Here is a 114,486-nt window from a genome sequence, read left to right as displayed (position 1 = left end):
GGGCGATTTCGTCACACTGCGTGAAGTCGTCGATGAAGTCGGCGTCGACGCGGTCCGGTTCATGATGCTGTTTCGCAAGAACGACGCGGCGCTGGAATTTGATCTGGCCAAGGTCATCGAACAGTCGAAGGACAATCCCGTCTTTTATGTACAATATGCCCATGCGCGGGCAAAATCCGTGCTGCGTCAAGCATATGCGACGATTTCCGGGATCGATCTGTCAATAGAAGGGCTGGCCGGGGCCGATTTCGGCTTGCTCAACGATCGCGGCGAGATTGAGCTGGTGAAGCTTCTCGCCCAATATCCCCGCGTCATTGAGGCCGCCGCCCTCGCGCACGAACCGCATCGGCTGGCGTTCTATCTCCACGAACTGGCGTCGACTTTGCATGCGCAATGGACGCGCGGCAAAGATCAGCCACAATTACGATTTCTTAATGAAGAAATGCCAAATCTAACCATTGCAAGGCTGGGTTTGGTAACGGTATTGGCGGCCGTATTGTCGTCTGGCCTTGGTATTCTTGGGGTCAGCGCTCCAGACGAAATGCGCTAGACCACAAAATTCTTCGTCGAAGGCATCGAAACGCGCGGGTTGAAGCCGGTTATAGAGGACGCAAGTCTCTGAAAAGCGTGACCGGCAAAAGTGACAGGTTCGCCGCGGGCCGCGCCCCCGCTCGAGCACTGAAATCGCCGGCCTTTTGGGCCAGCGCGCCGTTGCGTAAATGCGGCAGGAGGTAGGTGAGCATGCGCGAGACTGTTGCAAAGCGGCGCCCCATGATCGACTTGGAGCAGTTCGAAAGACGTCTGCGCCAACCAAACGCCGCCGGCAGCGCCGATGAAGATCCATTGGCGGAGCTGGCGCGTCTTGTCGGCGGCCAGGATGACGACCCTTATAAGGCCGACCCATATAAAGCCGTCTTCGAGCAGAAGGGTCAGCAACCTTCAGCCGGCAGGGCGGAAACGCATGACGATTATGCGGACGCCTATGAATCGGAGCGCTGGCGCGAACCGACGCCGGATGATCTCGCGGAGCAGGAGCGCCTCATCAGCGGAAATTTCGCTTCCATCGAGGCAGGTCTGCGCGGGACGGGGCGCCCGCAGCAGGCCTCGCGCCCGGACGATTTGAACAATTATCCGACGGAGGATCGGTCCGACGATTGGCGCTACCAAGACGACGATCCCTATGCCTCCGGCTTTGGCTATGAGCCGGAACGTCGTTCCCGCCGTCCACTCTATATCATGGCCGCCATCATCTTTGCGGGAATCGGCGGGATCGGCGCGACTTTCGCGCTAAAGGGCGGTTCGTCTTCGCATCAGATCGCCATGATCAAGGCCGTTGACGGACCAGTCAAGATCCAGCCGGAGGGCGCCGGCAAAGCCGACGCGCCGGGCGAGGACGCCTCGATCCTGAACCGCACGCCGCAGGCGGCGCCCGTCGCCGTCGCCGATGGAGCCGAACAGCCGGTCGATCTGTCGCAAATGCCAGACCGCGCGCCACGCGTCATTGCCATGAATGGAGCGCAATCCGGGGCCGCGAGCGTTCCCGTGCCCGCTCCTCCCGCGCATGCGGCGCAAACGCAATCTTCCGAGCCGCTCGGCATCGCCGGGCTGATCGAGCCAAAAAAAGTCAAGACCATCTCGGTGCGCCCCGATGGAACCTTGTTGCCGAACGACCAGCCCCCGCAGACAACGGGCGCGCCGCCACCGGCTGCGTCAGCGCCGCATCAGCCATCAACGCCGACGGCCAAGGCCGCGACCCCGAAGTCGACGGCGCGCGTCGCCACAACTCCGAAGCCTGTCGCCAGCGGCGCCGACGCCGCACATGCGACGGCCGCGCCCACGAAGGCAAAGCCCGTGCAGGTCGCCGCCGCTCAAGCCGACGACGCCCCTGTCACAGCGAGTCCTGTGGCGGGCGGCGGCTATGCGGCGCAGCTCGCAGCGCCTGCTTCGGAACAGGAGGCGCGTGAGATTCAGATGCGCCTCATCAAGAAATACGGAGGCGAGATCCCCGGCTTCCATCCCGCGATCCGCAAGGCTATCAGCGGAGAAAAAACAGTCTATCGCGTGCGATCCGTCGGCCTCTCGAAAGAGGAAGCCACGGCGCTCTGCCAGAAAGTCCAGAGCAGCGGAGGCGCTTGTTTCGTCGCCAAGAATTGATGCTGGCGCGAGCGGGGCGCGTTCGTCGCCCCGCTCCTGTGGATTGAAGGTCCGGGCGCAAGAGGCTTGTTGCGGCGCGGGCGCGATCGGGTCAAGCTCGATGACTTGATCGAATCGATCGAATCGATCGACGGGAGCGGCCTTTTTGGAATTTGATTTTGAGCCACGACCCGAAGCGGAGGCGGAAGATCGCTCTTTCGTCGTCGACATCGAAGGATTTGAGGGGCCCCTCGATCTGCTCCTCGATCTTGCTCGGCGGCAGAAAGTAGACCTGCAGAAAATCTCCGTGCTGGCGCTGGCGGAACAATATCTCGAATTCGTCGAAGCCGCCCGGAGCCTTCGTCTGGAGCTCGCCGCTGACTACTTGGTCATGGCGGCGTGGCTCGCTTATTTGAAATCGCGGCTTCTGCTGCCTCAGACGGAAAAAAGTGAGGAGCCGGCGGCCGAGGAACTGGCCGAGGCCCTGCAATTGCGCCTTCGCCGGCTCGAAGCGATCAGAGCCGCCGCCGAGGCTTTGGTCGCGAGGCCGCGGCTCGGACGCGACGTGTTTTCACGCGGCCGGCCCGAACAGGCGGACCCGAACGGCGCGCCACAGTGGCAGGCGAGCCTTTATGATCTTTTGTCGGCCTACGCGCAGCGGCGCCAAAAGCATGCGCTGACGCGCGTTACGTTGAAACAGCGCTTCGTCTGGTCATTGGCTCAGGCGAGGGGCGAACTGGAGAAGCTCGTCGGCCACGCTGTCGACTGGACCGTGCTCGATTCGTTTCTATTGGAGTTTTGCACAACGGCGGAAGTGCGCCGGACAATCAGGGCGTCGTCCCTGTCCGCAACTCTTGAAATGGCGCGGGAGGGCTTCATTTCGATCCGGCAGGATGCGCCATTCGCGCCCGTTTGGATTAAATCGCAAAAATTGCCGGCGGATGAAGATCCCCGGAGCATTCAATGACAGGGCAGGACGGAGGGCTCGTTATGGGAGAAATCGCCAGGCTTTTTCCCGCGAGCGCCAACGGCGGCACAGCTGAGCCGGCCGAAGCAAACCAGCAGCTCGCCGAGGCGATGCGCATAGCCGAGGCGCTGCTGTTCGCGGCGCCGGAGCCCCTCGCTGAAGAGGATATCGAGAAGAGGCTGCCGCGCGGCGTTTCCGCCAAGGCGGCGCTCGACCATCTCAAGGCGAGCTACAGCGGGCGCGGGGTCAATCTCGTGCGGGTCGGCGGAAAATGGATGTTTCGCACCGCGACGGACCTTGCCTGGCTCTTGGCCGGCGGCGAGGGCGAACAAAAACGCATGTCCCGGGCGGCGCTCGAAACGCTGGCGATCATCGCGTACCATCAGCCCGTGACACGCGCCGAAATCGAGGATATTCGCGGCGTCGCCATCTCCAAGGGAACGCTCGACGTTCTGCTCGAAACGGGCTGGGTGCGACTGCGCGGGCGAAGGCGTGCGCCCGGCCGTCCAATCACCTATGGCACGACGACAAATTTCCTCATCCACTTTGGTCTCGAAGCCATTACGGATCTGCCGGGGCTCGAGGAGTTGAAGGGCGCGGGCCTATTCGACGGCCGTCTGCCGTCGGGCTTTGCCATTCCGCAACCCTCTGACGATGACGCCCTCAGCGCCGATGAGGATCCGCTCGAGGCCGATGGCGCCGCCGAGCCGGATGAACCGCAGCCGGCTGCGTCTGACGCCGATGAGGATGAATGACGTCAAGACGTTTTCAGAGGAAATCCAGCGTGATCGACGGCTTACGCTCGGTCCAGCCGGGGAGAGAATGGCGCATTGGGTGGCTTCGGAGGCATGCCTCAATTTGATAAGCGGCGTGTGGCCTATGGCCTTGATGACGTTTTTGCAGAAACCCATTGTGGCGCCATAGCGCTTTAATTCATGAAAACCATAGAGGCTATGAAGCCCGCCCGTCGCCCCTTTCGTGTCTGCTCATGAAGTTCCGTCGCACAAAGAGATGGCCTGTCGAGAGGTCCCGGCAGGCCAAGCAGGAGTTGTGAAATCGGTTAGATCAGCGCGTTTCTTTGTAAAGCACGCGTGAGACCAGGCCGGCGATGACGCCGCCGGCGATGGGCGCCGCCCAGAAGAGCCAGAGCTGCGCGATATATTCGCCGCCGGCGAAGAGGGCGGGGCCTGTGCTGCGCGCCGGATTAACAGATGTATTGGTGACCGGAATCGACACTAGGTGGATGAGGGTCAAGGCAAGGCCGATCGCAATGCCAGCAAAGCCGGCCGGAGCAAAAGGCGCGGTCGCCCCGTGAATGATCAGCACGAAGAAGAAGGTCAGCAGCACTTCGATCATGAGGGCGGACTGAAGGCTGTAATGGCCGGGGCTCAGCGCGCCATAGCCGTTCGATGCGAAGCCGCCGAGCACGAAATCTGGTTTGCCGCTCGCTATGACATAGAGGACGGCGGCCGCTGCGATGGCGCCCGCGACCTGCGCGACGACATAAGGCACGACATAGATCGAAGGCGTGCGGCCGCCGGCCCAAAGGCCGATCGTGACCGCCGGATTGAAATGGCCGCCGGAAATGGGTCCGAGCGCATAGACGCCGGTGAGGACGGTGAGGCCGAAAGCCAATGCCACGCCGGCGAAGGCGATGCCGAGCTGAGGGAAGGCCGCGGCGAGCACGGCGCTGCCGCAGCCGCCGAAGGTGAGCCAGAAAGTGCCGAGAAATTCCGCGCTCACGCGTTGAGTCAGTGAAGAATTCATAAACTTACCTCCTCAAGATGACCAGTCGTCGGAGCTCTTCGCCCGGCGCCTTCCGAAACAGCCCGACAGCTTCGCTTCCCAGACTCTTGACCGCAACCTTCGTTTCTCACGTGGCGCAGGAGCGCTTCCGTTTGCATCGGTCACGAATTGACGTGGTTTCCGGATGGTTTTGCACGCTTCGCTCAGTCGTATTGTCATTCATGCGAGCTCGATCGCTTCATAAAACAGCGACATGCTTTGATATAAATATTTAGTGCATATTCTTATACAAATGATGAAAGGCTTTGGAGAATAGACGCCATGAACCGGGATGCAGCGCAAGACAGACAGCTTGCCGCCAATAGAAGGATTCTGTAGTGGCGCAATACTACGCTACTAGAGGACGGTTGCGGCCCGCATTTGGGCAAGATGAAAATCAATTGTCAATTGCAAAGCTGAAAAATGTTGTGATTTTGTGCCGTCCGACGCCGCGCGCGCTATGACGGAATTGTATCCTGCCTTTTAACCTTTTGATTTAACGTCTCGTCTTGCGCTCTGCCGGCGGCCGCTCGGCGCAATCGTTCGATCAGCCGGGCAGGCGGATAATCCGGCACGGGTCTCCGGCCTTGGCCGCCGGCGCATGAGGCGGACGAATCAGGAGGCAGCGCGCCTTCGCGAGCACGCTAAGCATCGACGAGTCCTGCGCCTCGAAGGGCGTCGCGATCGGCGGCCCGTCGCCGCCCGGCTCGAGAGTGGCGCGCATAAAGTCTTGTCGCCTGTCGTTGGCGTCAACAGCCGCGCCAAGAATCGCCGCTTCGCTCTGGTCAGCGCCCGCGAAAAGATCGCCCGACAGCGCTCGCACCAAGGGCTTGAGGAACAGCACGCCGCCGACGACCGCCGAAACGGGATTGCCGGGCAGGCCAATAATCGCCATCCGGCCAAGTCTTCCATGCAGCAAAGGCGCGCCGGGTCTGACCGCGATGCGCCAGAAATTCAGCTCCATTCCGGCTTTGGCGAGCGCTGGCCTTACGAGATCATGATCGCCGACCGATGCGCCGCCGCTCGTCGCCAAAATATCGCATCCGGCGTCGATCGCTGTTCCGATCGCGATTTCCAGCGCGCCGAAATCATCATGCGCGATGCCAAGGTCGAGCGGCTCGCCACCGGCGTCTTCGACCAGGGCGGCGATCGCAAAAGCGTTCGAGGCGACGATCTGATCGCGCCCGATGACGGTCCCCGGCAGAACCAACTCGTCTCCGGTGGCGACGATGCCGACGCGCGGGCGCCGAGCCACCGGCAGTTCGGCATGGTTCATCGCGGCGGCGAGCGCGATCCCTGCCGGACCGAGCCGCGTCCCCGCCTGAAGCAAAACGCGCCCCTCAGCGAAATCAAGACCTGCGGGCCGGATGAAATTGCCTTTCGGGACGCTTCGCAGAGGCTCGATAAAGCCCGCCTCCAGGCGCGCCTCCTCCTGAATGAGGATCGCATCCGCGCCGTCGGGCGTTGGCGCGCCGGTAAATATCCTGACCGTCTCCATGGGGCCGAGGCGCCCCGAAAAGCCGTGGCCGGCGGCGCTCTCGCCGATCTGCGTCAGCCGCACGGGGAGGCGCGCGAGATCGGCGGCGCGAACGGCGTAACCATCCATCGCGGAGACGGGGTAGGGCGGCTGGGTTCGCCTCGATGCGAGATCGCGTACGAGGGTGCGGCCCAGCGCCCTGGCGAGCGGGACCATCTCGACCGGACGATCGGCCGGCGCATCGGCGAGGATGCGCGCGCGCGCCTCGGCGACCGAAAGAGCAGCCCTGCCGGTCATGCGCGCGGCGTCTCCGCGGGCTGCTCGCCTTCCGCTTTCCAGTCGCCGGATTTGCCGCCGGTCTTCTCCATTAGGCCGATGGCCTCGATTCGCATCGAACGGTCAACCGCTTTCAACATATCGTAGAGGGTGAGGCAGGCGATTGAGACGGCCGTCAGCGCTTCCATTTCAACCCCCGTCTGGCCGAGCACTTTCGCACGGGCGCTGACGAGGATCCCCGGCAGCGCCGGGTCGGCTTCAAGATCGACGCTGATTTTGGTGAGCAGCAGAGGATGACAGAGCGGGATCAGTTCATGCGTTTTCTTGGCTGCCATGATTCCTGCGATCCGCGCGACGCCGAAGACATCGCCTTTTTTGGCGTTGCCGGACAAAGCGAGCTCCAGCGTTTCCTGACGCATGACGATGCGGCCGGAGGCGACGGCGACACGCTCCGTCGCCGCCTTGCCGGAGACGTCGACCATGGCGGCGGCGCCGGCTGCGGAGAGATGAGAGAGGCCCGCGCTCCCCATTTCATAGTCCATGCGCGTGCTTGCCGTGGACCGGCGGCAGCGCGCCGATAAGCAGATCCCTGGTTGCGGCGGTCACATCTTTCTGGCGCATCAGGCTTTCACCGACGAGGAACGTCGATACGCCATGCGCCTTGAGCCGCAAACAATCCTCGTGCTTGAAAATCCCGCTTTCGCTGACCGCGATGCGGTCCGAAGGAATTTTATGCGCGAGCCGCTCGGATAGGTCGAGCGAGGTTTCAAACGTGCGCAGGTCGCGATTATTGATCCCGACGAGCCGGGTTTCGAGCCGTAGGGCGCGGTCCAGTTCGGCTTCGTCATGCACCTCGACGAGGATGTCCATCGCAAGATCATGCGCGGCGCGGGTCAATTGGCTAGCCTCTTCGTCGCCAACGCAGGCCATGATGATCAAAATGCAGTCCGCGCCATTCGCCCTCGCCTCATAAACCTGATAAGGATCGAAGAGGAAATCCTTGCGAAGACAGGGTAAATGCGTCGATTTACGCGCCGCGTCCAGATAGCTCAAATCGCCTTGGAAAGAAGGCCCGTCGGTCAGCACCGAGAGGCAGGCGGCGCCGCCTTCCTCATAAGCTCTCGCGAGCGCTGGCGGGTCGAAGTGCGCCCGGATCAGACCCTTTGAAGGACTGGCTTTCTTGATCTCCGCGATTAAAGCGAGATGGCCGGTTGCATGCTTGGCTTCGATCGCCTTGACGAAACCGCGCGGCGGATCGTGATCATGCGCTTTGCGGGCGAGCGCCTCAAAGGGCATGCGCACCTTCGCCTGAGCAATTTCGCGCCGCTTATAAGCCTCGATGGTCTTCAAGATGTCGGTCATGGATCAGATCCCATCGCGACGGCGTTTGGCGCAAGGTCCGAGCGCACCGTCGCGCGGTTCGAAACCTTCACAAGCTTCGTCAGCGTAGCGGCGGCGCGGCCGTCGTCAATGGCGGCGGCGGCCTGCGCCGCGCCTTCCTTGAGGTCGCCGGCCTTTTCAGCGATCACGAGCGCCATCGCGGCATTGAGGATGGCGATGTCGCGATAGGGCGTTTTGTGCCCCTCCAGCACCGCGCGCAAGGCCGCAGCATTGACCGCCGGCGTCCCGCCCTTGAGATCTTTCAGCGAAGCGCGGGGCAGGCCAGCCGCCTCGGGGGTTATCTCAAAAGACCGGATTAGGCCGCTCTCCAGAGCCGTCACAAGGGTCGGTCCTGTGGTCGTCGCTTCATCGAGCCCATCGGCGCCATGCACGAGCCACACGCGCTCCGACCCCAGATTGCGCAGCACATGCGCCAGCGGCTCGAGCCAGTCGGCCGCATAGACGCCAAGCAACTGATATTTGACGCCGGCCGGATTACAGAGCGGCCCGAGCAGATTGAAGATCGTGCGCGCGCCAAGCTCAGCACGGATCGGCGCGACATGGCGCATCGCCGCGTGATGAGCCTGCGCGCTCATGAAGCCGACGCCCGCCTCCCTCATCGAAGCTTCAACATCCGCGGGCGAAAGGCCGATCTTGACGCCAAGCATGGAAAGGACATCGCTTGCGCCAGAACGGGACGAAGCGGCTCTGTTGCCATGCTTCGCCACGGGAACGCCGCAGGCCGCGACGATGAGGGCCGCGAGAGTCGAGACATTATAGGTTCCGTGCCCGTCGCCGCCTGTTCCCACAATGTCGATCGCATTCGCCGGCGCTTCGACTCGCAGCATCTGCGCCCGCATGGCGGTGACGGCGCCGGTGATCTCCTCGATCGTCTCTCCGCGCAGCCGCAGCGCCATCAGGAAGGCGCCGAGTTGAGCGGCGGTGGCGTTGCCTGCAAAAATATGATCGAAAGCGATCCTCGCCTCCGCCTCGGTGAGGCTGGCGCCGGTTGCGACTTTGGCGATCAGCGGCTTCAGCGCGTCCAACGTCCTAGTCCTCGATCGTGGCTGCGCGCGCCTTATTCCAACGCGCCGCGAGCGCAAGAAAATTCTCGAAAATACGCAGCCCGTATTCCGACGCGATGCTTTCGGGATGAAACTGCACGCCATGCGCCGGGAAGCGCCGGTGCGAAAGTCCCATCACCAGCCCGTCAGTCTCGGCCGTAATCTTGAGGTCGTCCGGCATCGTCTCCGCGCGCACCACCAGCGAATGGTAGCGCACCGCGCGAAACGCCCCATTGATACCATGAAAAAGCGTTTCGCCCTGATGCTGAATGGACGCGATCTTGCCATGCACCGGCAAAGGCGCTCGCACGACTTCGCCGCCATAGGCCTCGCCGAGCGCCTGATGGCCGAGGCAGACGCCGAAAATCGGGATCGAGGGCGCGGCGGCCTTGATCAGATCGAGGCAGATTCCGGCTTCCGCCGGCCCGCAAGGGCCAGGCGAGATCACGATGCCGTCGGGAGCGGCCTCGATCACCTCTTCGACGCTGACTTTGTCATTCCGGTAAACGCTCACATCCGCCCCGAGCGAGCCAAGGCAATGCACCAGATTCCAGGTGAAACTGTCGTAATTATCGATGAGCGTTATGGCGGTCACAGGCGCGCTTTCCATGTCGGAAGCCGCTCTTTTGAGCCGCGGGCGCGCCGAGGTCAAGAACGATCGCCGCCGCCGCCGGAGGAGGAGCCGTTTGTTGCGGGCGGCCGCGGAGTTTTTGCCTCAGACGACGCCGGCAAGCGCCGCGGCCTCGGCCTTGGCCTTCGATCTCGAGGCTTCGTCCGCCTCGGGTCCGAAAAGGGTCTTCTCGACCGTCACGGTGCGAACATCGGTGACGCCAACCATGCGGCTCCACATGCGCAAATAAGCGGTCTGGAAGTCAAAATCTTTTTCAGGAAAATCTTCGCCCAGGGCCACGCCGCGCGCCGCCACGATTACAACCGTGCGGCCGCCAAGGAGGCCAAGGAGGCCGCGTTCATCGAAGGTGAACAGGAGGTCCTTTTGCGACACTGCGTCGATGAGATGTTTCAGCCGGTATGGAATGCCGAAATTCCACATCGGCGCGCTGAACAGGATCAGATCGGCGCGGTGAAAGCGTTCAGCAAGGGCTCTGATCTCGTTCCAGACTGTTTCCTGTTCCACAGTCCTCGCTTGACCCGCGAGCCCTGCGTATTTGGCGTCGAGCGCCGCTCCGTCGAAGGGCGGCAAGGCCATGTTCCAGACATCGAGCGTATCGATCGTCCCTGAGGGATAACGGGTTTGCCAGGAACTGATGAAACTGCGCGCGACATCGAGCGAGGCGGATCGCTGCTTGCGCGGCGATCCTTCCACATGGAGCACATGCATGTCGCAGATCCTTTCGATTCCGAAGCGACTGCGCGTTCGCCTTTTTACTGCCCGCGCCTGGCCTGCGCCGCAAAACGCACCGCCTCTTCGGCGGCGCGAAACAGCGCCTGGGCTTTGTTTACACATTCGCGCTGTTCATAGGCGGGATCGCTGTCATAGACGACGCCCGCGCCGGACTGCACATGCATCATGCCGTCCTTGACGATCGAGGTGCGCAGGATGATGCAGGTGTCCATCTCGCCCGAAGCGCCGAAATAGCCGATGCATCCGCCATAAATGCCGCGCTTGTCAGCCTCGAGTTCGTCGATGATCTCCATCGCCCGCACTTTCGGAGCGCCAGAGACGGTGCCGGCGGGAAACCCGGCGCAAAGCGCGTCAATGGCGTCATGGGCGGCGCTGAGCCTGCCCTCGACATTGGAAACGATATGCATAACGTGACTGTAGCGCTCGATGACGAATTTATCGGTCACGCGGACAGAGCCGATTTCGGAGACGCGTCCGACATCGTTGCGGCCCAGATCGAGCAGCATCAGGTGCTCCGCGCATTCTTTTTCGTCGGCGAGGAGGTCCTGCGCCAGAGCGTCATCCTCGGCTTTGGTCTTGCCGCGCCAGCGGGTGCCCGCGATGGGACGGATCGTCACCTTGCCATCGCGCAGGCGAACCAAGATCTCGGGGCTGGAGCAGACAATCTGGAAGGGCCCGAAATCGAGATAGCACAGGAAGGGAGACGGATTGACGCGGCGCAAGGCGCGATAGAGCGCGAATGCGGGCAAGGCGAAAGGCGCCGAAAAGCGCTGCGACAGCACGACCTGAAAAATGTCGCCGGCGCGGACATAGTCCTTGGCGCGTTCCACCATCTCATGGAAGCGCTGCTTATCCGTATTGGAGCGCGGCGCCGTCGTCGAGAGCGCAGGGTCCGCGGCGATCGCCTCATGCTGAAGAGGGCCTTCCAGCGTAACCGTCACAGCGTCGATGCGCTCCAGCGCGCGCTCATAGGCCGCGCGAAAGGATTGTCCGGAAACGGGACGCAGCGGCGTCACCACAAAAATCTCCTCCCGCACGGCGTCGAACACGACCATGATCGTCGGGCGCAGCATCATCGCGTCCGGAACGCCGATCGGATCCGGCTTGGCGGCGTCAAGCTTCTCCATTTGCCGCGCCATATCATAGCCAAGGTAGCCGAATACCCCGGCCGCCATCGGTGGCAAATCCTCGGAGGCTTCGATCTGTGATTCGGCGATGAGTTCGCGCAGCGATTCAAGCGGCGGCGCGGCGCATGGCGAAAACGCGTCCGGATGCGAGAGGGCGCGCCGGTTGATTTCTGCTTTGTCGCCGACCGTGCGCCAGACGATGTCGGGGTCAAGCCCGATCATTGAATAACGGCCGCGCGCCGCGCCTCCCTCGACCGACTCCAGGAGAAAGATGCGCCCGTCGCGTCCAGCCGACAGCTTCAGGAAGGCCGAAACCGGCGTCTCGAGGTCGGCGATGAGACGTGCTGACACGAGAGAAGGCCTGCCAGCCGCATAGCTTGCGGCGAAGGCCGCATGCGTCTCATCGGTCATCATATCGGCCTCAGTAAGCATCGGCCGCGCCGGTCGCCGCCGCGAGGGCCCGCATATTGACCTTGACGCCGAATTCATTCTGCAGCGCCCCCAGATATTGCGCCAGAAGATCGTCGGAATAGGTCTTCTTCACTTCACCGCCAATGGCGACGAGCGCGGGGTCCGCGAAGTCGATCGGAGGGACGACGGCGTCGAGGACCCTGAAGACGAGCCGGCCGCCATCATCAAGGCGCGCGGAGCCGACGCCCCCGACGCCGACATTGAACATCTGGGCGACGGCGTTCGCCGGCAGATCCTTGCCGCCGCTGCGTTTGACGTCATTGGCGTGCTTGACTTCGAGATTGCCTTCCGAGGCGGCGACCGAAGCGAGCGGTTCGCCAACCTCCAGGCGCTTGCTCATGTCGACGGTCTTCGCCGACAAAAGCTTCGCCGTCTCATCGTCTCGCCACGCCTTTTCGACCTCGGGCCGCGCTTCCTCGAAAGTCTTTTGCCGCGCCTTATCGATCTTGGCGACCTCAAACCATTGGTAACCGCCCTGCGGCAGCGTCAGCGTGTCATTGTCGACGCCGACATCGGAAACAAAGGCAGCCTTGAGCAAAGCCGGCCCATTGGTCAGGCCGGCGACCGGCGCGCCGCTCGGGTCCTTCCCGGCGGCGTCGACGGCGGCGATCGTGCGCGCCTCGAGGCCGGCGCTTTTCGCAGCCTCGACGAGCGATTTGCCCGAGGCGCGCTGATCCTCGATCGCGTCATGCAGCCGGCCGATCTCGGCGCGCGCGCGCTCGATGGCGATATCGCGTTTGATCTCGTCCGCCACCTCCGCGAAGGGCTTGACGCTCGAGGGCTCGATCTTCGTGACGCGGATAAGAGCGGCGCCAAAACGCGTCTTCACCGGAGCGCTGACGGCGCCCTCCGGCAGCGCAAAGGCGATGTCGGCGGCGTCCTTGTCGATCAACTGCGCGCGCGTCACCAGGCCGAGAGAGACATCTTTCAGCGTCAATCCCAGATCCTTGACAATATCGTCGAAGCTCGCGCCCGCGTCGAGCTTGTCTCGCGCCGCTTTGGCCGCGGCGTCGTCGGGAAAAATGATCTGCTCGATGGCGCGTTTTTCGGGCGAGCCGAACTTGTCGCCCTTGGTTTCGTCGTATCGCTTTTGGGCGTCGGCGTCGGAGACGTTCTGAGGTTTGGCAATGGACTCCGGCGTCAGCGTCAATGTCACGAGGCTGCGATATTCGGGGGAAGAATAACCAAGCTTGCGATCTTCGAAATATTTGCGCAGCTCGTCTTCCGACGGCGATGCGACCGGACCCGCGCTGGAGGCCGGAAGAATGACAAAATCCACGCTGCGGGTTTCCGCCTGAAAGCGATGGATCGCTTCCAGCATGGCCTTCGGCAGCTGCAATCCGGCGGTCAGCGGGTCGACGAGCTCATGGCGCAGGTAAAAGCCGCGTTGATCCCGCACGAAAGCCTTTTCGTTGAGGCCGTTGTCGCGCAAAAGCTCATCGAAGCGCGCGTGGTCGAATTGCCCGTCGGGGCCTTTGAAAGACGGATCATTGGCGATCGCTTTGGCGATTTCGGAATCGCTCATGGCGAGTCCCAGCGCATGCGTCTCCTGGTTCAGCGCCGCTTCGCTGAGGAGACGCGACAACACCTGACGATCAAGGCCGAAGCGCTTCGCCTCTTCATTGGTGATGGCCCGTCTGGCCTGGCGCTGAACGCGTTGCAGTTCCGTCTGATAGGCATTGCGAAAGGCGTCGGTTGTGATCTCTTCGCCGCCAACCTCAGCCAACTTATTGGCGCCGAAGCCGCGGAAAATGTCGCCGATGCCCCAGATTGCGAAGCTGAGAATGATAAAACCCATCACGATCGCCATGATGATGCGGCCGATCCAGCCCTGTGTTGCGGCGCGCATGGCTTCCAGCATGTCTTACTGATCTTTCTTTATCACGAGAGTTGAGGCCAAGCTTGGGCCGGACGTTTACAAATTTGGTCGGGACTATAAGAAGGTGCGCCGGCGCTTGCAACGCGTCCGCGGCGCATGTCCAGCCTCAAAGGCGGAAGTTTTATGATGGTATATAGACAATCGCAGCTTCCCCGGCGACCCCTCGTCGCCGGAAACTGGAAGATGCATGGGCTTCGCAAGGATCTCGTCGAAGCGGAAAAGATCTGCGCGGCGACAGCCGCCGGCGAAGCGGGGCAGGCGGAAGTCGTGATCTGCCTGCCGGCGACTTTGCTGATCTCCGCGGCGCCGGCCTGCCGCAGCGCCGGCGTCGGACTTGGCGGCCAGCATTGTCACGACGAGCCGAGCGGCGCCTTCACGGGCGACATCTCCGCCGAAATGCTGAAAGATGCGGGCGCTTCTTATGTCATTCTCGGCCATTCCGAGCGGCGTTCGGGCCACAACGAGGGCAATGAAAGCGTCCGCGAAAAAGCCAGCGCTGCTCTGCGGGCCGGATTGACGGCGATTGTCTGCGTTGGCGAAACACGGGCCGAAAGAGAGGCCGGCGAGGCCTTGCCGGTCGTCGGCTCGCAGCTCACCGGCTCGATCCCGAAGAAATCCACGCCGGAAAGCCTCGTCATCGCTTACGAACCGGTCTGGGCGATCGGCACCGGCCTGACGCCGACTTTGCAGGACATCGCCGCGATGCACCGATTCATCCGTGAACGGATTGACGTCGATTTGCCGGGCATCGGCGACAGGATTCGCCTCCTTTACGGCGGATCGGTAAAGCCGGGCAACGCGGCGGATCTCCTGGGAGTCGAGGATGTCGACGGCGCCCTCGTTGGCGGCGCGAGCCTGACGGCCCGCGATTTCATGGCGATCGCCGGCGTTTATCGCGATTTCGTCAGATAAGGGCGGGCAAAAAGCGTCATCGCCCGCTTTTATTCACTAGCCCTCGCGGCTCGAGGCGGTATAAGAACCCGTCGTGGCGCATCGTCCATGAGGGCGGCTTCGCCGGGTGCGAACCTAGCCATGCGCCTCGAAACTGGAGGCCCGCTCTGGAAGCGCGCCGCAAAGACCCTTAATTAAAGCCGCAATGCGAGGCGTCGCGACTCGCGACGCGGGTAGAGAAGAGATTTTTGATGCAGTCGGTGTTGATCGTCGTCCACCTTATGATCGTCGTTGCGCTTGTCGTGACCGTGCTGTTGCAGCGCTCGGAAGGGGGCGCTCTTGGCGTCGGCGGCGGCGGCGGTTTCATGACCGGCCGTGGACAGGCGAACGTGCTCACTCGCGCGACAGCGATTTTGGCCGCTCTCTTCTTCGCCACCAGCCTGGGCTTGACCATTCTCGCAAGGGTCAACCAGGCGCCTTCATCTATTATCCAGCATGTCGCGCCAGCGACGAAGCCGGCCGCGAACGCGCCTCCCGGCCAGCCCGCCAGCCCCGGCGGCGGTTTGCTTGATCAATTGAAGCAGATCGAGGATCAGCGCCAGTCCTCCCCGCCGCCGGCTCAGCCGGCAAGTCCGCTCGCCCCGCCGAATTGACGGCGCAGAGCTGGACGAAGCTCAGACGCCTGCCAAATAGATTCTGACCGGGGTCAGCGCGCAGGCCCCAATCGACTGCGAGCGGCGGCTGCCATGCCGCTGACTTGTGGATGAACCGGGGGACCGCTCGAATCGGCTTCCCCTCCCGATCAAACTCGGATAAAGCTCAAAGCCCATGGCGCGGTACATTTTCATCACCGGCGGCGTGGTTTCATCGCTTGGCAAGGGACTGGCGTCTGCGGCGCTTGGCGCCTTGCTTCAGGCGCGCGGCTACACCGTCCGGCTGCGCAAGCTCGATCCCTATCTCAATATAGACCCGGGGACGATGAGCCCCTACCAGCATGGCGAGGTTTTCGTCACCGACGATGGCGCGGAGACAGACCTCGACCTTGGCCATTATGAGCGCTTTACCGGGCGCCCGGCCATGCGCAACGACAACATCACGACCGGCCGCATCTATCAGGACATCATCGCCAAGGAGCGCCGCGGCGACTATCTCGGCGCGACGGTGCAGGTCATTCCGCACGTGACCAACGCGATCAAGGACTTCGTGCTCGACGGCAATGACGGCGTCGACTTCGTGCTCGTCGAAATCGGCGGCACAGTGGGCGATATCGAGGGCCTGCCGTTCTTCGAGGCGATTCGCCAGCTCGGCAATGATCTGCCGCGCTCCCATGCGATCTATATTCATCTGACTTTATTGCCGTTTATCCCGAGCGCCGGCGAACTGAAAACCAAGCCGACACAGCATTCGGTCAAGGAATTGCGTTCGATCGGGATTCAGCCGCATATCCTGCTTTGCCGGACCGACCGCGAAATTCCGCGCGAGGAGCGGCGCAAGCTCGGGCTGTTCTGTAACGTCCGCGAAAGCGCCGTCATCGAGGCGCGCGACGTCGCCTCGATCTATGACGTTCCACGCGCCTATCACGCCGCCGGCCTCGATCAGGAGGTTCTCGCCGCGTTCGGGATCGAGCCGGCGCCTAAACCCGACATGAGCCGCTGGAACGCCGTGATGGAGCGCATCCACAATCCAGAGGGCGAAGTCACAATCGCCATCGTCGGTAAATACACCGGCCTCAAGGACGCCTATAAATCACTGATCGAGGCGTTGGCGCATGGCGGCATTGCGAACCGCATCAACGTTCGCATCGACTGGATCGAATCAGAGATTTTCGAGAGCGACGATCCCGCCATTTATCTTGACCATGTGCATGGCATTCTCGTTCCGGGCGGCTTCGGCCATCGCGGTGCGGAGGGAAAAATCCTCGCCGCTGGCTTTGCGCGCGAACGCAAGGTGCCTTATTTCGGGATTTGCTTCGGGATGCAGATGGCCGTGATCGAAGCGGCCCGCTCTCTGGCCGGCGTCGCAAAAGCGAATTCGACGGAATTCGGACCAACCAGCGAGCCGGTCGTCGGTCTGATGACAGAATGGATGCGCGGCAATGAATTGCAGATTCGCGCCGCCGAAGGCGATCTCGGCGGCACGATGCGGCTCGGGGCCTATCGGGCGGAACTCGCGCCCGGCTCCAAAATCGCAGGGATTTATGGCGCGACCGAAATTTCAGAGCGCCATCGCCATCGTTATGAGGTCAATACCGCTTATCGCGCCCAGCTTGCTGAAAAAGGGCTGATCTTCGCGGGGCTTTCGCCTGACGGATTGCTGCCGGAAACCATAGAGCTCATGGATCACCCCTGGTTCATCGGCGTGCAATTTCATCCCGAACTCAAATCGCGCCCCTTCGACCCGCATCCGCTGTTTGCGAGTTTTATCGCTGCGGCGCTTGAGCAATCGCGGCTCGTCTGACCTAACCGGGGCAGCGGCGCTTCCGCTATCAACCCCGCCCGCGATAGGGCGGGACGCCCTGATCGGGGAGCCAAAGCCCGGCTGGCGGTTCTCCCGTGGACCAGAAAACGTCGATCGGAATGCCGCCGCGCGGATACCAGTAGCCGCCAATCCTAAACCAGCGCGGCGAAAGGACGGCCACGAGGTCCTTGCCGATGCGCAGGGTACAGTCCTCGTGAAATGCGCCGTGGTTTCGAAACGAGCCCAGATAGAGCTTCAGGGACTTTGATTCGACGAGCCATTCGTCCGGCACGTAATCAATCACGAGAAGCGCGAAATCCGGCTGGCCGGTGACCGGACAGAGCGAGGTAAATTCCGGCGCGGTGAAGCGCGCGAGGTAATGCTCGCTTCGATGCGGATTAGGGACGCGCTCCAGCGTTGCTTCTTCGGGCGAGGCCGGCGCGGCGACGCTGGCGCCCAGCTGACTCGTTCCCGTATGCGTCTTAACCATTTGAACAGCCTCAGCTTGGGCGTGCGGCGTCACGGCCGGTAGGGTAGGGGCCATCGCGCGTCTTCGCACCCGCCTCTAGGCCGATCCCGAGAAAATTTCAATCGGCGCGGCCCGGAATGTATTATCACGATGTAGCAATCATGATGGCAGATAGTGAAATCTGTTATCATGATACATGGATTTGGATCAGCCGCTCCGCTCAGCCTATGCGAATTGCTGAAAGCATTGAGAATGAATGAGAAAGCCCTCACGCCAGACGCCATTCTCGATGCGACGGAGGCAGCGCTGCGCCGGTTTGGGCCGGCCAAGACCAGCGTTATCGACGTTGCCCGGGCTCTGAATGTCAGCCACGGCAGCCTCTACCGCCATTTCGACGGCAAGGCGGAACTGCTCGACGCCGTCGTCGCGCGCTGGCTATCCCGCATGACGGGGCCTCTTTCGGTGATCGCCGCCGAAAGCGGGCCTGCGCCGGAACGCTTGCGGCGATGGTTCGATATCCTCATGGCCTCGGTGCGCGCCAAGGCGGAAAACGATCCAGACCTTTTCGGAACCTACCTGGAACTGGCCCGCTTAGACCGTCCCGTCGTCGCTGACCACCAGGCGAGATTAACGGTGCATGTCGCCAAAATCATCGACGACGGCGTGAAGCAGGCCGCCTTCACGTCCGTCGAATCGGGCATGACGGCCTGCGCTATTCTTGACGCGACGTTGCGGTTTCATCACCCGCTGCACGCGCGCGAATGGGCGCGCCCGGAGATGAAGCTGAATTTCGACGCGGTCTGGCGGCTGATTTCGCGCGGACTTAGCCGGTGAGCAAACAATTAAGACAAATCGCCCGTTTCGTTAACGCGACGCCATTCTGCGCCACTTGGCCTCGATGCGCCGCGAAATCGCCGCGACCCTTGCCTCGTGCGCGGCCCAGAACGCTCGGCTGGTTGACGCGGTGCGAAGCCGCGGCAGGCCGCGCCTTGCCGTTCTGAAAGCGCGCGGCGCCTTCGACTGGATGGACTCGAAAACCATCGGAACCGAGGCCGCCGCCGCGAAGGGAGAGCCGAGCGCGGCAAGGTGCGCCCGCGCCCGCCCGCAATAAGTTGCGGACAGCGGCGACATCTGCTCCTCGCCGTGGCCGGCGCGATATTTCATCAGCGCGCGGCAGAGATCGCCATTGGCGAGCCGCCACGCCTCCGCGAGATAGACGACGCCATAGTGAATATTCACTTCCGGCCTGGCGAGCTCGGTCGCGTCCCCGCGAAAACCGAGCATGGCGGCTGTCTCGGGCCGGACTTGCATCAGTCCGATTTCGCCGACGTCGCCGATCACGGTCGGATCATAGCCGCTTTCAATGGCGACGACGGCGTCGGCTATGTCGGGCGGAAGGCCTGTCTTGTCAGCCTCGCGCCGCAACAAAGCGCGAAAATTTTTCCGCCCATCTGTCGAAGCGGCAGCAAAGGCAGGCTCATGGCGGTCATCGTCCGCATTATCTTGCGCGGTCTTATCTGCGCCGGCCGGCTCGTGACGCCCGGCATCGCCCGGACCGGCTGGCCTTGCGACCGGCAACGGAGCGGTCGGCGCATTGCTCTGCGCCTGAACCTGCGCCGTCAGCGCCACGCAAATGGCTCCGATTGACGCGAAAGCGATTTTGCCTGCCACGTGATGCTCTTGCCTAAGGGTCGCGATGCTGACGCTAACGCGGAATAATTAAAAGGAATCGCTGCATTCAATCCCTCGGCAAGATTTTTCGCGGGCAGAGGGCGTCGCGTAGAAATTTTAGATAGAGGCTTAAAAAATTCCAAGCGCAAGACCCCGTTCAAGCCCTTTTGTCCAGCGAAGCTTCGTCGTAAAAGCCTAAGCCATTCGCCCCAATCGAAAGAAGAGGAAGCCTCCATGACCGCGATCATCGACATTGCCGCCCGTGAGATTTTGGATAGCCGCGGCAATCCAACCGTCGAGGTCGACGTGACTTTGGAGGATGGTTCACACGGCCGCGCCGCCGTGCCGTCCGGCGCTTCGACGGGCGCGCATGAAGCAGTCGAATTGCGCGATGGCGACAAGTCGCGTTTTGGCGGCAAGGGCGTGCTGAAGGCCGTCGAAAGCGTCAACCGGGACATTTTCGATGCTCTAAGCGGCCTCGAGGCGGAAGATCAGGGCAAAATCGACGCGATCATGATTGCGCTCGATGGAACCCCGAATAAAGCAAAGCTCGGCGCCAACGCCATTCTCGGCGTTTCCCTCGCGGTGGCCAAGGCGGCCGCCGACGCCTCCGCATTACCGCTCTATCGCTATATCGGCGGCGTGCAGGCGCATGTGCTGCCCGTTCCGATGATGAATATTATCAATGGCGGCGCGCACGCCGATAATCCGATCGACTTCCAGGAATTCATGATCCTGCCGGTCGGCGCGCCCTCGATCAAAGAGGCCGTGCGCTGGGGCTCCGAAGTGTTCCAGGTGTTGAAGGGCGCTTTGAAAAAGGCGGGACACAACACCAATGTTGGCGATGAAGGCGGTTTTGCGCCTAATCTGCCGTCTGCCGAAGCAGCTCTCGATTTTGTTCTGCGTGCGATCGAAAGCGCCGGCTTCAAACCGGGCGCCGACATCGCGCTCGGCCTCGATTGCGCTGCGACCGAATTCTTCAAGGACGGAGCCTATGTCTATGCTGGCGAGGGGCTTTCCCGTTCGCCGGAGGAACAGGCCCATTATCTCGCAAGACTCGCCGCATCTTATCCAATCGCGACCATCGAGGACGGCATGTCGGAAGACGACTGGGCCGGCTGGAAGATCGTGACGGATCTGATCGGCGGCAAAATCCAGCTCGTCGGCGACGATATTTTCGTCACCAACGTCGAGCGTCTCGCCGAAGGCATCAAAAAAGGCATCGCCAACTCCATTCTCGTCAAGGTCAATCAGATCGGTTCGCTCACCGAGACGCTGGCCGCCGTCGATATGGCGCAGCGCGCCGGCTACACCGCGGTGATGTCGCATCGCTCCGGCGAAACGGAGGATTCGACCATCGCCGATCTGGCTGTTGCGACCAATTGCGGGCAGATCAAGACGGGCTCGCTCGCTCGCTCTGACCGCACCGCAAAATATAACCAGCTCATCCGGATCGAAGAGGAGCTCGGCTCGCAGGCGGTCTACGCGGGACGCAAGGCGCTGAAGGCTTTCGCCTGAGGGCAGGGACCGTTTGAACGACAGCTTCGCCGCGAAAATGTTCGGCGAAGCCCTGGAACCAACGTCGCCTCGAAGGCTTAGGGCGTCACGCTTCAGCTCTTCCAGGCGGCTCCATGCACAACGAAACGTCGCTCGACGCTTTGAATTTCTTTCTCGCCGATGTACGGGAAGGGTTGGGGCCCTACCTCGCGATTTATCTCCTCACGGAGCGTCATTGGCCGGAAGACAGGATCGGGCTGGTCATGACGATCGCCGGCCTTGCCGGCATCATCGCGCAGACGCCGGCCGGAGCGCTGACCGACGTCAGCCGGGCCAAGCGAGCGATCATCATCGCCGCCGCCCTTGTCGTCACCGGCGCGTCGATCATCCTTCCCTATATGACCTCCTTCGTCCTCGTTGCCGGGTCGCAGGCGGCGGCTGGCGCGGCTGGCGTCTTTTTCGCCCCCGCTATCGCAGCGATCACGCTTGGCCTGATGGGCCAGAAGCAATTTACGCGAAGGATCGGCAGGAACGAGTCGTTCAATCATGCCGGCAATGCCTTTCTGGCCGCGGTCGCCGGCGCTTCCGCCTGGAAGTTTGGACTAATGGTCGTTTTCTATCTGATGGCTGTGATGGCCTTGCTTTCGATCGCGAGCGTCCTTGCGGTTAATGCGAAGGCGATCGATCATGACAGGGCGCGCGGGCTTCGCAATGGCGACAGCAAATCGCATGATAGACCTTCCGCCTTCAAAACATTGCTGACCTGCAAGGGGCTCCTGGTTTTCTGCCTTTGCTGTGTAACGTTCCATCTCGCCAACGCCGCCATGCTGCCGCTGGTCGGGCAAAAGCTCGCGCTGGAGGACAAGAATCAGGGCACGGCGCTGATGTCGGCCTGCATCGTCGCGGCGCAGATCGTCATGGTCCCGATGGCGGCGCTCGTCGGGCGAAAGGCCGATAGCTGGGGCCGCAAGCCCCTGTTTCTGGCCGCCTTCGCCATTCTGCCTTTGCGCGGTTTTCTTTATACCCTTTCCGATGACCGCTATTGGCTTGTCGCGGTGCAAACGCTGGACGGTGTGGGGGCGGGCCTTTATGGAGCGCTTTTCGTTATCGTCGTCGCCGATCTGACGCGCGGCGGCGGACACTTCAATCTTGCGCAAGGGGCCGTCATCACTGCGCAAGGCGTAGGGGCGGCGTTAAGCACCTCTCTGGCCGGATTTATCGTCGTGCGCGCCGGATATTCCGCGGCCTTTCTCGCGCTCGGGGCGATAGCGGCTTTCGGCTTTCTGCTGTATTTGTTCGGCATGCCGGAGACGATCGAAGCTGATCGAGGCGAAGGAGAGAAACTTCCAGCGCCGGTCCCGGCTCAATGAGCTTTTCAGCTATCCTTTCGTGGACAGTTGCGCTCGATTGGCGGCGGATCGCAGTCGTCGCGATCTTTTTTGTGACCTTGGCGGGGATCGCTGTCGGCCGGGCGCCCGGCCTGCGGATCGATCGAGCGGGCATGGCGCTCGTCGGCGCCAGCCTGATGCTCGCGACCGGCGCTTTCGGTTTCGAGGACGCGCTCAAAGCGGTCGATCTCGACACGATCGCGCTGCTTCTCGGCATGATGATCATTGTCGCCCAACTGCGCGTTTCTGGTTTTTTCGAACTCGCCGGAAGCTTTGCCTTGCGGCGCGCGCATGGTCCGCTGCTGCTTCTCGCGGCGATTGTCATCGTGACGGGATGCCTCTCGGCCTTTCTCGTCAATGACGCGATCTGTCTCGCGCTGACGCCGCTGGTCATTGACGTGACGCGCAGACTGCGCCGCAATCCGGTTCCCTATCTGCTCGCGGTCGCCATGGCGTCGAATGCGGGAAGCGTTGCGACCTTCACCGGCAATCCGCAGAATATGATGATCGGCGTCGCATCGCATATTCCCTACGCGCAATTCGCTCTTCGCCTGGCGCCGATCGCGGCGGCGGCGCTGCTTTTGACCTTCTGCCTCATAGCGGTCGTGCATCGGCGGGAATTTTCGACGCCATTTTCGGAGGCGGACGGACCGGCGCGGGCTCGCCGCCACCCCTGGCAGATCGGCAAGGCGGCGCTGCTGACGGTTTGCGTCATCATCGCCTTCTTCGCCGGCGCGCCGGTCGCCGAGGCGGCGCTTATCGGCGGATCTCTGCTGCTCGTCTCGCGCGCGGTCAATCCGAAAAAGATCTACGCTGAAATGGATGGAGCTCTTCTTTTGATGTTCGCCGGGCTTTTCATCGTCGTGGCAGGCGCGGAAAAAGCTCTTTTGACGCCGGACGCCCTCGCCGCCGTGGGGCGGCTCCACCTGGAAAATGGCTGGATTTTATCCGGCGTGACCGCGGGCCTTTCCAATCTCATCAGCAATGTTCCGGCCGTGCTGGTTCTGAAGCCCTTTATCGAGGCTTCGCCCAATGCGAATCAGGCCTGGCTTGTCGTCGCCATGAGCTCGACGCTCGCCGGCAATCTCACTCTCGTAGGCTCGATCGCCAATCTGATCGTGGCGGAGCGGGCGAAGCGATCGGACGTGACGATCTCCTTTTTCGACTATTTGAAGGTCGGCCTTCCCCTGACTGTGCTCAGCCTTGGCTTGGGCGCCTTCGCGCTTTCGCGATGAATCGAGGGGGCGTTAATGGATCGCTAACCTTGGTCGGGGAATGTGCCGCAATGGTCATTCGCAGGCGCTGGCGCGCTATCCTCTATCCCTTGTGTCTCTATTGCGTCTCCGGCGCGGCGGGCGGCTATTTTGTATGGCACGCAGTGAACGGCGAGCGCGGGCTGAAAACTCAGGACGAATACCAGCTTAAAATTGAGAGTCTGCAAAAGGAGCTGCGGGGTCTCAAGGCGGACCGGGCCCTTTGGCAGCACAAAATCGAATTGATCAACGGCGCCGTCATTGATCGCGACCTCCTCGACGAAGAGGCGAGGAGTCTTCTCGGACGCGACGATAAGAATGATCTCGTCGTTTTGCTGCCTCATCCCGCGAACTAGGATCGACCCGGCGCCGATTACCCGTGCTCAGGTCAAGACAACGCTTGCTCGGGCATCTCGGTAGGATTATGCGTCAGTGCGGCCGCGAGCCTCTCCTCGAGCCGTAATCAAGGCGTGATCTTCCGCTCTCGCTTTCGGCGAAGAGCTGCGTTAGCTTCCGCTTCATCTTGTGTGTCCGCACTTGCAAAGGGTCTGTCCATGGCCGATGCATCAACCTCCGTCCGCGCCGAATCGAAGTCGCGGAAGGCGACCGACGCCTCTCCTGTCGCGCCTCCCTTCTCGAAAGAGGAAGAACTCAAAGCCTATCGCGAGATGCTGATGATCCGCCGCTTCGAGGAGAAGGCGGGGCAGCTCTACGGCATGGGCCTCATCGGCGGATTTTGCCATCTCTACATTGGGCAGGAGGCTGTCGTCGTCGGCGTCATGATGGCGGCAAAGCCCGGCGATCAGACCATCACGAGTTATCGCGATCATGGCCATATGATCGCCTGCGGCATGGATCCGAAGGGCGTTCTCGCCGAATTGACCGGGCGTAGAGGCGGCCTGTCGAAAGGCAAGGGCGGCTCGATGCACATGTTCTCGAAAGAGAAGAATTTCTATGGCGGCCACGGCATTGTCGGCGCGCAGGTGCCGCTCGGCACCGGGCTCGCCTTCGCCGACCGCTACCGGGCCAACGGGAACGTCTCATACACTTATTTCGGGGATGGCGCGGCCAATCAGGGGCAGGTCTACGAGAGCTTCAACATGGCCGAGCTGTGGAAGCTTCCCGTCGTGTATATCGTCGAGAACAACCGCTATGCGATGGGCACCTCCGTCAAGAGATCTTCGGCCCTGACCGATTTTTCAAAGCGCGGCCAGAGCTTCAATATTCCTGGCGAGCAGGTCGACGGCATGGATGTGCGCGCCGTCAAAGCCGCGACGGACCGCGCGCGTGAATGGTGCGCCGGCGGCAACGGCCCGATCATCCTCGAGATGCAGACCTATCGCTATCGCGGCCATTCCATGTCCGATCCTGCGAAATACCGATCGAAGGAAGAAGTGCAGAAGATGCGCGAGGAGCACGATCCGATCGAGCAAGTGCGCGCGCGCCTGCTCGCAGAACACAAGCTCAGTGAGGATGATCTCAAGGCCATCGACGGCGAGGTTCGCGCCGTCATCGCCGAGGCGGTCGACTTCGCCTCGCATGATCCAGAGCCTGATCCAGCCGAATTGTGGACGGATGTGTTGAAGTAGGCTCCAAAAAAACATTCGAGGGATTTGTTCAAGGAACGCTGATGACAACCAATGTTCTCATGCCCGCGCTTTCGCCGACCATGGAGCAGGGCAAGCTCGCGAAATGGCTGAAAAAAGAGGGCGATTCGGTGCGTTCCGGCGATATCCTCGCCGAGATCGAAACCGATAAGGCGACAATGGAGGTCGAAGCGGTCGATGAAGGCACGCTTGCCAAGATCCTCGTTCCCGATGGAACCGACAATGTCGCAGTGAATACGCCAATCGCCGTCATCGCGGGCGCGGGCGAAGACGCCGCAGCGGCCGCCGCTCCCGCACCCCTCCCCAATGGCGGGACCGCGGCCCCGGCCGCCGAACCCGCCGCGGCAAAACCGGCGTCGAGCGCACCCCTTTTCGCGGCGCCCGCAGTGGCCGCCGTCCCACGCGCCCCCGAATATCCTGAAGGGACCGAGATGGTCTCAATGACCGTCCGCGAAGCGTTGCGCGACGCCATGGCCGAGGAAATGCGCCGCGACGAAAGCGTTTTCGTCATGGGCGAAGAAGTCGCCGAATATCAAGGCGCCTATAAAATCACACAAGGACTATTGCAGGAATTCGGCGACAGGCGCGTTGTCGACACGCCGATCACGGAACATGGTTTTGCCGGCCTTGGCGTCGGCGCCGCTATGGCGGGTCTGCGCCCGATCGTCGAATTTATGACCTTCAACTTCGCCATGCAGGCGATGGATCAGATCATCAATTCCGCCGCCAAGACACTCTACATGTCGGGCGGACAGATGGGCTGCCCGATCGTTTTCCGCGGCCCGAACGGCGCGGCGGCGCGCGTCGCCGCCCAGCACAGCCAAGATTATACCGCCTGGTTCTCGCATGTGCCAGGTCTCAAGGTCGTCGCTCCCTACACCGCCGCGGACGCCAAGGGCCTTCTGAAAAGCGCCATCCGCGACCCCAATCCGGTGATCTTTCTCGAAAACGAGATCCTCTATGGGCACAGCTTCGACGTGCCGAAGATCGATGATTTCGTCGTGCCGATCGGCAAGGGCCGCATTGCACGCGCCGGCAAGGACGTGACCCTCGTCTCCTTCAGTATCGGCATGGTTTACGCCTTAAAGGCGGCCGAGGAACTGGCGAAGGAAGGCATCGAGGCCGAGGTCATTGATCTACGCAGCATTCGTCCAATGGATACGGAGCTGATCATTGAATCCGTGAAAAAGACCGGCCGCTGCGTGACGATCGAAGAAGGCTGGCCGCAGAGCGGTGTTGGCGCGGAAATCGTGGCGCTGCTGATGGAGCGCGCCTTTGATTATCTCGACGCCCCTGTCGTGCGGGTCAGCGGCAAGAATGTGCCGATGCCTTACGCCGCCAACCTCGAAAAGCTCGCGCTCCCCAACGCGGGTGAAGTCGTCGCGGCGGCGAAAGCCGCGCTTTATCGATGAGCCGTATGGAGAAGTTTTTCATGCGCGACATCATAGAAACCAGCTAACAATTTGTTTTGATTCATTTTCTTGAGGTTGGCGTTCTCCGCCTCAGTTGAAGATGGCCCCATCGACGTCGGCGTCCAGCTCGAAATGTGAGCCTCCCATGCCTATCAATATCCTGATGCCCGCGCTTTCCCCGACCATGGAAAAAGGCAATCTCAGCCGATGGCTGAAAAAGGAAGGCGACACGGTCAAGTCCGGCGACATTCTCGCCGAGATCGAGACGGACAAGGCGACGATGGAGGTCGAAGCCGTGGACGAAGGCGTCCTCGCCAAGATCGTCGTTCCGGACGGAACGGCTGATGTCGCCGTCAATGACGTCATCGGCGTCATCGCAGGCGATGGCGAGGACGCAGCATCCGCCGCGCCGGCCGCTGCGCCAAAGGCCGCGCCGCCGACGACGGTTTCTGCCCCGGCTCCCGCCACCGTCGCCCCGGCGCCAGGCGCCGCTCCTTTGGGCGCCAGCGTCAACGGGCATGCAGGACCGCGCATTTTCGCTTCGCCGCTCGCACGACGCATTGCGAAAACGGAAGGCCTGGATCTTTCGGCTATCGCCGGTTCAGGGCCGCATGGCCGCGTCATCGAGCGGGACGTCAAGGCGGCGCTAACTCAGCCACGCCCGCAAACAGCTAAGGCCCCGGCCGCTCCCACGCCGACAATGCCGGCGCCTACGCCAGCCTCGGACGACGCCATCCGGAAACTCTTTCAGCCTGGGTCTTACGACGAGACGCCGCATGATTCCATGCGCAAGACCATCGCGCGTCGCCTTGTCGAGGCGAGCCAGACGATTCCGCATTTCTATCTTTCGGTAGACTGCGATCTTGACGCTCTCCTCGCCCTGCGCGAGAGCATCAACGCGAGCGCGCCACGCGATAAGGACGGCAAGCCAGCCTACAAAATCTCGGTGAATGATTTCATCATCAAGGCTCTGGCGCTCGCACTTATTCGCGTGCCGGACGCCAATGTGACCTGGACCGAAGCCGCTATGCTGAAACATAAGCATGCCGACGTTGGCGTCGCCGTTTCGATCCCCGGCGGCCTGATCACGCCGGTCATTCGCTCCGCAGACACGAAAAGCCTCTCGACGATCTCGAACGAGATGAAGGATTTCGCCGCCCGCGCGAAAGCTCGGAAATTGAAGCCTGAGGAGTATCAGGGCGGCTCGTCCTCGGTCTCCAATCTCGGCATGATGGGGATCAAGTCCTTTTCCGCAATCATCAATCCGCCGCAGGCCTCGATCCTCGCCGTCGGAGCGGGCGAGCAGCGCGTCATCGTCAAGGATGGCGCGCCCGCGGTCGCAACCCTGATGAGCGCGACCCTCTCGACCGACCATCGCGCCATCGACGGCGCCCTCGGCGCAGAACTCATCGGCGCGTTCAAGCATCTGATCGAGCGCCCCATGGGGATGCTCGTCTAGTTTTTCCTCCGAAACGAGTCCGCAATGGCAGACCCATACGACATTCTCATCATCGGCGGCGGGCCTGGCGGCTATGTCGCAGCCATCCGCGCCGCCCAGCTTGGCTTCCGCACGGCCGTCGTAGAGCGCGAGCATCTTGGCGGCATCTGCCTCAACTGGGGCTGCATCCCGACCAAAGCCCTGCTGCGGTCGGCCGAAATTTTCCACTACATGCATCACGCCAAGGACTATGGTCTGGCGCTTGAGGGCAAGGCGGGCGCCGACGCCGGCGCGGTGGTCAAGCGCTCGCGCGCCATTTCCGCGCAGCTGAACGGGGGCGTCGGATTCCTGATGAAGAAGAACAAGATCGACGTCATCTGGGGCGAGGCGACGATCACCAAGGCCGGCGAAGTTGTTGTGAGCGCCTCGAAAAAGCCTGCTGTGCAACCGCAAAACCCCGTTCCCAAAGGCGTCCTCGGCGAGGGGGCGTATCGGGCGAAGGACATCATAATTGCAACCGGCGCGCGGCCCCGCGTGCTCCCTGGCATTGAGCCGGACGGCAAGCTGATCTGGACCTATTTCGAGGCGATGAAGCCGGAGGCGTTTCCGAAAAGCCTGATCGTCATGGGCTCAGGCGCGATCGGCATTGAATTCGCCTCATTCTATCGAACCATGGGCGCGGAAGTGACCGTCGTCGAAGTACTGCCGCAAATTTTGCCGGTCGAGGATGCTGAAATCGCGGGGCTCGCGCGCAAACGGTTCGAAAAGCAGGGGATCAAGATATTCACCGCGACCAAAGTGACGAAGGTCGAGAAGAAGGCGGACAGCCTCGTCGCCACGATCGAGGACGCCAAGGGCGCGACCCAGACACTTGCCGCCGAGCGCATGATCTCGGCGGTCGGCGTCGTGGGCAATATTGAAAATCTTGGGCTCGAAGCGCTTGGCGTCGTCGTCGATCGCGGAATCATCAAAGCCGATGGCGTCGGCCGCACCAATGTCGCTGGCGTCTATGCGATCGGTGATGTCGCTGGGCCGCCGATGCTTGCGCATAAGGCCGAGCATGAGGGGGTTATCTGCGTCGAAGCGATCAAGGGACTCCATCCCCACCCGATGGATAAGCTCATGATCCCGGGCTGCACTTATTGCAATCCGCAGGTCGCTTCCGTCGGGCTGACCGAGGCCAAGGCCAAAGAGGCGGGATATGACGTGAAAGTCGGTCGCTTCCCGTTTGTTGGCAACGGCAAGGCCATCGCGCTCGGCGAACCCGATGGGCTGGTCAAAACGATCTTCGACGCCAAATCCGGCAAGCTCCTCGGCGCTCACATGGTCGGCGCGGAAGTGACCGAATTGGTCCAGGGCTTCGTTGTCGCCATGAATTGCGAGACGACCGAGGAAGAGCTGATCAACTCGGTCTTTCCACATCCGACGCTTTCAGAGATGATGCATGAAAGCGTGCTCGACGCTTATGGGCGCGTGATACATATGTAGTTGCGGTCGCGGGTAGGCGGCAGGGAAACGCAGATATGACGGAAGCATCCGACCTCTCCGAACTCGTGGAAGACGCGAAGGCGCAGGAAGCCCACGCGAGCCAACCGCTGCGCCATCCTGAAAAGGCGCATCGCCCCGATCAGCCGGTGTTGCGCAAGCCGGAATGGATAAGGGTCAGAGCGCCGGGTTCGCCCGAATGGGCCGCGACGCAAAAAATCGTCAAGGATCACAAGCTCGTCACCGTGTGCGAGGAGGCCGGCTGCCCGAATATCGGCGAGTGCTGGGCGAAAAAGCACGCGACTTTCATGATCATGGGCGACACCTGCACGCGGGCTTGCGCCTTCTGCAACGTCAAAACCGGAATGCCGCGCGCTCTTGATGCCAATGAACCAGGGAGAGTGGCGGACGCCGTGGCGAAACTCGGCCTCTCACATGTCGTCATCACGTCAGTCGATCGCGATGACCTTGCGGATGGCGGCGCGCGCCATTTTGCGCAGGTGATCGAGGCGATCAGGACCGCCAGCCCGAGGACGACGATCGAGGTGCTGACGCCCGATTTCCTGCGCAAGCCCGGCGCCCTCGAGGCTGTCGTCGCGGCGAGACCCGACGTGTTCAACCATAATCTTGAGACTGTCCCCTCAAAATATCTGACGGTTCGTCCGGGCGCGCGCTATTTCCACTCGATCCGGCTGCTGCAGAGGGCAAAAGAGCTCGATCCGACGATTTTTACCAAATCTGGCATCATGGTCGGCCTCGGCGAGGAGCGCCATGAAGTGCTCCAACTGATGGACGATCTGCGCAGCGCCGATGTGGACTTCATGACCATCGGCCAATATCTGCAGCCGAGCAAAAAGCATCACGCCGTCGAGCGTTTCGTGACGCCGGAGGAGTTCAGCTCTTATGCCGCCATCGGACACGCGAAAGGCTTTCTCCTGGTTTCCTCGTCTCCCCTGACGCGTTCCTCGCATCATGCGGGAGAGGATTTCGCCAAGCTGAAGTCGCAACGGCAGGCGCGGCGCCCGGCCTTGCAGCGTGGCGCCTGAGCCGCTAGATCAGTTCCGATTTTCCAAAGCAAAGCATGCTCTTTGCGCGTTGCCCGCGCAAAATGGCCGCATGTTGCTTTAAGGGGCATTTGTGACGAGGCATGCCTTCCTTCCGAACGACCCGCAGGGTTCGCCATAGCGCGACAGAAATGTTCGACCTTGTCGCGGACATTGAAGCTTATCCGCAATTCGTGCCTTTGTGCCTCGGGCTCGAGATTCGCAGACGCACGGAGAACGACGGCGTCGTGACAAAGGTCGCGGATATGTCGGTCGGCTACAGAGCGATCCGCGAAACTTTTACGAGCCGCGTCGCCTGCGACCCCGCAAAACGTGAAATCTTTGTCGAATATATCGACGGGCCTTTCAGGCATCTTGAAAACCGATGGAGTTTTCGCGAACAGGCCTCCGGCGTCTGCGTCGTCGAATTTGAGATCGCTTATGAATTCAAAAGCCGTGCTTTGAGCCTTTTGATGGGCGGCATGTTCGACACGGCGTTTCGCAAATTCTCGGAGGCCTTCGAGCGCCGCGCTGATGTTGTGTACGGCGCGCCGTGACGCGCCGAGGTCAGCCTGTTTCCACGGCCCTGAACAAAAGATCGAGCGCCACGGCGACAGACGCGGCCCGCACATTGGATCGTCCGAGGTCGCCAAATCGCTTTTCGAGCGTCCGCGTCTCGCCGCCACGGCGCGCAACGCCGAAATAAACGAGTCCGACGGGCTTTGCAGGCGAACCACCGCCCGGACCGGCGATCCCAGTCACGGAAACGGCGACGTCCACAGGCGAATTCCCCAGCACCCCGACCGCCATCGCCGCCGCGACATCGGCGCTGACGGCGCCGAAGCGCTCAAGAAGCGCGCTGTCAACGCCAAGACAGGCCGTCTTGGCGGCATTCGAATAGGTGACGAAGCCGCGCTCGAATACCTCGGAGGAGCCGGCTATGGAGGTGAGAAGGCCCGCGACGAGGCCGCCGGTGCAGGATTCCGCGCTTCCCAAAAGAAGTCGCTGTTCGCGATAGAGCGCGATCAGCGCTTCGGCCCGGCGGATCAGCTTGTCGTCGAACATTGAGAACGCCTTAAAGCGGCAAGCGAATGGTCGCAATGGCGATCGAGGCGATGCCTTCTCCGCGCCCGGTAAAACCGAGGCGTTCGCTGGTTGTCGCCTTGACCGCCACCCGGTCCAGGGGAACGTCAATGATCGCCGCGATGCTGGCGCGGATCGCCTCGCGATGAGGGCCGACTTTCGGCCGTTCACAGACAAGCGTCGCGTCGATATGCGCGATCATGCCGCCGCGCTCACGCACCTTGGCCGCCGCGGCTGCGAGGAAAATTTTTGAGGCGGCGCCGCGCCATTGCGGATCGGAAGGCGGAAAATGACTGCCGATATCGCCGTCCGCGAGGGCGCCGAGCAGCGCATCGGTGATCGCGTGACTTAATACGTCGGCGTCGGAATGGCCGACAAGCCCATGATCGTGCGGTACTTTCAAACCGCCCAGCCAGATGTGATCGCCCGGCCCGAATGCATGCACGTCATAACCCTGACCCGTCCTGATGTCCTGCAGGTCCCGGATCAGCCTCGCCTCCGCGGCTACGACGTCCTCGGCGCTGGTTATTTTCATATTTCCTGCGTCTCCTTCGAAAACATGGACACGGTGGCCGACCCATTCGGCGATGGCGGCGTCATCAGTCAGTTCGTTCGCGCCCGCCGCCGCGGCCTTCCGGTGCGCCGCGAGAATTAGATCGAAATCAAACGCCTGTGGCGTCTGCACCGCCCGCAGCCGCGCACGCGGCGGCGTCCGGGCGATGAAATCGTCGTCGGCGATCTCCTTGATGGTGTCCGTAACGACAACACCCGGAATTGCGGCCCCATGAGCTTTCGCCGCCAGAATTGCGCGGCAAATTAATTTATCGCTCGCAAAAATACGTGCAGCATCATGAATAAGAACGATTTTTGGTCTTTTATTCCGGTCTAGGTCGAGCGCTTCAAGCCCCGCCCGAACGCTTTCCTGCCGCGTCGCCCCACCGAAAATCGGAGCTCTCAAATTCTGCGCCTGCGCGCCGAGGCTCGCGACGCTCTCTCTATAAAGCTCGATATCATCCGCGTGAATGACTGGCGCGATGAGCGCGTGAGGCGCGGCGCGAAGCAGCGCCGATAAATTATGGGCGAGCATGGTTCGGCCGGCGAGCGGCCGGTATTGCTTAGGACGGCCCGCGCCGACGCGTGAGCCTCGGCCGGCGGCGACGACGAGAATGGCCAATTCCGCGCCATATAAGGGAGATCGAGCGTTCATGAACCTTGAGAAGAGCTGGATTGCATCAGCGTTGTAGGAGCATGGAAATTAACTGCGCTGTTCCTGTCGCTTTTCCAGCCCTGCGTCAATTTCTCCGTCCAGCCATCCTGAACCATTTTATTCCATTGTCGCGATGCACAAATTGATTATGATATAGGCATGAGCGATAGTGCTAAGAATTTAGGCAATCCCGATCAGGCTGCCCACCTTCGGATCGGCGCCCTTTGCGTCGAGGGCCGAGCCATGCTGGCTCCCATGTCAGGGGTCACAGATCTCGCAATGCGCCGACTGGCGCGGCGCTTTGGAGCCTCTTTTGTAGTCTCCGAAATGGTCGCCGCCGACGCCTATGTAAGGGGCGACGCGGCCAATCGCCTGAAGGCGGAAGGGCGCGGCGTCGATCCGCATGTCGTGCAAATCGCCGGTTGCGCGCCCGCGGCCATGGCGGAAGCGGCGCGGATTGCTGAGGATTGCGGAGCCGCGATGGTCGACATCAACATGGGGTGCCCGGCGAAAAAAGTGACGACCGGCTACGCCGGGTCGCATTTGATGCGCGACCTCCCTCTTGCGCTTGACTTGATCAGAGCCACTGTTGGCGCCGTTCGCATCCCCGTAACGCTCAAAATGCGGCTGGGCTGGGACGAGGGCTCGATCAATGCGCCTGAGCTTGGCCGCCTCGCTGAATCGGAGGGCGTCGCCATGTTGACGGTTCACGGCCGCACCCGCTGTCAGTTTTATGCCGGCAAGGCCAATTGGCGAGCGATCCGTGACGTTAAGGCGGCGGTGAGGATTCCGGTTGTCGCAAATGGCGATTGCGCCAGCCTGGCCGACGCGGCCGCGATGCTTGCCGCCTCTGGCGCGGATGCGGTCATGATCGGGCGATCGGCCGTGGGGCGTCCGTGGTTCGTTGGCGACGCCGCGCATTTTCTCGCGCATCGATCAATGCGTCCCGAGCCCTCGCGCGAGGCGCGACGCGACGCGGCGTTGGAGCATTACGAGGGAATCCTCGAACTGTTCGGCGCGGAGCAAGGGCTCCGCCACGCAAGGAAGCATCTGGCGGCTTATGCGCAATGGTCCGGGGCAGGGACCTTGCGCCAGCGCCTTGTCACGGCCGAGGATCCGGCGATCGTCAGATCTCTTTTGCGCGAGGCTTTCGAGGCGCCAGCCCAGGCGGAGGCGGCATAATGGCGACGCTTTGGGCTGCCCGCAACGATGAACCCACGCCGATCGCTCCGGCGGGGTTCGACGCTACTCGACTTTTGGACGCATTGCCTCATCCGGTGCTCGCCGTTCGGCCGGACGGCGCGATCGCCGACGCCAATGTCGCTTCGGAAACTTTCTTCGGCATGAGCCGGGAATCGATGCGCCAGCTTAACTTGAGTCAGTTCGTCGTCCGCGGCTCTCCGCTCCTCGAATTCGTCGAGCAGGTAAAGGCCACCGGCGCCGCCTTCAATGGCTATCGCGTCGAACTCGGCCTCGCCAAAGGCGGACCGGTCGATCTTCTGGTCGATATTTTCGTGACGCCGCTGGCGGAGCCGCAAAACGGCGTCGTCGTGATGCTGCAGGAACGTTCGCTGACGGACAAGATGGAGCGGCAGCTCAATCACCGCGGCGGCGCGCGTTCGGTCGCCGCGATGGCCTCGATGCTCGCGCATGAAATCAAGAACCCGCTGTCTGGCATCAGAGGCGCGGCGCAACTGCTTGAAATTGATGCAAATGATTCAGACCGTGCTCTGACGCGCCTGATTTGCGAGGAAACCGACCGGATCGTAAAGCTCGTCGACCGGATGAGCGCCTTTTCGGATGGGCGGCCAATCGAGCGGGAGAGCGTCAATATTCACGCCATTCTCGATCACGTGAAGAAGGTGGCGCAGGCCGGATTCGCCCGCAACATCCGCTTCCACGAGATCTACGATCCCTCGCTGCCGCCCGTGCTCGGCAACAGGGATCAGCTCGTGCAGATGTTCCTCAATCTCGTGAAAAACGCCGCCGAAGCGATCGGCGAAGGAGGCGATGGCGACATCGAATTATCGACGGCGTTCAGGCCGGGCGTGCGAATGCAGATTCCCGGCTCCAAAAAGCCTGTCAGCCTGCCACTTGAATGTTGTGTACGCGACAATGGTCCAGGCATCCCTCCCGAAGTAATGCCCTATTTGTTCGATCCATTCATCACCACCAAAGCCAGCGGAAGTGGCCTTGGACTTGCATTGGTAGCCAAGATTATTGGCGATCATGGCGGCACTATTGAATGTGAGTCCGCGACGAGGCGCACCACATTCCGTGTTCTCATGCCGATGTATTCGCCACGCGATGGTCGGGGCGCGCCACGCAGCTGAGGTCAGTTTGCGCCGGCGTATCCCACCCGGGTCAACGCCCGATGAAACCACGCGTATGCATGGCGTGATCGCGCATTCGCGATCGACGCTCGCCCTGAAGGAGAGGCTTGGGTAATGGCGACCGGAAACATCCTCATTGCTGACGACGACACGGCGATCCGCACAGTGCTGAGCCAGGCTCTCTCACGGGCCGGCTATGACGTGCGGGCGACCGGCACGGCGGCGACTCTGTGGCGCTGGGTTCAGTCCGGCGACGGAGACCTCGTCATCACCGACGTCGTGATGCCGGACGAAAACGCCTTCGAACTGCTTCCCAAAATGAAAAAGTTGCGGCCAGATCTGCCGATCATCGTCATGAGCGCGCAAAACACCTTCATGACCGCGATCAAGGCGTCCGAACGGGGCGCTTATGATTATCTGCCAAAACCTTTCGATCTGCGCGAACTTGTCTCGATCGTCGGGCGCGCGATGAGCGAACCCAAGAACCGGGTCAAAGTCGAGCGCAACGAAGAGCTGGAAGGCATGCCGCTCGTCGGACGTTCGCCGGCCATGCAGGAAATCTATCGGTCTCTCGCGCGCCTGATGCAGACCGATCTGACCGTCATGATCAGCGGCGAATCCGGCACCGGCAAGGAGCTCGTGGCGCGCGCGCTTCATGATTATGGCAAACGCAAGAAGGGTCCGTTCGTCGCGATCAACATGGCGGCGATTCCGCGCGATCTGATCGAGAGCGAGCTGTTCGGACATGAGAAGGGCGCTTTCACGGGCGCGAACCAGCGCTCGGCGGGGCGTTTCGAGCAGGCCGAGGGCGGCACTTTATTTCTCGATGAAATCGGCGACATGCCTATGGAGGCGCAGACCCGGCTGCTGCGCGTGCTTCAGCAAAGCGAATATACGACCGTTGGCGGCCGCATGCCGATCAAGACCAATGTGCGCATCATCGCCGCGACGAACAAAGACCTTCTGGTGTTGATCCAGCAGGGACTCTTCCGCGAGGATCTGTTCTTCCGCCTCAATGTCGTGCCCTTGCGTCTGCCGTCTCTGCGCGAACGCATCGAGGATATCGGCGATCTAGCGCAGCATTTCTTCACGCTCGCCGCGAGCGAGGGTTTGCCGCTGAAACATATCGAGCCCGACGCTCTCGAACGGCTGAAGCGCTATCGTTGGCCGGGCAATATACGCGAACTTGAAAATCTGACGCGGCGGCTCGCCGCTCTTTATCCGCAGGAAGCGGTGACGGCTCAGCTGATTGACATGGAGCTCGCCATCAATGCGCCGGCTTTGACGCAAGGCTTCGCGCCGGCAGGGGCCGCGCGCCCGCAGGAGCCGGAGCGCGCCGCGACGCTGGCAAGCGCCATGGAGCGGCACCTTTCCGAACTGTTTCGCGGACACGGAGACAGCCTGCCGCCCCCTGGCCTCTACCATCGCATCCTGCGTGAGCTGGAATACCCGCTGATTTCCGCAGCGCTGGCGGCTACACGCGGCAATCAGATCAAAGCGGCGGAACTCCTCGGGCTAAACCGGAACACGCTGCGCAAAAAGGTGCGCGATCTCGACATTCGGCTTATGCGCTCGCCACGATAATTTGGAACGAGAGTCGCTTCGCAATCTGAGCTCCCGGAGCCTGCTCGAAGCGTGAGAAAATGCGCCTGCGTTCTCAAAGGCTTGCGGCCGTCCCCTAAAAATGGGCCGGCGCTGGCTCGCTACGGCCTTGGCTCTGGCCGTCGAAATGTCGTAATCATGCAACACCGTGGCATAAAGGCAACTGGGATTCGCTCATTTGCAGCCCTAGTCCTGATCTGACCCTCGATGAGCGACAAAACAAAAGCACGAGCCCTATCCGGCGCCTCTCACAGCGATCGTCGCTTTACCGTGCGGTTCGGTCCCGCGGCCGTCATTGCTGTGCTGCTCGTCGCGCTCGGCAGCTTCCTGATCTTTGCCGGCTTTACCCCGATTGCTCCGACAGGCGGGGTGCTGTTCTGGCTGTTGGTCGCCAATGTCCTTGGCATCTTTCTCGTCTTCTGCTTCATCGTCGTCGAGGCCTATTCGCTTTTCAAAGCGCGGCGCGCGGGCGTCGCCGGCGCGCAGCTGCATATCCAGATCGTCGCGCTGTTTTCGATCGTCGCCGCCGCGCCCGCGTTGCTGATGGCCTGGGTCGGATCGGTGACCCTGGAGCGTAGCCTCAATCCCGCCTTCATGCGCGACGGCAAAGCCTTCGTGCAGACGACGATCGACGCCGCGCGGCTGTTTCGGGAGGCGCAATGCAAGTCGCTGTTGCAGGAAGCGCGGCTGACGGCGTCCGATCTCGACCGCGCCAAGCTCATGTTCGAGGTCGATCGACCGCTGTTTCGCGACTTCTTCACCTCGCGCGCCCGCTTTCTCGGCTTCACCGCGGCGGCGCTTTTGAAATCCGACGGCTCCATCGTCGAGAAAATCGACACGGGCGCGCTGATCGGCAATAGCGTCGCCCGGCCGGAGGCCAATGATTTTGAAGACGCGCGAAAGAACGAACCTTTATGCCTTGTGCTCGACGAGGGGAGAACATTCGTCGCCCTGCGCGCGCTGATTTCCTTCCAGGACACTTTCCTCTACGTGGCGCGGCCAGTCGATCCATTCACGGTGGAATTTCCCCGCCAAGCCACCAAGCTCGTCGCGCTCTACGACGGCTTCGACATGCATCGGCGCAGCATTCAGATCGCTTTCGCGACGATGTTCATTCTGATCGCCCTGATCATGCTTTTGTCGGCGACCTGGCTCGGCCTGTCCTTCGCCAATCGCCTTGTCGCGCCAATCAGGCGCCTGATCGCCGCGACGGATCAGGTCTCATCCGGCAATCTCAATGTTCAGGTCGCTGTGCGAAAATCGGAAGGGGATCTCGCCCATCTCGGCGAGACGTTCAATAAAATGACCTCCGAGCTGCGGCTGCAGCAGAGCAGGCTCATCGCGGCCAGTAACCTCATCGACGAGAGACGTCTCTTCACCGAGGCGGTTCTGTCCGGCGTTCCCGTCGCCGTCGTCGGCGTCGGCGCCAAAGGCGAAATCACAGTGCTCAACCCGTCCGCCGAACGGCTGATCCCTCCGGCGGGGGAGGGCGCGACCGCGATCGTCGGTCAGGCGGTCGATGCCGTCCTGCCGGAGATCAGGGAAGCTTTCGCAGAAGCGCGCGCCGGCCTGTCGCGCTTGGCGCCGACCGAGATCTCGCTGTCGCGCGGCGGTCTCGACAGGCTGTTCAGCGTCAGCATCACCAGCGCCCCGACAGGCCGCGCCGACAAGAGCTATATCGTCACGCTCGACGACATCACCGACCTTGTGAGCGCGCAACGGACCGCCGCCTGGGCCGACGTCGCGCGCCGCATCGCGCATGAAATCAGAAACCCGCTGACGCCCATTCAGCTTTCGGCCGAACGCCTGAAACGCAAATACGGGCGCCTCATCACGCAGGACCGCGATATTTTCGATCAATGCACCGATACGATCGTGCGGCAGGTGGACGACATTAAGCGTATGGTGGATGAATTCTCGTCGTTCGCCCGCATGCCGAAGCCCCGCGTGGAAAACAATGATCTTGGCGAATGCATTCGCCGGGTCCTTTTCCTGATGCGCGTCGCGCATCCAAGCATCGTCATTGAGGACCATTTGCCCGACCAGCCGGTGCTCGGCCATTTCGATCGACGGCTTTTGTCCCAAGCCTTGACCAACATCGTAAAGAACGCGACTGAAGGGATCGAAGCTTATGCGGGCGACGCCAGCTTCGAAGGACATATTTCCGTCTTCCTCTCCGTCGCCGCGGAGATCGTGTTCATCGATGTTGTCGACAATGGCAAAGGCTTCCCAAAAGACAACCGGCAACGGCTGCTTGAGCCTTACATGACGACGCGGGCGGAGGGCACGGGACTTGGGCTTCCGATCGTCGCCAAGATCCTTGCCGATCATGGCGGCGGACTCGAGTTGCGCGACGCCCCGAAAGGGCGCGGCGCCTGGGTGCGTTTGTATTTCCCGATAAACGGAGAAACGGGCGCCGATCGCGGCGGCTCCGATCAAGCCGCAGCCGGTGAAGATCAGCCGGGCCCTTCGGCTCACGCCGCGAACGCGGCCGCAACACAAGGATCGTGAAGGACACTCATGGCGAGCGACATCCTGATCGTAGATGATGAAGCCGACATTCGCGACATCGTGTCGGGGATCCTGTCCGACGAAGGGCACGGCGCTCGAACGGCGAAGAACTCGGACGAGGCGCTCGCCGCGATCGAAGCGCGCCGGCCCAGTCTCGTCTTTCTCGATATCTGGCTGCAGGGCTCAAAGCTCGACGGCCTTCAGATCCTGCGCATCATCAAGGAACAGCATCCTCTGCTTCCGGTGGTGATGATTTCCGGGCACGGGAATATCGAGACGGCGGTCTCGGCGATCAAACTCGGCGCTTATGATTTCATCGAGAAGCCGTTCAAGGCCGATCGGCTGGTCCTCGTCGCCGAACGCGCGCTCGAGGCCTCGCGGCTGAAGCGGGAAGTCAGCGAATTGCGCACAAGGGCAGGGGCGGTCAACAAGATCATCGGCCACTCGACCGCCATCAATCAATTGCGGCAAACCATCGACCGGGTTGGCCCGGCCAACTCGCGCGTCCTCATCACCGGCGCGCCCGGCTCAGGAAAGGAGCTCGCGGCGCGCTCGATCCATGACGTCTCTGCGAGAGCGAGCGGTCCCTTCGTCGTGATCAATTCGGCGACCATCGCGCCCGAGACCATGGAGATCGAGCTTTTCGGCGTCGAAGGCAAAGATGGGGCAGGCCGCAAGATCGGCGCCCTCGAAGAAGCTCACGGCGGCACGCTCTATCTCGATGAAATCGCCGATATGCCGAGAGAGACGCAGGGCAAAATTCTTCGCGTGCTGGTGGAGCAGAATTTTCAGCGGGTCGGCGGCGTCACGCGAGTGCACGTCGATGTCCGCATCATCTCGTCGAGTTCGCGCGATCTCGCCCTTCTCATCGCCGATGGATCGTTTCGAGAAGATCTGTTCCATCGTCTGGCGGTCGTCCCGGTGCGCGTGCCGGCTCTGTCCGAACGGCGTGAAGACATTTCGGAGCTCATCGCTTTCTTCATGGAGCAGGTTTCGACGACGACGGGAATGCCCAAGCGCGTCATCGCGGACGACGCCATGGCGGTGCTGCAATCGCATGATTGGCCGGGCAATATCCGGCAGCTTCGCAACAATGTGGAGCGTTTGATGATTCTCGCGGCCGGCGATCCGGACGCCGCGATCACCGCCGATATGCTGCCCTCTGAGATCGGCGCTCTGGTCCCTTCAACGCCGAATGGCGCGGGCGGCGAAAAGCTGATGAGCCTTCCCCTCCGCGACGCGCGCGAAGTCTTTGAGCGGGAATATCTCGTCGCCCAGATCAATCGGTTCGGCGGCAATATTTCGAGAACCGCCGAATTCATCGGCATGGAGCGCTCGGCCCTGCATCGGAAGCTGAAGTCGCTGCGGGTCGACTAGCCTTTAGGCTAACCCCGCTCGGAGCATCGTCATTATGGAAGATCTCGCCGCCGAACAGCCACGCGGCGTTTCGCACCGAGAGCTCTTCGCCGCGTTTTTCAAGATCGGCATATGCGGCTTTGGCGGCGTCGCTGGCTGGGTGCGCCCTATCATCGTCGACGAGCGGGGTTGGCTGAATGACCGCGAATTCGCCGAGCTGCTGGGGGCCTCGAGCGTTCTGCCGGGCGCCAACACGGTCAATCTCGCGGTCATGCTCGGGGATCGCTTTCAGGGCGCGTCGGGCGCCGCGACTGCGCTTGTCGCCCTGTTGCTTGCTCCGCTTGCGATCCTGATCGGCATCGCTTCGCTTTATGATCATTTCGCAATGCAGCCAGAGGTCAGAAGCGCGCTCGCCGGGGCCGCGGCGGCGACGGCGGGACTCGTCCTCGGCAATGCCTATAAATTGATCAAGGCGCTTCGGGGCGACGTCCTCGCGCTTGCGATCGCCGCCTTCACCTTCGCGTCGGCCGGATTTTTTCATTTGTCCTTGCTGGTCATCTTGGCGATCACGATTCCGGGCAGTGTTCTTCTCTTTGTCCTCTACGGGCGCCGCAGCTGATGCGATCGGCGCTGTCGCAGCTCGCGATCACTTTTTGCGTGCTCTCGCTCGGGGCCGTCGGGGGCGCGAATGCGACCCTGCCGGAATTGCACCGTCAGATGGTCGGCGCCCTGCATCTGATGGACGACGCGACATTTGCTCGCCTCGTCGCGCTCGCGCAGACCGCGCCGGGCCCCAACGTCATCGTTATGAGCTTGATGGGCTGGCATGTCGCCGGCGCGGCCGGCCTCTGCGTCGCGACAGTTGCGATGATCGCACCCTCCTCGCTGATCGCATTCGGCGCCGAACGGTCTCTTCGCCGCTTTTCAGCGAGCCGCGCCATTTTGATCTTGAAGAGGGCCCTTGCTCCGATCGCCGTTGGCTTGATGTGCGCCAGCGGCCTCATTCTCGCGCGCGCCGCCGATAGCGGCGGCTTGACGATTGCGCTCACAGGCGGCATGACCTTGCTCAGCGGGTTGACGCGGATCAATCCTTTGTACGGCATCGCTGCCGGCGCCATCCTTGGGCTGGCGACCCAGCGTCTTGGCCTTTCTTTCTGAACCTCTCGGAGCGCAGGTGAGCAGAATTGCCTATGTCAACGGCGCCTATGTCGCGACCCGGGACGCCGTCGTTTCCATCGAGGATCGCGGCTACCAGTTCGCCGACGGTGTTTATGAAGTGTGCGAGGTTTTTCGTGGCGCGCTGATCGATGAGGACCGTCATCTGGCGCGGCTTGCCCGCTCGCTCGCGGAACTACGCATCGCAGAACCTGTCAGCGCCGTCGCGCTGAAAATTATCTCGCGAGAAGTTCTGCATAAAAACAAGATCTTAAATGGCTATGTTTATATTCAGGTTACGCGAGGAGTCGCGCCGCGCGATCATGTCTTCCCGCCGGCTTCCGTGCGCCCGAGCCTGATCGTGACGGCGCGGAGCGTTGATCCTCGCAAAGGGGATGCAGCCGCGCAGAAGGGCGTCGCCGTGGCGACAACGCCGGATCTGCGTTGGAAGCGAGTCGACATCAAATCCATCGCTCTGCTCCCGAACGTGCTGGCGCGGCAGACCGCCAAAGAAACGGGCGCCTATGAAGCCTGGCTGATCGACGCCGAAGGCATGGTCAGCGAAGGCGCCGCATCGAATGCCTGGATCATCAATCAATCCGGCACGATCATCACGCGCCAGGTCGATCACTCGATCCTGCGGGGCATCACCCGCACGACGCTGATCGATATTATCTCCGCGCATGGTTTGCGGCTGGAGGAGCGCAAGTTCAGTCTTGAGGAGGCGCTGGGCGCGCGCGAGGCTTTCATCACCGGCGCTACGACGCTCGTGATGCCAGTCGTCGCCATCGACGGCCACACGATCGGAGAGGGCGCGCCGGGCCCAATGGCGCTCAAGCTGCGCTCGATATTCCACGACGAGGCCGCTCGTTCGACATAACGCGAAACACTCATTGCAAACGCAGTGAGCAAAAGGTCTAATGTCAACCGTCAGGTCAGACGAGCACGCGCAGAAGCCGCGGCTTAATGCTTGCAGGTCGCAACGCAGCAGCGATTTTATGCGTTATCCAAGAGACTGCGCCAACGCGGCGCCAAAAACAAAACAGGAATTTAAAGATGGCAGCGGAAAGGCCACAAAATTTACAGGACACTTTTCTCAATTTTGTCCGCAAAAATAAGGTCCCCCTGACAATTTTCTTGGTCAACGGAGTGAAATTGCAGGGCGTCGTGACATGGTTCGACAATTTTTGCGTGCTTCTTCGTCGAGATGGCCATTCGCAACTGGTCTATAAGCATGCGATTTCCACCATCATGCCGGGGCAACCTATTCAGATGTTCGAGGCAGGCGACGAGGGAGGCTCTTCGCCTTCCTGAAAATAATCGACAATGAAGCTCAGAGCTCCCATATGAAGGTTCGATGGCGTTAATCTGTGGAAAGACAGAGCCGAATTGGTGCGGGAGACGAAAATCGAAGCATTAGCAAAGGAGCCTCGGACGGCGGGGCGCGGCCCGGGCGCGAAAACGCGCGCATTGGTTATCGGTCCTTATCTTAACGAAAAAGCGGTGCGACCCGGCGTGAAGTCCTTGTCGCCAGACGGGCGCAGACGCTCTCCCGAGGCTAGACTAGAGGAAGCCCATGGCCTTGCCGGGGCCATAGACCTTGACATCATCGCATCGAAGCTCGTCACGCTCGCAAACATCCGGCCGGCGACCTTCCTCGGCAAAGGCAAGGTGGAGGAGATCGCAGATCTCATTCGCGCCGAGGAGATCGACCTCGTAATCATGGACTGCGCGCTGTCGCCCGTACAGCAGCGTAACCTCGAAAAAGCGTTCTCCGCCAAGGTCATCGACAGGACCGGGCTGATTCTCGAAATCTTCGGCCGCCGCGCGCGAACGAGAGAAGGCGCGCTGCAAGTCGAACTGGCGCATCTTGCCTATCAGAAATCACGTCTCGTCCGATCCTGGACCCACCTCGAACGTCAGCGAGGCGGTTTCGGCTTCCTTGGCGGTCCTGGCGAGACGCAGATCGAGACCGATCGACGGCTCATTCAGGAGCGCATGACCAAGATCGAGCGCGAACTCGAAGGCGTGAAACGAACGCGGGGCCTGCACCGCAAGAGCCGCACAGCGGTGCCTTATCCAATCGTCGCGCTGGTTGGCTACACCAATGCGGGAAAGTCGACGCTTTTCAATCGGTTGACCAAAGCCGAGGTGCTGGCCGAAGACATGCTTTTCGCCACTCTGGACCCAACCCTGCGCGCTGTTGTCCTTGAGCATGGCGGCGAGATCATCCTGTCTGACACTGTGGGATTTATATCTGATCTGCCAACAATGCTGGTCTCCGCCTTTCGCGCAACTCTCGAGGAGGTGCTGGAGGCCGATCTTATCTTGCATGTTCGCGACATCGCCCACGAAGACGCAGAGGCTCAGCTTGGCGACGTCGAGGCGATCCTTGGTGATCTTGGCGTGGACCCCAATGACCATCGCCGCCTGCTTGAGGTCTGGAACAAGGCCGATCTGCTTGACGAAGACAGCCTGGCCGCCGCGCGAGGCAGCGCGAAGCGGCGGCGGGCGCAGAGTGGCGACAACGGCCGGCCGGTCATCGTTTCGGCGCTAACAGGGCAAGGGCTAGATGAGCTGCGCGAAGAGATTGAATCGCGGCTGGCTGTCGGCCGGCCCGTCCTTGAGATTGTGCTGAAGCCCGACAACGGCGAAGGGCTGCATTGGCTCTATGAAAATGCGGAAGTGATGCGCAAGAGCGTCGCCGCGGACGGAGCGGTGCATGTGCGCGTTCGCGTTGCCCCCGAACGCGCCGCGGCGCTGCGTCGAAAATTCCTGGAGCCTGCCGCGGCCTCCGCCTAACCGCCAGCAGGCGATTTGCCTGCGAATTCGGGGTCCACGCTTTCACGCGCTTTGGCGGCGTTCCAAAGCGAGTCCATTTCCGCCAAGGTGGCGTTGCCAAGCGCAACGCCCTGGCTGGCGAGTTCCCGCTCAATGAAGCCGAAGCGGCGTTCAAACTTTGCGTTGGCGCGGCGGACCGCCGATTCCGGGTCTATCTTCGCATGCCGGGCGAGATTGGCGACTGCGAAGAGGAGATCGCCGATCTCATCTTCCAAAGCGTTTTGGTCGCCACCCTCCAAAACGTCTTCGATTTCATCGGTTTCTTCGCGAATCTTGTCAAGAACCGCGCGGATATCGTTCCAATCGAAACCGACGCTTGAGGCCTTGTTTTGCAATTTCACCGCGCGGCTCAGACCGGGCAGGGCGAGGATTACATCGTGAAGCAAACCGGCGCTTGTCGCTTCATGGCGAGCGGAGTCAGACGCGCTGGCCTTTGCCGACTTCTCCTCCGCTTTGATTCTAGCCCAGAGCGCCTCAACCTCGCCAGGGGCGAGATCCCGCGCATCACCGAAGACATGCGGATGGCGGCGAATCATCTTTTGCGTAATCGCCTCGACGACTCCGCCAAAGTCGAAGGCTCCTTTTTCCTCAGCGATTCTTGCTTGAAACACGACCTGAAGCAGCAGATCACCCAATTCGTCCCGAAGATCCGCCATATCGCCGCGCGCCACCGCATCCGCGATCTCATAGGCTTCTTCAATGGTGTAAGGAACGATGGTCTCGAACGTCTGCGCTATGTCCCAGCCGCAACCACTCTCCGGCGTGCGTAAGGCGGCCATAATGTCGAGCAAGCGCTTGATGTCGGACGACGGCTGCATGAGCGCACAGGAAAGCTGAGGGAGAGAGGCAAAATCCAACGGGGCGCTGCGCGCACCTAAGCAGTTATGGGCGGTCGACTGGCGCAGCTGCTATCAACGCTTTGACGCGAAGCGGCGTCAATCTCATTGGAAGCCCTGTTCGCCTTCGATTAAGCTTCCCGGGGGCGTTACAAGGCGAGGCAGACATGATCGGCGCATGGCCAATCATGTCGTCCGTCTGCTTGCGGCCGTCTCAATCCTGGACTGAGAGAGGACCTATCACTCGATCGAGATCGACAAGGCTTCGCGCCCCTTCGGCGTATCAACCACGCGCATGCTGACGGGCTGGCCTTCGGCGAGATTTTGAACGCCCGACGGTCCGAGGATCGAGATGTGCACGAACACATCTTTTCCTCCGTCGTTCGACTGCACGAAGCCGAACCCCTTATTGTCGTCGAACCACTTCACGGTTCCGGTGACTGACACGGCGGTCGACGGATCCGGGGCGCGGCGGGCAGGGCGCGGCGAATCGCCAAAGGCGCGCGGCTGCGGCGCTCGTTCGATAGCGCCTGCGGTGTCGACTTCAAGCACGCGCGTGACCTGAGCGCCCTTCATGCCATTGCTGACGTTGACCTTCAGCTTTGCGCCCGGAGGCACCGTTTCATATCCAGCGGCCTGGAGCGCGCCGATGTGCAAAAACGCGTCGCCCGTTCCGTTGCTCAATTCGACGAAGCCGAAGCCTTTGTCGCCCTTGAACCATTTGACGACTGCGTCGATGCTCGGCCCGGAGGTCGGAATGGGCATCTCCGGCGCGCCCCCGCCGAAGCTTGTGCGCGGCGTACGGCTCTGCCGCGGCGCATCATAGGGTGAGGGCCCGTCATCGTCGAAGCCGCGTTTCTTTGGTCCCCGGAAATCTCTGCCTTTGCTCATGGTATGCCTACTTGTCTCCGCCTGTAACCGCCGCCCGATCGCGCATTCCGAAGCCTTGGATTTTAACCGACGCAAAAAGGCTGGACACCTACAGGTGCCAGCCTCAACTGTCGCCGATGCAATTCATTAAGAATGCCTAATGCCCCGTGTCTCTCAAAAACATAGCAACAGATAGCTTGCTTGGCTACCCTAATTGCCTAACAGAATGGAATAGTCGGGGCAGAGACAAATGGCTCCTACGGCCAACCGGTCCTTCATTGCGGATGATCAGCCGACAATTCGCATAATCGATATTATGGAACATAGATGAAAACAACGAAAGGCTAGAGCGTTAGGAGATTGTCTGGAACCGCCCTGACGCCGTAACGCGCATACCGTCATAAGCGGGTTCGACGTTTGCCGGAAGCTCAGCTTTTAATTTCTCGAAATCGAGATCCGTGTGAAGATTCGTCAGGATCGCACGCTTAGGCTTTAGCTTCGCAATCCAGTCCAGGGTTTCGCGCAGGCAAAAGTGGCTCGGATGCGGCATGTAGCGCAAAGCGTCGACGATCCAGAGGTCAAGGTCCTCGAGATAGCCAATGCTTTCCTCAGGAATGCCGTTAAGATCAGGCGAATAGACGATATTGCCAAAACGGAAGCCGAGGGCGTCCATTTCGCCATGTTCGAGCCGGAATGGGATCGCATCGAGTTCGCCGCCGGGGCCAAGGATCGACGCCGCAACGCCCGGGCTCAGGCGACGTTCGGTCAGCAAGGGCGGATATTGGCTGCCGGGCGGCGTTGCAAAAATATAGCCGAAATTGGAACGCACGACATCGGAGGTCGCCTCGTCCATGTGAAGGTCGATCTTCCGCCTCGCCATAATGACGAGAGGCCGGACATCGTCGATTCCATGCGTATGATCGGCGTGCGCATGGGTCAGAAGGATTCCGTCGAGTTTTGTGACGCCAAGGGCCAGCAATTGTTCGCGAAGGTCGGGCGAGGTGTCGACCAGCACATCGGTCTTGCCCCCGTCCGGTCCCGTTTGCTCCACGAAGATCGAACAGCGCCGACGCCGATTCTTGGGATTGGCCGGATCGCAAGCTCCCCAGCCTTGGCCAACGCGAGGAACGCCGCCCGACGATCCACATCCTAAAATTGTGATAGCGAGACTCATTCCGCCGCGACTTCCCCCGCCGCGGGCGGCGTCATCTTGGAGAAAAGCCGAAGCGCGTTCAAACTCGTCTGTTGCGCAAGGCTCACGAGAGAAACGCCCTTGACCTCCGCGAGAACCATGGCGGTTGCGGCGACGAAGGCGGGTTCGTTGCGCTTGCCGCGGTGAGGAACCGGCGCAAGAAACGGCGCATCTGTTTCAATCAGCAGCCGGTCCATCGGCACGACGCGCGCGATCTCGCGCAACTCCTGAGATTTTTTGAAAGTCACGATGCCAGAAAAAGAAATCGACAGGCCAAGCGCAAGACCCGTTTCCGCCAGCCTCAGGGAGGAGGTGAAACAGTGCAGAACGGCCTTGAAACGCCCCTTCCCCATCTCGTCCTCGAGGATCGACGCCATATCCTGATCCGCCTCGCGGCTATGAATGACGAGCGGCAGTCCGGTCTGGCGCGCGGCGGCGATATGCGTCCGAAAGGTCCGCTCGGCCACGTCTCGAGGCGCGCCGTCATAATGATAATCGAGACCCGTCTCGCCAATGCCGACGCATTTAGGATGGTTCGCCAGCCCGACGATGCGATCGAAGTCTATATCGAGCCCTTCTCGCACATTTTCCGGATGTTCGCCGACGGTGCAGAAGACGTCCTCATAAGCTTCTGCGAGGGCGCTGATTTCTGCGAAGCGGTCGAGCCGCGTCGAAATCGTGACCATACGCGCAACGCCGGCGGCGCGCGCTCTCTGAACCACGGCGTCGCGTTCAGGAGCGAAATCAGGAAAATCGAGGTGGCAATGGCTGTCGATCAGCATGAATGGGCTCGATGACGAAATCGGCGATCTTTGCCTGAGGTGGATGCTCGTCCCTGTCAAGAAAAGAGCGTCAGATGGAAGCGGGCGTTTCCCAGCGAATAAAGCGCGGAACGCTCCCTACGCTGGCGCGCCAACCTCCGGCTCCACATAACGCGGGAAAATGGGCGCAGGCGCGGGCAGCGCGGCGCCCGGCGCGAGGCCAAGAGCGCGCTCAGCGTCCGAAAATCCGCGAGCGCTGCCCGGAACGGCCAACAAATCGAGAAGTTTCGTCATCGCGGCCGGCATAAAGGGCTGCGCGAGGATAGCGACGATGCGCAGGACCTCGGCCGTCACATAAAGGATCGCCTCCATCCGAGCCGGATCGGTCTTGCGCTTAATCCAGGGCTCTTCCGCCGCGAAATAGCGGTTGGCGTCCGCGACCACGCGCCAGATCTCAGCCAGAATCAGATGCAAGGCGTAATCTTGCATGAAAGCGCGGGCTTTCGGCGCCAGAGCCACCGCCTGCGCCAGGATCGCCTCGTCGGCTTTATTCAACGCGGCCGGAGACGGCAGCGCGCCGCCGCAATTTTTCGCGAGCATCGAGAGCGAGCGCTGCGCGAGATTGCCAAGATCATTGGCGAGATCGGCGTTGATGCGGTTGACGATCGCCTCATGCGAATAATTGCCGTCCTGGCCGAACGGCACTTCGCGCAGCAGAAAATAACGAAAGGGATCGACGCCATAATGCGCGCTCAGCGCAAAGGGGTCGATCACATTGCCGACCGACTTCGACATCTTCTCGCCGCGGTTGAACAGGAAGCCATGCACGACGATCTGCTTCGGCAAAGCAACCCCGGCCGACAAGAGAAAGGCCGGCCAGTAAATCGCATGAAACCGCGTAATATCCTTGCCGATCACATGGGCGTTCGCCGGCCAGAACTTCGCGCGCGGCGCGTTGGCGTCTGGAAAGCCCGTCCCCGTGATATAATTTGTTAAGGCGTCGACCCAAACATACATCACATGCCTGGGGTCGCCGGGGACTGGAACGCCCCAGTCGAAGGTTGAACGGCTGATTGAGAGATCGGTCAGGCCCCGCTCGACAAAGCTGACGATCTCATTCCGATATTTTTCCGGCGTGATGAATTCGGGATGATCTCGATAATGCCGCAGCAAGCGGTCCTGATAGGCGGAAAGCCTGAAATAGTAGCTCTCTTCCTCGACCCACTCGACAGGCGCGCCGCTTGGCGCGAGGCGCGTTCCGTTTGGCCCTTCGGTGAGCTCGGATTCATCGAAAAACGCTTCGTCGCGGACGGAATACCAGCCTGGATATTTCGACATATAAATGTCGCCCGCCGCCTCCATCCGCTTCCAGATTTCCTGCGTCGCCGCATGATGGCGCGGCTGCGTCGTGCGCACGATATCGTCCGCTTTCGCGTTCAGCGCCTCACCCATGGCGGCGAACTGCGCCGCCGTGCGATCGGCGAGCTGTTGCGGCGTCAGGCCCTCGCGCGCGGCGGTCTGCTGCATCTTCTGGCCATGTTCGTCCATTCCAGTGACGAACAGCACCTCGAACCCGTCGAGCCGCTTGAAGCGGGCGATAGCGTCCGTCGCAATTCGCTCATAGGCGTGCCCGATATGTGGCGCGCCATTGGCGTAAGGGATAGCGGTCGTAATATAGAAGGTCGGGCGGCCGGACATGGAACAGCAATCTTAAGAGTTTGACGGAGCGTCCTGGGCGCTCGGCGGCGGCCCCGGATTATAGCGAAGACGCCCGCGCGGCGGCCGCTAAATCAGCAAAGAGGGCGAGGACGAACGGGCGTTTATCGAGATTGAGCGCTTCAGTCTGCTGCGCCGCTTCGGTCACTTTTTCCCACACCTCGGCGTAGGGCGCAAGCTGGCGTGGAGCGCCCTCCCCGTCCAACGCGCCGCCGCGCACCTTGGCCTCGAGCCAGTCAAAAACCGTGGCGAGCAGCGTTTCATAATCGTCGCCGCCGTCCCGCGGCGCGACCTGATCGGCAAGCGCATGCGCCGCCCGCCAATCGATCCTCGGCAAATCGTCCAGAATCCGCCGTAGCGAAGAGTCGAGCTCCAGCCCTCGCCCATTCAGAAGGCGAAGGACGCCATGCAGGGATTCCCGTGATCGCTCGATCGCCGCGGCAACCTCCGCCGGCTTGGCTCCCGACCACGGCGCTCCCAGCGTCTTGACGACGTCAGCGATGTCGGCCGAGCCGAGTTCTTTCAATCCGATCTTGCGGCAGCGCGAACGAATGGTCGCAAGCACGCGGCCGGGCCTATGCGAGACAATCATGAAAACCGAGCGCGGAGGCGGCTCCTCTATCAGCTTCAACAGAGCATTGGCGCCGGACGCATTGAGGTCTTCGGCGCTGTCGACGATGCAAATGCGATAGCCGCCGCGCCCGGCCGACTGCTGGAAGGTATGAATGGCGCGGCGCACGTCCTCGACGCGGATTTCAGTGTAGTGTTTTTTGCCTTTCTCGTTCCATTCGCGGCGTAAAAGAAAGAGATCTGGATGCGACAAGGCATGGATTTGCCGCGCGGCCGGATGCTCAGGCGGCACGTGAAGATTTCGGGCGCCTTCCGCGGCGGCGCGAGCGTCTGGATTGGCGAGAAGAAAACGCGCCAGCCGCCAGGCGAGGGTCGCTTTGCCGACGCCAGAGGGTCCGCCGATCAGAAAGGCCTGCGGCAATTGTCCCGAGGCGCAGGCCCGCAAGAGTTCGGCCTCCGCTTCGGCATGGCCGATGAAAGCCGAGGCTTCGCGCGGATGCGGGGCGTCCTCGAAGCGATCGGCTTCCGGCGGCGCTTCTGCATCAGTTGAAAGTCTAGGCGCCATGAACGATGTCCAGATTTGCCGATCCAAGGAGCCGGCTCGAGACGGCACTCCAGATCGCCTCCGCAACGTCTGTCACGGAGGCGCTGGCGTCGATGACGGCGCAACGATTCGGTTCTTGCGCCGCAATGGCCAGAAAGGCGGCGCGCAGCCTCTCGTGGAATTGCAGGCTTTCGTCTTCGAAACGATCTTGGGTCTCGCCCGGCGCAAGGCGGCGGGACGCCCGTAAAAGCCCCTCTTCGGCCGGAAGGTCGAGGATCAGGGTGAGGTCGGGACACAGGCCGCCAAGCGTCACGCGTTCGAGCGCGCTAAGAAGGCGCGAATCGAGGCCGCCTGCCCCGCCCTGATAGGCTCGCGTGGAATCGGAGAAACGGTCGGACAACACCCATGTACCAGCCGCGAGCGCCGGTTCGATCGTGTTATCAATGTGATCGATCCGCGCGGCGGCGAAAAGGATTGCCTCCGCCGTCGGGCCAAGAGGCTTCACGACGCCCGACAGAAGAACCTTGCGCAAGATCTCCGCGCCTTCGGATCCCCCCGGCTCCCGGGTGGCGATGGCGTCGACTCCAGCTTCTCGCAAACGCCGCAATAATAGGCTTATCTGCGTCGATTTACCCGCGCCCTCTCCGCCCTCGAGCGTAATCAGTCTGCCACGCGTCGGGCGTTCGCGATCGCCGCCAGTTTCATTGATTGGCGACATATTTTTTGTCGAGTTTGCTGCCGACATATTTGCGGAAGAGATCGCCGATATATTCGAGCCCCGCATCCATCGCGCGCCGTGGGAGCGATCCGACTTCGACCGCCGCGGCCGTCTTCAGCGGCAGGTCGAGCACCTCTGTGGAGCCCCGGAAAATCTTAAGCCGCGCGACCTCCTTACCCGCCGCGACAGGAGCCATCAGCGGACCATCGTAGACGATGCGGCCGGTGAATTTCTCGCCGCCGACCCTCGGGACGAGGATCTTGACCTCGTGTTCGGCGACGAGCGGCGCCTCAAAACTGACGCCACCATAGACCTTGGCGTAGCCGACCGTTTCGCCGGCGGCGAAGATCGTTTTTGAGTCGAAGGATCGAAATCCCCACTGCAGAAGCTTTCGAGCCTCCTCCGCCCGCTCCTTGGCGCTGGCCGCGCCATAAAGCGCGAGGATCAGACGCTGGCCGTTCTGCACCGCGGATCCAACGAGGCCGTAGCCGCTCGCGTCAATATTGCCTGTCTTCAGCCCATCCGCCCCAATGTCCATCGTCAGCAGCGGATTGCGGTTTGTCTGCTTGATCTTGTTCCAGGTGAATTCTTTCTCCGCGAAATATTTATAGTACTCAGGATAGGTCGCGATCACATGCGCTGCCAGAATCGTCATTTCGCGGGGGCTGACTCTTTGCTCCGGATCATCCTTGCCCCAGGAATTGGTGAAGACGGATTGCGTCAGGCCGAGGTCTCGCCCACGCTTCATCATCAATGTCGCGAATGCTCCTTCGGACCCCGCAATGCCTTCAGCAAGGGCAATCGCCGCGTCATTGCCCGAATCGATGACGAGGCCGCGAATCAAATCCTCAACCCGGACGCGGCTGTTGACCGCCGCGAACATGCTGGATGAGCGCGCTGGAGCGCCGCCGGTGCGCCATGCATTCTCGGTAATCAGGAATTGATCGTCGAGCTTGATGCGTCCCTCGGCGAGTTCGTTGAAAACCACCTCCGCGGTCATGATTTTCACGGTCGAAGCCGGCACCGCGGGCGCGTCCGCATCTTTTTCGAAGAGAACGCTGTGCGTATCGGCGTCGACCAGAATGGCGTGAGGGACGCTGGTCTGGATGGTTTGCGCCGACGCCGTACCCGAAGCGCAAGCAAAAGCGAGCGCGATAAGGGCGGCGATAGACCACCGGGGGAGCGCTGGAAATTGACCGGTCACTCTGATCCTTCCCGCGCATCCAAACCGGCCGACGCCGATTGATTCCAACAGCCTTCGTCAAATGCGCGTCAACGTCGCCACATGCCTCAATGTGGCTTCGACTTCTCCGGCAATCAAGGCGTACTTTGGCCTGTGGGCAGCCATTGGTCAGGCGCCGCATGCCGCGAAGACCGAAAGCGAAGAGGCATTTGCTGATGGTTCGGGATCAATGTCCGCGGCGCGAACTTCGTCGCATTCATATATCTGGCCGGTCCGCCGCGCCAGAGACAACCTTTAGTCGGCTTGCTTTGACCGCATTGCAACATGAACGCGCCCTGTCGAGCGCGGACCGAGATCAAATGGGCGGGATGGCGGCAGGGGAACGTTGCTGGCGAATGGGCGCGAAATGCGCGGAGGCGTCGGAACGGCCGCATCGCTTTCTTCCGTTTCCGCCGCCTCGGCGGTGCGTGGTGGCTGGCGGCTCGTGGCTTCTGCCCGGCTCGGAAGATCCTGGGCGCCGAGATCGTCATTGCGAGGCTGCGCAAGAGAAGCCATGCGGCGGGGCTCCGATCCGGCGTCCGCGACCATGGTCGGGGCCTGTCCGTCGAGCGTCGCCGGCCCATCGAGACGTAGGGTCGCCAGCAGCTTTTGATCATCCGAGCCGGCAAGGCTCGCGGTCCCGATATATTCGACCTTGACCCGCGCTGTTCCGCTGCCGCTGAAATCGAGCGCCTGGGCCGTCTTGCGCGACACGTCCATGATGCGGTTGGCCGCGAAGGGACCGCGATCATTGACGCGGACGATGATGGAGTAATGGTTGCGCAGATTGGTCACGCGCGCATAGCTCGGCAAAGGCATGGTCGGATGCGCCGCGGAAATCGAGTCGCGGTCGTATATTTCACCGTTCGCTGTGCGCCGTCCGTGGAACGCGTCGCCGTACCAGGAGGCCAATCCCACGGCGACATAACGCTTTTCGCTTGGGTAGTAAGTGCGGCCGGCAACCGAATAGGGTTTGCCAACCATGTAGGACCCGCCGCCATGCGGCACCGGCTCACCGTCGGCGATGACGCGGGGACTGGCCGGGCCATATTTCGAGGACGGGAAATATTCCTTGGAATGCATGGCGACGCGTTGCAGCGGCGGTTGTTGCGCGCATCCTCCAAGGCTCGCGGCCGCTCCGCCTGCGAGGGCCGCGATCATGACGCCGCGTGCGCGTGGGGCGCGTGAATTGAACGATAACAGTGAGCCTACGGCTAAGGCGTGCGATGAGAAACCTGTAAGCCGTTTGCTCGCCATGCGCATTTCCTGTCTGCTTCCAAGCCGGTCCGGAGGCGGACCATCGCTGAAATTGGTCAGAGATCCGAAAACGAGTTTCGCACCCACCTGTTGCCGAAGGCTTAACGGCAGGCGGGATGCTTGACAATATGCACGACGGTTTGGGAAAGCCGACTGGTTTCTCGCTCAAATCCTTCACCGGGACGTTATGCGAGGCGTTAAGAACGGCCACTTTATAATTATGAGTCAGTTACTTACGAAATCATGCAACAGTCGCGAGGATTCGCTCTGCTGCAGGCGCGAAGCGCGAATTAAGCTCGCCATCAAATGCATTGCTATGGTAAACAGGCGGGATTCGCATAAGGCCGGAGAGCCTCGAAACACACGGTTTCACGCCTGTAAAAAGGCGACGATCCGTTGGCGAAGAAGGCCCTGGTCCTTCGTTTCGCATTCCCAAATGGTGAAAACGTCCCATCCGGCCGCCGCCAGATCCTCTCGGACCCTGAGGTCGCGCGCCTGGTTGCGGGTGATCTTGGATCGCCAGTAGTCGGCATTGGCTTTCGGCATGCGCGCCCCACGCTTGCAGTCATGACCGTGCCAGAAGCAGCCATTGACGAAAATCGCCTTGCGGCGCGTGACGAAGACGAGGTCTGGACATCCAGGCAGGCTTTTGCGGTGGAGGCGGAACCGAAACCCGAGCCGATGGGCAATGGAACGGACGATCATTTCGGGCTTCGTGTCCGTCGATTTGACCGCGCGCATGACGGCGCTGCGCGCCGCGTCCGGAGCCACGCCCAGCCGATTGGGGCCCGCGGCCCTCACGCCGCCGCCGCGGCCTGGCGCGCCAAAATCGGCTCGAGCAGATGGCGCGCCAGATGGCGAACCACCGGAACCACAACGCCGTCGCCAGTGAGATGATAGGCCGCGTTGTAATTCGACGGCAGGTGATAGGCGTCTGGCAGCCCCATGAGCCGGGCCGTTTCGCGGGCGGAAATCAGGCGCGATCTCACCCGCTCGCCCTCAATGACGAGAATCACCTGTCGGCTCGAACCGCCGGCGGGCGTGCGCAGGCATCCTGCGAGGCCGTCGAATCTTGCTTCCGCGCGCTGCCTCCGGCCGCCGGCCGGATCGCTCCGGGTGCGGCGGTAAACACAGCCGACGACGCGCCGTCCAGCCGTTTTGGCCGCCTCGATCTTGCGCCGATTTTTCTCGTTCATCAGAGCGAGCAGCCCTAAGGTTTCCGACTCGGCCTGCCACGCGACGGCCGCGTCATCTTCGATCAAATCCGAGAGCGTCGCCGCGTGAGTCGCCGGAGACGGCATGGTCCACCAGATCCAGGCGCGCCGGAGCGCCAGGGGAAGCGCCGCATAAGCGTTGCGCACCGCGGGCGGGTGCCACAGGGTAGCGCCGGGCGCCGCGAGCTGTGGCGCTATGTCGAGCCCCCTGCGGACCCCGACGACAAAAACGCGCGGGCGCGATTGCGGCAGAAAAAGCGCGGCGTCCATGATGAGCGCTCCGAATGCGTAACCGCCTGCATCGAGACGAGCGCAAAGCGCGGCGAAATCCGCGCCGCCGCGCGATGTCAGCGCGCCTCTCACATTCTCGAGCACAATGAGATCTGGCGCGCGATCCTCTTCGATCAGCTGTTCGATCAGCGACCAGAAGGAAAAGAAAGTCCCGCTTCGCGCGCCTTTGAGGCCAGCGCCGACGCCCGCGAGGGACAAATCCTGGCACGGAAAGGACGCCCAGGCGAGATTTGCGCGCACGTCCGGGAGGTCCGTCGACCGCAAGGCCGCGACATCGGCGGTTTTGAGTTCGCCATCGCCCCAGTTCGCGCGGTAGGCGGCGCTTTTGCCGGCGTCGACGTCATTGGCGAAAAGACATCGCCAGTGCGGGCCGAGGCCCTCGCGCGCCATGCCGCCACCGGCGAAGAATTCATAGAAACCCGGCACTTTTGTCCTTTTGGTCCCTGTGCTCCCGGCCCTGCGGCGCCCTCAAGGCATGCGCCGCATGTTTCGACGAACTCACGGCGGCGCGGAGCGGCGATGGCGACCCCGGCAGGGTTCGAACCTGCGACCTGCCGCTTAGAAGGCGGCTGCTCTATCCAGCTGAGCTACGGGGTCGATTGGGGCTGCGCCTCGCTATGGCGCATGAATTCAGTGGGTCCATTGGCCGAGGCGGGTCGACTTGAAATTATCCGAATAGGACAGGATTTTGCGCTGGTCCGGCTTTGGCTCTTCCACCCGAAAGACGAGCCCATGTTTTTGCGCATAGGCGACTGCTTCGTCCTTATCGCCGAATCGCAACCGGACCTGGCTCTTCATATCGCTCGAACTCGTCCAGCCCATCAAAGGATCGATTTCACGCGGCGATTCGGGCTCGAATTCGAGAACCCACTGCTTCGTGCGCGCACTGCCTGATTGCGTGGCGGTTTTGGCTGGCCGGTAAATGCGTGCGGTCATGTGAAATGGTTCCGGTTGCAATCTTTTGGCGATCGTCATGACGCGCGGCACGCGCCGCGAATTTCCGATCATGCGCATCTTTTCGGAAAAATCAGCGCCTTTTTCAAGTCGCTAAAGCTTAGACGCCGCGACGCCGGCGCCCACGCATGGGCCAAACGGGTGTGGTCGGGGCAGCAGGATTCGAACCTGCGACCTGAAGTACCCAAAACTTCCGCGCTACCAGACTGCGCTATACCCCGCATAGGAAACCGGTCCTCATTTCCCATTGCGCATCTCGCTATCACGCGGCGCCGATGCGAACAAGTTCGACGATGCGCGTGCACCGGCGCAGGACGCCGAGCGTCATTTCCCAAACAATGGATGCCTGACGCTGTCGCCGATCTTGAGGCCGATTCTGGCCGCAGAGCCCGCGTTCACTTCAAGAACGCCATAGGCCGGAGCCCCGGACGAAATAATCGCCTCGGAGAGAGGCTCTGTGTTTTCGGCCAAGCCGACGACCCTGCCGGTCCTCGAAATGAAAATCATGTCGAGCGGCAGATAGGTATTCTTCATCCACATCTGCACCGGCCTCTCGGTCTCGAAATCAAACAACATGCCGCGATCGGCCGCCAGCGTCCGGCGAAACATCAGCCCGCGCTCGCGCTCCGATTCGGTGCGCATCACTTCGACGAGAAAAGGATGCGCGCCGCTAGCCGTGACGATATCGAGACGTTCGATCTTTGCGCCCGCTTCTCCCGCCAAGACTTCCGCCTGAGGAGTTGCGAAGACGAGCAAAAACGTCAGGATGAGCGCCGAGGCGAGGACCCTCCCCGCGCGCCGCCCAAGGCCGCTCCAGCGAAAATCGGGCCACCCACGGGCAATCCGCCCAGCGCGCGAGAGGCGTGGCGATCGTGCAATTCCGCGGCATGGCAAAATCGCTCTATGTTTTTGTTTTATCGCATGTCCTAGGCGCGAACAGGTATTTGCTTCGCTCGAAAATGTTCGGGCCAAATCATCATCCTCGCCAAAGGGCGCCGTGGCGCTTTACGTCGTTTCGGGGTCCCTCAGTGCGCCCGCGGCGCAGCCACGTTGAGCAGGCGCACTTCCGCCGCCATCAGACCCTTTGGGCCGTCGCCGAACCGAACCAAAAGGCTTTCGCCAGGACGCACCTCGCCAATCCCATAATGCCGCAACGTCTCCATGTGAATAAAAATATCTTCCGTACCGTCGCCGCGCGTCACAAAGCCGAACCCCCGCGCGCGGTTGAACCATTTGACGACGACGATCTCGAAGCCGCCGGCTGGCGTCACATGGACGTGGGTGCGAGGCTGGGTCTCAGAAGGATGGGTCGCAACTGCTTCCATCGAGGTGATTTTCAACACCTGCAGACCCTTGGCGCGGCACGCCGCCTCGCAAACGATTCGATCGCCCTCGCGCGCCGCGGTAAAACCATCCTTGCGCAAGGTCGTCACATGCAACAGCACATCCGGACCGCCCTCATCCGGCGTAATGAAGCCATAGCCCTTGACGACGTCGAACCATTTGACTTCGCCCGATATTTCAACAATCCGCTCGGACGCAAACCGCTGACGGTCAGGGTCCTCGTCCCGTCGTGGCGAGTTCGGATCATTAGCGGAAGATTTTGCGTCCAAGGAGCCACCTTTGAAAGGCGCGGTCTGAACTCCGGCGTCAGGCAGAATCAGCCGCCCCGGAGTAGGTTGGCGACAAGATAGCATCGAGCGGGCGCGGCAAAAGCCGCCTTCCGCAGGAAGATGTGGATGATTTCGGAAAACGCCATCGCGGGGCTTGGCGCCAGTCCCCCTCAATTCGCAAAGGGTTGCAGAATGTCGCCGATATCGCCCCGCAAAACGAGATTGGCCTCGCTGTCGAGCGGCGTCTCTTCGCCGTTCACAATGACAAGCTTCGCATCGCGTTGACGCGCCAGCGAGGGAAAGGATGCCGCAGGATAAACAACGAGCGACGAGCCGATGGCGAGAAACAGATCGCAACGCACTGTTTCCTGATACGCGCGCTCGAGCGCGGCTTGCGGCATTGGCTGGCCAAAGGAGATCGTCGCGGATTTGACGGCGCCGCCGCATTCAAAGCAGGCGGGGGCGGCGCCGCTCGCCTCGAAGTCCCGGCGCAGCGGCTGAAGTTCGTACCGCGCGCCGCAAGAGAGGCAGCGGGCGTATGCGCCATTGCCGTGCAATTCGATGATGCGCTCCTCCGGCACGCCGGAGGCTTGATGCAAATTGTCGATGTTTTGCGTGATAATGGCGCTGACCTTGCCGTTTGCGACGAGGTTTGCGAGGGCGTAATGGCCGCGCCCTGGCTGGGCGCTGGCGCAGATGTCGTCGAGAGCGAACTTCCGCCGCCATGCCTCCTCGCGCATCAAAACGTCCGATACGAAGAGCGCGAAGTCGATCGGCTTGTAGCGCCGCCAGGGCGAGTCCTTGGACCGGAAATCAGGCACGCCGCACTCGGTCGAAATGCCAGCGCCGGTAAACGCCACGATGCGACCGCAGAGGCCGATCACTTCGCCCAAGGCGGCTCGCGCTTCTTCCACGCCGGTCACAACCACTTCAGTCGTCTCCTTCAGGCAGCTTAACGGCTCTACTGCGCCTCTCACGCTTTTGTTGCGTACTAGGGATAAAATTGACAAGGTTTGAAGTTGAGCTTCGCTGGACAGTAGACCAACAAACGGCTATCAGCGCATTTCTCCGCTCATGCTCAATCAAGGTCGGTTCTGTCAATGGCGAGAATGATCTCCTCTGCGCTTCAGCTTGCCGCAATACCTATTCTAGTTGGGCTCATTGTCTGGCTGGAGCTGGCGCACCCCTTTCCGATGTTTCGCCTGGCCACCTTCATCTTGGTCTTCGTTTTGCTCGTGCGCCTCGCCTTCGCGGCGAAGGGCAAGGCGCGCGATTTCCTGATCGTTCTCGCCTCGACCGCTTTCGGCCTTGCCATCGCGGAGGGCGCCGCCAATGTGGCCGAGCCAAAGGGCGGCGGCCTGACGATAACGCACGGCTGGTCTGTCCGCCAACCCATCATGGGCTGGGGTCCCGACCATGCCGGAACCGCCCACGCCGAAAAGCGCGATCCCAAAACCAACGCGCTCATCTATAAGGCCGACTATACGATCGATTCTAATCTCTTGCGAGAAACGCATTCGATCGACCATGGGCCGGCAATCGTCTTTTTTGGCGATTCCTATACGTTTGGCGACGGCATCCAAGACAACGAAACTCTGCCGCAGGTATTTGCGGATTCGCTGGATCGGAAGCAGCGCGTCCTCAATCTCGGATTCACCGGTTATAGTCCGCAGCAGTTTCTGCGCGAAATGGAAACGAGCCGTTTCGACGCCGTTATCGGGCCTGATCCCAAACTGTTCGTTTTCCTGACCGCGCCCTGGCATGCTGAAAGAACCGCATGCAAGGCCTATTGGACTCCGCATGCTCCGCACTACGCGTTGGAAGACGGCAAAATCGTTTATAAGGGCGACTGCAATGAGGGAGCCAACCTGCTGCTGCGCGAATGGCTCGAGAATTCGGCAGCCTATCGCTGGTTGATCGAGCCCTATCGCCATCAGCTCAATCATGACGATGTCGATGTCTATGTCAGCACATTGGAGGCCGCGGTAAAGCTGGCGAAAGACAAATATGGCGTCCCGACGCTGATTCCATATCTGCGGGTGCCGCCGGAATATCTGCGCAAGACCGGCTTCACCGATGATGCGATCATGGCGCGCCTGAGGGACGCGGGAGCGATCGTCATCGACGCCTCGCTCGATGCGCAAAAAAATGCCGGCGCGGTGATCAGCATTCAAGGAGACGGACATCCGACGCCTCTCGCCAATCGCCTGCGAGCCGAGATGATCACGAATTACATCAAGCAGAATATGTCGGGCGTCCTCCTCAGCGGGCTGAAGTGACGTTTGGGGCGGCTCATCTATCAATGCTCGAACCGGGAAAGTTATAGTTGATGCCAGGCACGATCTCCACTTGGCTCCGCATCGGGGCGGTCCCCATTCTGATCGCTCTCATCGCCTGGATGGAGATGAAGCAGCCCTTTCCAATTTTTCGGCTGCTGAGCTTCGTTTTCATCTTCTTCTGCATCGCGGATCTCGCCTCGCTCGCGCGAGGCGGTTTGCGTGACGCGCTGGTAATATTCGCCTCGTGTCTCTTCGGCCTTTGCGTGGTGGAGGCCACAGCAAGGTTCATCGAGCCGAAGCAGCTGCTGATCGTGACTCCCGGCTGGTCGGTCTATGAACCCGTGCTTGGCTGGGGTGTGGAACATCCTGGGGTCTACCACGCAGAGCGGATCGATCCGAAGACAGGCGCAAAAATCTATGCTGCCGACTACACCTTCGATTCGAAATTGCTGCGGCGCACGATTTCGACGCAGAGCGGGCGGCCGATCGTCTTTTTCGGCGATTCTTTTACATTCGGCTTTGGCGTCAACGACGCCGACACCATGCCGCAGGCGTTCGCGGATTTGTTGCAGCGTAAGCAACGCGTGCTCAACCTCGCGGTTGGCGGATTCAGTCCGCAGCAGTTTCTGCGTGATCTCCAAACGGGATTTCAGGACGACGTCATCGGCCCGGATCCAAAGCTGTTCGTCTTCATGACTGCGGCCTGGCACGCAGAGCGAACCGCCTGCAAACCATCATGGGCTTTCAACGCGCCGCGCTATGCGCTCGAAAACGGCGAAGTCACCTTCAAGGGGCGCTGTTATGAAGGATGGCGTCTGCAGGCGCAGCGGTTTCTGACGGAAACGGCGGCTTGGCGCGTTTTTGTCGCGCCATATCTTCAGAAAGTGACGCATGACGACGTCGAACTCTATATCCGCGAGCTGGTCGCCGCGGTAAAGATTGCAAAAGAAAAGTACCACGTCGCGACGCTGATTCCTTATCTCGACTCGCCGCCAGGAACCCTTGCCGGCGCCGGCTTCACAGAAGAGCAGATCATGCAGCGTTTGCGGGACGGAGGCGCCATCATCGTCGATGTCGCTTTGGCAAAGGAGCGAGCCGAGGGCGATGAGATCAGCATTCCGGGCGATGAGCATCCAACCGCTCTCGCTAATCGCAGGCGCGCCGAAATCATCAAGACCTACATCACGCAACACATGTCCGGCGTTGTGCTGTCGCAACTGGAGTAAGCATCCTGAACGTTCTTCTTCGATCGCTCGCGCGATGGCCAAATTCGCTTAGGCCCGGCGCGCTCTCCAGGGTCTTGCGCCTCGCAGCGATCCCGCTCCTCGCGGCGATCATCGCAGCGGTGGAAATTCGTCACTCGCCAGACTTTTTCCGGCTCATCAGTTTCGTTCTGGTCTTCCTCATCGCCGCCGACCTGGCGTCGCTGGCGCGAGGAGCCCTGCGCGACGCTCTTCTGATCGTCGCCTCCCTCCTCTTTGGCCTCTGCGTCATAGAAGCGACCGCCGCAACGCTCGAAGACAGGCAGGTGATCGTATCAACGAACGGATGGAACGTCCGTCGGCCGGTCATCGGCTGGGGTCCCCAGCATGCTGGCCGGTTCCACTCTGAAAAGACAGACCCAAAGACAGGCGCGATCATCTACAGCGCCGAATACACGATCGATTCGAACCTTCTTCGTCAAACCCGCTCGACTGACGCAGGGTCGACGATCGCGTTCTTTGGTGATTCCGTGACCTTCGGAGTCGGCGTCAACGATCCCGATACGCTGCCGCAACGCTTCGCCGACGTCCTCGACTCCAAGGAACGAGTCATCAATCTCGCCTTTACCGGCTATGGACCGCAGCACTTCCTGCGCGAAATGGAGACAGGCATCTTCGACGCTGAGATCGGCCCGCACCCTCGCCTTTTCGTTTTTGTGACCTCTCCCTGGCACGCGGAGCGAACGTCCTGCAAGGCGTCGTGGGTCGTCAACGCGCCACGTTACGAGCTCGACAACGGAAAGGTCGCGTTCAGGGGAGCCTGCTACGAAGGGGCGTCCCTGCGGTTGCGGGAGTTCCTGTGGAACACCGCCGCCTATCGCGTCGTCTTCGACCCGTATCGCCGCAAAGCCAGTCACGATGACATTGAAACGTACATCCGCATCCTGCTAGCGGCGGTGGACCTCGCCAAGGAGAAATACGGCGTGCCGACGTTGATCCCGTTCCTGCGGAGCCCGGACGCTTACCTGCGAGGAACAGGCTTCACCAATGAAGCGATCATGGAGCGGTTGAAGCAAGGCGGCGCCAGCGTGATTGATGTTTCCCTTCTAAAAGAGGAAGCCGCTGGGGCCGAGATCAGCATTCCGGGCGACGGACACCCGACGCCGCTCGCCAACCGCATGCGGGCGGCCATGCTCAAGAGTTACATCGAACAGAACATGGCGGGCGTGCTGTATTCCCAGCTGAACTGACGGCGCCCAGCCACGATCCAAAGCGCCCTCCGCGACATCGAAGGAGCGCGACGCCGAACCGCGGCGTCGCGCTTTCAGTCGAGTTCGAACGCGTTCTTGTAATCGAGCTTAAGGGCCTGATTTTGCTGATCCTTGAGAAGGATGCAATTACCGACCGCGAGGAACTCGATCTCGCTCCCCATAAAACAGCGGAACGCATCTTCCGGCGTGTTGACGATCGGCTCGCCACGAACATTGAAGCTCGTGTTGATCAGCACCGGGCAGCCGGTCATCGCCTCGAAACGCGAAATCAGATCGTAATAGCGCGGGTTGGTTTCCTTATGCACCGTCTGCACGCGCGCTGAATAATCGACGTGCGTCACCGCCGGAATTTCGGAGCGCTGCACATTCAGCCTGTCGATGCCAAACAGGGCGAGCTCCTGTGCCGACATCTTGCGGCAGCGCTCTGACTTTACCGGCGCGACGAGGAGCATATAAGGCGAATCCGCGTCGAGTTCGAACCAATCAGCGACATGCTCGCGCAGCACCGACGGCGCAAAGGGGCGAAAGCTCTCGCGGTATTTGACTTTGAGATTAAGCGCCTTCTGCATGGAGGGCGAACGCGGATCGCCGAGGATGGAGCGATTGCCGAGCGCGCGCGGTCCGAACTCCATTCGTCCCTGATGCCAGCCGACCGCCTGCCCCGCTGCGAGCGCCGCGGCTGTCTTCTCAAGCAGCTGTTCGTCGTCAACGACCGTAAAGACCGCCCCGGCCGCCTTGAGTCTCTGCTCGATATCGCTTTGCTCGTAACTCGGACCGAGATAAGAGCCGTGCATTGCATCGGGCCGTTTGGCGTTCTTGATCGCGGCTTCGCCATTCTCCTTGAAATAGACAGCCAGCGCGGCGCCGAGCGCCCCGCCCGCATCTCCCGCCGCCGGCTGGATAAAAATCTGGTCGAAGCGGCCGTCACGCAAAATTTTGCCGTTCGCCACACAATTCAGGGCGACGCCGCCGGCAAGACAAAGATTGCGTTGTCCTGTCTCGTTAGCGAGCGATCGCGTCAGACGCAGCACGATCTCTTCCGTCGCCGCCTGCACCGAGGCCGCGAGATCCATGTGGCGTTGTTCGAGCGGATCGCTGGCGCGCCGCGGCGGACCGCCGAACAGCGCGTCGAAACGCTCGTTCGTCATGGTGAGGCCGGTGCAATAGCCGAAATAGTCCTGGTTCAGCCGGAAGGAGCCGTCGTCCTTGACGTCGATCAAATGATCGAAGATCGCGTTGACGTATTTCGGTTCGCCATAAGGGGCGAGGCCCATCACCTTGTATTCGCCGGAATTGACCTTGAATCCCGTGTAATAGGTGAACGCCGAATAGAGCAGCCCAAGCGAATGAGGAAAATGAATTTCCTTCGTGATCTTCAGCGAGGAGCCTTCGCCGATCGCCGCGGAAGTCGTCGCCCATTCGCCGACGCCGTCCATGGTGAGAACCAGCGCCGATTGGAAGGGCGAGGGATAATAGGCCGAAGCCGCGTGCGAAAAGTGATGTTCGCTGAAACGAAGCTTGGCTTTGTCGCCGAGCGCCGGATCTATCTCCTTGAGTTCGCGCAACAGAAGGTCGCGCTGAAATAGTTTCTCGCCGATCCAGAGCGGCATGGACTTACGGAAAGACGCGAAGCCTTTTGGCGCGAAAGCAAGGTAGGTCTCGATGAGCCGCTCGAATTTTAAGAACGGCTTTTCATAAAAGACGACGCGATCGATGCCGGCCGCGTCGACCTTGCCTTGTCTGAGGCAATAGGCGATCGCATTGGCTGGGAAATCCGGATCGTGCTTCTTGCGCGTGAACCGCTCTTCCTGAGCTGCGGCGATGATCTCGCCGTCGCGAATGAGTGCGGCGGCGCTATCGTGATAGAAGGCCGAAATGCCAAGAACAAGCATTGGAACCGGTCAGAACAGAGTATAGATGAAAGGCGCGACGACCGAGCCTTGGCTGAGCACGAACAAGCCGCCGAAAATCAGGAACAGGGCAAGCAAGGGGAGCAGCCAGAATTTCTTTCTGGCGCCGAGAAATTCAAAAAGCTCAGCTATGATGGACATGTCTTCTCCTCAAAACTGTTTCGTCATGGCGTTTTCGGCCTCGGGCGATGGCTCGCGCTCGATCCAGTAGGACTTGGCGTCCGGCCGTATTTTCAGATTGAGCAGATCGCTGCCCGTTTTGCGCATCACCCAGCCGAGCGGCGTCACGGCTGCGAAAAACATCAGACCCATGATGAGCGGATTGACGACGCGGTTCAAAAGCATCCCGAATTTGAACCAGGCGCGATTGAGGGGCGATAAACGGTCCGGCATGAACAGCGCGAAGGCCGCGAAGATGGCGCCGATGGCAAGCAAAATCCAACGCGGCGAATGATGGTGAATCATTGGCCAAACGCCGAGCAGCGCCAGAACAAACCCAAAAGTCAGCCCGAATTTCTGGTTTGAGCCAAGAACGACCTTGCGGAAGCTCGATACGTTTTCATGTGTCTGCATCTAGGGTCCAGTCGTTTGCATCATTCGGCCGGGAGAGCGGACGAGCTCCTCCCGCCGGTTTCCAGCCGCTTGGCTAAGGCGGCTAGACGCATTCGCGTTGCGACAATGGCGGGCTCCGGCCATCTGGCCGTGTGATTCGCCGGCTCGCCCTCATCGTTCCGCCCGCCGCCTTTCAATTCGCACCCTTTTGTCATTTCCGACACGCCAAAACAAGCCCCAGACCCAAGCGCGCGGGGAGCCGCCCTCAACGAGGGGCGCTGACGCCCCCTGAATCAAAGGATTTCCGCCTCATCGCCCCGAAAATTGGCCGATTGAGCTTGAAAGCCTACAAAAACAATGGACGATGGATCAGAGGCTTCATATTTCCTTCAGGGGGGAAAAAACGCGGACCTCATCGACCGCGCTTCGGAAAAACCCCAGCGGAGTTCAAATGCTCACGAAGAAAGGCAAGTATGGCCTTAAGGCGATGGTTCATCTGGCGGGCCGGCTCCCCGGCGAAGCGACGCTCGTCACCGACATCGCAATTTCGAATCAGATTCCGAAAAAATTTCTCGACACGATCCTGGGAGAGCTGCGCAACGCGGGTTTTGTCAACTCAAAGAAAGGCAAGGGCGGCGGCTACACGCTGGCTCGGCCCGCCTGCGAGATCCGGGTTGGCCATATCGTTCGCGTGCTCGATGGCCCGCTCGCCCCGATCCAGTGCGCCAGCAAGGCTTCCTATCGCCGCTGCGACGACTGCAGCGACGAGCGCCATTGCGCCGTGCGGCTGATCATGCTCGAAGCGCGCAACGCCATCTCGACGGTCCTCGACAATCGCACCCTGGCCGAGATGCGGGCGTTGGGCGAGAGCGACGAAGCTCATCTCATGTATTACATTTGAGCCGGACCCCGGCCTTTCGGGCGCCCATGTGGTCGGCCGCCTTGCGTTCTTGAAAGAGCGCCGACGACCGGCGCCATTCCGGTGAATTTTGGGGCGAGGGAAGCGGGCGTCGGCGCTCACTCCACCGTCACGCTTTTGGCGAGGTTGCGCGGCTGGTCCGCGTCCTTACCCATGACCACCGCCGTATGGTAGGCGATCAGTTGGATCGGCACGGCGTAGATCAAGGCTGCGAAGTCGGGCGCGACGTTCGGCATGACGATCGACGCCGCGGCTTCGCCGGCGAAATCATGTGACAGAGCCTCGTCGCCGATAAGGATGAGGCGCCCTCCCCTCGCTGCCACCTCCTGCATGTTGGAAACCGTTTTTTCGATCACCGCGTCCGTGGGTGCGATGACAATCACTGGCATGTCGCCGTCGACCAGCGCGATGGGCCCATGTTTGAGTTCGCCGGCGGCATAGCCTTCCGCATGAATATAGGAGATCTCCTTGAGCTTTAGCGCTCCCTCGAGGGCGAGCGGATAGGACGTGCCGCGGCCGAGGTAGAGCACGTCGCGCACTTTGGCTATGTCGCGCGCCAAGGCCTCGACCGCGCTCTCGCATTTCAGCGCCTGCGCCATCAGCCCCGGGATCGCCATGAGATCGCTGACAAGCCGCGCTTCGGTCTCGCCGTCGATGGCTCCTCGGGCGCGTCCGATGGCGAGCGCCAGCGCCGCGAAAACGGCCAACTGGCAGGTGAAGGCTTTCGTCGATGCGACGCCTATTTCTGGGCCTGCGAGCGTTGGCGCCACGACGTCGCTTTCGCGCGCCATGGTGGAGCTCGCGACATTGACGATCGAGAGGACCTTTTGCCCTTTCGCCTTGGCGCAGCGCAATGCGGCGAGCGTGTCGGCGGTTTCGCCTGATTGCGAGACGAGTATCGTCAGGCCGCCGGCGTCGAGCGGCGGATCGCGATAGCGAAATTCCGAGGCGATCTCGACGTCGACCGGCAGCAGGGCGAAACGCTCGAACCAATATTTCGCCATCAGTCCCGCGATATAAGCGGTGCCGCAACCGCAGATCGTCAGGCGCGACAGGCGCGCCGCGTCGACAGGCAGATCGAAAGGCAGCGCGACGCGCCCCGCGGACATGTCGAGATAGTGCGCGAGCGTGCGTCCGACGACCTCGGGCTGCTCGTAAATTTCCTTCGCCATGAAATGGCGGTGGTTGCCTTTGTCGATCAGGAAAGCCGAGGCCGGCGTCTTGATCCTGCGCCGTTCGACGGGCAGCCCCGCCGCGTCCTTGAAGGAAGCGGCTTCATGCGTCAGCGCGACGAAATCGCCATCCTCGAGATAGGCGATCGTGTCGGTGAAAGGCGCCAGCGCCAGCGCGTCCGAGCCGAGGAACATCTCGCCGCTGCGCTCTCCTTCGCCAAAGCCGACTGCGAGGGGAGCGCCCTTGCTGGCGCCGACCAAAAGGTTTTCCTCCCCTTCGAAAATCATGGCGAAAGCGAAGGCGCCTTTGAGGCGCGGCAGGCTGGCGGCGACCGCGTCGACCGGCGCGAATCCCTCGTTTAGGCCCTGTGTCACGAGGTGAGCGATGACTTCCGAATCTGTGTCGGACGAGAATATGTGGCCCTTGGCGCGCAATTCGTCACGCAATTGGCGGAAGTTCTCGATAATGCCGTTATGCACGACCGCGACCTTCGCGCTGGCGTGCGGATGGGCGTTGTTTTCCGTCGCCTTCCCGTGCGTCGCCCAGCGCGTGTGGCCTATCCCGACGGCCCCGCCGAGAGGCTCCTGCGCCAGACGCAGCTCCAGATTCCTGAGTTTGCCGCTGGCGCGTCGCCTCGTCAGATGGCCGGCTTCGAGAGTGGCGATTCCGGCGGAATCATAGCCGCGGTATTCGAGCCGCCTTAGCGCGTCAACAAGCGAGCCCGCGACAGCCCCACGCCCCAATATGCCAACGATGCCGCACATGAATCTCTCCTGACCCAACCGCGGAACATCCGAGCGCCGCAGCTTTGGCCTAGCTAGCCAACTTTAAGCGCTTTCAAAGGCGCCCTCGTTACTTCCTGTTTTTTTCACGAAAGCCTATGGCCCAGCCCGGCTTTTCGATCTGGCGCTCCCGCGCAATCACCAGGGAATCAGCGGAAACATCCTTCGTGATGACAGAGCCCGTGCCGATGTAAGCGCCGTCGCCGATTTTGACGGGCGCGACCAACGACGCGTGCGAACCGATGAATGCGCCCTCGCCAATCTCGGTCCGGAACTTGCCGAATCCATCGTAATTACAGGTGATCGTTCCGGCGCCAATATTCGTTTTAGCGCCTATGCTCGCGTCGCCGATATAGCTCAAATGATTGATTTTTGCGCCAGCGCCGACCTCGGACGCCTTGATTTCCACGAAATTTCCGATGTGAACGTCCCGCATCAGCGTGGCGCCGGGCCTCAGACGCGCAAAAGGCCCGATGGTCGCATTTTCTCCGATCGTCGCCCCCTCGACATGCGAGAAAGAACGGATAACGGCGCCGGCGCCGACCACGACTCCCGGACCGAACACGACATTGGGCTCGATGGTGACGTCCTGCGCGAGCGCCGTATCGAAAGCGAGAGTGACGCTCGAAGGATCAACGAGCGTGACTCCCGCACCCAGCGCGCTCTCGCGCAGCCGCGCTTGAAATAACGCTTCGGCCGCCGCGAGCTGCGTGCGATCGTTGACACCGAGCACCTCCTCCTCGGAGACGATCAGCGCGCAGGCGGCAAGCTTTCTTTCCCGCGCTATCGCGACGATATCCGTCAGATAATATTCGTTTTGGCTGTTTTCGCAGCCAATGGCCTCGATGAGGTCGAGAGCGTGGCGGCCGGAAACGCCCATCAGCCCGGCGTTGCAGGTCGTCAGCTTGCGCTCTTCAGCGCTCGCGTCGCGCTCCTCGCGGATCGCCTCCAGGCCGCCGTCCTTCAAGATCAGCCGGCCATAGCCTGTCGGATCCTTCGCCTCGAACCCTAAAGCGACGATCGCGCTTTCGCCGTCAGCCAGCGCCTTGCGCATCAGCGCGAACGTCTCTGGCCGCACAAGGGGTGTGTCCGCGAAGGCGACGAGTATGTCGTCGTAGCCGAAGGCGATCGCCTCGCGCGCGGCGAGCACGGCGTGGGCGGTGCCGCGCCGCTCGGTCTGGATGACGGCCTCGGCGTCGCGTGCGATCGTCTTAGCCTCGACTTCGATTGCGCCGTGAGTTGGCGCGACGACCACGACGATACGGTCGGCTTCGGCTTCAACGACAGCCGAAAGGACATGGCCCACCATGGACCGTCCCGCGACCTTATGCAGAGCTTTGGGCCGCGTGGAGCGCATGCGCGTTCCATCGCCGGCGGCAAGAATGACGGCGAGGCAAGTCCGGCCTGGAAAGCTTGCGGCGGAGTTTCGGTTAGAAGCAAGAGCCATGAGGCGAACGTCCCCTGGGATACGACCGCGACCCTTCGGTGCGACCCATCCAATGCATTCCTCGTGTTTTAACTATAAAGATGCGGCGCACAAAAAACCCAGACAAAAGATCGGACAGCATCTTATCGCCGCCCCAATATGCGGTATAAAGCTGCTTTCCTTACTCCTTCAAGCATCGGCGCGCTCAGCGCCTGACAGACAGGTTCATGGTCCATCGGCGGGACGTTTTGAGACTTGCGCTCGGCGCCTTGGCGGGAGCGGTCGAGACGGGCGCCTACGCTGATGCCGCTTCGCCTCCTTCCACGGGCTTCCCTTTGGGAGCGCCGACGCCGTTCGATCCGGCGATGGTGACGGACACCGCAAGAGCCCTCGCGAAACAGCCTTATAAAGCCCTGCCGCAAGATCTCCCCGACGCGTTCAAGACCCTGACCTATGATCAGTATGTCTCGATCCATCTGCGCCCGAGCGCGACGATCTGGGCCAATGACAATATCGGCTTCGCCCTTGAGCCCTTGCATCGCGGCTTTGCCTTTTCGACGCCGATGCAGATCAATCTCGTCGCCGACGGCCAGGCCCGCCGTCTGGCGTATGACGCCGGTCTGTTCGATTTTGGCAAGGTGACGCCGCCCGCCAACCTCGGGGACATCGGATTTTCCGGCTTTCGCGTGCTGGCGCCGCTGGAGCACGGCGGCTTCTTCGAGCTGGCGACCTTCCAGGGCGCGAGTTTTTTTCGCGCGGTGGCTCGTGGCCAGGAGCCCGGCACGATGGCGCGCGCCCTCTCGATCAAGACGGCGGATCCGCGCGGCGAGGAATTTCCGGCGATCAGGAGCGTCTGGATCGAGCGCCCGACACTGGCCGGCAATACGCTCGTCATCCACGCCATCATCGATTCGGAAAGCGTGAGCGGCGCCTATCGCTTCACCGTGCATCCGGGCGAGGCGACGATCATTGACACCGAATGTACTTTATTCGCGCGCGCCGCCCTCGACCATTACGGCATCGCCACGATGAGCGCGACCCATCTGTCGGGCTCGATCGATAAGACAAGGCTCGACGATCTTCGTCCGGAGGTCGGCGAAATAGATGGCCTGCAAATGCTCACCGGGAAGGGCGAATGGCTTTGGCGGCCGGTTTCGAATCCGGCCACGCTGCAAATCTCGACCTTCATTGATGAAAACCCGCGCGGATTCGGTTTCCTGCAACGCGATCGCGACTTCGATCACTATCAAGATGACGATCAGCACTGGGAGAACCGCCCGTCCTTGTGGATCGAGCCGATTGGCGACTGGTCTTTCGGAGGGGTGCAACTCATAGAGATTCCGTCTGAATCCGATGTGAACGACAATATCATCGCTTATTGGCGGCCGAAGCAGCCGCTAAACGCCGGCAGCGACATCTCCTTCGCCTACAGGCAGTTCTGGTGCAAGGTTCCGCCGGAACGTCCGCCGCTTGCAACCGTCTCGCTGTCGCGCTCAGGGCGAGGCTCAAGCGCGAAACGGCGCCGCTTTCTGGTCGAATTTTCCGGCGAAGCTTTGAGCCAGATCAAAAGCCCGGAAGACATCTGGCCGAATTTGAGCGCCTCGCCCGGATCCATCGTTTCGGTTCGAACGTTCATGTCTGCGGACAAGATGACCTACAGGGTTTTGTTTGAACTCGATCCCGGCGGCGAAACCTTTTCCGAGCTGCGCCTCGTCCTCGAGTCGCATCAAAAGCCAATCAGCGAGACATGGATTTACCGATGGACGCCCTGACCAAGGCCGAAGCGGCGTTGCGACAGCCGCGCGTGACGGAATTGTCCGTCGGCTCTCTATTTCCCTGCATGCCGCCGGAAGCGCCACTGGAGATGCCGACGCAGAGCCTGTCGGAATTCGATCCCGGGAGCCGGCGCAAACAGACCAGGCGCTCCCCGTGGGCGGGCGTGCTGCTGGCGCGACTGTTCATCTTCGGCGGCGGTTTCGCGCTGACGGCCTATGGCGCCTACGAAATGTACGAAGTCGTCGCCGTCGGCGGCGTGACGCTGCTCGAGTGGGCGCTGGTGATCCTCTTCGTCGCCACCTTTTCCTGGATCGCGCTCGCTTTCACCAATGCGATCGCCGGCTTCTTCTGGCTATTGTTTCTCGCCCCCAAGCCGCCCGCTCTTCCGGCCTCCTTGCGTGAGCGCACGGCGATCGTCATGCCGATCTACAATGAGGCGCCGGCGCGCATATTCAGCGCCCTGCAGGCGATGTACGAGGATGTCGAAACCTCAGGGGTCGGAGCCTCTTTCGACTGGTTCTTCCTGTCGGACACCACCGATCCCGACGTATTCCTCGCCGAGGAGCAGGCGTTTATCTCCCTCCGGCAAAGGCTCGGCCTGACGGGGCAGATCTATTACCGGCACCGGCCGAAAAACACCAACCGGAAAGCCGGCAACATCGAGGATTTCGTCACCCGCTGGGGCGGCCGCTATGAGCATATGGTCGTTCTCGACGCCGACAGCCTGATGACCGGCCGGTCTATTGTCGCGCTCGCCGCGGCGATGGAGGATGATCCCGACTCGGGGATCATTCAAACGCTGCCGCTCATCATCAATCGCAACACCCTTTTCGCCCGCGTTCAGCAATTCGCGGCCAGGATCTATGGCCCCGTGATCGCCGCCGGCGTATCCGTCTGGATGGGGCGCGAAGGCAATTATTGGGGCCACAACGCCATCATCCGCACCAGGGCTTTCGCCGCCCATTGCGGCTTGCCGACGCTCCGCGGGCGGCCTCCCTTCGGCGGCCATATCCTCAGTCATGATTTCGTCGAAGCGGCCTTGATCCTGCGCGCAGGATACGCTGTGTACATGCTGCCGACGCTGGGCGGCAGTTTCGAGGAGAGCCCTCCTTCTCTCATTGATCTCTCCGCGCGCGACCGGCGCTGGTGCCAGGGCAATCTTCAGCATCTGCGCGTGCTGCCAGCGAAAGGATTTCGTCTCGCGTCGCGACAGCATTTCGTCACCGGCATCATGGCCTATGTGTCGTCGCCGCTGTGGATGCTGCAACTCTTCGTCGGCATCATGCTGGTGCTTCAGGCGAGCTACATCCGTCCTGAGTATTTCACCAGCGAATTCACTCTGTTTCCCGCGTGGCCGCGATTCGACGCCGCGCGGTCTCTCAGCCTCTTTGCGCTGACCATGACGATCCTGCTGCTGCCGAAGTTTTTCGGCCTGCTGCTCGCCCTTATCCAGGGCCGCACCCGGCGCGGCAGCGGCGGCGCCGTGAGGCTCGTGCTCTCGACGCTCTTTGAGATCGTCATGTCAGCCCTGCTGGCGCCCAGCATGATGCTGATTCAGGCGGGTCACGTCATGCATTTCGTGTTTGGCTTCGACACGGGCTGGGATCCGCAACGGCGCGATGACGGCTCCATTCCCTTCAAGGCGATCGTCAGGCGCCACCGCTCCCACGTCGCCATGGGCGTCATCACCCTGATCGCCGGGTTCCTGATCTCTCCGTCTCTCGTCGCCTGGATGTCGCCGACGATTTTCGGCCTCATATTGGCGATTTTCTTGTCGTGGTCGACGGGGCTTTTGAACGTTGGCCTTGCGTTCCGCCGGGCCGGCCTGCTTTTGACTCCGGAGGAGCAATCGAAGCCGCCGCTGGTCGCCCGCGCCAATGATCTGGCGCAACAGATCGAGGGCGACCCCGCCGAAGACGGGTCTCGGCTGGCCGCGCTTTCAGACGATGCGAAATTCTGGGCGCTTCACGTCGCCTGGCTCCCGGGCGGACAAAGCCGCAGAACCGGCGACATATCGCCGGAATGGGCGCTCGCCGAAGCAAAGGTCAACCAGGCGGAGACATTTGATGAAGCTCTGTCCTGGCTGAAACCGAAAGAGCGCATGGCGCTTCTCCAAGACCGCAGGCTGCTGGAGCGCCTATTGGGTCTGCCGCGAAGCCGTTCCATGCCTGAGGCTCTATCCTCAGTCGGGTAAACCGCCGCCGAATAACAGTCCCGAGATTCGCAGACGCCAATGCTCCATTCCAAAGCCCTTGCCGCCAAAACAGGGCATGACGGCCATGGGCCAGCATTCCCGCATCCATCTGCCGTCACGCCAAAATATGACCGGATATGAAAATCGGCGCGCCCGGTACAGACCGGAAGCTCTGCTGCGCAACTCCTTCTCGGCCGGTTGCATCGAAGCGTCGATTTCGGCGTGATAAGAGACCCGGTTTTCCGAGAGCTGCCCGGATCGCATCCGAAAGCACCCTAAAATTGCGTCTATGATCACGAGATCGGCGCGCTTTGCGAAGCGCCGCCACAGGTCGAAATCGCCGGCCAAACGGAATTCAGCGTTAAGGCCGCCGGCCTCGTCCCATAGCTTCGGGCGCCAGAACGTGCCTTCCTGCTGGATGAAAGGTCGAGCGAAACGGCCGTCGAAGATTCCGGCAGCCACGGCTTTTCGCGGGAAGGCTATGATCGGAGACATGTGCAACACCTCGCCCCCTTCGGCGATGACCGTCGGGCGCCCCGTCACCCAATCGACGTCCGGATTAGTCTCGAATACCCGCGCGACGGTAGCCAAAGCTCCCGGCTCCAGGCGGTCGTCGGCATTGATCCAGCTCATCGCATCCGCATTGCCGCAGGCGGCGAAGCCGCGGTTCACAGCGTCATAGAGACCACGATCACCTTCGCTGACAAAAGAAAATTCGATGCCTTTGCAATTGATTGGAAAGTCATTTGCAAGGCGGGCTTGCCACGCGGCCAATAATTTGATCGTTGAATCCGTTGATCCGCCGTCTTGCAGATGATACCGCACCGAGAATGGACCCGCTTGAGTCACCACGCTCAAGATAGTTTCATTGATGAATTGCTCTCCGTTAAGCACAGGCGTCACAATATTAAATTGCATGCGGATATCCGATCGCGTCAATATTTGGCGTTGAAAATCGCTTTATCAGAAGTAGGCCTTTCGCCCTCATGGAATCAGATCGACTCAAAAATACCTCCGCGAGTCCGTTGAATTCGGATCAAGCCGGGCCATCGACGTTCCAGGCGCTTCCCACCCCTCCGGTGCCCGCAAGCGTGACCGATGGTATGATGGCTTTGAAATATAGACAGGTTTTAGATCTCGCGGCGGAAAAGTTGCTGGCTTTCATCAAACGGCGTCGCCCTCCAATTCATTGGGTTAGCCAATGTGGTCAGGATCGGTTTGTAGTAGAGAAGATTTTTCGCCGAAAGAGACAAGGATTTTTTCTTGAAATTGGCGGCGGCGACGGTCGATATCTTTCCAACACGCTGATTCTTGAGACTTTTTTTGATTGGTCGGGCATTCTCGTCGAGCCGACCGACGCTTTTGATTCCATGGTAAAAAATCGCCCGAAAGCGAAGTGTGAACGGGCGACCATCGCCGGCAGCCGCAAAACGGTGCGTATGTTGGAAGTACAGGACAATGGCCAGGTGGCGATCAATCCTGACGCGGCCACTGGGAATACGCTTTTGTCTGTCATGGAGGATATTGATGACGCCGGATCGGGCTTCCAGCCTCCCTCCTTCGGTACGATCCAAAAAAGTTATCTTGTCGAGACAATCACGCTCGATGATTTGCTGACGAAATGGAACGCTCCAAGCACGATCGACTACTTCAGTTTCGACGTCGAAGGGGCCGAATTTGAAATTCTACAGGCGTTTCCCTTCGATAAATGGAAATTCAACTGCATCGGCGTCGAGAGACCTTCCGCCGAGCTTGACCAGCTGCTTGTCGCCAACAAATATTTCCTGATCCGCGAGGGTTTCCCGCTGGACTGGTTCTACTTGCATCGGGATTTTCTGGATCAATGGTTCGAAACGCTGAGCTAAACTGAGAACGGCTCGGCCTTGTCCTGCGGCGGCGCAGCGTGGCTTGCGTCTCGAACCGCCGGCGATTTCTTCAGCGCAATCGCCGCTTGCGCCGCCGCCAGCCTTGCGATCGGCACGCGGAAAGGCGAGCAGGACACGTAATCCAGCGCCAGCTTTTCACAGAATTCGATGGAGGCCGGATCGCCCCCATGTTCACCGCAAATGCCGAGCTTGATCTCCGGTCGCGTCGCGCGGCTTCGTTGAGCGGCGATGGCGACGAGTTCGCCGACGCCTTCCCTGTCGATTGTGACGAAGGGGTCGGCCGCCAGAATGCCGGAGCTGACATAAGGCCCGAGAAACGAGCCGGCGTCGTCGCGCGACAAGGCCAGGCAAGTCTGGGTCAGATCATTGGTTCCGAACGAAAAAAATTCGGCGGTCGCAGCGATCTCGCCGGCGCGCAGGCAGGCGCGCGGCGTTTCGATCATCGTGCCGACCGTATAGGGAATGGTCTGTCCCGATTCAGTCTCGACGGCTTTGGCGATTGCGTCCACCCTCGCCTTGACGAGATCGAATTCATGCTTGGCGATGATCAGCGGCGCCATGATCTCGGGCCGCACCAGGGCGCCCGTTCGGTGTTTGACCTCGACCGCGGCCTCGAAAATGGCGCGCGCCTGCATCTCAGTGATTTCCGGATAGGCGATCGTCAGCCGGGAGCCCCGAAAGCCAAGCATCGGGTTGACTTCTTTGAGCTCGCTGAGGCGCCGTAGAATTTTCTCCGACGAGAGTCCGAGCGCGACGGCGAGCTGCTCGATTTCCTGCGGCGCATGCGGCAGGAATTCATGCAGCGGCGGGTCAAGCAGCCGGATCGTCACCGGCAGTCCGGCCATGATCCCGAACAGCTCGATGAAATCGCTGCGCTGCATCGGCAGCAGCTTGTCGAGCGCGGCGCGCCTTCCGCGCGGATCGTCGGCGAGGATCATCTCGCGCACGGCGGTCAGCCTGTCGCCCTCGAAAAACATATGCTCCGTCCGGCAGAGGCCAATGCCTTCTGCGCCAAATTTCCGGGCGGCGCGAGCGTCTTGCGGCGTCTCCGCATTGGCGCGCACCTCCATCCGCCGCGCTTCGTCCGCCCACTTCATCAGGATCGCGAACTCGCCCGTCAATTCAGGCCGGCTCATGCGGATAGAGCCTTGAATCACCTGGCCCGTGGCGCCGTCGATGGTCAGCATGTCGCCCTTCCTCAAGACCACCCCCGCCGCGGACATTGTGGCTTTGGCATAATCGACCCGGATCGTCGCGGCGCCCGTGACGCAAGGTTTTCCCATGCCGCGCGCGACCACCGCCGCGTGGGAGGTCATGCCGCCCCGCGTCGTCAGAATGCCTTCCGCGGCGTGCATGCCATGAATGTCGTCGGGGCATGTCTCTATGCGCACGAGGACGACCTTGCGGCCCATGTTCCTCAGCTGCTCGGCCTCATCGGCTGAAAACACGATCTCGCCGCTCGCGGCTCCGGGCGACGCCGGCAGTCCGGCAGCGATGACATTGCGCAGGGCGTGCGGGCTGATCGCCGGATGCAGCAGCTGATCGAGCGAAGCGGGATCGATCCGATTGATCGCTTCCTCCTTGCTGATCAGACCCTCGCACGTCATATCTACGGCGATGCGCAGCGCCGCGAGACTCGTGCGCTTCCCGCTGCGGGTCTGCAGCATCCAGAGTTTGCCGTTTTCAACGGTGAACTCCATATCCTGCATATCCCGGTAGTGACGTTCGAGCAGTTCCGTCGTCCGCACGAATTCGGCGAAGACAATGGGCATCGCCGTTTCCATCGAAGGCTTGCCGGAACCGGCGGCGAGGCGGGCGGTCTCGGTGATATTCTGCGGCGTTCTAATGCCAGAGACGACGTCTTCGCCCTGCGCATTGATCAGGAATTCGCCATAAAGCTCCTTCGCGCCTGTCGACGGATTGCGGGTGAAGGCGACGCCTGTCGCGGACGTTGGTCCCATATTGCCGAACACCATCGCCTGCACATTGACGGCGGTGCCCCAATCGGACGGAATGCCATGGATGCGCCGGTAGATGATGGCGCGCGGGGTCAGCCATGACCCGAACACTGCGGCGATTGCGCCCCAGAGCTGCTCTTGCGGGCTTTGCGGAAAAGGCTTTCCGCTCTCTTCCTCGACCGTCGCCTTGAATGCGACGACGAGCTTTTGCCAATCCTCCGCGCGGAGCTCCGTGTCGAGCGAGACGCCCTTGGCCTCTTTGTAGGATTCCAGCGCGTCTTCAAAATGGTGATGGCCAATGCCGAGCACGACATTGGAATACATCTGGATGAACCGGCGATAGGAATCGAAGGCGAAACGCTCATCCCCCGCGCTTTTCGCGAGTGCCCTGACGGTGACGTCATTGAGGCCGAGATTCAAGACCGTATCCATCATGCCGGGCATCGACGCTCTCGCGCCGGACCGGACCGAGACAAGCAGCGGCGCCTCTTCATCGCCGAACGTCTTGCCGGTCAGCTTGCCGATATGCGCGAGCGAGGCCTCGACGTCGGCCGCGAGCTCAGACGGAAAGCGCTTCTGGTTTTCGTAGAAATAGGTGCAAACGTCGGTCGTGATCGTGAAGCCAGGCGGAACCGGCAGGCCAAGATTCGCCATCTCCGCTAGATCAGCGCCCTTCCCGCCTAAAAGATCGCGCATGGCGCTTGACCCTTCAGCGCGACCATCGCCGAACGTATACACCCATTTGGCCATCTGGGCTCCTCTGTAAAAGCCGCGCGCGGCACGCCGTCCGATTGTCCGACGCGTGCGCCGCGCGCCTACGCCGGGGGACAAAGCGGACCTTAGCGGTTTTACGACGGCGCCGCGAAAAACCTTGTCCTAAGGCCGGTTCAGCTGATGCTGCAAAATGAAGGGAGGCGCGACATCGCCGCTCTGTTTGAGCGGTTCGACGCCTCACCCGGCCGTTCAACCGTGCGCATCGGCGCCGCGCTTGGAAAAGAGGTAAGTCGCGCCGCGGGAGAACTGTGACCCAAAGGCCGCGCCTGTTGATGAAATGTTCCCCGGAGGCGAGTTCGCGTTGCGACGCCAAAAATTGTTGGTTATTCATCTTTTGGAGGGGTTGGCAAGATCAAAAGGGCGGTTTTTGCCGCATTGAATGGATTTTCGCTTTTCTTTAAGGGTGCGGCTTTCGGCTTCGGTTTTAGCCGGAAACCCGCGGCAATTTAAAGAGTTCGCATAAATTATGAGGCGTGCGTGACGACTTCTTCGACAACTCCCCTGCTCGATACGATCCATTCGCCTGCCGATCTGCGGCGGCTTCCCGAGTCGGAGCTCGCGCAGGTCGCTAAGGAACTGCGTGAGGAGACGATTAGCGCCGTTTCGGTGACCGGCGGCCATCTTGGAGCAGGTCTTGGCGTCGTCGAACTGACGGTCGCGCTGCATTATGTGTTCGATACGCCGCAGGATCGGTTGATCTGGGACGTCGGTCATCAAGCCTATCCGCACAAAATCCTCACCGGCCGGCGCGAGCGCATCAGGACGCTGCGTCGCGGCGGCGGACTCTCCGGTTTCACCAGACGCTCTGAAAGCGAATATGATCCTTTTGGGGCGGCCCATTCCTCGACATCGATCTCGGCCGGGCTCGGCATGGCCGTGGCCAACACCCTATCCGGCAAGAACGGCAACGTCATAGCGGTGATCGGCGACGGCGCAATGTCGGCGGGAATGGCCTATGAGGCCATGAACAATGCCGGCGCGATGCATTCGCGCCTCATCATCATTCTGAACGACAATGAAATGTCGATCGCTCCGCCAGCGGGAGCGCTCTCCGCCTATTTGGCCCGCCTCGTGTCGGGCGGCGCCTATCGTTCCGTCCGCGAGGCAGTGAAACAGCTGGGAAGGCTGCTGCCGCGCTTTGTCTACGACAGGGCGCGCAAGACCGAGGAATTCGCGCGCAATTTCTGGGCCGGCGGCACCATGTTCGAGGAGCTTGGGATTTATTACGTCGGGCCTATCGACGGCCATAACCTCGACCAGATGCTGCCCGTCTTGAAAAACGTCCGCGATTTCAAAGAGACCGGACCGATCCTCGTGCATGTCGTGACGCAAAAGGGCAAGGGCTACGCTCCAGCCGAAGCGACGAAGGACAAATATCACGCCGTCAATATGTTCGACGTGGTGACCGGCAAACAGGTCAAGCCGAAACCCAACGCGCCCGTCTACACGAACGTCTTTGCGGAGGCCCTGGTCAAGGAGGCGGCAAAGGACGACAAGATCGTGGCGATCACGGCCGCCATGCCGAGCGGCACAGGACTCGATATTTTCCAAAAGTCCTTTCCCGATCGCACCTTCGATGTCGGCATCGCGGAGCAGCATGCGGTGACTTTCGCGGCCGGCCTCGCGAGCGAAGGCTACAAGCCCTTCTGCGCGCTTTACTCTACCTTTCTCCAGCGCGGCTATGATCAGGTCGTGCATGACGTCGCGATCCAAAATCTCCCCGTGCGTTTCGCGATCGACCGCGCTGGCCTCGTTGGCGCGGACGGCGCGACGCATGCGGGTTCGTTCGACGTCGCGTTCCTCGGCATCGTGCCGAATATCGTCGTTATGGCGGCGGCCGACGAAGCCGAACTCGTCCACATGGTCGCGACCGCCGCGGCCTATGACGCCGGGCCCATCGCGCTACGCTATCCGCGCGGCGAAGGCGTCGGCGTCGAGATGCCGGTTGAGGGAAAGCCGCTGGAGATCGGCCGCGGCCGCATTGTGCGCGAAGGCAATAAGGTCGCCATTCTTTCCTTCGGCGCGCGCCTCGCCGAGGTTCTGAAAGCCGCCGAAGATCTTGCCGGCTATGGCGTGTCGACGACCGTCGCCGATGCGCGTTTCGCCAAGCCGCTGGATGTCGATCTCCTGATGCGGCTCGCGGCCAATCATGAGGTGCTGATCACGATCGAGGAAGGCTCCGTCGGCGGGTTCGGCTCATTTGTGGCCCAGAAGCTCACCGACGAGGGCGTTCTCGACGGCGCTGGTCCGCGCGCGCTCAAATTTCGCTCGATGGTGCTGCCCGACGTTTTCCAGGATCATGACAAGCCGGAAAAACTTTATGCGCAGGCAGGTCTTGACGCCAAGGCGGTGGTCGCCAAAGTGCTTTCGACCCTTGGCCGCGAAAGCGACGCATTAAAGAGCCGGATTGCGTGAGGCTGGCGACCTTTTCGCGCTTGGCGGCCTGCTGAATCGGGTCCTATGCTCGCCGCGAGCGGATGCTGGTTGCCGCCGCCGCAGCCATCAGGTCCTGTAGGCCATGATCGAACATATCGCTCCGAATGAACGCGGGCCACGGGTGCGGCGTTTCCGGTTGTTTAAGGAAACCGCGGAAAATTGGCATAGCCTTGGTCTTTACGGCTGGTTCGAGCAGGCGATCGCCCTGATCCTCACCGCCCTCACCGGCGCTGTCATCATCATCGCCGTCATCGATCTCGTCTGGGCCGTAGCGAGGGACCTTTACCTCAAGGGTTTGGAGCCGGTTGATCACACCGTCTTCCAGAGCATTTTCGGCATGATCATGACAGTGCTGATCGCCATGGAGTTCAACCACACGATCCTCAGCATCCTTCACCGCAAAAGGAGCATCGTTCAACTGCGGACCGTGATCTTGATCGCTCTCCTCGCCCTGGCTCGAAAATTCATCATTATCGACCTGACGGAGACCGCTCCCATGACCATCGCCGCTCTTGCTTTTGCGGCCTTGTCGCTTGGTTGTGTTTATTGGCTGGTGCGCCAGCAAGACTCTCGCGAGGATGCGGAGGCAGAATCGCCACATGCGTCCTGAACCAAAGCTTCCGAGCAAAGCGGATGAAGATCCCTTGAACTCCGTCCGATGAAACAAAAGCCCAAAAGCGGAGCGACGGCCGGCGCCCGTCCGCGCGCGGACGTCGCCCTTGTCGAGCGAAAACTGTTCGACAGCCGCGCCAAAGCGCAGGAGGCGATTGCAGCTGGCCGGGTCAGCGTCGATGGCAAAACACTGCGCAAAGCCTCCGAGCCGGTCGACGCGGGCGCTCATGTCGAAGCTTCGGCGCCATACCCCTGGGTATCGCGCGGCGGCGTCAAACTCGCCGCGGCGCTTGACGCCTTCGGCTTCGATCCCTCTGGCCTCGTGTGTCTCGACGTCGGCGCCTCGACCGGGGGCTTCACCCATGTCCTTCTGACCCGTGGCGCAGCGCATGTTTTCGCCGTCGATGTCGGGCGTGGCCAGTTGCGCGCCGAAATCGCACGCGATCCACGCGTCGAGTCGCGCGAGGCGACCGATGTAAGAAGCCTCGAAGCAAACGCCCTGCCCCGCCCGCCACGGCTCGTCACGATCGATGTGAGCTTCATTTCGCTGGCGCTCGTGCTTCCGGCGGTCGCCCGGCTGGCGGCGGCAGACGCCAAGCTCATCGCTTTGATCAAACCGCAATTCGAAGCCGGTCGCGCGCATCTCGTCAAAGGCCTCGTCAAGGACAGAGCCATGCATGAGGAGGTCTGCGCCCGGATCAAAGATCTGGTCCAATCGCTCGGCTGGCGCGTCGAAGGACTCATTCCATCCCCGATCGAAGGCGGCGACGGCAATCGCGAATTTCTCATCGGCGCCAGTCGGCGATGATCAGTTTCAATGCGCGGCTTCAAATCGAGGGGCTTGGGCAGCGTGGCGAAGGCCTCTCGCGCGGCCCGGACGGAACGGTCTTCGTGCCCTACGCCCTGCCTGGCGAAACCATCATCGCCGAAGTGGATGGCTCGCGCGGCAAGCTCGTCGAAATCAGGACTGCGAGCCCCGACCGCATTCGACCCATCTGTCGCTACTTTTCGGCCTGCGGCGGCTGCGCCGTGCAAACGCTGGCCGAGCAGCCCTATGCGCAATGGAAGCAAGGCCTGCTGGCGGACGCAATGCGGCAGGCTGGGATCAAAGCCAAAGCTGAACCGCTTAGGGATGCGCATGGAGCGGGCCGACGCCGCGCAACATTTCACGCCCGCACTGACGCGTCCGGCCGCGCAATAACGGGCTTCATGGAGGCGCGAGCGCACAAAATCGTCGAGATCGAAGGCTGCCCTGTACTCGCCCCGTCACTGCAGGAGGCGCCACAGATTGCGCGGGCGTTGGCGCAAATCCTCGCCGCCTCCGGCAGGCCGCTCGACATTTTGATGACGGCGACAGCATCAGGCCTCGACGTCGATCTCAAGGGCCACGGGCCGCTGAACGAAGACGAGACGCAACGGCTCGTCAGATTTGCCTTGCGCCACGATCTCGCGCGCCTTTCAAATCATGGCGCGATCGTCACCGTGCAGCGTCCGCCTGTCGTCCTCATGGGCAAAGCGATGGTCGCCGTTCCGCCCGGTGCGTTTTTGCAGGCGACGGAAGCAGGCGAAGCGGCGCTCGCAGAGGAGGTCTGCGCCGCGCTGACAGGAGCGAGCCGGATCGCTGATCTTTTTGCCGGCGTCGGCACGTTTTCGCTGCGGCTCGCGGCGTTCGCGCCAGTCCACGCGATCGACGCCGATGGGCCGGCGCTCGACGCCCTCGCCAAGGCCGCGCGCAGCGCAGCCTTGCGGCCGGTCACGATCGAGACGCGCAATCTGTTTCGACGCCCTCTGAGCGCCGAGGAATTAGCGCCTTTCGACGCCGTCATCTTCGATCCTCCGCGCGCAGGGGCCGAACTTCAGGCGCGCGCAATCGCCAAGTCCCGCGTTCCTGTCATCGTGGCGGTGTCCTGCAATACGCAAACTTTCGCGCGCGACGCCGCTATCCTTTGCTCAGGCGGCTATGCGCTCGAGCGTGTTCTGCCGGTCGATCAGTTTCGCTACTCGCCGCATCTTGAAATCGTCGCGACATTCCGGCGAAGCGTAAAACCCCGAGCGCGGCGCCTATTGGGCTGAGATCAGCTCCGAACATCTTTTCCGAATCTGGCGAAAGAGGCGGCTCTCTCGAGCGCGTACATTGACTAGAGCGGGCTGACGGGCGGCAGCTTGTCCCGGGCGATAGGCGGCGGCGGATCGAACCACCGAAACCCCAATAATCCGGCGAGAAAACCGCCGATGTGAGCTTCCCAGGCGATCGATGCGCCAGGCATGCCCATTGTCTGCGGAAAGACCCCTGACAGGAAGTTCGCGAAAAACCAGAGTATGAGAAAAATGACCGCGTTGCGGTTGGAGAAGATCTCTCTCAGCGGAAGCGCCGGCAGCCGATAGGTGTGGTCGCCGCGTTCCACGAAGCTGAAGGCGGACCCGAGCGGCGCGCCTGGTTGGAACGCAAAGCGCACCACCGCCGCCATAGCGCCGGACACTACGGCGGAGGCGCCGACGACTGGCTGCAAATCCGCCATATGCGTGAGGAACTGCGTCAACGCTCCCGCGACGGCGCAGACGGCGCAAAACATCAGAAACCGGCCATTCCCGAACCGACGCGCCACGGCGGAGCCGAAAGCAACGAGCCAGAGGCTGTTCATGCCGACATGGGCCCAGCCGCCATGCAGGAAGGCGTAAGTGAGCGGGGTCCACCAGAGCGGCCGGCCGTCTCCGAGGAAAAACACCGCCAATTGCGAAGCGTCTTCGTCGGTCCCTGCCGTCGCGTTCAAGGCGGCTGTGACGAGGTCGGGATTGAAGGCGAAAGTGAAGCGCCCCGGCACAAAGGCGAAGAGCGCGAGAGTTTTGAAGTGCGCCAGCGGCGAAACCAGATCGCAGATCGCCTGGATGATCACGAGGATCGCGACGAGCCCGAGGACCACTCCCGGCACGTTGAAAATTCGTTCTCTCGCGGCGGGCATGTTTGCAGCCTTGATCTTGGGATTCATGCATCAAAATACATGAATGCGCGCAGATTTTTGTGACCGGATCTAATCGACGTCTTCCACCGCGATTGGGGCTCCTCCGGAGAGCTTCTGCGCCAGCGCCGCCTCCATGAAGGGATCTAGGTCGCCGTCCAGCACATCATCTGGCGTTCCGGACGTTGCGCCCGTGCGGAGGTCTTTCACCAACTGGTAGGGCTGCAGCACATAGGAGCGGATCTGATGTCCCCAGCCGATTTCGGTCTTTGATGCTTCAGTGGCGTTGGCGGCCGCCTCGCGACGCTCCAATTCCTGCTCATAAAGTCTCGCGCGCAACATGTTCCAGGCGGTCGCCTTGTTCTTGTGTTGCGAGCGTTCGCCCTGACAGGCGACGACGATACCGGACGGAATATGGGTGATGCGCACAGCGGAATCGGTCGTGTTGATGTGCTGGCCGCCGGCTCCAGATGAGCGATAGGTGTCGATGCGGCAATCGCTTTCCTTGACATCGATGTCGATCTTGTCGTCGATAACGGGATAGACCCACACGGAGGCGAAGCTCGTATGCCGCCGAGCGTTGGAATCGAACGGCGAGATGCGCACGAGCCGATGCACGCCCGATTCGGTCTTGGCCCAGCCATGAGCGTTATGGCCCTTGACCAGAAGCGTGCCAGACTTGAGGCCCGCTTCATCGCCCGCCGTTTCTTCGATGATCTCGACCTTGAACTTGTGGCGCTCGGCCCAGCGCGCATACATGCGAAACAGCATGCGCGCCCAGTCGCAGCTCTCGGTGCCCCCGGCTCCCGCGTGAACTTCGACATAGGTGTCGTTCGAATCGACCTCGCCCGATAAAAGCGCCTCGATCTGGCGCCGCTCGGCCTCGACTTTGAGGCTTTTCAGCTGGTCGATCGCCTCCTTTTCGGTAGCGGAATCTTCTTCCGCCTCGGCGAGTTCGACAAGCGTGACGGCGTCTTCGAGTTCGTTGTCGAAGCGCTTGATCGAGCCGAGCCGGTCTTCAAGTTCGGTCCGCTCGCGCATGATTTTCTGCGCGGCCTCAGCGTCGTTCCAAAGATTTGGATCTTCGACCTTGGCGTTCAGTTCAGCAAGGCGGCGATGAGCGACATCGACGTCAAAGATGCCTCCTCAGCAATCCCATGGATTGCTTGATGGCTTGAACCAACCCTTCAGCTTCGGCGCGCATGTCTTTGAGAACTTTCTGGTGAGGGAGCGACGCTTGCGCCCCGAGATGGCGGGAACATAGGGTGGCGGACCCGCGATGTAAATGGGCGGCTGCGTCCCATGGTTCGAAGGACAAATTTAGGTTAAGATACGCTATGAAACGCGCCGAAGTCATCGCGAAACTCAAAGCGGTCGAGCCTCAGCTCTGGGCCCATGGCGTCGGAGCGCTCTACCTCTTCGGCTCCCATGCCCGCGACGAGGCGCGGGAGGGTTCCGATGTTGACGTGTTCGTCGACCCGGCCTTCGAGGATTTTTACAACCTCAACCATTTCGTCGGCGCCCACGAGGCTCCGGAACGGGCCTGTGGCCATCGCGTCAATTACGGAACCCGCAAGGGCCCCGTCAAATTCTACCGTTCCGCGATCGAGAGTGAGGCCATCCGGATTTTCTGATGCGCCAAACTCCGGTCCGCTGCCTGCGTCACATCATTGATGAGGCAGCACGGGGCACGCGATCCACGCGTGCTCACTAAGACACATTTCGGCACGGCATGCGCGAGGGATTTACGCCAAAGATGCCTCCTTAGTAGCCTCTCTGACGAGGTATCTCGCGCCTTTGTGATACTGATGGGTCTTTGGGTCAAAAATCTTGGCTCGGGTGGCCACTTATTCGTCTAGGCTTGATCCTCATCGTCGAGCGCCCGAAACTGCGCTTCGATTTCGTCGTAGGTAGCACCTTCCCGCGCTTTTTCTGCGATTGACTCCGCATGCTCGCCGAAGGAACCTAATTCGCGTAACAGAAGCTTCGCGGTCGATTCATTATTTGTTCCGATTAACAACCCCTGCAGCCATTCTTTTGGAACGGCGTCGCCAAACTGACTCGGCTGGTAAAACAACCAGCCGTTCATTAGATACGCTTCGTATATCGGGTCGTATTTTGGACGGTACCAGCGGGGCTCCGCCTTGATCACGATAGACTTTACATTTATTAGGCGATGAAGCTCGGCTTGCTCTATTCTCTTCTCGTCGCGCCAAGCGCGGGCTTTTTTGAGCGCCACAACTTTTAAGTCGAAGAGGTTTTCTGGCGCGGTCCCTTTAATTCGCTGGTATGGATCATCACTCCTGGCGCGAATTGAAAGCACAACATCATCCGGCTTTGGTTTCCCGTTCGCCCAGGAAACGGAAAAATCATACCGGCGCGTTGAATTCCCACTCGAATGCGCGGCATTAAACCAGCCGTCAACTCGATCTTCACGCGGCGAATAACCAAGTCGCTCGCGGGTGTTCTCCAGAATCAACGCCGGCCATTCTCCTCCATCACCGCCGCTAACGTTGGATTCTCGATCTATGAACATATCCACCGCCTTGGGAGGAATTCATACTAAGATGTAGTCCTAGTGGTCCAGGAGTTGCCAAGTCTTAATACAGCCCGCCCGTCCCTGTTCCGACGACGCGATCGGCGTCCGGATTGACGGACTGCGCGCGCGGCGAGGCGTCGCTCGTTGCATAGGAGTCAGGCGGCGCCGTGCCTGGCTTGAACGCCTCAAGGATTGTGCCGGAGCCGCTTGAGCGCATGCCTGTTCTGGCGTCGACCGAGATCAGTTTGATGCCCGGCGGCACGCGGAATGGCACATCGGGCTTGTCTTTCAGCGCCATCGTCATGAAGTCGCGGAAGATTGGCGCCGTATATTGCGCGGCTTGGGCGGAATCGCCAAGCGAGCGCGGCTGGTCGTAGCCCATGAAGACGCCAACCGTAAGGTCGGGCGAATAGCCGACAAACCAGAGATCCTTCGCCTCATTGGTCGTGCCGGTTTTGCCGGCGAGGTGCTTGCCGACGGCCTTGATCGACTGCCCCGTCCCGCGCTGGATGACGCCCTCCATGATCGAGGTGATCTGATAGGCTGTCAGGGGGTCCAGCACCTGCTCACGCTTATCGATCAGTTTCGGCTCAGGCTGATTTTCCCATTTATCCGCGTCGCAGCCCTCGCAGATGCGCTCGTCGTGGCGATAGATCGTGTGGCCCCAGCGGTCCTGGATGCGGTCGATCAGCGTCGGCTTGATCCGCTTGCCGCCATTGGCCAGCATCGAATAGGCGGTGGTCATGCGCAAAAGCGTCGTTTCGCCGGAGCCGAGCGACATCGACAGATAGGGCGGCAAATCATCATAGATGCCAAACCGCTTGGCGTATTCCGCAATCAATGGCATGCCGACGTCGCGGGCGAGGCGCACGGTCATCTGATTGATCGAGTGTTCGACGCCATAGCGCAAGGTATGCGGGCCGCTCGACTTGCCTTCGAAGTTTTCCGGCCGCCAAACGCCAAGGCCCGCCCCCTGATCGATTTCGATCGGAGCGTCGAGAACGATCGAGGACGGGGTGTAGCCATTGTCGAGCGCGGTCGCGTAGACGAAGGGTTTGAACGATGAACCGGGCTGCCGCAGCGCCTGCGTCGCTCGGTTGAACTCGGACTGATCGAAGGAGAATCCTCCGACCATGGCGAACACGCGGCCGGTGTAGGGATCCATCGCGATGATGGCGCCGCTGACTTCTGGAATCTGACGCAGGCGATACTGTCCGGGCCTGCCGTCGACCGGATCGACATAGATGACGTCGCCAGGGGTCAGCGAGGATCGCGAGCCGACGCCCCGCGTCCAATGCAAGCCCACGTTGCTGGCGAGCGTTGCAAGCTCGCGTTCGCGTTCGATTTCACCCGATTTTTCCCGCCGTGGCTGCAGGCCGATGCGCGCGCCATTCTCATTGGCGTCGATGACAACGGCCAGCCGCCATGATCCGACGTCGCCGAGGGCCGGCACGTCGGCAAGGGCGACGCCCCAATCCTGACTGATGTCGATATGACGCATCGGGCCGCGGAAGCCATGCGCCTCATCATAACGAACGAGGCCGTCGACCAGCGCGCGGCGCGCCATCAGCTGCATCTTCGGATCAAGCGTCGTGCGGACCGAAAGACCGCCCTCGTAAAGCTTCTTTTCGCCGTAGCGGTCATTCAATTCGCGGCGCACTTCCTCGGCAAAGAAGCCGGCGGACAGAGCGTTCGGCGAGAGCACGCGCGGATTGACGCCCAAAGGCTCGGTCTTGGCCTTCTCTCCGTCGGCGCGCGATACATAGCCGTTTTCGACCATCCGATCGATGACCCAGTTGCGCCGTTCGATCGCCCGCTCACGCTTGAGGAAGGGGTGATAATTATTCGGGGCCTTGGGCAGAGCGGCGAGATAGGCGGCCTGCGCGACGGTCAGCTCGTTGACCGACTTGCCAAAGTAATTCAGAGCCGCGGCGGCGACTCCGTAATTGCCCAGTCCAAGATAAATCTCATTCAGGTAAAGCTCGAGAATTTTTTCCTTCGAATAGGCGCCTTCGATGCGGAACGCCAGAAGCGCTTCCTTGATCTTGCGCTCGAAAGACCGCTCGTTGGTCAGGAGGAAATTCTTGGCGACCTGCTGCGTGATCGTCGAGGCGCCCTGCACGTGCTTTTCACCCTGCACGAGAACCAGAGTGGCGCGCAAAATACCTTCCGGATCGACGCCGGCGTGATGATAAAAATTCTTGTCTTCCGCGGATATGAAGGCGTCCTTCACGAGCGGCGGAATAGCCGCGCTCGGAAGGTAAAGGCGCCGCTCGCGCGCATATTCGGCAAGCAGAGATCCGTCGCCGGCGTGAACCCGCGTCATGACCTTTGGCTCGTAGTTCTTCAACTGCGTGTAATCAGGAAGATCTTTCTCAAAATTCCAAATGACCAGTCCAGCGGCGCAAGCCGCCACGACGAAGAAAATCGCCGCGGTCGCGAAGATGAAACCGAGAAAACGGGCAATAAGCCGCATACGGAGGCCTTTTCATAAATTTTGCGCGAGGGCCGCCAAAAGTAGCGGACTTTTCAGCTCGGCCTCGCGATCAAACAAACAAGCGGCGTTATCGATTCGGTTTATAAAACGATTACGCTCCAATATGACACGCCGCTTTGAGCCTGCGCAGAGCGTGATGGCCCATCCCTGCGGCGCTTTTGTGTTAATAGTTTGTCAAGCGATCGCACGCCAGAGCGAATTGCCGCCCCCCCTGCTCCCGGCTCAGCGGGCATCGCTGGCGGAGTCCCCAAGGGGCGCCTGAATGGCTGCCTTGCCGATCACGGAGTCGCCCTCGGGCGCGTCCGGACGCTCCGGCGTCGCGACCGATGGCGATGAAATAGCTCCCACAGGCGCCGGATCCTTGACGGCCTCAGAGAAATTTGACGTGCCGCGCTCAGAAAAAAAGGCCTTGATCGCTTCAGCCATGCGACTCACGGCCTGGTCGCGCCATTGCGGCGATGACAAAGCGATATCGTCCTTTTCGTTCGACAGATAGCCGAGCTCCAGCAGCACTGATGGGACGTCTGGCGCCTTCAGCACGCGGAAACCAGCCGAACGCTGCGGATTCTTATTGAGCCTGCCGGCGACCTTCCAATAATTCAAAAGGGTGTGGGCGAAGACGTGGCTATAGGCGCGGGTCTCCCGCCGCGTCAGATCAAACAGAATATCGGAGACCTCGGAGGCGTCCTCCGTACGGTCGAGCCCTGCGGCGGAGTCGGCCTGATTCTCCTTCTCGGCGACGCGCGCCGCTTCCGCATCGGAAGCCCGATCGGAGACGGTGTAAACCGTCGCGCCGGAGACATCCGTCGCCTCGGCCAGCGTGTCCGCATGGATCGAGACGAATAATGCAACTTTACGGTCACGCGCCATCCTGACCCGCTCGCTGAGGGAGATGAAGCTGTCGTCCTCACGCGTTAGAACCGGCTGGTAGAGCCCGTCCGCATCGAGCCTTGCCGCAAGCGCCTTGGCGAAGTCGAGCACCAGGTCTTTTTCGATCAACCCATTGACGCTCGCGCCGCGATCAATGCCGCCGTGGCCGGGATCGATCATGACGATCGGCTTGCCGGCGGCGGACTGTATTTTCTCGGCAATCCGGTCTCGAGCCGGCTGCGCCAGCGCCGCGCGGGCGGTCTGCGCCGCCGCCGCGAAATGCGCGCGATCGGTCTTTGCAAGTTCGATGACCAGGCGCGTTTTACCGCCGCCGCCGCTCTTTTCGCACCCCGCGCGAACAATGCGGGCCGGTCCGGAAAGATCGATGACGATGCGCGAGCGTCCCTTTTCGATCTGGCCGAAACGGAAGGACGTGACGAGGCCCCTCGGGTTGACGAGAGTCCTGACTGACGCCCCGCCGTCACGATCGCCATGCCGCCGGGGGGGCGCCACCGCTTTGCCGATCTCCGAATCTATCATGAACCGGATCTCCGATGCGTCGATGATAATGCGATCGGGGTCGGCAAGGACAAAGCCGGCAGCCTCCACCGGAGCCGATAGTTCGAAAACGAGGCTGGCGTGATCCCCGCCGTCGTCCAGATCCGCGGCGGAGGCTTCGATGGCGCCGGCCGCGCTCGGGGCGGGGGCGGTGGAAGAGGCGCTGTCTTCGGCTCGCGGCGCCGGTGCGACGGGCGCCGACAACGCGCCGAGCATCAACACGGCGGCGGCGAAGCGTCTCCAACCGGCGATTTTCGCGGCGATGTCAGCCATCTCAAGCGCCATATGTTGCCCTTCGACAGGATTGGATCGAAAACTTGCGCCAAGCTGTCGCCGCGGCGAGCATCCCTTCCGGCCGTCGCGGCCTGCGCGGATCCCTCGCTCAAAGTCATAGGATGAACGAGGTTAACACCTTATAACCGTCACTGGAATGCCGGCCGCAGGCTGTAGCCGCTCAGACACAGACGACTAAAAACTTGCCAAACGGCCTCCGAACCCGATATGAAAGCATATTCTTTCTCGGCCTGGAGATTCGCGGGTTTTGAGACCTTCGGATTTTGTTTGGTTTTCCGCAAATCTTGGCCTCGGCGTTCGACTTTTCTCAGCGTCTATGAAGATAAAATGGACGTCAGAGCTATAGTCGGTTCAGATTTCGCCATTTTGGTCGTCGGCATCTTGAAACCTTTCAAAGAGATGCGACGGCTCTGGAATGGGCTGCATCGGGCTATCCCCCAACCAGCCGAGAGAGTGTTTCTGGACGGTTTTCAAGCAAGCCGTTTCGAATAGGTAAAGAGGAAAATGAATTTCGCCGCGACGCGTCACTCTACGACCGTCAGTCACACCGCCGAAATATGCGACGCGTTCGTTCGGACGCACTGTCTTGTCGGCGCGAGATCCCCGGCGCTCAATTCCTCGGCGCCAAAATCAATGCGTCGTCTTCGCGGCCCTCTTGGCAGCCCCTGTCTGGATTGGTCGAGCCGTCGCGCTTTCACCCCGGCGGACAAGACCCCGCCGCCGATTTCGCCTTTCCCCTCCCATCCAATGCCTGACGCGCACCCGTGTCGGCCGCAATCAGCCCCGTTGTCTCGATTGAAGACTTCGACCGGCGGCCGCGGCCCCGCGCGCGTTTCGCCTGAACGAGTCTCCCATGGCCAACAAAATGCTTATCGATGCGTCCCACCCGGAAGAAACCCGGGTGGTCGTCCTCCGCGGTAATCGCGTCGAGGAATTTGATTTCGAATCCGCCAGCAAAAAGCAGCTCCGCGGCAATATCTACCTCGCCAAAGTCACGCGCGTTGAACCCTCGCTGCAGGCCGCCTTCGTGGATTACGGCGGCAACCGCCACGGATTTTTGGCCTTTTCAGAAATTCACCCGGACTATTACCAGATCCCCGTTGTCGATCGGCAGGCGCTGATCGACGAAGAGGCGAAAGCCCAGCGCGACGAAGAAGACGAAGAAACGGGCGGTCAGCGGCGCAGCCGCCGGTTCCGGCGTGGCGATCGGGGCGGACGGCGCGCCGAAAAGCGCGCCGCCGATGGTGAGACGCTGTCAGAGCCTTTCGCGGACTCGCAGGACGTCGAGGCCGACACAAACGCAGGCGCCGAACCGGCTTTCGAACCGCAGGAAGGCGCTTCTTCACTACAGGAGAGCGGTGAAAGCCGCGCTCTCGAAACCGCTGGCGCCCCAGAGATGCTTTTCGCCGCCGACGAGGGATCGCACAACGCAGTCAGGACGGAAGAGTCATTCGCCGCGGACGACGCCAGCGCGGCTTTCGGCGATGCGTCTTCCGAAAGCGGTCTTGATGAAGAGGCCGAGCGCGCCGGCGCGGCTTTTGACGAAAGCGCGCCCGAACGCGAAGCCTCCTTCAGCGAGCCGACCGATGAGGCTTTGAGCGGCGATCTTCGGCCGGGCGAGGCCGAGGCAAGCTCCGATACGCGCACGAGGGACCGCCGCTCCGCCGACGCCGATGAAGACGGCGAAGATGAAGAAGAGCATGTGGAGCAGCTTGGCGGAGACGCCATGGAGGAAGTCCCTTTCCGTCCGCAGCGCTATCGCAAGCAGTACAAGATCCAGGAAGTCATCAAGCGCCGTCAGGTGCTTCTGGTGCAGGTCGTCAAGGAAGAACGCGGCAACAAGGGCGCCGCGCTGACCACCTATCTCTCCCTCGCCGGCCGCTATTCCGTGCTGATGCCGAACACGGCGCGCGGCGGCGGAATTTCGCGCAAGATCACGGATTCGACAGATCGGCAGAGGCTGAAGTCAATCGCCCAGGAGCTCGAAGTTCCGGAAGGCATGGGCGTCATTTTACGCACGGCGGGCGCGAGCCGCACCAAGCCAGAGGTCAAGCGCGACTTCGAATATTTGCTGCGGATGTGGGAGACCGTTCGCGAGACGACGCTGAAATCCACAGCGCCCATGCTCGTCTACGAGGAAGGATCGCTGATCAAGCGCGCCATCCGCGATCTCTACAATAAGGACATCGACGATATCGTCGTCGCGGGCGAAAAAGGTTTTCGCGAGGCGCGGGACTTCATGCGCCTGCTGATGCCGAGCCACGCGCGCAGCGTTCAGCCCTATCGCGATCCGCAGCCGATTTTCTCGAAATCCGGCGTCGAGGCGCAGCTCGACGCGATGTTCCTCAATCAGGTCACGCTGAAATCGGGCGGCTATATCGTCATCAACCAGACCGAAGCTCTGGTTGCGATCGACGTCAATTCCGGACGCTCCACCCGCGAGCACAATATCGAGGACACGGCGCTCAGAACCAATCTCGAAGCGGCCGACGAAATCGCTCGGCAATTGCGTCTGCGCGATCTGGCTGGTTTGATCGTGGTCGATTTCATCGACATGGAGGAGGGCCGCAACAATCGCGCGGTCGAGCGGCGGCTGAAGGACGCACTGAAAAACGATCGGGCCCGCATTCAGGTCGGCCGGATTTCCCATTTTGGCCTCCTTGAAATGTCGCGGCAGCGCATTCGCACGGGCGTTCTTGAGGGCTCGACCGAGATTTGCCCGCATTGCTCGGGATCTGGAATGCTGCGCTCTACTGCTTCCATCGCGCTGCATGTTTTGCGCGTCGTCGAAGACGCGCTGATCAAGAGCGCGAGCCACGACCTCATCGTCAAGACCAGAACCCCCGTCGCGCTCTATATCCTCAATGAAAAGCGCGCCACGTTACGCGATCTTGAGCGCCGCTTCGGCGTCGCAGTCACGATCGACTCCGACGACAGCCTGATCGGCGCCGTTTATCACGCGATCGAGCGCGGCGAACCCGCGTCGGGCGGCCATGAGCCGCTTGCCCTTACGGCGGGCGAGCCCGCGCATTTCACACCCGAGGAATTCGGCGAGGAGATTCTCGTGGAGTTCGAAGAGCCGCAAGAGAACGCGTCCGGCTCGCATCTCACCGCGATCGAGGCTCAGGACGAGGACGAGACGCAAGACGAGAACGGTCAGCGGCGGGATGGCGAGAGCGAAAGCGAGGCTGATAGCCGCCGGCGGCGCAGGCGCAGGCGCAGACGCGGCCGGGGCAGCGATCGGGAAGGATCAGGCATTGCAGCCAATGCGCCCCAGCCGTCCGATGAGGCGCTCCAGGTGATGGCCGAGATCGGCGGCTTGCAACCTTTGGGTGCAACTTCCGGGAACGCGTTTGAAGGCGAAGCAACCTCCGACGCCGAACCAGGATTTGGCGCCGAAGAAGGCGTGGCGGAAGCGCCCGTCGAGACGGTAGCGGTTGGCGAGACGGCCCCTCCTCTCCCCGACGCGGAGGCCGCACCCGCCAAAACAGGCGAGCGCCGCCGGTCGCGCAGAGGCGTCAAAGCGCGCGACGCAGCAGCCGAGGCGGCGGCCGAGACGCTGGCAGGAGTGGCCCCGGAGCTGGCGCTAGAGGGCCAGGCCCGAGACGCCTCGGCGGCGAATGCTGACGCAGAGACTGAAGCGCCGCCGCCCGCTCGCCGCAGCCGCCGCGCGCCCCGCGCCCGCGCGCCGCGCCGCGCAGCGGCAGGGATCGAGACGGCAACAGCTCCGACCGAGGCTGCCGATATGTCCGCCGCGGAAGGGCATCCAATCTCCGCCGAAGGCGAGGCGGCGCCCGCCGTCAGCCATGCTCCCGAGGCTCTGACGGAGCACCACGCCTCCGAATCGGTCGCGGAGCCGGTTCTCGACCTTCAATCTAGCCAAGGCGCTCCGGCGGCCGAAGCGCCGGCGTCCGTCCCCGCCCATGAACCTGCCGATCCCGAGACACAGCCGACGCAGGAACAGGATCCGAATCGGCCGAAGCGCTCTGGCTGGTGGCAGCGCGCGAAAGCGAGCCTTAGCCGATAGAATCATTGGCGAAGACGCCTTGCGGCGCCCGCCGCTGAGCTCAAACGCCCTCATTAGAATCGAAAGGCCGCGCGACGAGTCGGCCTTTCGATTTTCAGAAAGAACTGCGATAGCCTAGAGCATGGCGCGGAAAAATTGCAGACCTTTGGGGCTTGCATTATGCGGTAAAACAAAGGCTTAAAGGGCAGAATGCGATTTCGCCCGAACGCGTTCTGGTCTAGGATTTCGAGGATATGATCGAGGAGTTCAGATTTATGTTTCAGCGAAGCCTAGCGCTTTTCGCCCGCCGCGCAGCCTTGATTTTCGCCGCGCTTGGCATTTTCGCTTTCTCGCCTGTCCGCGCGGACGAGTTTTCGCCGGCGCAGAAAGCCGAAATCGAATCGATCGTCAAATCCTATCTCGTCAACAATCCTGAGATTCTCCGCGACGCCGCCGCTGAACTCGATGCGCGCGAAAAGCTCGCCGCGACCAAAGCGCGTCAGCAGATTGTCGGCGATCCCGCTAGCCCTCTCTTCGACGTCGCCAATCAGGCGGTGATCGGCAATCCGGGCGGCGCCATTACCTTGGTTGAGTTTTTCGACTACAACTGCGGCTATTGCAAACGCGCGCTCGGCGATCTCGCGCGATTGATGAAGGATAATCCCGATCTGCGCGTGGTTCTGCGTGATCTGCCGATTCTCTCCCCTGGGTCGGTGGAGGCGGCGAAAATCGCGAACTCCGCCACAAATCAATTCAAAGGCGCGAAATTTTGGGAGTTCCACCAGAAACTTCTCGGCTCACACGGGCCCGTCGGCAAAGCGGAAGCGATCACTGTCGCCAAGGATCTCGGCGCCGACGTCGATAAATTGAACAAAGGCGCCGAGACGCCCGAAGTCAGCGCCGCCATCGACCAGTCGATGGAGCTCGCAAAAGACCTGAGCATCAACGGAACGCCAAGCTACGTGATCGGCGATGAAGTCGTCGTCGGGGCGGTTGGCTACAATGATCTTCAGGCAAAGATCGCCAACGTCAGAAAATGCGGCAAAGTGGTTTGCTCATAAAGAGCGAAGGTCGCGCGGCGCAGAGCGGCCTGGCCGCCTGCTGACCCGGCGTTGCGTGGCAGGAGAGGAGGGACTCGAACCCCCAACCCCCGGTTTTGGAGACCGGTGCTCTAACCAAATTGAGCTACACTCCTACGCAGACGCATCTGTAGCTTGAAGCCATGAATGAAATCAAGCGTTCCAATGCCGAAAGCTTTGGCTTTGGTTTCACGGGTTGCGTGGCTCATGGCGTAAGCGCGCTTGGCGTCGGAAGGAGTTTTGGCGGTGGGAAGCTCAGGCGCTCGAATGGCGCGCCAATCCGGCCTTGTCGCAGCGTTCGGGGCGATCGTCGGGGCCGGGCACGTGCTGACGGCGCCCTCCGATATGGCGGGCTATCTCAGCGAGCCGCGTGATCTTTATAGGGGCGAGGCGCTCGGCATTGTTCGTCCCGCCTCGACGCAGGAGGTCGCGGCCGTCGTCAGGCTTTGCAACGAATCACGGACGCCGATCGTGCCGCAAGGCGGCAATACTGGCCTCGTCGGCGGTCAGATTCCCGATCGGAGCGGCGGGGCGATCGTTCTTTCGCTGCAACGCATGCGGGCTCTTCGCGAAATCGACCTTGCGTCGAACACGATGACGGTCGAAGCCGGCATGATCCTCGCTCACGCGCAGGCCGAGGCCGGCCGCGCCGGACGTCTTTTTCCTCTCTCCCTCGCCTCGGAAGGCTCCTGCACCATAGGCGGCAACCTCGCAACCAACGCGGGCGGCACGGGCGTGATCGCTTACGGCAACGCCCGCGATCTCGCGCTCGGGATTGAGGCGGTCCTTGCCGACGGGCGCATCTTCTGCGGCCTGTCGAAACTCAAAAAGGATAACACCGGCTATGATCTGAAGGATCTCTTCATCGGCTCAGAAGGAACGCTCGGCGTCATCACGGCGGCGACGCTGAAACTCTTTCCAAAGCCGCGCGCCGTCGAGACAGCTTTTATCGGCCTTCCCTCTCCCGCCGCCGCCGTCGCTTTGCTCGATCTCGCGCGGGAAAAGGCCGGCGGCGAGATCACCGCATTCGAACTGATTCCCCGCATCGGGCTCGATTTCGTGCTGGCTCACGTCAAGGGCGCGCGCAATCCGCTCGCGGCAAGGCATGAATGGCATGTCCTTTTGGAGCTCAGCTCGCAAAACGCGGAAGGTCTTGGCCCTCGTCTGCTCGACATGCTGAACGCCGCGGCCGAGAGCGGTCTCGTCGAGGATGCGGCGATCGCCGCCTCAGAGGCCCAACGCGCCGCCTTCTGGCGATTGCGCGAGCATCTCTCAGAGGCGCAGCGATTCGAGGGCGGCTCGATCAAGCACGACGTCAGCGTCGCCATCACTGACGCCCCCGCCTTTCTCGAAGACGTGCAGAACGTCCTCAAAGAGGCGGCGCCGGGCGCCCGGCTTGTGGCCTTCGGGCATCTTGGCGACGGCAATATCCACTGCAACGTGTCGCAGCCGGTCGGCGCCGACAGAGCAGCGTTTCTGGCGCGCTGGGACGCAATCAACGAGGCTGTGCATGCGATTGTGATCCGTTATGGCGGCTCGATCTCGGCCGAACATGGCATAGGCCAGCTGAAGCGCGATCTTTTGCCACAAGTGAAGGATAAGGTCGCGATGGATTTGATGCGCGCCTTGAAACGAACGCTCGATCCGCAGGGCATTCTCAATCCCGGCAAGGTTCTCTGATCCGCTTGTTCGTCCAGCGAAATGACCTCATGAACACTTAATCCTTTGCTTGCGGCGCTCATTCCTGGCGCGCCTGCGTTAAGGCGGCGGCTTGGGTCACGCCCGCGGCGCGGGCGGTGACTTAGGAAATCTCCCTTTCCATCAGCCAATGATGCGAAAGCGCTAACCTCCGGTGATTTATGCTATTTGCGAGGCGCCGTTGCGCCGCGTCTCGCCGCAACAGGAAAGCCGATGCTGCGATCGCTTCTTTTCGTGTTCTTGATCGTCATGGCGAGCGCGGCGCACGCCGAGCGGCTGCAAAAGTGCCCGGTCGACAAGGCCAATCAGGCCGATGTCGCCGAGGCTGTGACGGCGGCGCCGAGCTGCGCGCAATCCTATGAGGTGATGAATGTCTGCCGCTCCAATTCGAGCGGCGACGTCGCCCTGGCCAATATCGTCGTGCAGAAATGCGAACAGGTTTTCGCGTCGACTCTCGAACCTCCAGCTTTGAAGGTCTATGAAGCCGCGCGAGAAAGCTGCACGCGCCGCTTCAGGCATCAGGACGGAACCGTGTCGCTCTCCTATGCGGCGACCTGCGAGGCCGGCGTCGCCGTCGTCTTCGCGCATCGGGCGGATCTTGCCGCTATGAAGCCGCGGCGCGACCCGAGAAAGCCGCCCTATGGGGATTTGTCGCCGGTACAGTAGGTGTTGCGTCGGCAGTAACGATCGCCGTCTGCGCTGTCACGAGCGTGGCCCTTCATGCTCTACGATGCACAGTTTGCGAATCGTCAATTCGTCGACCTCCAACGCGCCAAAGCGCGCCCTCCTGATCGCCAGACGGCCAATCGCCACGGCGCCGATAGCGATAGCCCCGAACGCCGCCGCTCCTAGTGCAAGCGCAAGCAGGCTAGCTGCGGGGATGGCTTTGGATGGGCTCGCTGTTACTCCGCGCGTCATAGAGACACCTCCGTCAAGTTAGCTGGCTGCGACAGCGGAGCGCGCAGCCTATCCAAGCGAATCCGCGGGATTGTCGAACCCTATTCCGCGGCCTGCGTGCGCAAACTGTCGGGAAGCGGAATCAGTGCGGCCATAAACTGATGCAAGTCCTGAGCAATATCGGCGTCAGCCCTTAATTCGAACAGGCTTCTCGGTGGCGGGATCTTCTGGCCGCTCTCGAGCATCGCGTGGCACCAAAGCTCAAGCGCCTCTTTCGCGTTCAGCATGGCCTCGTCAACAGTGTCGCCAGCGGAGAAACAGCCCGGCAGATCGGGGAACCACACCCCGACGGCTTTGCCCTGCTCTTCTTCCACGATGGCGACGTAGTGGGTCATAGGCTTCAGTCTTTCGGCCACTTCGCCAATTTGTAGATTTGGCGCATCAGACCCTCACCCAAATCCTTCTTTGGATGAGGAAGAGAAATTACCACACCAGTTTGTGGATGGCGAAAAATATGATGCGAGCCTTTGATCCGATCAAGCACCCAACCGTCGCGTTCAAGGCGACGTTTGACTTCGCGGCTATTCGCAAGCATGCGGCACACTCCGGATTGTTCGGCTGCGCCTGATTAGTGAGTAAGATATCTCGCATGTAGCAATAGTTGCCAGACGTTAGGGAGTGCTCTTGTAGTCTACATTAGCAGCGTAATATATTGAAAAGTAACAATTATTTTTAATTGTGGATAAGTTCCACGGAGTTCAATGCGCTTACCCGGCCTGCACAAAACTCTCCAAAACCATTTTGCGGCCAGCCTTGTCGAAATCGACCGTCAGCTTGTTGCCGTCGACCGCCGCCACCGCGCCATAGCCGAATTTTTGGTGAAATACCCGGGCACCTTTGGAATAGCCTGATTGGGCGCTGGATTTCGCGACGAGTTCGCCCTCGATCTGGAGCGGTCCGCGCTGGGCGGCCCCCCGCCCAAATCCGCTCGATTTCGCCGCGCCCTGTCCTTGCCTCGTCTCTTCGTTGCGACGCTGCGCGCGCCGCCAGCCCGGCGTTTCATAAGAGGAGCCGTAGCTGTCCATATTCGCGAAGCGCGATTGCGCGTAGCCGCCATAGGCGGAGCCGGTCGCCGCTTCGACGACCTCGACATGATCGGCTGGAAGCTCATCGAGAAAGCGAGAGGGAAGCGTCGTCTGCCAAAGCCCGTGGATGCGGCGGTTGGTGGCGAAATATATTTTCGCCCGCCGCCGCGCGCGGGTAACGCCGACATAGGCGAGGCGGCGCTCTTCCTCGAGGCCCGCGCGCCCCGATTCATCGAGCGAACGCTGATGAGGAAAAAGCCCCTCCTCCCAGCCGGGCAGAAAGACCGTCTCGAATTCGAGGCCCTTCGCCGCGTGAAGCGTCATGATCGAAACGCGCGGACCAGCGTCCTTCGTCTCGGCCTCCATGACCAGCGAGATATGCTCGAGAAAGGCGCCAAGGTCCGGAAACTCCTCCATGGCGCGTACGAGCTCTTTCAGGTTTTCGAGGCGCCCGGCAGCCTCCGCTGTGCGGTCCTTGCGCCACATATCCGTGTAGCCGGACTCCTCCAATATCATCTCGATCAGCTCGCCTTGCGGCTTTTGATCGATGAGGGTCGCCCAACGGGAAAAGCTCGTCAGCAAGTCGCGCAGAACCTGCCGCTGCTTCGGCTTTATTTCATCTGTCTCGACCATATATTGCGCCGCCTGCATCAGCGGCAGGCGTTGGCCGCGGGCATATTCGTGCAGGAGCTGCAAGGTGGCGTCGCCAAGACCGCGTCGCGGCACATTGAAGATGCGCTCAAAGGCGAGATCGTCGGCCGGCTGGGCGACGCAGCGCAGATAGGCGAGCGCGTCGCGGATTTCGGCGCGCTCATAAAAGCGCGGTCCGCCGATGACCCGGTAAGGCAAGCCCAAAGTGATGAAGCGCTCCTCGAACTCGCGCATCTGGAACGAGGCGCGGACAAGGATCGCGAATTCGTCGTAAGCATGGCCTTTGCGCGCCAGCTGCTCGATCTCTTCGCCGACGCCGCGCGCTTCTTCCTCCGAGTCCCAGACGCCGCAAACGCTCGGCTTTTCGCCAGCTTCATCGTCGGTGAAAAGGGTCTTGCCGAGACGTCCTTCATTATGGGCGATGAGGCCGGCCGCGACAGCGAGGATATGCCCGGTTGAACGATAATTGCGCTCAAGGCGAATAACCTTGGCCCCCGGAAAATCCTTTTCAAACCGCAAAATATTGTCGACTTCCGCCCCGCGCCAGCCGTAGATGGATTGATCGTCATCGCCAACGCAGCAAATATTGTGACGCCCCTGCGCCAGCAGACACAGCCAAAGATATTGTATTGTGTTTGTGTCCTGATATTCGTCGACGAGCATATATCTGAACCGGTCCTGATATTGCTTCAGGACGTCCGGATTTTCGCGCAAAAGGCGCAGGCATTCGAGCAGTAGATCGCCGAAATCGGCGGCGTTGAGGATTTTCAGGCGCTCCTGATACAGCGCATAAAGCTGCGCGCCCTTGCCATTGGCGAAAACTGCCGCCTCGCCCGGCGGCACATGCGCGGGATCAAGGCCGCGGTTTTTCCAGGCGTCGATCTGATAGGCGAGCGCGCGCGCCGGCCAGCGTTTGTCATCGATATTTTCGGCCTGCAACACTTGTTTCAGGAGGCGGATCTGATCATCCGAGTCGAGAATTGTGAAGCTGGATTTCAGCCCGACGAGTTCGGCGTGACGACGCAGGATTTTGGTCGAGATCGCGTGGAAGGTGCCAAGCCACGGCATGCTCTCGGCGACGGGACCCGCCAGCATGGCGACGCGGTCCCTCATCTCCCGCGCCGCCTTGTTGGTGAAGGTGACAGCGAGAATATCATGCGCTTTCGCGCGGCCTTGAGCGATAATATGGGCAATTCTCGTGGTGAGGACGCGCGTTTTTCCGGTCCCCGCGCCTGCCAAAACGAGAACGGGACCGTCGACCGCCTCGACAGCCGCCCGCTGCTCGCCGTTCAGCCCGTCGAGATAGCGCTGGCCGCCGGACGCCGCCGCCCGGGCGCGCGCCGCGATGCCGCCCGGCTGCGGCGCTGGCGCTTCCATGTCGGCGAGGGAAAATGGATCGATCAAATCGCTGCGGCTCCTCATTTACTGGCCGTGTCGCCGGCTTGGCGAACCGGCCCCGCGGCTTCCCGCGCTGACCGCCGAATCATGTGCGCCGCTTCATTATGCGCCCGTTCAAGCGGCCCTCTGAATCGGTCGGGAGCGGCCCACTCCAATGTGGGGCCGCCACCGCCGTCTGTCGAGCTTTGGCGAGTCCAAGGCCGTCGACGGCCTGATCCATTATTTTGCACCGGGGCTTGCGCATCTTCAACATATGGCGAAAGTCGGAGCCGCTCTCTGAATGCGAGGAGTCCGGCGCGAGCGCGCCGGGCGGAGCGCGAAGGAGGTCAAGATTGCATTATACGATTGGGCGGCGGCGATCCCCCAGAGACAGATAGACGACCTTGCGCGATAGCCTGACCGTCCTCGCGATAGCCCTCATTCTTGTTCTGACCGCGGCGCTGGTCGGCCCGTATTTTGTCGATTGGAGCGCGCAGCGCGGTTGGATCGAAGCGCAGCTGACGCCAACCCTCGGCGCGCCGGCAAGGATTCTTGGCTCAATCGATCTTAAACTCCTGCCGACGCCCTACTTTGTCGTCGAAGATATCGAGTTGGGCGACCCGGCGTCCGCCTGGCGCCTCACGGCGCGAAAGCTGCGCCTCGAGATCGCCATTGCACCGCTCCTGCATGGCGACGTCGATTTCGTCGAGGCGCGGTTAGAGGCGCCGCGCCTTGAACTGACGCTGGGGCCCGGGGCATCCTTGCCGCTGCCGCCGCGAGAGTATGGAATCGCGAGGCGCCTGCGGTTCGAAAAAATCCGGGTGGCCAATGGCGCCATCCTCGTCAACGATCCGGCAAAAAACCGCTCTCTTACCTTGAAAGGCCTCGATTTCGAGGCGGAGGCGGATTCGCTTTACGGTCCCTTCAAAGCTCACGGCGCGCTCGACATCGAGGGCGAGCGCACACCCTTCCGGTTCACAACCGGCGCCGCCCAGAAGGGAGATATGAAGCTGAAGCTTTTCGCCGACGCGCGGGGCTCGCATCCGAGCGTCTCTTTGGACGGTCAGCTCAGCCTGCGGCCGGGCGGACAAAGCTTTACCGGAGCCGCAACTTTCGAGGGCGCGGAGCCGACCTGGCGCGCCGCGGGCCAACTTACGCTCGACGCCGAACGAGCCGCGCTCGCTGCGGCCGAGCTGCGTATCGGCGGCGAAGAGCGCGCCATAAGCGCCAAGGGAGAGGCCGAGTTCGATTTCTCCAGCGCGCCAAAAGCCAGCGTCACGCTGCACTCGGACGCGCTTGATCTCGACCTTTGGCAAAGTTCGGGCGGCGACCCGCATCTATTTCTGGAGAACCTGAACCTCCGGCCGCCGGCCCCTCTCGCTTTAAGCTATAGCGCTCAAACTCTGACCCTTGGCGGCGTGATCTTCTCGGACATCGCCGCCAATCTGGTCTTCGGCGATCGGCGATCTGGAGAGGAGGCTCCGACGTGGCTTCGCTTTGAGGCGGAAGGACCTGGAAAGTCGCGCCTGTTCCTTGACGGGCAATGGCGCGCCGGAGCGGAGGAAAGCTTCAACGGCACGGCTCAGGCCAGCGCGGAGGACGCCAGCTGGATCAGACCGTGGCTGCGGCCTTTGGCGCCGCAATGGACGCCAGATATCGTCCTTGGCGCCGTCGACCTTTCCGCCAAGGCGCATCTGTCGCAAAAAGCCATTGAGCTCCGCGATCTGGACCTCCGGCTCAGCGGCTCGCGTTTTTCAGGCGCGCTCGCCTATCGGCCACCGTCCGCGACGCACCCTTCGCGGTTCGACGCCGATCTCGCCACGCCATCCTTCGACCTCGGCGCCCTGCCCGGCTTCGACCTCCGCGCATTTTGGACCCGCAGTTTCGGTTCGAGCGATGGATCGCTCCGGCTCGACGCCGACGCGCTGACGCTCGGAGAAAAAGAATCAATCGGCGCCTTGACCCTGGACTTTGCAAAGTCAGGCGATCAAATCGCGCTCAATGAATTGACGTTCGAAGGATCGGATGGAGCCGTCGTCACCGCGAGCGGCCTTTTTTCATCGGCGAAGGCTCATCTCGACGCCAAGATCACCGCGCCGCGCGCGGAACGTCTTGCCGCCCTTGTTGCCAGAAGCGCTACCCTATCCGCCGGCGACCACATGCTTTCCCGCGTCGGCGCGCTTTCCGCGATCGATCTAAGCCTCAGCGCCGATGCCGTGGAAAGGAACTCCGCCCTCGCCCTCAGTTCCCTCGCCGCGAAAGGCAGCATCGGCGGCGCAAAGATCGAGGCGCTTATCGAGAGCGATCCGAAACGGGAGGGACACCTCACTATGTCGGCCAGGGCCGACGCAAAGGAAGCCATGCCGCTGCTGCGCCTGGCGGGGGTTCCCCTTGTGGATTCGGGCGGACTTGGGCCGGCCCATGTCGAGATGCAAGCGGCCGGCCTCATGGGTCAAGAAACGCAAGCGTCCATAAAGGCTTCGCTTGGCGCCGCGAGCCTTGCGTTTGACGGAGAACTCCGAGCTGATCTGACGCAGCCTTCGATAAAAGGGCGGCTACGCTTTTCGAGCGCCGACGCAGCGCCTCTGATGCGCGCGACAGGCGTTGTCTTCCCTGATTTTGCGGCGAAAGTTCCGGCCACTCTTTCCAGCGACATTGGCCTGTCAAAAGCAGGTTTCACTCTGGACAATCTGAAGGCGAATGTCGCCGGCTCCCCTGTCAGCGGCTCCCTCGCCTTTGAAAAAGGGGACCGAAACCTCCTGACGGGATCAATCGTGGCGGACACGCTACCCGCCGCCTCGCTTTTCGAACTTGTGCTTGGGGCTCCCGAGCCGGCGAAGTCCGGCTCGCTCTGGTCGGGGCTTTCCTTCGCCCCCGCGGCCTTCGACTTGCCCGCCGCCCGCCTCGCTCTGACGATCCACGACATGGCGCTTCCCGCGCCGATTTTCGCATCCGGCGTGGCTGCGAAAGACGTGCGGATGAGCCTTTCGACCTCGGCGGGCTTTCTGGATCTGCAGGACCTGCGCATGGACATCGGCGGCGGACGTTTGGCTGGCGAGATAAAGCTGCGTCGCGCGGGAGAGGAAGCATCGCTCGAAAGTCACCTCGATCTCGCCGACATCTCTCTTGACCTTCCGGCTGTCCGCGCACGCGTCAGCGGGGCGATCGACGCGGTAGGAACGGGAAAAAGCCCCGACGCGCTGGCCGCTGGCCTTGCGGGCTCGGGTCGCATTATTCTCTTTGACCTGACGATTCCGAACGCTGATCCCGCGGCGCTCGCCAGGGTGTTCGCGACTTTCGATCAGGAAGGACACTCGCTCGAGGCAAAAGAGATCGCCGCCGCCCTCGCGAATGAATTGAAGCGCGCCGAGTTCAAGGCCGGGAGCCGCGCCTTCGACGTCGCCATCGCCTCAGGCATGCTCCATCTGGCGCCGCCGGCGGACGGCAACATTGGCGCGACGGTCGCCGGCTCCTTCGATCTTCGTCAGGCGATCCTGACCGAGCGCCTGAACTTCGTCCTGAGTGCGCTGCCTAAAGACTGGAGCGGACCCGCGCCGGACGTTTCCGTGGTCATCAAGGGACCTCTATCGGCTCCTGGCGTGCAGATCGATGCGGCGGCGCTGGCGAACGCGCTATCAAGCCGGGCGATCCTGCGCGAGAGCGCGCGCATTGAATCCTATGAATTCGACGCGCACGAGCGGGCCTTCTTCTATCAACGCCTCCGGTCCGAGCGGCGCCGGGAAAGGGAGCGCAACCAGGCCGCCGAAGACGCGGGCGCAGCGCAAACACCGCCGCGGCCGGCGGATTGAGCGCTATCCTTGTGGGGGAGCCGGCCAAGGCGCCGATTCGAGCACGAAAACGCGAATGGCGGAGGACAGATTGGCTGCGCCTCGCCGCGCGTCGATCTCCGCGACTACGATCGCAAGCGATGTTCCGCGTTCCGCGGCGAGCCTTCTCAGCCTGTCCCAGAACGCGCGCTCCAGCGAGATGCTGGTGCGGTGCCCCGCGATGGTCAGTGAGTGCTTAACGATTTTCCCGGCCGCGCAGCTCGCGTCATTCGGATTGATCATCGGGTGCTAAATCCCGATGGACGCGCTCGTGGCCGTCGAGGCGGTCCTGCTCGAGGCCGCGCAGCTTGTTCGCCGCCGCACGCTCGGCGCGACCGAGGCCGAACGCAACCCGGTTCGCAGCCGCTTCGAGCTCGGAAGCATCCCTTGCGCGTTTCTTGCGGGCGCGGCGCAGGTTGACGATGTCGCCCATCAGGTCTTCTTGCGAAAGGCGTCGATCGAAACGATCTTGTCCTGCGCATCGCCCCGCGCGGCTTCCTCGATCGGACCTGGCCGGAGGCCGCTGCGTGATGGCTCTCCATCCTTTGGTCTCGCCGGCTCGATCGTGGTCAAGGACGGCGAGCCTTCAGGAGCCGCCCCCGCGAGATCGGCAGGGGAGCCGGCGTCATTGGCGCTTGTTTCGGCGGCCTCGTCATCGAGCTTGAATTCAAGATCGAAGCCGGCGGCGGGATCGGAGAAACGCGTGATGGCGTCGAACGGGATGAGCAGCATTTCGGGAACGTTCTTGAAGGAGAGCCCAACTTCAAAGGCGTGCTCCGTGACGCTCAAATCCCAGAACTGATGCTGAAGGATGATGGTCATTTCGTCCGGATATTGCTCCCGCATGCGGGTCGACAATCTGACGCCGCGCCCACGCGTGCGGAATGTAATGTAGAAATGATGTTCGCCAACGAGACCGTCGCGGGCCATGTCGCCCAGCACCTTCCGGACGACGCCGCGCAAGGCGTCCTGGACGAGAACATCATACCGGATCAAATCCACAGCCATAAAAACCCCGGTATGATTCTGTGCGACTTAGAAAAGCGTGCCGATACGGATTAAACAAAAAGCTGGCGATTGAAAAGTGGAGGCTTCTGTTGCCAGGTGCCTCCGAACCCCGCCTTAGAGTGCTACCCCCAAGGGCTTTAATTTCGGTACTATTGCCGCATTACGCAGCAACGGCCACCGGAGCATAGTTGTCATTGGCAACTATAAGGTTTAGCCCGATAACGGCGGTACCATGCCGAGCGAAAGACAATCCTTTACACTCCCCGTCGAACCTATTTCGCCCCCGCCAAAATCCGCTTAATTCGATACGGATTTTGGTGGAGGCGCCGGGTACCGCCCCCGGGTCCGAAGAGCTTATTTCGACGCCGTTTATCGCCATAGCCGCGCGAACGCGGCAAAAACAATATAAGCGTCAAACGCGGATTTACAAACGCCGTTCGCGAAACGGAGAGGAACAATTTCTCCGCCCGCCGTTTATCCCCAGCCTGATTTCGCGAGGACTTGACCGGCGGGGACCGCTTGTCGATCCTCGCGCGGGCCAAATGCGCCGAAATCGAGGATCTCTTATGCAAGCCTATCTCGATCTGCTCGCCAAAATCCTGGCGGAGGGCGTTCAGAAGCCTGACCGCACGGGTACGGGCACGCGCTCGATTTTCGGGCATCAAATGCGCTTCGACCTCAGCGCCGGATTTCCGCTGGTGACGACCAAGAAACTGCACTGGAAATCGATCGTGCACGAACTTCTTTGGTTCTTGCGCGGCGAAACCAACATCGCTTACCTGAAAGAAAATGACGTCGGCATCTGGGACGAGTGGGCTGATTCCAAAGGCGATCTGGGGCCCGTCTACGGCCGGCAATGGCGTTCCTGGCAGGCGCCGGACGGACGCACGATTGATCAGATCTCAAATATGATTGATGAGATCGCCCACAATCCATTTTCGCGCCGCCTTATCGTCTCGGCCTGGAATCCAGCCGATCTGGCCGAGATGGCGCTCGCGCCCTGCCACTGCCTTTTTCAGTTCAACGTCCGCGACGACGCCGAGGGAGCGCGACGCCTCGATCTCCAGCTCTATCAGCGCTCCGGCGACGCTTTTCTCGGGGCGCCTTTCAATATCGCCAGCTATGCTCTCCTGACCGAAATGCTGGCGGCGGCGTGCGGCCTCAAGCCAGGCGATTTCGTCCACACCTTCGGCGACGCCCATCTCTATCTCAATCATCTCGAGCAGGCCCGTTTGCAGCTGACGCGAACGCCGCGAAATCCGCCGACGGTCAGGCTGAACCCGGAGGTGAAATCAATCTTTGATTTCCGCTACGAAGACATCGTGCTCGAAAATTACGATCCGCACCCGGCGATCAAGGCGCCCGTCGCCGTGTGAGACGCGGGCCTCGATCGTCGCAAGACCCATTCGCTTCGCCGCGCCCGATACGGTATAGGTCGCCGCGCCACTTTGGAATTTTCGCGGCTCCCAGCAAGTCATGACCCACCCAGCATCGGCCAAGGAGGATCGGCCAGAGGTTCTGCTCCTTCCCGGCGGACAAGCCTCGATTACGGCGGGCGTTTTATGGATGCTCGCCACGACTCTCCTGTTCGTGTGTCAGGATTCGACGTCGCGGATTTTGCTTGCCTCCTATCCGCCGACGGAGGTCGCCTTCGCGCGCTATTTCGTGCACATTCTTCTGGTCGCGAGTTTTCTCGCCTGGCGCGCGCCCCGGCTTATGGTCTCGCGCCGGCCGATCTTGCAGATGTTGCGGTCGACCCTGCTGCTCGGTACGACGCTTTTTGGCCTTTTGGCATTGAAGATCATGCCCTTCCTCGACTTTTCCGCCGTCGTCTGGGTCGCGCCGGTGCTTGTCACCGCTCTCTCGGTCGTCATCCTCGGAGAAAAGGTCAGCTGGCGCGGGTGGCTCAGCGTCTTCATCGGTCTTGCCGGCGTTTGGGTCATTGTCGCGGAGGGCGGCATCCATATCTCCGCCCTGATGCTGTTTCCGCTGCTCGCCGCCCTTTGCAACGCGCTCTACCAGATCGCGACGCGCGTGTTGCATACGAGCGACGCGCCGCTGACGACGCTATTCTATACGGCGCTCGTGGGCGCCATTTTCTGCGCCGCTTTTCTGCCTTTCGTGGGCGTCGCGCCAAGGCCCGCGGATCTCGCGCTGATGGCCTTTCTTGGAAGCCTTGGCGTCGCCAGCCATTTCTGCATGATCCGGGCGTTTGCCGCGGCACCCGCCAATGTCGTCGCGCCTTTCGGCTATACCGCGCTATTGTGGGCGACCTTGTTCAGCGTTGTCATTTTCGCAGAAATTCCGGGGGTGCGGACGATGATCGGAACGGGCCTGATCGTTGCGGCGGGTCTGTCGATCTTCTTAGGCCCGCGATCGCGACGGAGCACATAAAGAATGACCGCCCTGACCAACGTGCGAATCCGCGCCGCAAAGCCAGCCGACGCCGCATTGATTTTCAAGCTCGTCGCGGAACTCGCCGATTATGAGCATCTTTCCGCCGAACTCCTCGCGACGGAACAAAACATCGCCGCGGCCCTCTTCGGTCCGGCGCCTCGCGCATTCTGCGACATAGCCGAGGTTAGCGGCGAACCCAGCGGATTCGCTCTGTGGTTCTACACATTTTCGAGCTTTCGCGGCCGTCACGGCATCTGGCTTGAGGATCTTTATGTGCGCCCCGCCTTTCGCGGCAGGGGATTTGGCAAGGTCCTGCTTCGGCATGTCGCGCGGCGTTGCGTCGACGAGAACCTTGGCCGCTTCGAATGGTCCGTGCTCGACTGGAACGAACCGTCCATCCGATTTTACAAGGGGATGGGCGCGCGGCTGATGGAGCAATGGCGCATCTGCCGCGTCGAAGACGAAGCGCTTCGTAAGCTTGGCGGCGTTGAGCCCCCGGCATGAGCGTCCCTCTCGCCCTCGTCGCTGCGATTGGTCAAAACGGCGTCATCGGCGCGGACGATCGCCTGCCTTTCCGCCTGCCGAGCGATCTCAAGCGCTTCCGCGCGCTGACCTGGGGGAAGCCCCTGCTGATGGGCCGCAAAACCTTCGAATCAATCGGGCGCCCGCTGCCTGGGCGAGAGACCATCATCGTTACGCGCGGCCTGGAGTTCAGCGTGGCCGCAAGCGGCGTTCACGTCGCCTATGATCTCGACGAGGCTCTGGCCCTCGCGCAACGACGCGCGGAAGCCATGGGCGCCGATGAAGTCATTCTGGCGGGCGGCGGTGATCTCTATGGCGCGCTGCTCGCCCACGTCGATCGAATGTATCTGACGCTGGTTGACCTCGCGCCGCCGGGCGATGTGCGTTTTCCGCACATCGATTGGTCGGAATGGGTGGAGCGCGCGCGCATTCGCCCGCCGCCCCATCCCGCCGATGAGGCGAGCTTTGCCTTCGTCGAATTTCAAAGGCTTCAATTGGCCCGTGATCGCTGAGGGGCGTTTTTTTCTGCCCTCAAGAAAACGAACCATTTCTCCCGGGCGGCATTTCAGACCGCATCAGGAGAAACGTCATAATAACTGAAATTCATGGAAAATCCGGCGCGCAACGCGTTTCCGGCGCAGGCGCAAAGCCTTATGCGCAAATTCTTTTGCGGCGTTGTTTGCTGATTCTGCCGCTCGGGATTCTTGCCATGGCGCCCGCGAAGGCCACCCCGCCGGAAGCGCCGCGCGACGCAGGGCAGCCCCTGCCGCCGCCTCGGCCCGCCGAGCTCGCCCCGGCTCCCGTCAGCCTTCCGCCGCCTGCGCCGGAGTCCGGCGCGACGGTAAACGACTGCCCCGCGTCACTCCTCGCTGAAGGCGCGACGCTGAATAAAGTAACGATCGGGGCCCAAAGCGATTCCCGCTGCGCCATCGCGGATCCTGTCAGGATCGAATCATTGGCCTTGCGAGGCGGCCAGCGGGTCGATTTGCCGGATCGTCCGACTGTCGATTGTGCAGTCGCGCAGACCCTCGCCCATTTCGTGGACGAGGCGCTGGAGCCTCTCGTCAAAGGAACGTTCAACGCTTCGATGGTCGCGCTAGAAACGGGGCCCGGGTTTGAATGCAGAACGCGCGATCATATCGCCGGAGCGAAACTCAGCGAACACGCCAATGGTCTGGCGATCGACATAGCCAGCATCACCTTCGCTGGCGGACGCGTTTACCACGTCGGCAAATTGGCCGATGAAGCGGAGCGGGGCTTCGACCACGCCGTCCGCGCCGCCGCCTGCGGCTATTTCCATACGGCTCTTGGTCCTGGCGCTGACGCCTTTCACGCAAGCCACTGGCACCTCGACCTCGAAAGTCGCGGCAGGAACGGCGAATCGAAATTTTGCCAGTAAGCCGCTCGCTTTCCGGGCAATTCGGCGGCCGCGGCGTTGCGGCGCGCGCGCCCGCCTCCCATTTGTGCTGAGGCGGGCGCTCTCCTATAAGGGTTGGAGCGGGACGGCTCTATTTTCGAAACGAGGTTTCATGCCGTGGATCAATGAAGGCGGAAATGGCGGCTCATGGAAGCCCAGCAATGGGGGGCCCTGGGGCCAAAAGCCGAGCTCGCCGCAGCCTGATTTCGAGGATTTTGTCCGGCGCGGGCAAGAGAAGCTGAAGCAGTGGATCCCAGGCTCCGGCGGCGGATTTGGCGGCGCGCGCGGCGTTATCGCCCTGGCTCTTGTCGGCGTGATCTTCTGGCTGCTGTCCGGGTTTTACACGGTCGAGCCCAATGAAGTCGGGCTGAACAAGATATTCGGGCGGTACACCGGCAAAACAGGCCCCGGCCTGAATTACAACCTGCCCTATCCGATAGGCGAAGTGCAGAAGCTGCAGGTGACGAACCGCAACACAATCAACGTCGGATTCGCCCAGCGGCCGGACATGCGCGCGCCCAACGCGCAAACGTCGATCGATTTGCCGGAAGAAAGCCTGATGCTGACCGGCGATGAAAATATCGCCGACGTCAAATTCGTCGTCATCTGGCAGATCGATCCGGTGCATCCGGAAGATTACGCTTTCAATATCGCCAATCAGCGCGAAACGGTGAAGGCGGTGGCCGAAAGCGCGATGCGCGAAGTCATCGGCCGCAGCCAGATCCAGCGCATTCTCACCGCCGAGCGCAAAGTCATCGAGCCCGCCGTGCAGGAGCTGATGCAGAAGATCCTGAACCAGTACAAGGCCGGCGTGCTGATCCTGCAGGTGCAATTGCAATCTGTCGATCCGCCCGAGCAAGTGATCGCGGCTTTCCGCGACGTCACCGCCGCGCAGCAGGACCAAAACAGGATGCGCAACGAGGCCGAAGCCTACGCCAACCGCGTTGTGCCGGAAGCGCGGGGCAAGGCGGCCGCCACGATCCAGGAAGCTGAAGGCTATCGGCTTCAGACCGTCGCCGAGGCGACTGGACAGGCCGCGCGATTCAACAAGATCTACGAACAATACAAGAAAGCGCCTGACGTGACTCGCGAACGTATGTATCTCGAAACAATGGAGCGGGTTTATGGCGGCATGGACAAGGTGATCGTCGATCAGGGCGCACAGGGAACGGGCGTCGTTCCCTATCTGCCGCTTGGCGCCCTATCGTCGAAGCCTTCAGACGGATCACGCAAATGAAGGCGGCCTCGACATTCGCCATCCTTGCCGGCGCGATCGTTTTCCTGATCGTGGCGATGGCCTCGACGTTCACCGTGTCGCAGACGGAGCAGGCCCTCGTGCTGCGCTTCGGCGAGCCCGTCCAGGGCCGCGGGCTGATCACTAAGCCGGGGCTTCATTTCAAACTGCCGTTCATCGAGAATGTCGTCTATCTCGACAACCGCATCCTTGATCTCGAAGCGCCGAAGCAGGAGGTCCTGGCCTCCGACAACACGCGGATCGAGGTGGATTCTTTCCTGCGCTATAAAATCGTTGATCCGCTGAAATTCTATCAGACCGTCGGCACGATCGATCGCGCGAACAGCCAGCTCGGCTTTGTCCTGAACTCCGCCGTTCGTCGCGTGTTGGGCGAAGCCAACCTCACCCAGATCGTTCGCGATGACCGCGCAAGTCTGATGGCGAAGATCCGCGATCAGGTGAATTTGGAGAGCGGACGCCTTGGCGTCGACGCCGTAGACGTACGCATCCGGCGCGCCGATCTACCGAAGCAGATCTCGGAAAAGGTGTTTAGCCGGATGCAAACGGAACGCGCGCGCGAGGCCGCCGAATATCGCGCGCAAGGCTCGGAACAGGCGCAAAAGATCGTCGCCGCGGCCGATCGCGACGTCGTCGTGCTGCGAGGCAACGCACAGCGTCAGGCCGATCAAACACGCGGCGACGGCGACGCCGAGCGCAACCGCATCTTTGCCGAAGCCTATGGCAAGGATCCCGGTTTCTTCGCCTTTTACCGTTCGATGCAAGCCTATGAAACCGGGCTGAAATCGAGCGATACAAGGATGGTGCTCAGCCCAAAATCGGATTTCTTCCGGTTCTTCGGCTCAGCCAAAGGCGAGCCGGCCCCTGCTCCGGCCGCCGCCGCGACCGACGTCCCGGCCGCCGCTGTTCCCTGATGTTTAATGCCGCCGGCGGTCTGTTGAGATCGCCGGCGCAACCGCAATTCAATTGCTCCGCTTTATCTCAAATCGGGTTCCGGCTAGGCTGGCTTGTTTCTGGAGACGGCAAGGCTGATTTGAAGCGGGTCGCGCATGTCCAACCTGCATCCCCAAGGCGGAACAGCAATCTCTGCGCCGCGCGCTGAACGCTACAGCGCCGGCAAAACGTTGCGCGATATCGTTTCGCGTGACAGCCATGCGGATTGCCCGCCGGGGTCGGAGCGCGATCCTGTCGCAATCCTCGGCGAAACAGATGCTCAGCGCCTGCCTAATCTGCTGCCGATCCGCTATAAGCGCATGGCGCAGTCACCGTTTACCTTTCTTCGCGGCGCCGCCGCTGTGATGGCGCATGACCTCGCGGAGCTGCCGCAGCTTGGCGTTCACGTGCAGGCTTGCGGCGATTGCCATTTGATGAATTTCGGCGCCTTCAGCACGCCCGAAGGACGCGTGCTTTTCGACATCAATGATTTCGATGAAACGCTCCCCGGCGTCGACTTCACCGTCGATCTGAAGCGGCTCGTCACGAGCGTCGCGGTCGCCGCCCGAGACGCCGGAATTTCCGATAAGAAGGCCAAAATCCTGGCGCGCGGCGCCGCCAAGGCCTATCGCGATTTCCTCGGCGAACTCGCCAAAGAGCCGCCGCTTGAAGTCTGGCATTCACGTATCGACGTCGACCGCGAAGTCCGCAGGATCGACGATGAGAGATTGCGCAATCAACTCCTGTCGCTTTTGATCAAATCGAAAAAAGACCTGGCAGCCGACGACAATTTTCCGCATCTCGCGTCGACGAAGGGCGGAGCGGCCCATATCGAGGATCGCCCGCCGCTGATCTATCATTTCGACTCGGACGCCGCGCACGACCAAAAGATCGACGCTCCTTCTGTTTTCGCAGCCTATCAGAAAACGCTTCTGCCCGAGCGGCGCATATTGGTTGACCGGTATGTATAACGGACCGCAATCATCCGCGGCCGGGATCGCAATCATCGCAAGTTCCGGCCCACAATCATTGCAACTAGGCCCGGCGCTTGGGACCACAATCATTGCAACTGGACCCACATTGATTGCAACCG

100 protein-coding genes, 3 tRNA genes and 1 other RNA gene (1 of these 104 only partly in view) are annotated in these 114,486 nt (G+C 61.4%); 54 read left to right on the top strand and 50 right to left on the bottom strand.

Features of this window, described 5'->3' with window-relative positions; genetic code table 11:
• The 4 genes from argS to scpB form a co-directional block, all read left to right on the top strand.
• Positions 1-550 carry the final stretch of an arginine--tRNA ligase gene (gene argS, locus MPC4_RS19675; protein ID WP_174514017.1) on the top strand. Its footprint begins 1,244 nt before the window's first position, so 550 of the gene's 1,794 nt are visible here — the last part of the coding sequence; its start codon lies beyond the left edge, outside the window; its stop codon occupies positions 548-550.
• Positions 551-741: 191 nt separating this feature from the next.
• A complete protein-coding gene (locus tag MPC4_RS19670; RefSeq protein ID WP_174514016.1) occupies positions 742-2,154 on the top strand; it encodes an SPOR domain-containing protein in 1,413 nt (470 codons plus the stop codon).
• Positions 2,155-2,299: 145 nt separating this feature from the next.
• Entirely contained in the window at positions 2,300-3,100 is an 801-nt protein-coding gene (locus MPC4_RS19665; RefSeq protein WP_174514015.1) for a segregation and condensation protein A, read from the top strand.
• Positions 3,097-3,855: an SMC-Scp complex subunit ScpB gene (scpB, locus tag MPC4_RS19660; RefSeq protein ID WP_174514014.1), complete on the top strand. Its 759-nt coding sequence runs from the start codon at positions 3,097-3,099 to the stop codon at positions 3,853-3,855. The genes MPC4_RS19665 and scpB overlap by 4 nt, the downstream gene beginning before the upstream one ends.
• 310 nt (positions 3,856-4,165) lie before the next feature.
• Here the strand turns inward: scpB and aqpZ are convergent, their stop codons facing one another.
• The 9 genes from aqpZ to MPC4_RS19615 all read right to left on the bottom strand — a co-directional run bounded on the left by aqpZ (position 4,166) and on the right by MPC4_RS19615 (position 13,904).
• Positions 4,166-4,867 carry an aquaporin Z gene (gene aqpZ / locus MPC4_RS19655; RefSeq protein ID WP_174514013.1) on the bottom strand — a complete coding sequence of 234 codons (702 nt, stop codon included), beginning with the start codon at positions 4,865-4,867 and terminating at the stop codon, positions 4,166-4,168.
• Between the two features lie 565 nt (positions 4,868-5,432).
• The gene (locus MPC4_RS19650) at positions 5,433-6,659 is read right to left on the bottom strand and encodes a molybdopterin molybdotransferase MoeA (RefSeq protein ID WP_174514012.1); all 1,227 of its coding nucleotides are present in this window, start codon (positions 6,657-6,659) and stop codon (positions 5,433-5,435) included.
• Positions 6,656-7,180, bottom strand: coding sequence for a cyclic pyranopterin monophosphate synthase MoaC (gene moaC / locus MPC4_RS19645; RefSeq protein ID WP_244629124.1), 525 nt, complete (start codon positions 7,178-7,180; stop codon positions 6,656-6,658). The genes MPC4_RS19650 and moaC overlap by 4 nt, the downstream gene beginning before the upstream one ends.
• Positions 7,170-8,000 carry an indole-3-glycerol phosphate synthase TrpC gene (gene trpC, locus MPC4_RS19640; RefSeq protein ID WP_174514011.1) on the bottom strand — a complete coding sequence of 277 codons (831 nt, stop codon included), beginning with the start codon at positions 7,998-8,000 and terminating at the stop codon, positions 7,170-7,172. Before trpC ends, moaC begins: the two co-directional genes overlap by 11 nt.
• Positions 7,997-9,064: an anthranilate phosphoribosyltransferase gene (trpD, locus tag MPC4_RS19635; RefSeq protein WP_174514010.1), complete on the bottom strand. Its 1,068-nt coding sequence runs from the start codon at positions 9,062-9,064 to the stop codon at positions 7,997-7,999. The genes trpC and trpD overlap by 4 nt, the downstream gene beginning before the upstream one ends.
• A 4-nt stretch (positions 9,065-9,068) precedes the next feature.
• Positions 9,069-9,677, bottom strand: a complete 609-nt coding sequence (locus MPC4_RS19630) for an anthranilate synthase component II (protein WP_174514094.1) — start codon at positions 9,675-9,677, stop codon at positions 9,069-9,071.
• 120 nt (positions 9,678-9,797) lie between these two features.
• The gene (locus MPC4_RS19625; protein ID WP_174514009.1) at positions 9,798-10,421 is read right to left on the bottom strand and encodes an FMN-dependent NADH-azoreductase; all 624 of its coding nucleotides are present in this window, start codon (positions 10,419-10,421) and stop codon (positions 9,798-9,800) included.
• Between the two features lie 44 nt (positions 10,422-10,465).
• A complete protein-coding gene (gene trpE, locus MPC4_RS19620) occupies positions 10,466-11,983 on the bottom strand; it encodes an anthranilate synthase component I (RefSeq protein WP_174514093.1) in 1,518 nt (505 codons plus the stop codon).
• A 10-nt stretch (positions 11,984-11,993) separates the two neighbouring features.
• Positions 11,994-13,904 (bottom strand): peptidylprolyl isomerase, encoded by a 1,911-nt coding sequence (locus tag MPC4_RS19615; protein ID WP_174514008.1) that lies wholly within the window; start codon positions 13,902-13,904, stop codon positions 11,994-11,996.
• Positions 13,905-14,048: 144 nt separating this feature from the next.
• Here MPC4_RS19615 and tpiA point away from each other — a divergent pair, with 144 nt between their 5' ends.
• The 3 genes from tpiA to MPC4_RS19600 all read left to right on the top strand — a co-directional run bounded on the left by tpiA (position 14,049) and on the right by MPC4_RS19600 (position 17,270).
• Entirely contained in the window at positions 14,049-14,834 is a 786-nt protein-coding gene (gene tpiA / locus MPC4_RS19610) for a triose-phosphate isomerase (protein ID WP_174514092.1), read from the top strand.
• Positions 14,835-15,064: 230 nt separating this feature from the next.
• Positions 15,065-15,466, top strand: a complete 402-nt coding sequence (gene secG, locus MPC4_RS19605; protein ID WP_174514007.1) for a preprotein translocase subunit SecG — start codon at positions 15,065-15,067, stop codon at positions 15,464-15,466.
• Between the two features lie 175 nt (positions 15,467-15,641).
• A complete protein-coding gene (locus MPC4_RS19600; RefSeq protein ID WP_174514006.1) occupies positions 15,642-17,270 on the top strand; it encodes a CTP synthase in 1,629 nt (542 codons plus the stop codon).
• 28 nt (positions 17,271-17,298) lie between these two features.
• Here the strand turns inward: MPC4_RS19600 and queF are convergent, their stop codons facing one another.
• Complete coding sequence (gene queF / locus MPC4_RS19595) at positions 17,299-17,760, bottom strand: preQ(1) synthase (RefSeq protein WP_174514005.1); 462 nt, start codon at positions 17,758-17,760, stop codon at positions 17,299-17,301.
• A 231-nt stretch (positions 17,761-17,991) separates the two neighbouring features.
• Between queF and MPC4_RS19590 the strand changes: the two genes are divergently transcribed.
• A complete protein-coding gene (locus tag MPC4_RS19590; protein WP_174514004.1) occupies positions 17,992-18,573 on the top strand; it encodes a TetR/AcrR family transcriptional regulator in 582 nt (193 codons plus the stop codon).
• A 30-nt stretch (positions 18,574-18,603) separates the two neighbouring features.
• On the opposite strand, the gene MPC4_RS19585 is transcribed toward MPC4_RS19590, so the two are convergent.
• The gene (locus MPC4_RS19585; protein ID WP_244629123.1) at positions 18,604-19,410 is read right to left on the bottom strand and encodes a lytic transglycosylase domain-containing protein; all 807 of its coding nucleotides are present in this window, start codon (positions 19,408-19,410) and stop codon (positions 18,604-18,606) included.
• Between the two features lie 234 nt (positions 19,411-19,644).
• Between MPC4_RS19585 and eno the strand changes: the two genes are divergently transcribed.
• The 10 genes from eno (at position 19,645) to MPC4_RS19535 (ending at position 31,090) form a co-directional block, all read left to right on the top strand.
• Positions 19,645-20,928 carry a phosphopyruvate hydratase gene (eno, locus tag MPC4_RS19580; protein ID WP_174514003.1) on the top strand — a complete coding sequence of 428 codons (1,284 nt, stop codon included), beginning with the start codon at positions 19,645-19,647 and terminating at the stop codon, positions 20,926-20,928.
• A 113-nt stretch (positions 20,929-21,041) separates the two neighbouring features.
• Positions 21,042-22,277 (top strand): MFS transporter, encoded by a 1,236-nt coding sequence (locus MPC4_RS19575; RefSeq protein WP_174514002.1) that lies wholly within the window; start codon positions 21,042-21,044, stop codon positions 22,275-22,277.
• Positions 22,274-23,530: an ArsB/NhaD family transporter gene (locus MPC4_RS19570; RefSeq protein ID WP_174514001.1), complete on the top strand. Its 1,257-nt coding sequence runs from the start codon at positions 22,274-22,276 to the stop codon at positions 23,528-23,530. The genes MPC4_RS19575 and MPC4_RS19570 overlap by 4 nt, the downstream gene beginning before the upstream one ends.
• A gap of 50 nt (positions 23,531-23,580) precedes the next feature.
• A complete protein-coding gene (locus MPC4_RS19565; protein ID WP_174514000.1) occupies positions 23,581-23,904 on the top strand; it encodes an FtsB family cell division protein in 324 nt (107 codons plus the stop codon).
• Positions 23,905-24,102: 198 nt separating this feature from the next.
• A complete protein-coding gene (pdhA, locus tag MPC4_RS19560) occupies positions 24,103-25,137 on the top strand; it encodes a pyruvate dehydrogenase (acetyl-transferring) E1 component subunit alpha (protein ID WP_174513999.1) in 1,035 nt (344 codons plus the stop codon).
• Positions 25,138-25,178: 41 nt separating this feature from the next.
• Positions 25,179-26,567, top strand: a complete 1,389-nt coding sequence (locus MPC4_RS19555) for a pyruvate dehydrogenase complex E1 component subunit beta (protein ID WP_174513998.1) — start codon at positions 25,179-25,181, stop codon at positions 26,565-26,567.
• A gap of 145 nt (positions 26,568-26,712) precedes the next feature.
• Complete coding sequence (locus tag MPC4_RS19550; protein WP_174513997.1) at positions 26,713-28,026, top strand: pyruvate dehydrogenase complex dihydrolipoamide acetyltransferase; 1,314 nt, start codon at positions 26,713-26,715, stop codon at positions 28,024-28,026.
• Between the two features lie 24 nt (positions 28,027-28,050).
• Positions 28,051-29,493 (top strand): dihydrolipoyl dehydrogenase, encoded by a 1,443-nt coding sequence (gene lpdA, locus MPC4_RS19545; RefSeq protein ID WP_174513996.1) that lies wholly within the window; start codon positions 28,051-28,053, stop codon positions 29,491-29,493.
• Between the two features lie 35 nt (positions 29,494-29,528).
• Positions 29,529-30,536, top strand: a complete 1,008-nt coding sequence (gene lipA, locus MPC4_RS19540) for a lipoyl synthase (protein ID WP_174513995.1) — start codon at positions 29,529-29,531, stop codon at positions 30,534-30,536.
• 101 nt (positions 30,537-30,637) lie between these two features.
• Positions 30,638-31,090, top strand: a complete 453-nt coding sequence (locus tag MPC4_RS19535; protein ID WP_174513994.1) for a type II toxin-antitoxin system RatA family toxin — start codon at positions 30,638-30,640, stop codon at positions 31,088-31,090.
• Between the two features lie 10 nt (positions 31,091-31,100).
• Here MPC4_RS19535 and MPC4_RS19530 read toward each other — a convergent pair whose 3' ends face one another.
• Together MPC4_RS19530 and MPC4_RS19525 are read right to left on the bottom strand one after the other, a co-directional pair.
• Entirely contained in the window at positions 31,101-31,598 is a 498-nt protein-coding gene (locus MPC4_RS19530) for a CinA family protein (protein ID WP_174513993.1), read from the bottom strand.
• Between the two features lie 10 nt (positions 31,599-31,608).
• A complete protein-coding gene (locus tag MPC4_RS19525; RefSeq protein WP_174513992.1) occupies positions 31,609-32,823 on the bottom strand; it encodes a bifunctional 2-C-methyl-D-erythritol 4-phosphate cytidylyltransferase/2-C-methyl-D-erythritol 2,4-cyclodiphosphate synthase in 1,215 nt (404 codons plus the stop codon).
• A gap of 159 nt (positions 32,824-32,982) precedes the next feature.
• On the opposite strand from MPC4_RS19525, the gene dusB reads away from it, so the two are divergent.
• The 10 genes from dusB (at position 32,983) to hflX (ending at position 44,582) form a co-directional block, all read left to right on the top strand.
• The gene (gene dusB, locus MPC4_RS19520; RefSeq protein WP_174513991.1) at positions 32,983-34,005 is read left to right on the top strand and encodes a tRNA dihydrouridine synthase DusB; all 1,023 of its coding nucleotides are present in this window, start codon (positions 32,983-32,985) and stop codon (positions 34,003-34,005) included.
• Positions 34,005-35,156, top strand: a complete 1,152-nt coding sequence (locus MPC4_RS19515) for a two-component system sensor histidine kinase NtrB (RefSeq protein WP_174513990.1) — start codon at positions 34,005-34,007, stop codon at positions 35,154-35,156. Before dusB ends, MPC4_RS19515 begins: the two co-directional genes overlap by 1 nt.
• Before the next feature lie 114 nt (positions 35,157-35,270).
• Entirely contained in the window at positions 35,271-36,740 is a 1,470-nt protein-coding gene (gene ntrC, locus MPC4_RS19510; protein WP_134487786.1) for a nitrogen regulation protein NR(I), read from the top strand.
• A 225-nt stretch (positions 36,741-36,965) separates the two neighbouring features.
• Positions 36,966-39,269 (top strand): sensor histidine kinase NtrY-like, encoded by a 2,304-nt coding sequence (locus MPC4_RS19505; protein WP_134487789.1) that lies wholly within the window; start codon positions 36,966-36,968, stop codon positions 39,267-39,269.
• A gap of 9 nt (positions 39,270-39,278) precedes the next feature.
• Entirely contained in the window at positions 39,279-40,646 is a 1,368-nt protein-coding gene (gene ntrX / locus MPC4_RS19500) for a nitrogen assimilation response regulator NtrX (RefSeq protein WP_134487791.1), read from the top strand.
• A gap of 34 nt (positions 40,647-40,680) precedes the next feature.
• Positions 40,681-41,244, top strand: a complete 564-nt coding sequence (locus tag MPC4_RS19495; protein ID WP_174513989.1) for a chromate transporter — start codon at positions 40,681-40,683, stop codon at positions 41,242-41,244.
• The gene (locus MPC4_RS19490; protein ID WP_174513988.1) at positions 41,244-41,783 is read left to right on the top strand and encodes a chromate transporter; all 540 of its coding nucleotides are present in this window, start codon (positions 41,244-41,246) and stop codon (positions 41,781-41,783) included. Before MPC4_RS19495 ends, MPC4_RS19490 begins: the two co-directional genes overlap by 1 nt.
• 16 nt (positions 41,784-41,799) lie before the next feature.
• Positions 41,800-42,660: a D-amino-acid transaminase gene (locus MPC4_RS19485; protein ID WP_174513987.1), complete on the top strand. Its 861-nt coding sequence runs from the start codon at positions 41,800-41,802 to the stop codon at positions 42,658-42,660.
• A gap of 176 nt (positions 42,661-42,836) precedes the next feature.
• On the top strand, positions 42,837-43,094 hold the full coding sequence (hfq, locus tag MPC4_RS19480) for an RNA chaperone Hfq (protein ID WP_134487803.1): 258 nt from the start codon (positions 42,837-42,839) through the stop codon (positions 43,092-43,094).
• Between the two features lie 75 nt (positions 43,095-43,169).
• The gene (gene hflX, locus MPC4_RS19475) at positions 43,170-44,582 is read left to right on the top strand and encodes a GTPase HflX (protein WP_425312507.1); all 1,413 of its coding nucleotides are present in this window, start codon (positions 43,170-43,172) and stop codon (positions 44,580-44,582) included.
• Here hflX and mazG read toward each other — a convergent pair.
• The 17 genes from mazG to MPC4_RS19390 all read right to left on the bottom strand — a co-directional run bounded on the left by mazG (position 44,579) and on the right by MPC4_RS19390 (position 59,308).
• Entirely contained in the window at positions 44,579-45,439 is an 861-nt protein-coding gene (mazG, locus tag MPC4_RS19470) for a nucleoside triphosphate pyrophosphohydrolase (protein WP_174513986.1), read from the bottom strand. The genes hflX and mazG overlap by 4 nt on opposite strands.
• 258 nt (positions 45,440-45,697) lie before the next feature.
• On the bottom strand, positions 45,698-46,348 hold the full coding sequence (locus MPC4_RS19465; RefSeq protein ID WP_134487809.1) for a cold-shock protein: 651 nt from the start codon (positions 46,346-46,348) through the stop codon (positions 45,698-45,700).
• Positions 46,349-46,679: 331 nt separating this feature from the next.
• Positions 46,680-47,501 (bottom strand): MBL fold metallo-hydrolase, encoded by an 822-nt coding sequence (locus MPC4_RS19460; protein WP_174513985.1) that lies wholly within the window; start codon positions 47,499-47,501, stop codon positions 46,680-46,682.
• Entirely contained in the window at positions 47,498-48,301 is an 804-nt protein-coding gene (locus MPC4_RS19455; protein WP_174513984.1) for a TatD family hydrolase, read from the bottom strand. Before MPC4_RS19455 ends, MPC4_RS19460 begins: the two co-directional genes overlap by 4 nt.
• Before the next feature lie 117 nt (positions 48,302-48,418).
• Positions 48,419-49,978, bottom strand: a complete 1,560-nt coding sequence (gene metG / locus MPC4_RS19450) for a methionine--tRNA ligase (RefSeq protein WP_174513983.1) — start codon at positions 49,976-49,978, stop codon at positions 48,419-48,421.
• Between the two features lie 58 nt (positions 49,979-50,036).
• Positions 50,037-51,131 carry a DNA polymerase III subunit delta' gene (locus MPC4_RS19445; RefSeq protein ID WP_134487818.1) on the bottom strand — a complete coding sequence of 365 codons (1,095 nt, stop codon included), beginning with the start codon at positions 51,129-51,131 and terminating at the stop codon, positions 50,037-50,039.
• Complete coding sequence (tmk, locus tag MPC4_RS19440) at positions 51,121-51,828, bottom strand: dTMP kinase (RefSeq protein WP_174513982.1); 708 nt, start codon at positions 51,826-51,828, stop codon at positions 51,121-51,123. Before tmk ends, MPC4_RS19445 begins: the two co-directional genes overlap by 11 nt.
• Positions 51,812-53,032, bottom strand: coding sequence for a D-alanyl-D-alanine carboxypeptidase family protein (locus MPC4_RS19435; RefSeq protein ID WP_425312506.1), 1,221 nt, complete (start codon positions 53,030-53,032; stop codon positions 51,812-51,814). The genes tmk and MPC4_RS19435 overlap by 17 nt, the downstream gene beginning before the upstream one ends.
• 273 nt (positions 53,033-53,305) lie before the next feature.
• Entirely contained in the window at positions 53,306-54,211 is a 906-nt protein-coding gene (locus MPC4_RS19430; RefSeq protein ID WP_244629122.1) for a septal ring lytic transglycosylase RlpA family protein, read from the bottom strand.
• 465 nt (positions 54,212-54,676) lie between these two features.
• Positions 54,677-55,078 carry a very short patch repair endonuclease gene (locus MPC4_RS19425; protein ID WP_210253692.1) on the bottom strand — a complete coding sequence of 134 codons (402 nt, stop codon included), beginning with the start codon at positions 55,076-55,078 and terminating at the stop codon, positions 54,677-54,679.
• Between the two features lie 26 nt (positions 55,079-55,104).
• Positions 55,105-56,238, bottom strand: a complete 1,134-nt coding sequence (locus MPC4_RS19420) for a DNA cytosine methyltransferase (RefSeq protein WP_174513980.1) — start codon at positions 56,236-56,238, stop codon at positions 55,105-55,107.
• A 94-nt stretch (positions 56,239-56,332) separates the two neighbouring features.
• Positions 56,333-56,409, bottom strand: a tRNA-Arg gene (locus MPC4_RS19415).
• 33 nt (positions 56,410-56,442) lie between these two features.
• Positions 56,443-56,748 carry an ETC complex I subunit gene (locus MPC4_RS19410; RefSeq protein ID WP_174513979.1) on the bottom strand — a complete coding sequence of 102 codons (306 nt, stop codon included), beginning with the start codon at positions 56,746-56,748 and terminating at the stop codon, positions 56,443-56,445.
• A gap of 162 nt (positions 56,749-56,910) precedes the next feature.
• A tRNA-Pro gene (locus MPC4_RS19405) sits at positions 56,911-56,987 on the bottom strand.
• Positions 56,988-57,090: 103 nt separating this feature from the next.
• On the bottom strand, positions 57,091-57,489 hold the full coding sequence (locus MPC4_RS19400) for a DUF192 domain-containing protein (protein ID WP_342343645.1): 399 nt from the start codon (positions 57,487-57,489) through the stop codon (positions 57,091-57,093).
• Between the two features lie 302 nt (positions 57,490-57,791).
• The gene (locus MPC4_RS19395) at positions 57,792-58,379 is read right to left on the bottom strand and encodes a cold-shock protein (RefSeq protein WP_425312505.1); all 588 of its coding nucleotides are present in this window, start codon (positions 58,377-58,379) and stop codon (positions 57,792-57,794) included.
• A 170-nt stretch (positions 58,380-58,549) separates the two neighbouring features.
• On the bottom strand, positions 58,550-59,308 hold the full coding sequence (locus MPC4_RS19390) for an SIR2 family NAD-dependent protein deacylase (protein ID WP_174513977.1): 759 nt from the start codon (positions 59,306-59,308) through the stop codon (positions 58,550-58,552).
• A 180-nt stretch (positions 59,309-59,488) separates the two neighbouring features.
• Between MPC4_RS19390 and MPC4_RS19385 the strand changes: the two genes are divergently transcribed.
• The 3 genes from MPC4_RS19385 to MPC4_RS19375 all read left to right on the top strand — a co-directional run bounded on the left by MPC4_RS19385 (position 59,489) and on the right by MPC4_RS19375 (position 63,110).
• A complete protein-coding gene (locus MPC4_RS19385; protein WP_244629121.1) occupies positions 59,489-60,658 on the top strand; it encodes an SGNH/GDSL hydrolase family protein in 1,170 nt (389 codons plus the stop codon).
• Positions 60,659-60,708: 50 nt separating this feature from the next.
• Entirely contained in the window at positions 60,709-61,884 is a 1,176-nt protein-coding gene (locus MPC4_RS19380; RefSeq protein WP_174513975.1) for an SGNH/GDSL hydrolase family protein, read from the top strand.
• Positions 61,885-61,958: 74 nt separating this feature from the next.
• Positions 61,959-63,110, top strand: a complete 1,152-nt coding sequence (locus tag MPC4_RS19375; protein WP_174513974.1) for an SGNH/GDSL hydrolase family protein — start codon at positions 61,959-61,961, stop codon at positions 63,108-63,110.
• A 74-nt stretch (positions 63,111-63,184) separates the two neighbouring features.
• On the opposite strand, the gene MPC4_RS19370 is transcribed toward MPC4_RS19375, so the two are convergent.
• The 3 genes from MPC4_RS19370 to MPC4_RS19360 are packed head-to-tail and all read right to left on the bottom strand — an operon-like array spanning position 63,185 to position 65,614.
• A complete protein-coding gene (locus MPC4_RS19370; RefSeq protein WP_174513973.1) occupies positions 63,185-65,023 on the bottom strand; it encodes a carbamoyltransferase family protein in 1,839 nt (612 codons plus the stop codon).
• A gap of 9 nt (positions 65,024-65,032) precedes the next feature.
• The gene (locus MPC4_RS19365) at positions 65,033-65,182 is read right to left on the bottom strand and encodes a DUF5989 family protein (protein ID WP_166795866.1); all 150 of its coding nucleotides are present in this window, start codon (positions 65,180-65,182) and stop codon (positions 65,033-65,035) included.
• Between the two features lie 9 nt (positions 65,183-65,191).
• Positions 65,192-65,614, bottom strand: a complete 423-nt coding sequence (locus MPC4_RS19360) for an SxtJ family membrane protein (protein ID WP_174513972.1) — start codon at positions 65,612-65,614, stop codon at positions 65,192-65,194.
• A 430-nt stretch (positions 65,615-66,044) separates the two neighbouring features.
• Here MPC4_RS19360 and MPC4_RS19355 point away from each other — a divergent pair, with 430 nt between their 5' ends.
• A complete protein-coding gene (locus MPC4_RS19355; RefSeq protein WP_174513971.1) occupies positions 66,045-66,494 on the top strand; it encodes an RrF2 family transcriptional regulator in 450 nt (149 codons plus the stop codon).
• Between the two features lie 116 nt (positions 66,495-66,610).
• On the opposite strand, the gene glmS is transcribed toward MPC4_RS19355, so the two are convergent.
• Positions 66,611-68,449, bottom strand: a complete 1,839-nt coding sequence (gene glmS / locus MPC4_RS19350) for a glutamine--fructose-6-phosphate transaminase (isomerizing) (RefSeq protein WP_174513970.1) — start codon at positions 68,447-68,449, stop codon at positions 66,611-66,613.
• A gap of 88 nt (positions 68,450-68,537) precedes the next feature.
• Positions 68,538-69,914, bottom strand: a complete 1,377-nt coding sequence (gene glmU / locus MPC4_RS19345) for a bifunctional UDP-N-acetylglucosamine diphosphorylase/glucosamine-1-phosphate N-acetyltransferase GlmU (protein ID WP_174513969.1) — start codon at positions 69,912-69,914, stop codon at positions 68,538-68,540.
• A gap of 206 nt (positions 69,915-70,120) precedes the next feature.
• Here glmU and MPC4_RS19340 point away from each other — a divergent pair, with 206 nt between their 5' ends.
• Both MPC4_RS19340 and mdoH read left to right on the top strand, forming a co-directional pair.
• Positions 70,121-71,665: an OpgD/OpgG family glucan biosynthesis protein gene (locus tag MPC4_RS19340; RefSeq protein WP_174513968.1), complete on the top strand. Its 1,545-nt coding sequence runs from the start codon at positions 70,121-70,123 to the stop codon at positions 71,663-71,665.
• Positions 71,653-73,863 carry a glucans biosynthesis glucosyltransferase MdoH gene (gene mdoH / locus MPC4_RS19335; RefSeq protein WP_174513967.1) on the top strand — a complete coding sequence of 737 codons (2,211 nt, stop codon included), beginning with the start codon at positions 71,653-71,655 and terminating at the stop codon, positions 73,861-73,863. Before MPC4_RS19340 ends, mdoH begins: the two co-directional genes overlap by 13 nt.
• Here mdoH and MPC4_RS19330 read toward each other — a convergent pair.
• Entirely contained in the window at positions 73,852-74,781 is a 930-nt protein-coding gene (locus MPC4_RS19330) for a glycosyltransferase (RefSeq protein ID WP_174513966.1), read from the bottom strand. The two genes, mdoH and MPC4_RS19330, sit on opposite strands and share 12 nt — an antisense overlap.
• Positions 74,782-74,849: 68 nt before the next feature.
• On the opposite strand from MPC4_RS19330, the gene MPC4_RS19325 reads away from it, so the two are divergent.
• Positions 74,850-75,728 (top strand): FkbM family methyltransferase, encoded by an 879-nt coding sequence (locus tag MPC4_RS19325; RefSeq protein ID WP_174513965.1) that lies wholly within the window; start codon positions 74,850-74,852, stop codon positions 75,726-75,728.
• Here MPC4_RS19325 and ppdK read toward each other — a convergent pair.
• The gene (gene ppdK / locus MPC4_RS19320; protein WP_174513964.1) at positions 75,725-78,457 is read right to left on the bottom strand and encodes a pyruvate, phosphate dikinase; all 2,733 of its coding nucleotides are present in this window, start codon (positions 78,455-78,457) and stop codon (positions 75,725-75,727) included. The genes MPC4_RS19325 and ppdK overlap by 4 nt on opposite strands.
• 501 nt (positions 78,458-78,958) lie before the next feature.
• Here ppdK and dxs point away from each other — a divergent pair.
• From dxs to MPC4_RS19300, 4 genes are all read left to right on the top strand, one after another.
• Entirely contained in the window at positions 78,959-80,896 is a 1,938-nt protein-coding gene (gene dxs / locus MPC4_RS19315; RefSeq protein WP_174513963.1) for a 1-deoxy-D-xylulose-5-phosphate synthase, read from the top strand.
• 157 nt (positions 80,897-81,053) lie between these two features.
• Positions 81,054-81,527: a phosphate-starvation-inducible PsiE family protein gene (locus MPC4_RS19310; RefSeq protein ID WP_244629120.1), complete on the top strand. Its 474-nt coding sequence runs from the start codon at positions 81,054-81,056 to the stop codon at positions 81,525-81,527.
• A 48-nt stretch (positions 81,528-81,575) separates the two neighbouring features.
• On the top strand, positions 81,576-82,337 hold the full coding sequence (locus MPC4_RS19305; protein WP_174513961.1) for a TlyA family RNA methyltransferase: 762 nt from the start codon (positions 81,576-81,578) through the stop codon (positions 82,335-82,337).
• Positions 82,334-83,602: a class I SAM-dependent RNA methyltransferase gene (locus MPC4_RS19300; RefSeq protein ID WP_174513960.1), complete on the top strand. Its 1,269-nt coding sequence runs from the start codon at positions 82,334-82,336 to the stop codon at positions 83,600-83,602. Before MPC4_RS19305 ends, MPC4_RS19300 begins: the two co-directional genes overlap by 4 nt.
• Positions 83,603-83,667: 65 nt before the next feature.
• Here MPC4_RS19300 and MPC4_RS19295 read toward each other — a convergent pair whose 3' ends face one another.
• Complete coding sequence (locus MPC4_RS19295) at positions 83,668-84,489, bottom strand: rhomboid family intramembrane serine protease (RefSeq protein ID WP_174513959.1); 822 nt, start codon at positions 84,487-84,489, stop codon at positions 83,668-83,670.
• 69 nt (positions 84,490-84,558) lie between these two features.
• Positions 84,559-85,690 (bottom strand): peptide chain release factor 2 gene (prfB, locus tag MPC4_RS19290; protein ID WP_174513958.1). Its coding sequence is split into 2 segments (ribosomal slippage): positions 84,559-85,620 and positions 85,622-85,690, totalling 1,131 coding nucleotides; the frame shifts between segments, so codons are not numbered across the junction.
• Between the two features lie 133 nt (positions 85,691-85,823).
• On the opposite strand from prfB, the gene MPC4_RS19285 reads away from it, so the two are divergent.
• Positions 85,824-86,120 carry a nucleotidyltransferase family protein gene (locus MPC4_RS19285; protein ID WP_174513957.1) on the top strand — a complete coding sequence of 99 codons (297 nt, stop codon included), beginning with the start codon at positions 85,824-85,826 and terminating at the stop codon, positions 86,118-86,120.
• Positions 86,121-86,341: 221 nt separating this feature from the next.
• Here MPC4_RS19285 and MPC4_RS19280 read toward each other — a convergent pair whose 3' ends face one another.
• From MPC4_RS19280 to MPC4_RS19270, 3 genes are all read right to left on the bottom strand, one after another.
• A complete protein-coding gene (locus MPC4_RS19280; protein ID WP_174513956.1) occupies positions 86,342-87,022 on the bottom strand; it encodes a hypothetical protein in 681 nt (226 codons plus the stop codon).
• A gap of 64 nt (positions 87,023-87,086) precedes the next feature.
• The gene (locus MPC4_RS19275) at positions 87,087-89,501 is read right to left on the bottom strand and encodes a penicillin-binding protein 1A (protein ID WP_134487888.1); all 2,415 of its coding nucleotides are present in this window, start codon (positions 89,499-89,501) and stop codon (positions 87,087-87,089) included.
• 243 nt (positions 89,502-89,744) lie between these two features.
• Entirely contained in the window at positions 89,745-91,223 is a 1,479-nt protein-coding gene (locus tag MPC4_RS19270; protein WP_244629119.1) for an N-acetylmuramoyl-L-alanine amidase, read from the bottom strand.
• A gap of 874 nt (positions 91,224-92,097) precedes the next feature.
• Between MPC4_RS19270 and MPC4_RS19265 the strand changes: the two genes are divergently transcribed.
• The gene (locus tag MPC4_RS19265; protein ID WP_174513954.1) at positions 92,098-95,271 is read left to right on the top strand and encodes a ribonuclease E/G; all 3,174 of its coding nucleotides are present in this window, start codon (positions 92,098-92,100) and stop codon (positions 95,269-95,271) included.
• A gap of 254 nt (positions 95,272-95,525) precedes the next feature.
• On the top strand, positions 95,526-96,311 hold the full coding sequence (locus tag MPC4_RS19260; RefSeq protein WP_174513953.1) for a DsbA family protein: 786 nt from the start codon (positions 95,526-95,528) through the stop codon (positions 96,309-96,311).
• A gap of 56 nt (positions 96,312-96,367) precedes the next feature.
• On the opposite strand, the gene MPC4_RS19255 is transcribed toward MPC4_RS19260, so the two are convergent.
• Positions 96,368-96,445, bottom strand: a tRNA-Trp gene (locus tag MPC4_RS19255).
• Positions 96,446-96,596: 151 nt separating this feature from the next.
• On the opposite strand from MPC4_RS19255, the gene MPC4_RS19250 reads away from it, so the two are divergent.
• Positions 96,597-98,009, top strand: a complete 1,413-nt coding sequence (locus MPC4_RS19250; RefSeq protein ID WP_174513952.1) for an FAD-binding oxidoreductase — start codon at positions 96,597-96,599, stop codon at positions 98,007-98,009.
• A gap of 231 nt (positions 98,010-98,240) precedes the next feature.
• On the top strand, positions 98,241-98,693 hold the full coding sequence (locus MPC4_RS19245) for a hypothetical protein (protein WP_174513951.1): 453 nt from the start codon (positions 98,241-98,243) through the stop codon (positions 98,691-98,693).
• Positions 98,694-99,025: 332 nt separating this feature from the next.
• Here the strand turns inward: MPC4_RS19245 and MPC4_RS19240 are convergent, their stop codons facing one another.
• The 3 genes from MPC4_RS19240 to MPC4_RS19230 form a co-directional block, all read right to left on the bottom strand.
• Positions 99,026-99,319 (bottom strand): type II toxin-antitoxin system HicB family antitoxin, encoded by a 294-nt coding sequence (locus MPC4_RS19240; protein WP_174513950.1) that lies wholly within the window; start codon positions 99,317-99,319, stop codon positions 99,026-99,028.
• 5 nt (positions 99,320-99,324) lie between these two features.
• Positions 99,325-99,519 carry a type II toxin-antitoxin system HicA family toxin gene (locus MPC4_RS19235; RefSeq protein WP_174513949.1) on the bottom strand — a complete coding sequence of 65 codons (195 nt, stop codon included), beginning with the start codon at positions 99,517-99,519 and terminating at the stop codon, positions 99,325-99,327.
• A 172-nt stretch (positions 99,520-99,691) separates the two neighbouring features.
• Positions 99,692-102,037 (bottom strand): ATP-dependent helicase, encoded by a 2,346-nt coding sequence (locus MPC4_RS19230; RefSeq protein WP_244629126.1) that lies wholly within the window; start codon positions 102,035-102,037, stop codon positions 99,692-99,694.
• Positions 102,038-102,212: 175 nt separating this feature from the next.
• On the opposite strand from MPC4_RS19230, the gene MPC4_RS21555 reads away from it, so the two are divergent.
• Positions 102,213-102,338, top strand: a complete 126-nt coding sequence (locus MPC4_RS21555; protein WP_280514846.1) for a hypothetical protein — start codon at positions 102,213-102,215, stop codon at positions 102,336-102,338.
• A 103-nt stretch (positions 102,339-102,441) separates the two neighbouring features.
• Positions 102,442-105,846, top strand: coding sequence for an AsmA family protein (locus tag MPC4_RS19225; protein WP_174513947.1), 3,405 nt, complete (start codon positions 102,442-102,444; stop codon positions 105,844-105,846).
• Between the two features lie 3 nt (positions 105,847-105,849).
• Here MPC4_RS19225 and MPC4_RS19220 read toward each other — a convergent pair whose 3' ends face one another.
• From MPC4_RS19220 to ssrA, 4 genes are all read right to left on the bottom strand, one after another.
• Entirely contained in the window at positions 105,850-106,107 is a 258-nt protein-coding gene (locus tag MPC4_RS19220; protein WP_174513946.1) for a ribbon-helix-helix domain-containing protein, read from the bottom strand.
• Complete coding sequence (locus MPC4_RS19215) at positions 106,091-106,297, bottom strand: DUF4169 family protein (protein ID WP_174513945.1); 207 nt, start codon at positions 106,295-106,297, stop codon at positions 106,091-106,093. The genes MPC4_RS19220 and MPC4_RS19215 overlap by 17 nt, the downstream gene beginning before the upstream one ends.
• The gene (locus MPC4_RS19210; RefSeq protein WP_134487924.1) at positions 106,297-106,872 is read right to left on the bottom strand and encodes an SspB family protein; all 576 of its coding nucleotides are present in this window, start codon (positions 106,870-106,872) and stop codon (positions 106,297-106,299) included. Before MPC4_RS19210 ends, MPC4_RS19215 begins: the two co-directional genes overlap by 1 nt.
• A 75-nt stretch (positions 106,873-106,947) precedes the next feature.
• Positions 106,948-107,307: a transfer-messenger RNA gene (gene ssrA / locus MPC4_RS19205) on the bottom strand.
• 131 nt (positions 107,308-107,438) lie between these two features.
• Here ssrA and MPC4_RS19200 point away from each other — a divergent pair.
• The 8 genes from MPC4_RS19200 (at position 107,439) to MPC4_RS19165 (ending at position 114,364) form a co-directional block, all read left to right on the top strand.
• Positions 107,439-108,248 carry a thymidylate synthase gene (locus MPC4_RS19200; protein WP_174513944.1) on the top strand — a complete coding sequence of 270 codons (810 nt, stop codon included), beginning with the start codon at positions 107,439-107,441 and terminating at the stop codon, positions 108,246-108,248.
• Between the two features lie 100 nt (positions 108,249-108,348).
• A complete protein-coding gene (locus tag MPC4_RS19195; RefSeq protein WP_174513943.1) occupies positions 108,349-109,266 on the top strand; it encodes a DMT family transporter in 918 nt (305 codons plus the stop codon).
• A gap of 3 nt (positions 109,267-109,269) precedes the next feature.
• Positions 109,270-109,773: a GNAT family N-acetyltransferase gene (locus MPC4_RS19190; protein ID WP_174513942.1), complete on the top strand. Its 504-nt coding sequence runs from the start codon at positions 109,270-109,272 to the stop codon at positions 109,771-109,773.
• Positions 109,770-110,303 carry a dihydrofolate reductase gene (locus tag MPC4_RS19185; RefSeq protein ID WP_174513941.1) on the top strand — a complete coding sequence of 178 codons (534 nt, stop codon included), beginning with the start codon at positions 109,770-109,772 and terminating at the stop codon, positions 110,301-110,303. Before MPC4_RS19190 ends, MPC4_RS19185 begins: the two co-directional genes overlap by 4 nt.
• 197 nt (positions 110,304-110,500) lie before the next feature.
• Positions 110,501-111,190, top strand: a complete 690-nt coding sequence (locus tag MPC4_RS19180; RefSeq protein WP_174513940.1) for an extensin family protein — start codon at positions 110,501-110,503, stop codon at positions 111,188-111,190.
• Between the two features lie 130 nt (positions 111,191-111,320).
• Positions 111,321-112,445, top strand: coding sequence for an FtsH protease activity modulator HflK (hflK, locus tag MPC4_RS19175; protein ID WP_134487930.1), 1,125 nt, complete (start codon positions 111,321-111,323; stop codon positions 112,443-112,445).
• Positions 112,442-113,374 (top strand): protease modulator HflC, encoded by a 933-nt coding sequence (gene hflC / locus MPC4_RS19170; RefSeq protein WP_174513939.1) that lies wholly within the window; start codon positions 112,442-112,444, stop codon positions 113,372-113,374. The genes hflK and hflC overlap by 4 nt, the downstream gene beginning before the upstream one ends.
• A 135-nt stretch (positions 113,375-113,509) precedes the next feature.
• Positions 113,510-114,364 (top strand): DUF2252 family protein, encoded by an 855-nt coding sequence (locus MPC4_RS19165; protein WP_174513938.1) that lies wholly within the window; start codon positions 113,510-113,512, stop codon positions 114,362-114,364.
• Positions 114,365-114,486 lie beyond the last annotated feature (122 nt).

The organism is Methylocella tundrae, assembly GCF_901905185.1.
GTDB lineage: Bacteria > Pseudomonadota > Alphaproteobacteria > Rhizobiales > Beijerinckiaceae > Methylocapsa > Methylocapsa tundrae.
Note: the sequence above shows the minus strand (reverse complement) of the source record. Positions and strands in the feature narration are given on the sequence as shown.

What these genes read in the sequence shown, in the direction of transcription:
- MPC4_RS19590 (WP_174514004.1), top strand. Translation starts at nt 17,992, where the DNA reads ATGAATGAGAAAGCCCTCACGCCAGACGCCATTCTCGATGCGACGGAG.
- MPC4_RS19370 (WP_174513973.1), bottom strand. Translation starts at nt 65,023, where the DNA reads ATGCTTGTTCTTGGCATTTCGGCCTTCTATCACGATAGCGCCGCCGCA.
- trpC (WP_174514011.1), bottom strand. Translation starts at nt 8,000, where the DNA reads ATGACCGACATCTTGAAGACCATCGAGGCTTATAAGCGGCGCGAAATT.
- MPC4_RS19265 (WP_174513954.1), top strand. Translation starts at nt 92,098, where the DNA reads ATGGCCAACAAAATGCTTATCGATGCGTCCCACCCGGAAGAAACCCGG.
- MPC4_RS19215 (WP_174513945.1), bottom strand. Translation starts at nt 106,297, where the DNA reads ATGGGCGACATCGTCAACCTGCGCCGCGCCCGCAAGAAACGCGCAAGG.
- MPC4_RS19210 (WP_134487924.1), bottom strand. Translation starts at nt 106,872, where the DNA reads ATGGCTGTGGATTTGATCCGGTATGATGTTCTCGTCCAGGACGCCTTG.
- MPC4_RS19340 (WP_174513968.1), top strand. Translation starts at nt 70,121, where the DNA reads ATGGTCCATCGGCGGGACGTTTTGAGACTTGCGCTCGGCGCCTTGGCG.
- MPC4_RS19275 (WP_134487888.1), bottom strand. Translation starts at nt 89,501, where the DNA reads ATGCGGCTTATTGCCCGTTTTCTCGGTTTCATCTTCGCGACCGCGGCG.
- MPC4_RS19650 (WP_174514012.1), bottom strand. Translation starts at nt 6,659, where the DNA reads ATGACCGGCAGGGCTGCTCTTTCGGTCGCCGAGGCGCGCGCGCGCATC.
- MPC4_RS19505 (WP_134487789.1), top strand. Translation starts at nt 36,966, where the DNA reads ATGAGCGACAAAACAAAAGCACGAGCCCTATCCGGCGCCTCTCACAGC.
- MPC4_RS19445 (WP_134487818.1), bottom strand. Translation starts at nt 51,131, where the DNA reads ATGGCGCCTAGACTTTCAACTGATGCAGAAGCGCCGCCGGAAGCCGAT.
- MPC4_RS19455 (WP_174513984.1), bottom strand. Translation starts at nt 48,301, where the DNA reads ATGCTGATCGACAGCCATTGCCACCTCGATTTTCCTGATTTCGCTCCT.
- dusB (WP_174513991.1), top strand. Translation starts at nt 32,983, where the DNA reads ATGAGCGATAGTGCTAAGAATTTAGGCAATCCCGATCAGGCTGCCCAC.
- lpdA (WP_174513996.1), top strand. Translation starts at nt 28,051, where the DNA reads ATGGCAGACCCATACGACATTCTCATCATCGGCGGCGGGCCTGGCGGC.
- MPC4_RS19530 (WP_174513993.1), bottom strand. Translation starts at nt 31,598, where the DNA reads ATGTTCGACGACAAGCTGATCCGCCGGGCCGAAGCGCTGATCGCGCTC.
- MPC4_RS19235 (WP_174513949.1), bottom strand. Translation starts at nt 99,519, where the DNA reads ATGCTTGCGAATAGCCGCGAAGTCAAACGTCGCCTTGAACGCGACGGT.
- MPC4_RS19670 (WP_174514016.1), top strand. Translation starts at nt 742, where the DNA reads ATGCGCGAGACTGTTGCAAAGCGGCGCCCCATGATCGACTTGGAGCAG.
- MPC4_RS19200 (WP_174513944.1), top strand. Translation starts at nt 107,439, where the DNA reads ATGCAAGCCTATCTCGATCTGCTCGCCAAAATCCTGGCGGAGGGCGTT.
- glmU (WP_174513969.1), bottom strand. Translation starts at nt 69,914, where the DNA reads ATGGCTCTTGCTTCTAACCGAAACTCCGCCGCAAGCTTTCCAGGCCGG.
- MPC4_RS19330 (WP_174513966.1), bottom strand. Translation starts at nt 74,781, where the DNA reads ATGCAATTTAATATTGTGACGCCTGTGCTTAACGGAGAGCAATTCATC.
- secG (WP_174514007.1), top strand. Translation starts at nt 15,065, where the DNA reads ATGCAGTCGGTGTTGATCGTCGTCCACCTTATGATCGTCGTTGCGCTT.
- MPC4_RS19615 (WP_174514008.1), bottom strand. Translation starts at nt 13,904, where the DNA reads ATGCTGGAAGCCATGCGCGCCGCAACACAGGGCTGGATCGGCCGCATC.
- mdoH (WP_174513967.1), top strand. Translation starts at nt 71,653, where the DNA reads ATGGACGCCCTGACCAAGGCCGAAGCGGCGTTGCGACAGCCGCGCGTG.
- ntrX (WP_134487791.1), top strand. Translation starts at nt 39,279, where the DNA reads ATGGCGAGCGACATCCTGATCGTAGATGATGAAGCCGACATTCGCGAC.
- hflC (WP_174513939.1), top strand. Translation starts at nt 112,442, where the DNA reads ATGAAGGCGGCCTCGACATTCGCCATCCTTGCCGGCGCGATCGTTTTC.
- pdhA (WP_174513999.1), top strand. Translation starts at nt 24,103, where the DNA reads ATGGCCGATGCATCAACCTCCGTCCGCGCCGAATCGAAGTCGCGGAAG.
- MPC4_RS19385 (WP_244629121.1), top strand. Translation starts at nt 59,489, where the DNA reads ATGATCTCCTCTGCGCTTCAGCTTGCCGCAATACCTATTCTAGTTGGG.
- MPC4_RS19535 (WP_174513994.1), top strand. Translation starts at nt 30,638, where the DNA reads ATGCCTTCCTTCCGAACGACCCGCAGGGTTCGCCATAGCGCGACAGAA.
- MPC4_RS19495 (WP_174513989.1), top strand. Translation starts at nt 40,681, where the DNA reads ATGGAAGATCTCGCCGCCGAACAGCCACGCGGCGTTTCGCACCGAGAG.
- tpiA (WP_174514092.1), top strand. Translation starts at nt 14,049, where the DNA reads ATGGTATATAGACAATCGCAGCTTCCCCGGCGACCCCTCGTCGCCGGA.
- MPC4_RS19185 (WP_174513941.1), top strand. Translation starts at nt 109,770, where the DNA reads ATGAGCGTCCCTCTCGCCCTCGTCGCTGCGATTGGTCAAAACGGCGTC.
- MPC4_RS21555 (WP_280514846.1), top strand. Translation starts at nt 102,213, where the DNA reads ATGTGGGGCCGCCACCGCCGTCTGTCGAGCTTTGGCGAGTCCAAGGCC.
- MPC4_RS19300 (WP_174513960.1), top strand. Translation starts at nt 82,334, where the DNA reads ATGATCAGTTTCAATGCGCGGCTTCAAATCGAGGGGCTTGGGCAGCGT.
- MPC4_RS19220 (WP_174513946.1), bottom strand. Translation starts at nt 106,107, where the DNA reads ATGATCAATCCGAATGACGCGAGCTGCGCGGCCGGGAAAATCGTTAAG.
- MPC4_RS19465 (WP_134487809.1), bottom strand. Translation starts at nt 46,348, where the DNA reads ATGAGCAAAGGCAGAGATTTCCGGGGACCAAAGAAACGCGGCTTCGAC.
- MPC4_RS19600 (WP_174514006.1), top strand. Translation starts at nt 15,642, where the DNA reads ATGGCGCGGTACATTTTCATCACCGGCGGCGTGGTTTCATCGCTTGGC.
- MPC4_RS19355 (WP_174513971.1), top strand. Translation starts at nt 66,045, where the DNA reads ATGCTCACGAAGAAAGGCAAGTATGGCCTTAAGGCGATGGTTCATCTG.
- tmk (WP_174513982.1), bottom strand. Translation starts at nt 51,828, where the DNA reads ATGTCGCCAATCAATGAAACTGGCGGCGATCGCGAACGCCCGACGCGT.
- eno (WP_174514003.1), top strand. Translation starts at nt 19,645, where the DNA reads ATGACCGCGATCATCGACATTGCCGCCCGTGAGATTTTGGATAGCCGC.
- MPC4_RS19190 (WP_174513942.1), top strand. Translation starts at nt 109,270, where the DNA reads ATGACCGCCCTGACCAACGTGCGAATCCGCGCCGCAAAGCCAGCCGAC.
- hfq (WP_134487803.1), top strand. Translation starts at nt 42,837, where the DNA reads ATGGCAGCGGAAAGGCCACAAAATTTACAGGACACTTTTCTCAATTTT.
- MPC4_RS19165 (WP_174513938.1), top strand. Translation starts at nt 113,510, where the DNA reads ATGTCCAACCTGCATCCCCAAGGCGGAACAGCAATCTCTGCGCCGCGC.
- MPC4_RS19250 (WP_174513952.1), top strand. Translation starts at nt 96,597, where the DNA reads ATGGCGCGCCAATCCGGCCTTGTCGCAGCGTTCGGGGCGATCGTCGGG.
- glmS (WP_174513970.1), bottom strand. Translation starts at nt 68,449, where the DNA reads ATGTGCGGCATCGTTGGCATATTGGGGCGTGGGGCTGTCGCGGGCTCG.
- metG (WP_174513983.1), bottom strand. Translation starts at nt 49,978, where the DNA reads ATGTCCGGCCGCCCGACCTTCTATATTACGACCGCTATCCCTTACGCC.
- MPC4_RS19525 (WP_174513992.1), bottom strand. Translation starts at nt 32,823, where the DNA reads ATGAACGCTCGATCTCCCTTATATGGCGCGGAATTGGCCATTCTCGTC.
- MPC4_RS19365 (WP_166795866.1), bottom strand. Translation starts at nt 65,182, where the DNA reads ATGTCCATCATAGCTGAGCTTTTTGAATTTCTCGGCGCCAGAAAGAAA.
- MPC4_RS19180 (WP_174513940.1), top strand. Translation starts at nt 110,501, where the DNA reads ATGGCGCCCGCGAAGGCCACCCCGCCGGAAGCGCCGCGCGACGCAGGG.
- MPC4_RS19240 (WP_174513950.1), bottom strand. Translation starts at nt 99,319, where the DNA reads ATGACCCACTACGTCGCCATCGTGGAAGAAGAGCAGGGCAAAGCCGTC.
- MPC4_RS19195 (WP_174513943.1), top strand. Translation starts at nt 108,349, where the DNA reads ATGACCCACCCAGCATCGGCCAAGGAGGATCGGCCAGAGGTTCTGCTC.
- MPC4_RS19305 (WP_174513961.1), top strand. Translation starts at nt 81,576, where the DNA reads ATGAAACAAAAGCCCAAAAGCGGAGCGACGGCCGGCGCCCGTCCGCGC.
- MPC4_RS19285 (WP_174513957.1), top strand. Translation starts at nt 85,824, where the DNA reads ATGAAACGCGCCGAAGTCATCGCGAAACTCAAAGCGGTCGAGCCTCAG.
- ntrC (WP_134487786.1), top strand. Translation starts at nt 35,271, where the DNA reads ATGGCGACCGGAAACATCCTCATTGCTGACGACGACACGGCGATCCGC.
- MPC4_RS19260 (WP_174513953.1), top strand. Translation starts at nt 95,526, where the DNA reads ATGTTTCAGCGAAGCCTAGCGCTTTTCGCCCGCCGCGCAGCCTTGATT.
- MPC4_RS19230 (WP_244629126.1), bottom strand. Translation starts at nt 102,037, where the DNA reads ATGGAAGCGCCAGCGCCGCAGCCGGGCGGCATCGCGGCGCGCGCCCGG.
- MPC4_RS19280 (WP_174513956.1), bottom strand. Translation starts at nt 87,022, where the DNA reads ATGTTCATAGATCGAGAATCCAACGTTAGCGGCGGTGATGGAGGAGAA.
- MPC4_RS19245 (WP_174513951.1), top strand. Translation starts at nt 98,241, where the DNA reads ATGCTGCGATCGCTTCTTTTCGTGTTCTTGATCGTCATGGCGAGCGCG.
- MPC4_RS19550 (WP_174513997.1), top strand. Translation starts at nt 26,713, where the DNA reads ATGCCTATCAATATCCTGATGCCCGCGCTTTCCCCGACCATGGAAAAA.
- moaC (WP_244629124.1), bottom strand. Translation starts at nt 7,180, where the DNA reads ATGGACTATGAAATGGGGAGCGCGGGCCTCTCTCATCTCTCCGCAGCC.
- scpB (WP_174514014.1), top strand. Translation starts at nt 3,097, where the DNA reads ATGACAGGGCAGGACGGAGGGCTCGTTATGGGAGAAATCGCCAGGCTT.
- MPC4_RS19490 (WP_174513988.1), top strand. Translation starts at nt 41,244, where the DNA reads ATGCGATCGGCGCTGTCGCAGCTCGCGATCACTTTTTGCGTGCTCTCG.
- lipA (WP_174513995.1), top strand. Translation starts at nt 29,529, where the DNA reads ATGACGGAAGCATCCGACCTCTCCGAACTCGTGGAAGACGCGAAGGCG.
- trpE (WP_174514093.1), bottom strand. Translation starts at nt 11,983, where the DNA reads ATGACCGATGAGACGCATGCGGCCTTCGCCGCAAGCTATGCGGCTGGC.
- MPC4_RS19430 (WP_244629122.1), bottom strand. Translation starts at nt 54,211, where the DNA reads ATGATCGCGGCCCTCGCAGGCGGAGCGGCCGCGAGCCTTGGAGGATGC.
- MPC4_RS19410 (WP_174513979.1), bottom strand. Translation starts at nt 56,748, where the DNA reads ATGACCGCACGCATTTACCGGCCAGCCAAAACCGCCACGCAATCAGGC.
- MPC4_RS19360 (WP_174513972.1), bottom strand. Translation starts at nt 65,614, where the DNA reads ATGCAGACACATGAAAACGTATCGAGCTTCCGCAAGGTCGTTCTTGGC.
- MPC4_RS19555 (WP_174513998.1), top strand. Translation starts at nt 25,179, where the DNA reads ATGACAACCAATGTTCTCATGCCCGCGCTTTCGCCGACCATGGAGCAG.
- MPC4_RS19575 (WP_174514002.1), top strand. Translation starts at nt 21,042, where the DNA reads ATGCACAACGAAACGTCGCTCGACGCTTTGAATTTCTTTCTCGCCGAT.
- MPC4_RS19515 (WP_174513990.1), top strand. Translation starts at nt 34,005, where the DNA reads ATGGCGACGCTTTGGGCTGCCCGCAACGATGAACCCACGCCGATCGCT.
- MPC4_RS19325 (WP_174513965.1), top strand. Translation starts at nt 74,850, where the DNA reads ATGGAATCAGATCGACTCAAAAATACCTCCGCGAGTCCGTTGAATTCG.
- hflK (WP_134487930.1), top strand. Translation starts at nt 111,321, where the DNA reads ATGCCGTGGATCAATGAAGGCGGAAATGGCGGCTCATGGAAGCCCAGC.
- aqpZ (WP_174514013.1), bottom strand. Translation starts at nt 4,867, where the DNA reads ATGAATTCTTCACTGACTCAACGCGTGAGCGCGGAATTTCTCGGCACT.
- ppdK (WP_174513964.1), bottom strand. Translation starts at nt 78,457, where the DNA reads ATGGCCAAATGGGTGTATACGTTCGGCGATGGTCGCGCTGAAGGGTCA.
- MPC4_RS19460 (WP_174513985.1), bottom strand. Translation starts at nt 47,501, where the DNA reads ATGAGTCTCGCTATCACAATTTTAGGATGTGGATCGTCGGGCGGCGTT.
- MPC4_RS19565 (WP_174514000.1), top strand. Translation starts at nt 23,581, where the DNA reads ATGGTCATTCGCAGGCGCTGGCGCGCTATCCTCTATCCCTTGTGTCTC.
- MPC4_RS19270 (WP_244629119.1), bottom strand. Translation starts at nt 91,223, where the DNA reads ATGGCTGACATCGCCGCGAAAATCGCCGGTTGGAGACGCTTCGCCGCC.
- MPC4_RS19625 (WP_174514009.1), bottom strand. Translation starts at nt 10,421, where the DNA reads ATGCATGTGCTCCATGTGGAAGGATCGCCGCGCAAGCAGCGATCCGCC.
- MPC4_RS19570 (WP_174514001.1), top strand. Translation starts at nt 22,274, where the DNA reads ATGAGCTTTTCAGCTATCCTTTCGTGGACAGTTGCGCTCGATTGGCGG.
- MPC4_RS19295 (WP_174513959.1), bottom strand. Translation starts at nt 84,489, where the DNA reads ATGCCCGCCGCGAGAGAACGAATTTTCAACGTGCCGGGAGTGGTCCTC.
- mazG (WP_174513986.1), bottom strand. Translation starts at nt 45,439, where the DNA reads ATGCAGCCGTCGTCCGACATCAAGCGCTTGCTCGACATTATGGCCGCC.
- MPC4_RS19380 (WP_174513975.1), top strand. Translation starts at nt 60,709, where the DNA reads ATGCCAGGCACGATCTCCACTTGGCTCCGCATCGGGGCGGTCCCCATT.
- queF (WP_174514005.1), bottom strand. Translation starts at nt 17,760, where the DNA reads ATGGTTAAGACGCATACGGGAACGAGTCAGCTGGGCGCCAGCGTCGCC.